We start from the raw sequence: 113,427 nt of genomic DNA on the forward strand, positions 1-113,427 counted from the left end.
CAACCAATCCGACACCGAACCGCTCGTCGACGAAGTTTCCGCGAAGTATGCCGCGGAGAAGAACATCAAGCCGCGCGACTGCTCGAAAGAAAGCTGAGCGCTTACCAACGATCCGGGAGGGGCGCTCGCCTCCTCCCGGATCTTTCGAAAGCTGCAACCGTTTGGAGAGGACCGCGTGTCGATCCCCAAGGCCTCTACGGCGACAGAAGCGGCGCCGCCGTTTCTGTCGGTCAACAATATCGAGGTTGTCTACAGTCACGTCATCCTGGTGTTGAAAGGTGTATCGCTGGATGTGCCGCGGGGCGGAATCGTCGCGCTTCTCGGCGCCAACGGCGCGGGCAAGACAACGACGCTGAAGGCAGTCTCCAATCTGCTGCATGCGGAGCGCGGCGAGGTCACCAAGGGCTCGATCCTGTTCGACGGCGTCGAAGTGCAGTCGCTATCGCCAAGCGAACTGGTGCGGCGCGGCTGCATTCAGGTGATGGAGGGGCGGCGCTGCTTCGCCCACCTCACTGTCGAAGAGAATCTCCTGACCGGCGCCTTCACGCGCAGGGACGGCAAGTCCGCGATCGCGCAGGATCTGGAGCGGGTCTATGCCTATTTCCCCCGTCTCAGGGAGCGGCGTGGTTCGACCGCCGGCTATACGTCGGGCGGCGAACAGCAGATGTGCGCGATCGGGCGCGCGCTGATGTCGCGCCCGAAGATGATCCTGCTCGACGAGCCTTCGATGGGCCTCGCGCCGCAGATCGTCGAAGAGATCTTCGAGATCGTGAAAGATCTCAACGTCAAGGAAGGTGTCTCGTTTCTTCTCGCCGAGCAAAACACCAATATGGCGCTCAAATACGCGAGCCACGGATACATTCTCGAAAGTGGCCGCGTGGTGATGGATGGCGAGGCGCGGGCGCTCGCCGCAAATGAGGACGTCAAGGAGTTCTATCTTGGCGTCGCCGGGGACAAGCGCAAATCATTCCGCGACGGAAAGCACTACAAGCGGCGCAAACGCTGGCTCGCTTAGGCGACGACGCCAAGTGATCGGTCTCCCACTGAAATTATATCGCTATTTCAGCGATATATGAGTTCGCAGTTTTGTTCTGAAGGGAGCGCCAAATTGCACGATATTCCGCGATATTTTACGATGGCAGTCCCGGTCGGGAGTGCAAGCCCCTCGATCGACTGATCTTGCAAGCGATGGGTGGCAGGAGTCTTGCCCCTGGCTCGGTGACTGTTTGCCAGTTCTTGGGGGGGTCTTAGAGGCCTGTCGACTGCAAACGCGATTTGTCTACCGGCGTCCATTCGTCGCCGCACACGATCTGCTCATTCCCGCTCCATCAAGTCGGCGATCGCCTTGATGCGGCTTCTGGCGTATTTCGGCAGGCCGGCGCTCAGCGAATCGCCGACGTTGAAGGAGCTGTTGCCCAGGAGCAGTTGCGCGGGCACGAGGTTTCGCAGCATGGGCGTATTGGCGTATTCCCTTTGCTTGTTCAGCACGTCGTTCCTGACCGCAATCAGGATGTAGACCGTCGCGATGGCGGCTTCCCGCTCGGTCGGATGCTGTTGCAGAACCGCCAGCAGCTTGCCGAACTGGATGACCTGGTTGACCCAAAAGATGTTCTGCTCGAGCGCGCCGGTAACGGTGGAATCGAGCCCTGTCAGGCTCGGCAGCTCGGCAAGCTGCGGAGGCGTGACCAGCATCATCTCACTCTGGAACTCGATGAAATCCGGAATGGGCCTTTTGCTCTCCTCGCGCAGCTTGTTGGCAAGGCGAATGCCCGCCGGAATTTTCCCTTCGAACATGTAGCGGGACTGCACGCAGACCGCCTTTGCGTCCTCGCACCAGCGGCGATTCGGCGGAAGGTTGTACGCGGCCCCGGCGCCCTTGTTGGGAACAGCATCGCCCGCCGTGATCGGCCGGTGCTTGACTGCGGGATCGATCTGCTCGAGGAACGCGACATTCGCATACCGTGACAAATCCAATGCCGCTGCCGGCCTTGGAAGTCGAAACCGCGCCTCCGCCTGGTAGACAGAGAGCTTCAGCTTGGTTTGTTGGTTGATCGTGGGCTCAACGAAGCTCGGGAACAGCGAGAGGAAGCGCCGCTGAACCGGACGTGAGCCGGCCCATTCGTCGAAAGGAATGAGCCCGGTCGAGGAATCGGCGAGCTTGTCGTTGCGTTGGTCGGCGAAGATCACCGTGCGCGGTTTGATCTGTGCGATCGGAACGCTGGCGGCTGCGGGCACGTCCTCCAGCTGGAATTCCTGCGCGGCCGCGCCCGTGCAAGTGACCACGCTGGCGGCGATAAGGACGGCGGCACGGTGGATTCTCATGGGGTGCTCAATTCAGCCGCCGCCAGAAATAATCGGGATCGACTCGAAGCGGCGGTCGCGGGAGGCGGTCCTCGTCATCGGGATATCCGCGCGCGGAGGGATATTCGCGCGGACCAAGACGCCAGGTCGGGAATGGAAAGGGCGGCCGGTTATCGCCGTAAAGACGGCTACCGTGGGGCCACGACCGGAATGGCCGGTCGTCTCCGTCATAACCGCCACGATAGGGGTAGTAGCTTTCTGCACGCGAGACGATCCGAAACTGCGTATCATTGACTCTGCCCGACGGATCCCTCTTCAAGTACTCGGTGAAAGCGCGCCCGGAGCCGGCCGGTGCAGGATCGCCGGTGTAAGCATCGATCGACAGAGCAACGAGCTGACGCATGGCTTCGCGCGAAGGGCCGTTCAACGCCGTCTTGGGAGCGTGCAGCTCCCAGGCTGCCTGCACGATCGGCTCGAACATCGGCAGCGCCACCTTCGCTCCGGTCTGGCCGGGCCCCAGCGTGCGGCGGTGCGCGCCGTCGCTGTTGTCGTAGCCGACCCAGATGGCGACGGTGACGTCATTGGTGAAACCGACGAACCAGGCATCGACCGAATCATCGGTGGTGCCGGTCTTGCCGCCGACATAGGGCGACAGATGCTTCACCGCGCGCGCGGTTCCGCGCGCGAGCACGCCCTGCAGCATCGATTTCAATTGGTAAAACGATGCGCGGTCGGCGGAACCGATCCAGATCACCGACTGCGGATCGTGCCGGTAGATCGGGCGGCCGTCCCGTTCGATGGTTTCGATCGCATGGGGCTGGGGCCGTGCGCCTTCATTGGCGATCGCTGCATAGAACGCCGCAAGGTCGATCAGCCGCACGGTTTGGGCACCGAGCACGAACGGGTAATAGCGCATGCAATCCTTGTAGAGCTGCGACTCCATCGCGAGTTCGCAGACCCGGTCGAGACCTCGCTCGGCGCTGTCGTCGAGGCCGCTCGCGAGCAGTTGCACGGTGGCGAGATTCCGGGAGTTTTCCAGCGCACGCCGCAGCGTAATGGAGCCCGAAGCGCCGCGGTCGTAATTCCTTGGCGACCAGAAACCGCGCTGGCGCGCGTGGGCGGTCGCGCCGATCGGTGGCAGCGTAATGGGTTGATCCATTACCAGCGTGTTGGGCTGCAAGCCCTTCCGAAGGGCGGCGAGGTAGGTTAGCGGCTTCAGGGTGGAGCCGGGTTGCCGCAGGCTCTGGACGACGCGGTTGAGCTGGCTTGCCGGATACGAAAAGCCGCCCGCCATCGCGAGAATGCGACCGGTTTCGTTCCCCAGTACGACCGCCGCTCCCTGCACGGTTGGTCGAATGCGCAGATCGGCACGCGCCGCCTGCTTGCCATTGGCCTTGCGCACCTGCACGTAGACCACGTCGTACGGCTTGAGACTGCGCCGGATCGCGGCGCTCCAGGTGTTCAGCGGCAGGACGCTTCCGTCGATCAGACCGACGTTGATCGCATCGCCACGCTTGCCACGCGTATTCTCCAGGACGACCGCCGATTCCCAGTGAACGTCATAGAGAGGCAGCCGGGTCGTCTTCAACGCCACGAGCCAGGCCGGCTCCGTGGCCTTCAGATCGGCCGCTCTCAGACGGACGGCATCGGAAATGTTCGCCTCGGGTCCCTCGAATTTGTAGCGATTGGTGTTCAGCTCGTACCGCGCCAGCCCCTCCTGCAATGTCGCTTCGACTGTGCGCTGCAAGGCCGAATTGACGGTCGAGTGCACCGTGTAGGAGGATTTGGTGAGCGTATCGAGGCCCGCGACTACCTTTGCCTCGCGGGCGATGTGGTCGACGAAGTGAAAGCCGAAGTCCCGTCGCGTCGGCCGGTACTCGACAAGCTGCGGCAATACGGCTTGCGCCGCGGCGGCGTCGATCATGGCGTCGTCCTGCATGCGGCCCAGCACGTAGGCAAGGCGCTCCCGCGCGCGCTCAGGGTGGCGGTCGGGATTGAAGTAGTTCGGCCCCTTGGCAAGCCCGGCGAGCAGCGCGCCCTCGACTGCGGAGAGTGCCTTGGCCGGTTTACCGAAATAGCTGCGCGCCGCCATCTCAATGCCCCAGGCTCCGCGACCGAGATAAATCGAGTTGAGGTAGAGTTCGAGGATTTCCGCCTTGGTCAGGGCGCGCTCGATCCGCGAGGCAACGATCATTTCGCGCAGTTTTCTTTCGTAAGTGATGTCGTTGCCCACCAGCAGGTTCTTGGCGACCTGCTGCGTAATGGTCGAGCCGCCCTGCGGCCGGCCCGGCTGTGCGAAGTTGCCGATGAAGGCGCGGACCAGTCCGCGCTCGTCGATGCCGGCGTGCTGGAAGAAGCGCTTGTCCTCGGCGGCGATGAATGCGTTGCGCACCGCTTCCGGGATATCCGCAAGCTTGATCCAGACGCGGCGATTGTTCGGCTCGTAAATCTCGGCAACGCGCTCGCGCTTGTTGTCGAGGACCACGCTGGTGCCAGGAAGCCTGAGGTGCTTGAGCTGCACCGCGTCGGGCAGATCCTTGACCGCGCTGTTGTAGAAAGTGATGACCTGACCAAGGTCGACCGGAGATACTTCCACGTTTTCGACCTTGCAGAACTGCTTGTAGGCCACGTGGAGGTCCGCCAGTTTCAGCCCCTTGAGCGCCTTGATCTCGCTGCTCAACGCCTCCTTGTCATCCATGGCAGTGGCAATCAGATCGTCCAGGTTGATGTCCTCGATGTCGAAAGCCTTGCGCATGTGGGTGCAGCCGGCACTCATAAGCTGCGCCACCTCCAAGCGGTCGCGCGCCGCATCGAATTCCGTCTTGACCTCATCCGGACGGGTAGTGACCTGGCTGAAGGCAAGCGCCGTGGCGAAGATCTTGATGAGAATCGAGTCCATGACCTGCCGACGGTCGAAAACCGCCTCCGTAAGGTCCCTTTTTGTAGAACGATATTAAACAAGGCTGTGCTGAGGAAAAAGTTCCCGAGGCGCCGCCGCCCGCTTTGTCCGGGCGCGCAGCACCGCTCCGATCTTTGCCGGGCCGCGGAACCAACTCTGCGGCCAGTGCGTTCTAAAAACATACATTGGCAGCACAGTCATGCGTACCCCTCTTCCAGTCGTGCTTGCCGCGGCGCTCCTCACCGCCGCCATCGCCACGATTCCAGCGGATGCTGCGCCTCGAAAAAAGAACAACCGGGCTCTTGCCGCGGTCCCCCCTGCAGCCAGCGTCAGTCAGCCGCCCGCGGACAGATTTCTGGGCTGCGATGTCCGGGTGCGAGACTATCTTCGCGAAGGCGGAGCGGCGATACGGGTGACCAAGATCGAAGTGGACGATGCCCGACTGCAGTTGAACATTCATCATGAGTACGGCGAGGCGGGGAAGTCGTCTCGAAAATACCTCCGCGGCGACACTGAAGAAGAAATGCGCAAAAATCTGCGCGCAATATTGGATGAATTCGCTGCGGCTTCGAAGGCCGCATCGGCTGGTCGCGCCTGGTATGTGATCGCTGCTCGCAAGGTCATGCCGGACCTCCGCGACAATTCGGGCGAGACCACGAATCCGTGGACGGCCATTGTCCTCGCGGATTTCGAGGGAAAATGCAGACCCGTCACGTTCTATCAGTCGGTCGACCGGAACAAGCTCGATCCTGAACTGAGCAAGAAATTGGAAGAGTGAAGTTTTGCGCTTGAAGTGATTTGCAGTCGTAGCGACGGCGCCCGGACGCCATGAAGCGCGGTGAGGGTGCTCAACTGTCGTCGCTGGTGAGTTTGCAGTATTGGCGGCGAGGCTCGGCTTTCATCGCCTTTAGGGCGGGTTTGGGCAGCCGTTCTGAAAACGCTTTGGAAAAGCAATAAGGCAGTAGTTGCCCAAACCTTTCTCTAACCCATTGAAATCACTCATTTCCGCCCCATCCCTAGGCAGCGCCATTTTCACGATATTATTGGATGTTTTGCGATGCCGCTCCGGCGCGGTGAGCGCGAGGGGCCGATCGTTGAGCGTCTGCTGGCGAAACCCAGTTTCCCACACGCATCGACGATCTACGAGTGCTCATATCCCGAATCGCTCATCGTGAGCGCGCCCACTCAGCCCTTCACTATATCCCCGAGCAAGTTCGCCGCCACCGTCAGCTTCGCGAGCGTCAGGCCGCTGGCCACAATCTCCTCGACCGAGCGGCGGATGCGCGTCGCTTCAGGATGAGCCGCCAGCCAGTTCCCGGCGGCCTCCTGGCCGCATTGGCCGGTTGCCAGCATGTCCGCAGCCAGTCTTCTTTCGGCGGCTGCGATCTGGTCAATGGCGTGATCAATGGCGAGACGTTCGTAATTATCGTTTGCCGGGACGCTGCGCGCCGCGGCGATAAGGCGATCGAGGCGGAAATTAGCCTCGGCAGCGAAGAAGGTAGTGGCGGCGTCGCCGATGGTCCGGCTGGTGCGCTCCGCTACAGTCACGATATCCGGTGCCGAGACCAAGGCGTCGAGATCGGCGAGTTCGCCTGCGACGTCGGCTGGGACGCCGGCATCGATCAGGTCCTGCCGTCGCTTGCTGCGCCCGGCCTGCGAGTCCTCCGGAAGGGTCTTGTCGAGTCCGGCGACGATCTCGCGGATGCTCGGGCCGAACCGCGCGATGACCGAGTCCAGACCGGCCTTGAAATCAACGTTGCGCACATACCAGACCATACGGGAGAGCAGGAGATCCTGAATCGCCGCATAGAGGGTAAGTTGCAATTGCCCGTCGATGCGTGTGTCGAGCCCATCGATCGCGTCATTCAGCCGCTTCAGACCGTAGGATTCATCCACCGCCACGAAGGCCATGACAACGGTCGACACGTCGGCGTCCGTCTCGTCGATCAGGCGCACGACACACGCCGGGCCGCCGCGATTGATAACGGCATTGGCGAGATTGGTGGCGATAATCTCCCGCCGAAGGCGATGCTGTTCCAATGCAGCGGGGAATTTGTCCTCAACCTCGCGCGGGAAGTACTGAGACAATTCGCGGGCTAGATATGGATCGTCAGGCACGCTGGTGGCGAGCAGATCGTCGTAAAGCGTCAGCTTGGCGTAAGCGAGCAGCACGGCAAGTTCCGGCCGAGTCAAGGATTGGCCGCGCCGGGCGCGTTCGGCGATCGCCGCGTCGTCGGGCAGGAATTCCACAGCGCGGCTGAGAAGGCCGCGCTGCTCGAGCGACTGCATCAGGCGCGTGAGGAAGCCGGTCTCTGCCAAGCCCTTGCGTTCGGCCAGAGAAAGCGCCAGCGTCTGCAGGTAATTGTTGCGTAGCACCAGGGCGCCGACCTCGTCGGTCATCGCGGCCAGCAGGCTGTTGCGGTCAGCCGCACTGAGGCGTCCCTCGTGCTCGGGGCGCGCCAGCGCGATCTTGATATTGACCTCGACGTCGGAGGTGTTCACGCCGGCCGAATTGTCGATCGCGTCGGTGTTGAGCTTGACGCCTTTCTGCGCGGCTTCGATGCGGCCGCGCTGGGTCACGCCAAGGTTGGCGCCCTCGCCGATCACCCGGGCGCGGATATCGGCGCCCGTGACGCGGATCGGATCGTTGGCGCGATCGCCGACCTGATCGTCGCTTTCCCCCGACGCGCGGATATAGCTGCCGATGCCGCCAAACCAGAGAAGGTCGACGCGCGCTCTCAGGATCGCCGTCATCACCTCGAACGGCGTGGCTTGCGGCTTGTCGAGATCAAGCAGGGTGCGCACTTCCGGGGCGAGCGGAATGGCCTTGAGAGAGCGCGAGAACACGCCGCCGCCTTGCGAGATCAGCGCCTTGTTGTAATCCTGCCAGCTCGACCGTGGCAGGTTGAACATGCGCAGGCGTTCGGCGTGGCTGACGGCCGGGTCGGGCGAGGGATCGATGAAGATGTCGCGGTGATCGAAAGCCGCGACCAGTCTGGTCGCCGGCGAGAGCAGCATGCCATTGCCGAACACATCGCCGGACATGTCGCCCACGCCGGCGACGGTGAACAGCATGGTCTGAATGTCGGTGCCCAGCTCGCGGAAGTGGCGCTTCACCGCCTCCCAGGCGCCGCGCGCCGTGATCCCCATCTTCTTGTGGTCATAGCCCTGGCTGCCGCCGGAGGCGAAGGCATCGCCGAGCCAATGGTTCTTCTCGGTCGAGATCGCGTTGGCGATGTCGGAAAAGGTGGCGGTGCCCTTGTCGGCGGCGACGACGAGGTAGGGGTCGTCGCCGTCATGCCGCACGGTGGAGTCGGGCGACACGATGACGTCGCCGTCGAGATTGTCGGTGAGTTCGAGCATGGAGCGAACGAAGATGCGATAGGCTTCGGTGCCTTCGGCCATGAAGGCGTCGCGATTGGAGGGCTGCGGCAGGCGTTTGGGCACGAAGCCACCCTTGGCGCCGACTGGCACGATCACGGCGTTCTTGACCTGCTGGGCCTTGACCAGGCCGAGGATCTCGGTGCGGAAATCCTGCGGCCGGTCAGACCAGCGCAACCCGCCGCGCGCGACCTTGCCGAAGCGCAGATGAATGCCTTCGACACGCGGCGAATAGACGAAGATCTCGTAGAGCGGCCGCGGGGCCGGCAGGTCTTCGATCTTGCGCGCGTCGAACTTGAAGGAGATCACCGGACGCGGATGTCCGTCCTGGCCGATCTGCCACAGATTGGAGCGGATGGTTGCCTGCACCAGATTGGTGAACCGGCGCAGGATGCGGTCTTCGTCGAGCGAAGCGACGGATTTGAGCTGCTCCTCGATCTCGGTGAGGAGGGTCGTCTCACGTGCCGAGCGCTCGGCGTCGGTGGTGGCGAGGCGCGGATCGAGGCGGGCCTGGAACAGCGCGACCATGCTGGCGGTGATCGCGGTGTTCTTGCGCAAGGTCTCCCACATGTAGTCCTGGCTGAACGGCGCGCGGATCTGGTGTAGGTAACGGGAGAGCGCGCGGATGGTCGAAACCTCGCGCCAGCTCAGGGCCGTACGCAGGATGAGGGCGTTGTATCCGTCGGATTCGGCCCGATCGCCGACCACCGCCATGATCGAGGCTTCCAGGCGATGGCCGAATTCCGAGCTGATCACGATCGGCTTGCCGTCGTTGGCCTCGATCGTCATGTCGTGCAGCCATACCGGCGCCGGCGCCGGCATGGCACGAGGCACGATCTGATAGGTGCGCTCGTTGACGACGCGCAGGCCGTGGTGTTCGATCACCGGCACCCGGTACGACAGCGACAGGGGCGCGCCATGTGAGAAGACCTTGAGACCGAAGCGCGTTGGATCCTCCTCGCCCTCGATGCGGTGGGCGGAAATCGCCACCGGCCGCGCCGGGGTGAGCTTTTCGATGGTGGCGATATCGGCAATCGCCTGCGAGGTGCCGAAGGCCTCGGTGTAGCCGCCAGAGAAGCCCTGGGCGTAACGGTTGGCGAGCATGCGCGCTCGCATGCCGTCGGTGGAGGCGGCGAGCGCCGCCTTCAGCTTGTCGGCCCAGGTCGCGGCGATGGCGCTGATCTCGGCTTCCAGCGTCGCGCGCTCGACGACAGGCGTTTTGCCCTCATAGCGCCCGATAATGTAGTGGACGCGCGCAAGCGATCCCTCGGGGAAGGAAGCGTAGGAGGCCGCCAAGCGCCCCTTGTAGACCTTCTCCAGGAAGTCCGCGACGCGCGTGCGCACATCGGTGTCATATTTCTCGCGCGGAATGAAGACGAGGATGGAGACGAAACGGTCGAACTTGTCGGCCCGTGCCAGCGCCCGCACACGGGGACGCTCATACAGCGTCAGGACTTCCATGACGAAATTGTAGAGCGTTTCGGCATCGACCTGGAAGAGCTCGTCGCGTGGATACTCTTCGAGGATATGCAGGACCGCCTTGCCTGAATGACTGGCTGGGTCGAAGCCGGCGCGCTGCAACACCTGCTCGACCCTGTGGCGGACATAGGGGATCTGCCGCGCCGAGCGGGTATAGGCACCCGAGGTGAACAGGCCGACGAGGCGCAACTCGCCCTCGAGCCGGCCGTCGGGCGCATAGAGTTTGATGCCGACATAATCCATGCGGACGCGGCGATGAACACGGCTGTTCACATTGGCCTTGACCACCATCAGGACGGTCGGCTCGCGCATGAATTCGCGGATTTCCGGCGTCATGACCACCATTTCGGTGCCGCGGCGAAGGACCTTCACATTGGGATCACGCAGGATGCCGAGGCCTTCGCCTGTGCTGATGTCGTCCGACGCATCGGCGTCGGGCGAGAAGCGATATTCGCGCAAGCCCAGGAAGGTGAAATTGTCGGCGCACAGCCATTGCAGGAACTGGTTGGCTTCGGCGACCTCGTCGATCGGCAGCGGCGGCGGATCGGAGCGGAAGGTCATGATCGCCTGCTCGACCCGGGCGCGCATGGCCCGCCAGTCGGCGACGCAGGCGCGCACGTCGTTGAGCGTTTTGGTCAGGCCCTCGATCAGCTTCTGGCGGTCGGCATCGGCGTCCAGGCGCGCGATGTGGAAATGAATCAGGCTTTCGCGTTCGCCCTTTGCTCCCTCCGGCAGCACTTCGCCGTAGAAATGCACCAGCTTGCCTTGCTCATTGCGCTCCACGGCGATGATCGGGTGGGCGACCAGCGTGACCTCGATGCCCCCCTCGGCGAGCTCCGCCATGGTGGAATCGAACAAGAAGGGCATATTGTCGTTGAGAACTTCGAGCACGGAAATCTCGCGCCCGTCGGGCATCATCGGATTGACGACGCGGATGTCGGCACGGCCCGTCGTGCGTTGCTGCACATGCTCCCAGGCCTGTTCCGCCAGGAAGGCCAGGGAGGCCGCATCGTAGTTGGCGAGGTCCTCGAGATTGGTATGGCCGAACAGATGCTCGGCAAAGGATCGGGGCGCCTTGCCCGGCTGCACATTACCCGCGGCTTCGTGGATCAGGGTCGCCCGGGCCTTGTCGTCACGCCACGACGCCATAAGGTCCTCCATTTCTCTCGCCGTCTGACCGCAGCCGCGATCGTCCGCTTGATACTGGAGTGCATCTCTTTGAGCGCATCGCTTTGGCCGGGATTGATCACGTACGCCGCAATCCTCGGTCTCGGAGCCTCCGCAGCCCTTGATGATCATGCCATCAAATCTCGAGAAATGCATCTCCAGTATGCGTTTCAGCTGACTTCGAGAGGGCTTGACTTGCTGGCACGTAGGTTATCACAGAGTTCCTTCTGAGTTTGAGCTCGTTTCGCAACGCAAAGATCAGCCATGCCTTGAACGGTCGGGCGCCGTCGAGGACTTGGACCGACCATCGTGTGGGGAACCGTGAACGTGCCGAAATGCCCGATACGGGCGCGTCCGAAGTCGGTCCCGACGATCGTCGAACATCAGCTAGCTGGCGAAATCACAAGGAATTTCAATGAAATCTGAGTTCGCTGTTTTCATCCTGAGTGGCGGCCAAATGCACGATATTCCACGATGCTGTGCCGCTCCGGCTTGGGCGTGCCATCTTGCTTGACAACTGATTGATCGCGCAGGCAGCAGCCGAGTTTGCACACCTTGCGCCATCACAATTCTGCCAATTCGCATCGGGTCGCCCGAGGTTTCAACGGGTCCGATGATGGGTGAGAGTTGAGTATGTTCGGCCAGTCAAGAGGCGGCGCGCGCACGATGTGCGCGCCGGGAGATCAACGAAAATCTAGGGGCAATCAACGTAAGCACGTGCGGCTGCGCATCGCAGGTCAGTGTTGGGTTGATACCGTCACTCCGACGCGAGCGGAGCCCGCCAAGCTGCATCTGAACGCGGAGCGCCGCATCGAGATTCTACAAGGGTAGGGTTTGTGGCGCTCCCCCGCTACCAAGCCTGCGATTTCCTACGCGAAACTACGATCTTCAGCGAGGCCGAATCTTGCACGGCCGATCGCGGCTCCGCCGGCGGCAGTTAAGCCACCGGCGGTCGCAGATGATTTTGAGATCAGGCCGCTTTCGCTTTCGATTTCGCCACGTGGGTAGCGATCGCATCCATCAGGGCCGGCGATAGGCAATCATAGGGTTCGAGGCCGAGCTCCGTGAGGCGGGATCTGATCGCTGGCATCTCGGACGGCGGGACGCCGGCTTCGATCACGGACGATACGAACGCCGCAAATCCCGGTGCCGCCGAGCCGGCTTCCTGGAATAGTTCGGGATGGATGAAGTCGAGGCCGTAGAAGGGATGTCCCTTGTTCTCGATCCGGCCGTACATATGCGTGCCGCAGGCCTTGCAGGCGTGGCGCTGGATCGCCGCCGAGGCGTCGACGATTTGCAGCTTATCGCCGTTTTCCAGCACCGTCACGTTTTCGCGTGGCACGACGGCCACCACCGAGAAGTTTGCCCCAGCCGGCTTCCAGCATTTGGTGCAGCCGCAGGCGTGGTTGTGGGCGACATCACCCTTGACGCTGACCTTGACCGGTTTGTCGCTGCATTTGCAGACAAGGGTGCCGCCGGCAAAGCTACCCGAACCTTTCTTGACGCCGTTGTCGACCGATGGGTGGATGTGAACAGTCATGGGCCTATCCTCCTTATGTTGACGTTCTTTGACTCTAGAATACGACGACCGAACGGATCGACTTGCCTTCGTGCATCAAGTCGAAGCCTTTGTTGATCTCCTCCAGCTTGAGGACGTGGGTGATCATCGGATCGATCTCGATCTTTCCGTTCATGTACCAATCGACGATCCTCGGGACATCGGTCCGGCCGCGCGCGCCGCCGAATGCGGTGCCTTTCCACACCCGGCCGGTCACGAGCTGGAACGGCCGGGTCGCGATTTCCTTGCCGGACTCCGCGACCCCGATCACCACGGAGACGCCCCAGCCGCGATGGCAGGCTTCGAGCGCCTGGCGCATCACGGTGGTGTTGCCGGTGCAGTCGAAGGTGTAGTCGGCGCCGCCGTCGGTGAGCGTGACCAGGTGCGCGACGATGTCGCCGCCGACCTTGGTCGGGTTGACGAAATGCGTCATGCCGAAGCGGCGGCCCCATTCTTCCTTGCTGTCGTTGATGTCGACCCCGATAATCTTGTCGGCGCCGACCATTTTGGCGCCCTGAATCACGTTGAGTCCGATGCCGCCAAGTCCGAACACGACCACATTGGCGCCCGGCGTGACCTTGGCGGTGTTGACCACCGCGCCGACGCCGGTCGTCACGCCGCAGCCGATATAGCAACTCTTGTCGAACGGGGCGTCTTCGCGAATCTTTGCCACCGCGATTTCCGGCAGCACGGTAAAGTTCGAAAACGTCGAGCAGCCCATGTAATGGAAGACCGGCTTGCCCTTGTAGCTGAACCGCGATGTGCCGTCGGGCATCACGCCCTTGCCCTGCGTGGCGCGTATCGCGGTGCAGAGGTTGGTCTTGCCGCTCAGGCAGCTTTTGCACTGTCGGCATTCGGGTGTGTAAAGCGGGATCACATGGTCACCCGGCTTCACCGACGTCACGCCCGGGCCGACCTCGCGAACGATGCCGGCGCCCTCATGGCCGAGGATCGAGGGAAAGATTCCCTCGCTGTCGAACCCATCCAGCGTATAGGCATCGGTGTGGCAAATCCCGGTCGCCTTGATCTCGACCAGGACTTCGCCGGCTTTTGGCCCTTCCAGATCGACTTCGATGATCTCGAGAGGCTTCTTGGCTTCGAAAGCGACAGCAGCTCGCGTCTTCATTCTCAACTCCACTTTCGCATTTCAAGCCGCGGCAACAGCGCGGTGATCAGTGCTTGGCATATGCCGACGGGTCACTTCCTGCCCATGCAGGAATTCTCCGCCTGGGTGTAGGCCTCGGGTTTATCTTCCTTTTTGGCAGGGCGCACACGCCCGACAGCGTCATAGCCGCGTGCGCGCAGATAAATGTAGAGGTCGTCCATGTAGCAGGCGACGTTCGGATTATCGCCGAGCGCCGGCATCACGTTCTCCTGCGACGAACTCACGTTCTTGCGGCCACTCGCGACCACACCGACGAAGTCGCCGTAACTCATGGCCTTGGCCGATTCCGCGAGCGCAGGGGCATAGGTCGATCCCATCCCGTCGGGGCCATGGCAGACGTGGCACTCCGAGTGATAGCGGCGGTATCCGGAGTAGGTGTACCAATCCACCGTGCCGTCGGGCGCGACCTTGAAGGTCGGAGTGCCTTCCTTGTCGAAATACTTTCCGTCCTCGGACTTGACGGCAGTCGGATCGACCGCGTTTTCAGCGAAAGTAACTCCTCCGGAGACCACGAAGATCATCGCGGCACCCACAAACCAGATTTTACGCAAGAGCTTGTCCTCGAAATTCGTTGGGAAGTGCTCCGGCGCATGGAGCAGGTCCATGCGCCGGAACGTAGATGGTTCAGCTACTGCGGCAGGGCAAATACGGTCAGTGATCCGCCGAGCGCCGTGTAGTTGCTCAGCGCTGCGTAGCCGCCGACCGCGCCGAGACCCGCGGTCGGATCGGTCAGACCAGCCGCAAGGCCGATGCCCGCCCAGCCGCCGACGCCGGACAGCACCGCGACATACTGCCGGCCGCCCTGCTCATAGGTCGTGACGTTGCCGATGATGCCGGACGGGGTCCTGAACTTGTAGAGTTCCTTACCCGTCTTGGCATCGACCGCCTTGAGGTAACCTTCGAGCGTCCCGTAGAACACCACGCCGCCTGCGGTGGCGAGCGCGCCGGACCACACCGAGAACTGCTCCTTGTTCGACCACACGATCTTGCCGGTTTTGTTGTCCCAGGCGATGAAATTGCCCATATGGGACTCGCCGGGGGGCGGATACATCGAAAGCGTCGCCCCGACATAGGGCTGGCCTGCGGTGTAGCTCACCTTGAACGGCTCATAGTCCATGCAGACGTGGTTGGTCGGCACATAGAACAGCTGGGTGTCCGGCGAATAGGCCGCGGGCTGCTCGTCCTTGGTACCGAGCGCGGCCGGGCAGACGCCCTTGGTGTTCTTGTCCTCGCCGGTCTGTTCAGTCGAATATTGACTGACAACCTTGGGACGGCCGTAGGTCGGCGAGCTCTTGTTCATGTCGACGCCGGTGGTCCAGTTGACCTTCGGATCGTACTTCTCGGCCACCAGCAATTCACCGTTCACACGGTCCATGGTGTAGGCAAGACCGTTCCGGTCGAAGTGGGTGAGAAGCTTGCGCTCCGTCCCGCCGATCTGCTGATCGCTGAGGATCATTTCATTGACGCCGTCATAGTCCCATTCATCATGGGGCGTCATCTGGTAGACCCAGCGGGCCATCCCGGTATCGGCATTGCGCGCAAAAATGGTCATCGACCATTTGTTGTCGCCCGGGCGCTGCTTCGGATTCCAGGTCGAGGGATTTCCCGAACCGTAGTAGACCATGTTGAGAGCGGGGTCATAGGACAACCAGCCCCATGTGCAGCCGCCGCCGATCTTCCACTGATCGCCTTGCCAGGTCTTGAGGCTCGAATCCTTGCCGATCGGCTTGCCGAGATCGGTCGTCTTCTCGGGATCGATCAGGAGCTGATCGTCCGGCCCTTCGGAGAACGCCCGCCAGACCTGTTTGCCGGACTTGAGGTCGTAGGCGGTGACGTGGCACTGCACGCCGAACTCGCCGCCGGAAATGCCAATCAGGACCTTGTCCTTGATGACGAGCGGAGCGGAGGTGCCGGTTGCGCCCTTGCCGGGATCGCCATTCTTGGCCGACCACTCAACCTTGCCGGTCTTGGCATCGAGGGCGACCAGCGTAGTATCGGCCTGGTGCAGGAAGATCTTGCCGTCGCCATAGGCCACGCCGCGGTTTACGGTATCGCAGCACATCACCGGAATGACGTTCGGATCCTGCTTCGGCTCGTACTTCCAGACGATCTGTTGGTCCTTGGATAGGTCAAGAGCATAGACCTTGTTTGGGAACGGCGTGTGGACATACATCATGTTGCCGATGATGAGCGGTCCGCCTTCGTGGCCGCGCAGCACGCCGGTCGAGAACGTCCATGCGACCTGAAGCTTGCCGACATTGGCCGCTGTGATCTGGTTGAGTTTCGAGTAGCGCGTATTGGCGTAGTCGCCTGCCGGCATCACCCAATCCTTCGGGTTCTGCGACATCTTGATCAATTCGTCGTTGGCCAGGGCACCGCCCGTGGCAAACGCCGCTAAGGCACCAAAACAAGTTGCAAATAGCACTCTGCGCATTGCGTCCTCCCACTGATGAATTCTAGGTTCCGTCGAGACGGCCCATTTTTCCATTTTGTTTCTTATCTTTATCCCGTTCCGGGATGGGAAACTTGCCCAAGAGGGAAGGGCATTTGCTCCAAAGCGAACCTGAGCTAATTTTCTGGTTTGCGGCCGGAACGCTGTGGTGTTGCCACACATGGGGCAGCCGTTAGAGGCGCCACTGTGCGGCGCACTACGACGGATGTCGCACCATCGAAGTGAACCTTTCCCTTGACGGGGCAGAAACTAAGTCGGAGGATTGTCAAGTGGATGCTGGGACATACGTTGCTTTGGCAACAACGACGCTTAGGCAACAACGACCGTTCCAAATTGAGGTAAATTTCACTTCACCGTGACCGAGTCTCTCGCGGCAACAGTTACGTTTTCTCGAATCGGTGGCTGGAAATGGTTGATACGGTCCACTCGCTTACCACTTCGGGATTGTCGCCGAAGAAGCAGATCCAGTGCTGGTCGGATGCACTCACGGACCTGTGTGGCCAGTTTGATATAGATCCGCTGAAGGCCTCGTCGCTCGAGGCGCGTGTCAACTACACCACGGTTTCAAAGCTGAAGCTCTGCCGGATCGAGGTCAGCCAGCACCGCATCGCGCACACCGTGTCCCGGTCGAGAGCCAGCGAGCATCCCTACGTCAAGATATTGTTCCAGACGCACGGGATTTCCTATTTCGAGCAGGAGGGCCGGCGGATCGATCTGATGCCCGGCGATTGTCTTGCCTACGACGTATCCTGTCCGCATACGATCATCAGCCCGGCGCTGACGCGGCACGACGTCGTCATCGTGCCGAAAGCGCTGCTGCAGGAGCGCGGCTTCAATTCGGCGAAGATGTCCGCGTGCAAGCTCTCGGCGCGCACCGGTACCGGCCGGATCGCCTATGACTTCGTGCATGCGGCATTTGACCAGGCGTCGAGGCTGTCGCCGAACAACGCGGTCGTCGTCGCCGATTCCCTGATCGATCTCCTGCTGCTGCCGCTGCGCGAGGCGGACGCGAGTTTCGATCGTGGTGGCCCCGAGGCGATGTATATTCGCGCCCAGGCATTCATCCGCGAACATCTGCGCGACCCGGATCTCTGCATCGATCAGATTTCCGCGGCGCTGGGCTGCACCAAGCGTTATCTGCACATGCTGTTCAGCGATCGGGGCATGACCGTCAGCGACTATATCTGGAAGGCGCGGTTGCAGAACTGCCGCCACGAACTGGAGACCCACGGCGGCAAGACCGTCACGGATGTTGCATTTTCATGGGGCTTTTCGAGTTCGTCGCATTTCAGCCGGGTTTTTCGCAGGTATTTCGGAATTGTTCCGTCTTCGATCCAGAAGGCGCAGCATAGCAGCCCGTCTCCGGATGCTTCGTAGTTTCGAGCGAAGCGGGTACCGGCTCGCGTAAAGAAAACTCCGCAAAACAAGAGTCCAGAGCTTCGATTCTGAATCGATCAGAACCGACGCGCTAGACGCCGAGCGCTCGCTTTCGCGCTCAATCGGCGTGGGCTGGCCCGGTTCCCTTACGGCTCTGCGGCACGAACATTGCTTTGACCATCTCGCCGGCGACACAGGAGCGGGACGGATGAAGCTAATCATCCTTTTTCTCGGCGTTTACGGTTGTTTGGTTACCGGACTCGGCGCGCGCGATCTTGGTCAGTGGGAAAACGCGGATCCTGCCGTCCGGCAATGGTACCAGTCGCTGATGCAGCCTGACGCTCCCGGCGCGTCGTGCTGCGGCGAGGCCGACGCCTACTGGGCCGATGAAATCCACGTCCGGGATGGCAAGACTTACGCGCGCATCACCGATGACCGGCCGGACGAACCGCTCGGCCGGCCTCACGTCCAGAACGGAACGGAAATCGAAATCCCGAATAACAAGCTCAAATGGGATCAATCGAATCCCACGGGTCACGGCGTCGTTTTCCTGAGCCGCAATGGTCATGTGTTCTGTTACGTCCAGCCCGGCGGCGCGTGAGCACTTGCTCAGCCCATCGGAACATGCGGGCAGATGCTTGGCCGCGGTTGGGACCCACGCTTGTCAACCGGCACGTTGCAATTGTCGATCCGCTGCTCATCCATCCATTTCCTGCCGAGCCGCTCCTTGCCGGTCAGCGTTGCAGGCGAGCCGGTCGAGTTCGCTGCCGGCTCGCCGAGCCGCGTGCCGTCTTGCGCATCCGCCGGCAGCGCAAGGCAGACCGCAAGAAATGCGCCGGCTGTTCGGCTGTACAATGATCGCATCGATGGCCTCGCAAAATCTGTAAACCCAAAATCTGTAATCCATGGTCAGTGGAACCGATTAAACAATGGCGAGACTCGCCTGGCCACCCGGAACCTGTGGCCACTGAATCGGTTGCCCGTCCATCCTGACGCGCCGGGCGCGCGTCGCCGCAAAGGAGGACCAGATGAACATCAAACAACTTATCCTCGCGGGTTGCTCCATCGCCGTTTTGAGCATCGGCACCGCAATGGCAGGCCCTTGCGACACCACTGGCCGAGCTGCAAACCTGAAGGACGCGGGTTCCGGACCCGCATCGACAGGCACCGGCCAGACCACCGGCATGGCTTCCGATGCCAAGGAACACGCGCCAACCAGCACGATGAATCGTGCAGCCGACGATGTTGCAACGTCGTCGCAGGACGCGCAGAAGCAGATGCAAGGTCAGCCGACGGCCGCGCAGCAGGCCCAGGGCGCCAAGCCGGATGAGCAGACTGCCGACAAGTCCTGCGATTAGGGCCAATACAGTAATGGAGCGCCGATCACGATCGGCTGCGGCCAGCCGCAACAGAACTGCTCTGTTGCTCTCGGCGCGGCGTGCCTGATTGAGCGGTCACGCCGTCGCATCGAAACAGCGTCAGGGCCCGCCCTTTGGCGGAAGAATCGGCGCGGGCAGCGGCGCGAATTCGATGTTGCCGGCTTCACCGGTCAGGAACGATAGATCGAGCGGACCGCCGCTCATCGGATCGCCGCCCGGCGCAGCCGTGGGGCGGAGCGTTGAGACGTCAGCGGGACCTTCCGGCGCGGGTTGTCCGTTGCCGGATCCATAGTCGGCCGCACGCCCGCCCTGCGGATGGCCTTTCATGATCTCGTCGCGCGCCGCCGTCACCTTGTGGGCGAGCGCCGCGGAATAGGGCAGGCGATGGGCCCGCGGCTGACCGTTCGGAAGATTGGCGGCATCGAGTTCCTCGACCCAAATATGCACTGCACCAGGGTCGCGATCGAGCGGGTTCGGTTCGATAATCCGCGCCCACAACAATTGGAATTGCGACGGCAGCGGTGCGGGCGCCGACCAGCCGGTCAGGCCTTCGATGCGAAAGAACGCCAGGCAGTAAAAGGCGCTGGTGACGAGCACGGCCGTGGCCTTGAGGCGCCAGGAGATGCGTGCGCGCAATGCAATGACCAGCAACAACGCCGCAAGCAGCGCGTAGGCAATCGATAGACCCAGGATTTCCTTCTGCAATTCCATGGTCAGCCACTTTTGCTGAGCCGATTGCGCAGCGTCTGCAGCAGCGACTTCTCGTGGTGGTTTACGTCGACGATGCCGCCGCTTGCATCTATCGAAAAGCGGACGGCAGTACGTTCAGTGCCCGCGGTCTCCATCACCATCTTGGCGTAGTGGACCACCTGAACCGTTGGATTGAGCTTCTCGACCTTCACCGAGACCGGTACGGGTTCGCGGCCCATCGCGATAAAATGATAGATGTTCACGGTGTATTCGCCGGCGACGATGCCGCGGATGCTAACCGTCTCCTGACGGATCGGCGAGTGGACCTTGCGGCCGTTGACCAGAATGAAATCGTTGGCGCCACCGCGATCGTCGCGGTCGAGCAGCATGAACCCGGCCTCGCGCCGCCGATACCAGACCATGTTGCCAAGCGGGTCCTGCACGAACATGTCGAAATCGTCAGGATGCTGGTCGGGCCAGGCCATCGTCACGAGGAATTCCGCCTTGCTGTCGACCTTGCCATCCTTGGCGTCGGGCGCGATGGCGAGCAATGCGACGAAGAACAGGAAGGCGAGGACCTGCAGTGCCTTGAACAGCATGACCGCGAACGGATCGAACGGCTCTTCCTGCGGCATCAGTTCAAATTCGTCGATCATTCCGCCGCCTCGGGTCTGTTCTCGAGGATCGACACCACGCGGACTTCCGTCAGCCCGACAGCGAAGGCAAACAGCTTCGCCGTCGCGTCGTCGAGCATGTAGTACTGGATCCTGACGAGGATCGAACCGACCAGGCCGGCGAGCGTGGTGTACATGGCGACCGCCATGCCGTCGCTCATCAGATTCATCGAGGACCTGACCGTGCTGCGATCGCTGGGATCTAACCCCGCAATCGGCGCCAGCATCATGATGAAGCCGATGATGGTGCCGAGCAGGCCCAGCTTCATCAGCGTGTCACTGGCGAAGGCGCCGAACTGGTTGGAGCCACGCAGCCGGCTGGCGAGCCCGCGCAGCAGCAGCGTCTGATCGAGCCTCCGGGATCCCTGCAGCCGCGCCTTGACGGCAAGATCGCGAATGTGCGCTGCGACGAGCCCGGACGGGAGCTGGCCGGCGCCTTCGACGACGACGGCGCCTCTGTCGAGATCAAAGCCACCCGATCCAGACGCGATCAACGCGCCGGTGCGGCGCGCCGCATCGCCCTCGCGCGCGATCACGATCGTGCGCCACAGGCAGTGCAGCGACGTCGCGACATAGAGCAGAGCGATGATTGGCGACAGATAGGTGCGATCGCCTACGACCATCTGCCGAATCAAGCCGTAGCGCCACAGCAGAACGAACGCAAAAATCCACAGCCCGGTGAAGACCAGCCATCGCAACAGAGGGCCGCGGTCACCAAACGAATCAAGCTCGCCACTCGCCACCGGCATCCGACACCTCGACCCAAGAGGACGCCAACCTTCCACATGTCGCATGGGCAGGCAAACCGAAATCTTCAAGTGACGATTCGAACTTCCGTTGGGTGCGGGGCTCCTGCAGCCCACGCGCTGTTGCGCTGATGTCGCGAGGCGATGCGGTGTTGCCTAGGAGAGAAGTGACTTTGTCCGAGAGAGAAATATCGGCGGTCAAGTGCGGCACTCTCGCGTGTGCCGCCGATGTTCCGTACTTGCGCTGGCTCCGGGGTGGCCCTAGGTTCTCCCCGGCGCGAACGTCGCGCCAAACTCGTTGGGAGGACCCCGAATGACCTGGAAGACTCCAAAAATCGTCGAAGTGTCGGTGGGCATGGAAATCAACATGTACGCCTGCGCATCGCGCAAATAGACTGCACCGAAACGTTCTGCCCGGCTCAGACTGCACTCTGTGCTTCGAGCCGCGGCAGACGTCCGGTTCAAGATTTCGTCCATCTCCATTTTTTTAGAACGCCACTTCATTTCAGAACATCACTTCATTTCAGAACGCCGCTTTGGTTCAGAACGCCGCTTCGCGAAATCATGTTCCCGACGTTCTCTTATATCGAACGGTGGTTGTATCGATCGGTTTGTCGAAAATGCCGATGCGGTCCAGATTGTTGCAGCACAAGTTCTGCCAACCGATGCCTCAAAATCTGATGTTGCTGCCGTCGCGTCAGGAGCGGCGTCGCCGCTGACTGGAATTCAGGGATTTCGCGTTCCGATTCGTTGGCTGCCGGCCCTTGTGGTGTGGTAGGGTGCGGCGTCGCTCAGTGACGCGCTTGTTTCATTCCGTCGTTTCATTCCTGTGGCTTGTGGATGCCAATTCGTTCGAAGATCTGCCGGGCGGTATTCGTCTGTCTCTCCGCCCTGCTTCCGGGTGGTGGTGTTTGCGCTGAAGGTATTGATACCGAGCATCTGTTCGGCTTCATGATCGGCACGGATATCGGCAGTGTCGGCGAGCGCGAATTCCAGAGCGAGACCACCGGTCGTTTTGCCAGGAATGGCGGAAAGTACCGGGCGATCGGCCAGGAATTCGAGTTGGAATTCGTGCCTGCCAGGAATGTTCGGGTGGAACTGGGGACCAGCTTTGCGTCTCATTACATCCGCGGCGTTCCAGGTCTGGAGGATCGGCGCCAATTGTCGTGGGAAGGCGTGTCCGTGGACCTGCGTTACCGGTTTCTCGATCGGGACGCGGCCCCATTCGGCTTGACCTTCGCGGTAGAAACCCACGCCAACCGCATCGACGAGACCACGGCGGCGGCGGTCCGAAGCTACGGGACGGGGTTAACGCTGGCGTTCGACCGCGAGGTGATTCCAAACCGCGCCGTCGCTGCCCTCAATCTGATTTATCAGCCGGAATGGTCGCGCCTCGTCGGCACCGGAGCCGCAGAGCAGGAATCGACCATCGGCGTTGCGCTCGGCCTGATGGTGCAAACACGTCCGGGCCTCTTTCTTGGTGGTGAAGCACGCTATCTGCGCCAATATGAAGGGATCGGTTTGCAGGAACTCGCGGGCCAGGCGCTGTTTGTTGGTCCCACCGCCTATTTTCAGTTGTCGCCGCGCTCGCGATTGACCGCAGCCTGGAGCGTTCAGGCATGGGGACGTCCGGCCGGGTCGAACGCAGCGCTCGATCTCGTCAACTTCGAACGCCATCAGGCGCGGCTGATATTCGGCATCAATTTTTGATGCGCGGCGATCGTGGGATCACCCGCGGTTCCCGGATTTTCACGGTGTAGTGAAACTTCGCCCCGTCCCTTACGTAACTGTTCGTGCTATCTGTTCAGCGAACCAGTTCCAGGGATATCAGGCATGAATGCGATCGACCTGATCATAACGGTATGTGCGGTGCTGTCGCCGGCCACCTGCGAAGAACGGCATTTGGTGTTTTCCTCGGACGTTTCCCCGCGGCAATGCGTCATGGCTGCGCAGCCCTATATCGCGCAATGGGCTGGCGAGCATCCGAAATGGACCGCGGTCAAGTGGCGCTGCGAATATCCGCGCGCCAACGACAAGGCGGATAATGGCGAAGTTGCGCCCGTGGGATGAAGTCATCTTGCGAGGCTGCCGCAAGCACTACTTGTTGCAGTCCTTCAAGTCCTTGTCGGCAATCGAAAATACCGCATCCGCCTTGATGTCGATTCCCTTCACCAGGCACTGCCTCGCGTCGGGATAACTCACCTTGGCATCGTATTGTCCGGGCTCCACGCCCGTGATGCGCAGGCGTTCATCGTGGTCGACCTCCTTGTCCTTGTCGTTCAGGGTCAGGTTTGGTCCCCAGGCGTCTTTTCCGGCCGGCGATAGCTGAAAGCCCGAGATCGTCGCGGTGGTCAGATTCCACAGCCGGATACCCTTGCCCTTGCTCTGCGCGGCAAGTTCGTCGGCGCCCGCCAACAACAGCACCACCAAGGCCAGCATCCAGCGCATCATGCAATCCTCCCGCAGCAAATCTGAAGCTGTCGCTACCTTATCAGGCGTTCCCGGTTTTTCGCCTTCTCGAAATTTTTCGCCTGGTCGAAGCCGATTGGTGTTTTCAACTTCGCTGAATCAAGATCGGCGCCGTCGAAATCAGTATCGATGGTCGTGACGCCGGTCAAATCGGCTCCGCCGAGTTGGGCGTTCTTGAGGGAAGCACCCGTCAGGTCGGCACCTTTCAGTGACGAAAATTCGAGATCGACGCGTGACAGATCGGCGCCGCGTGCATTCAACCGTTCCAGATTGGCGGATTTCAGCACCGCGCGCATCAGGCCCATCGATTGGTTACGCATGTCGGCGCTCAGGTTTGCGCCCGCGATCGAGGCTCCGACGAGGCTCGCGCCGGTAAGATCGGCAGCAACGCGTGCTCCGGAGAGATCGGCGCCATCGAGCCGGGCGCGAGCCATCTGCGAGGCGAACAGATTGGCGCCCTTCAGGCTCGCACCGGTCAGATCCGCCTCGAGCAGCCATGCCTGGTCGAGGATCGCACGATCGAGTTTGGCGCCGGCCAGCCTCGTCCTGTTGAGCCGCGCCGCGCGAAAGATCGCGCCGGACAGGTTGAGCCCTGACAGGTCGAGGCCGGATAGTCGCTTGCCGGTGAAGTCGGCGGGCACAGCAACGGTCGCGGCGGCAAGCGCGACCTCGACCTCGCCGCGAGTCATTTCGGCCGAGACCATATCGGGTGACGACAGGTCGACGTGGCGCATCATGTCCTGCGCCATTGCCGTCGCGGTCACAAGAGCAAGACCAAACGCTGCGGTTCCGATCGAACGTTTCATGGTCAATCCCGCCGATCACGTACTTTAGCACGCGCCTGAAACACTGCCTATGAGGCATCCCGCTCGGTGAGACCGCCGTTGATCCGCCGCATGATGTCCGCCTTGATCGCGGCGATCTCGGCATCGCCCCGCGCGCGGCGAGGCGTGCGGATCGGCAGCTCGGCAACAACCCGAGCCGGGCGCGGCGACAGCAGGAACAAACGGTCGCCAAGACGAGCCGCATCGTCGACGTCATGGGTAACCAGCAGCGTCATCACGGAACGGCCGTCCACCAGCATGGCAATCTGATCGCGCAGGCGGACGGCGAGGGCGTTATCAAGCGAGGCCAGCGGTTCGTCGAGAATGAGGAAATCTGGCTCGATGGCGAACGCGCGCGCAAGCGCGACGCGCCGGGCAAGGCCCAGCGATAATTCGCCGGGAAAATGGTTGCGATGTGCGTTCAATTCCAGAATTTCGAAGAGTGCTGAAAGCTTGGTTTCGTCGGCCAGAGGTGCGACAAGCCGGACATTTTCTTCGACCGATCGCCATGGCAGCAGCCGCGGTTCCTGGAACACCATGCCGATCCGCGCGCCGGCCGGACGCACGACACGCCCTTGAAAGTCGGGATCGAGGCCGGCGAGAATCCTCAGCATCGTACTCTTGCCGCAGCCGGATGGGCCGACGAACACGCCAACCTCGCCTGCATCGAGTGCAAAGGTCACGCCGGCGATCACGTCGTGCTGTTCGCCCGCCGCGCTCTTGAACGTCTTGCTGGCGATATCGACGTCAAGCCGCACGGGGGCGCCACCGGGATAGCCGGGCCTCAAATGGCTGCACCAACAAGGTTTCGATGACGAGCACGACCGCCGCGAAGCTCAGCGAGTACGCCAGCAAAAGCGGGATGTCGAACAACTGGAACGCCACGCCAATCTCGAAACCAACGCCGTTCGGGCGTCCGAGCAACTCCGCAACAAGGACGATCTTCCAGACCAGGGAAAGTCCGGATCGCGCGGCCGCTGCGATATAGGGCGCCAGTTGCGGCAATATGACGTGCCGGAACGTCCTTGCGCGCGGCAACGCAAATACTGTCGCCATTTCGTCGAGCGCTGCGTCGAGTGCCCGTGCCCCCTCACGCAGCGTAACGACAGCGGTCGGGAGCTTGTTGATGGCAATTGCGGCAATGGCAGCGACTTCCGTCAACCCAGCCCAGATGTAGGCGAGCACGATGACCACGAGCGCCGGCAAGTTGAGCAGCAGGATCAGCCAGGGATCGCCCAGCCGATCGGCAAGCCGCACCCGGCCCATCAGGTAGCCGATGGCGGCGCCCAGCGTCATCGCCAGGGTGAAGGCGAGGGCGACGCGCGCCAAGGTCACGCCGAGATTGAGGAACAAAGCGCCCGACTTCGCTTCCGCCAGCATCGCCGCGAGCACGGTGGGGGGAGGCGGCAGCTTGGCGTCGCCGGCGAGCAGCGAGGCGATCCACCAGGTTACGAAAAACACGGCGAATGATAAAAGGCGCGGCACCTCAGTCTCCCGGGATCGCGTGATAGAAGGTGCCGGATTCGAGTTCTCGCGCCGCCCCGACAATTTCACGGCCACCAATATCAGCCAGCACGCGGTAGAGGACGCGCGCGTCGGCTTCCTCGTCGGCGATCGGGCGACGTGGAATTCCCTCCCGATAACGATCGCGGTAGGCGCGGAGCGTTGCGGCATCGGGGGCACCGGTCAGCGGCGCAATTTTCTCCCACGCTGCATCCGAGGTCGACAGGATCTCTTTCGCCATCCGGGTCATGGCGATAAAGCGCGCTACTTTGTCCTGGTTTGCGTTCGCCCATGCTTCGTCGAAGACGTAGCCGATCATCGCGGTGCGGCCTTTGGCGCCAAGTTTCGGCAGCAGATCCTCAATGCCGGCGACGCGGCGGAAGCCTTTCGCTTCCAGCACGGCGCAGAAATTCCAGTAGTTCAAGTTGGCATCCATTTCCCCGCTGAGCGTCTTTGCCGCGAGCAGCGGCGGCGCGCCGTAAGCGATGGTCGCGTCCGACTTCAGGTCGATGCCGGCTTGTTTCAGCCACGCCTGCAACAGCAGCCAGTTCTTGTCGATCGGACCGCCCGCAACGGCGAGCTTGCGGCCCTTCAAATCGGTCAATGTCTGGATCGGCGACGAGGCCGGCACCATGACGGCGCCGAGCGCGCTCGAATAGGGGTAGAATGTCAGCTTGGCGCCAAGCGTGCGTTCACGCGACACCCACAACCAGTCGGAGACGATGATGTCGGCGTTGCCGGCGCGAAGCGCGATCTTGCCCGCCTCGGGGCTTGCGAGTTCGACAACCTCGACCGAGAGATTGGCCTGTTTGTCGAGACCATGGGCGCGGATCACGGCAAGTTCCCAGGCGAATGTTCCGGTTTTTTGCACCGCAACCCGCACAGTTTCCGCGCCGTAGCACAGGCCGGCTTGTGCAAACGCCATGATGACGGCGGCCAGCAGCATGCGAATGCAAATTGTCATGGTATCTCGAGCCGTTTTCGCGAGCGTCTTTTCAGCAGGACTGTCATAGCATAGCTTCCACGCTTCGTAGCGGGAGGAAGGGCATGACAAGTGTCGGATCGGTACGACGTATTGTCGCCGCGTTGACAGCGCTGATGACGATGGCAGCGATGGCGCGGGCCGACGAGGTCAACGACTATCCGACGTCGGCGCGCGCCGAATACGTCTTTGGTTGTCTCAAGGCGAATGGCGAGACACGGCAGGCGATCGAACAATGCTCCTGCTCGATCGATGTCATCGCATCGATCATCCCCTATGAGCGCTATGTCTCGGCCGAAACCGTCCTGAGCCTGTCGCAGGTCCGAGGCAATCTGGGGGGGCAGTTCCGCACCTCCGAGCAGGCAGCGGGCGCGCTCAATGACCTCAGGCGCGCGCAGGCTGAAGCTGAAGTGCGGTGCTTCTAGGGCAGGGCATTACCGACCCTGGCTCGCCGCGTCGCGTCAGATGCCGGAGTCCTCGACCTTCCATTCCTTCTGGAATACGTGGCCTTCGGTATCCCTGGCTTCGGCCCGGAAACGCGTTGCGCCGTTCGAAACGTAGGTAAAACGGATGTTGGGGTCTTCCGAAATCGAGATTCCGCCTTCCATCGTCAGCACCAGGCTATCGTCCTGCCACAGCCGTAACTGGTTGACGAAGAAGGCCGGGATGTAGAGCTGGGTGACCTGATCCATCTGGAGGCCGGAATGGCTGGGGTGACCGATCATGATCTGCGCCTCGCGAGCGCCGCTGGCGGGAACTTGGCCGAGTCCTTGGCCAGCCCGCGCGAACTGCCGGTATCGCATCTGGCCGAGTCTGCTCTTGGCCTCGTCGGCGTTCTTGGCGGCCGGCGCAGAGCAGCCGCCGGAGGCCTTCACGTAAGTCTTCGCCATATAGAGCTTGCCGTCGCTCAATTCGGCCACGGCATGAACATCGGTATAGTTGTTGACCCGCACGCGCGTCGAGATTTCCGTGACATTGGCGTCCGGGCCCAGTTCGAACTTCGCCGCCATCGGCGCCGGATTCTGGTCGATCACCAGCGTGATCCTCAGCACGCGGCGGCTGTCGCCCGGCGGGAGCTTGGTGCGCAGGGTGACCGGAACGATCGCCGCATCCTCGGCACGGTACGGCATCTCGATGCCGATCACGTCGGCGCCATCGTTCATCGGGCGATTGTTGAAGATATCCTGGACCAAGCCGGGCCACGGGTCATGCGCTTCGGGTGCAGCAGGCGCGACGCCTCCGCCGAGCATGACGCTCAGGAGGCTGGCGATGCAGAGCAGGCGGAAACGGCGTCCGGGCATGGCGGCAGCCCTCATTGCGATGAAACGTAGCGCCGTCACTATAGGGCATCGGGCGGGCTATTCCCATTCAATTTCCGAGAAGGCGGTTGTTGCATTGCGCGCGTTATAGTCGTCGAACAATTGCCATCGCGACCTTTCGGAGGCCGCGGCGGTATCGGCGGCAACCGTGATCGGTTCGCCGCGGGCAACAAGCTTGCGAACATCCGACGCCAGCGTTTCGAGGTAACGGCGTTGGTCGGTGAGGGCCCCCGGCCATTCGCTCACAGGTCCGTGACCGGGAATCACGCGTTGCGCGGGAAGAGTGCTGAGTTCGTCAATTACCCCCAGCCATCCGCGAACACTGCCGTCGAGCACCGGAATGTGGGTGAGGAACACGAGATCGCCCGCGAACAGGGTTTTGGTTTGCTCGTCGAATGCGGTGAGGTCGTTGTCGCTGTGCGCAGTGGGCCATGACCTCAAGGTCAGGATTCGCGAGCCGAGATCGAGCTTGACCGTGCCATCGACAAGCAACGTGGGCGGTATCATGCGCACTCCATCCATTGCCGGCGCACCCATGATCCGGCGAAATGCATCGAGATAGAACGGTCCGCGCGCCGCCAATGCCCGCGGCAGGTTCCGATGACCGACGAACTCGGTTCCATCGCTCACGAACGCGGCGCCGCCAAAGACGTGGTCAGGATGGCCGTGCGTGTAGATGACGTACCGGATCGGCTTGTCGGTTCGCGCAAGGATTGCCGCCTTCAGCCGCTGACCCTCGCGAACGCTGCCGCCGGTATCGATCACTGCAACCGCGCGCTCGCCAATGATGAATCCGACATTCGCAATCGCCCCGTCGTTCTCGCCCGACATCAGCGCGGTCCGGCCATGGTGCACGAATATTCCGGGAGCGACTTCGCTCACAGGCAATTCTTGCTGCTGGGCTTGCGATAGGGTGGACGTGACGAACACCGCTAGCAGGGCAAAGACTGAAACGCGATGAGCCATTTTTCTGCCTCAGTCTCGCCAAGGAGCGATTTCGATGGCTTGGGTATTCCGTCAAGCTGGTTTGCGGCGCAGCATGCAAAGCGAATCCAGCACGGGGATATTCCTGTTGCATGCCAGGACACGCTGAGCAATTGATGGCCAGCGGGCGAAGACCGATCAAGAGGGAAACGCACGATGACAGATAAGAGACGACGCTGCCGCCTGCTGGTCTCGCTTCTCGCGGTCGCCGCAATATTCGCCGGTAGGGATATCGCCAACGCGCAGACCAATGATACCAGCGACCTTTCGATCGAGCTCGTCGATCCCAAGGTACTGAGAGTGTGCGCCGACCCGCGCAATTTGCCGTTCTCAAACGACAAGGGCGAGGGATTCGAGAACAAGCTCGGCGAGCTGTTTGCGGAAAAGCTGCAGAAAAAGCTGGACTATGCGTACTACCCGCAAGCGGCCGGTTTTGTCCGGATGACGCTCGCCGCCCATCGTTGCGACGTCATCATGGGCTATCCGCAAGGCGACGACCTGGTGCAGGGCACCAATCCCTACTACCGGACCGCTTACGCGCTGGTGGTCAGGCAAGGCGGCGGCCTTGACGAGGTCGCGGCGCTGGGGGATGCGCGCCTGAAAGGCAAGCATATCGGCATTGTCGCCGGCACGCCGCCGGCCACCAATATGACCGCCAATGGTTTGATGGCGGAAGCCAAGTCCTATCCGCTGATGGTCGATACGCGGATCGATTCGTCGGCAGAAGTCATGATCAACGATCTGACGTCGGGAAAGATCGACGCCGCCATTCTGTGGGGACCGCTCGCCGGCTTCTACGCCAAAAAGGCCACCCCGCCGCTTCATGTCACGCCGCTTGTCAAGGAAACCACGGGACCGCGGCTCGCCTATCGCATCGGCATGGCCGTCCGTCCGGCCGACCAGAACTGGAAGCGGCACCTGAACCGCCTGATCCAGGAGAACCAGCCGGCCATCAACAGGATATTGCTCGACTTCGGCGTTCCCTTGCTCGACGAGAATGACCGGCCGATCGGCGCGGAGACGGCGAAGAAGTCGCCCTGATGCGAAGGCTTGCGTGCGTGGTGGCTGCGGCCCTTGCCCTCGCCGCCAATGCCCACGCGCAGCAGAACGTGCCGGAGCCTGACGGATATCGCACCGACAATTATCGCGCGGCTGTTCCTGCAACACTCGCCGGTGTGCGCGTCGTCACGACCGCGGAGGCCGAAACGATCTGGCGCGCAGGTTCGGGTGTTTTCATCGACGTGCTGCCGCGGGCGCCGAAGCCGCCAAATCTTCCCGCCGGCACGGTCTGGCGCGACACACCGCGGCTCAACATTCCCGGCAGCGTCTGGTTGCCGGACACTGGTTACGGCAAACTGGCGGAGGCAACCGAAGCCTATCTGCGGCGTGGGCTTGAGCGGGCTTCCGGCGGCAACAAGGCCGCGCTGCTCGTGATCTACTGCCAGGAAAATTGCTGGATGTCCTGGAACGCGGCGAAGCGAGTGCTGTCCTACGGTTATCGCAATGTGGTCTGGTACCCCGAGGGAAGCGAGGGCTGGGAGCGCGCCAACCTGCCGGTCGCTGAAGCGACGCCTGAGCCCAGAACGGAAGAGAACGGGGGCAAATGAGGGGCCTGGGCACAAAAATGCGAAAACAACCCCATGCAAAGATAGCAAGAGCCTGTAATCGCTACTCAATTTCCTGCTGGATCATGCGGCCGAGCGCGAACAGCCGCTGGTCGATCACGGTGGGCACCTCACAGACGAACTTGACCACACGCTGCCGGTCCTCAAAAATCCGGGTTTGCCAGACCATGTGATTGCTGAGTTCATCGATCTTGGCCTGATCGGGCGGCGACGCGCCCTGCAGGGCGTGCAGCGCCGACACGTCGGACCGGATCTTGTCGGCGGCCTCGCGCTGCTTGCGGGTAATCCGTTCCAATCCGTTCATGACCGACACACGCTGCGCGTTGAGGCTGTCGAACAGGCCGGCGAACAGCAGCTTGCCTGTCGTGGCCTTGTCGGTCGGCGGGCTTGCCAGAAATTCCGCGATCAGCTTCTGCGCGTCGTCAAGGGAAGTCCGCCTTGCGGCCAGCTTCGCCACCAGCGTGCTTACCTTGGCATCGTCCTTCCATTTGTCCTTGATATCGTCGAGCGGCGGACCGGCCCACACCGCGGCGAGCGAAATGTCGGGCACCTTGGCCTGGGTGCACGGCCAGTCCGGATAGCGCGGATCGGCGGCAAGGCAGACGTCGGTCGATGCCGCGACGAAGAAGAGCGTCCCGATCGCGATCTGCCATCTCATGCTTCGGCTCCGGCGGGCCCGCGGCGGACCATGCCGCGCGATGGATCATAGGCGTATATCGCGCCGATCATGAAAGCCGCCGTGCAGCAAAACACGACGGCAAGCGAAATCCAGTTCGTCTGTCCATACAGCGCAAAGCGTATCAGTTCGACGGCATGGGTAAATGGATTGAACTGGCAGACATAATAGAGCAGCGGGCTGCCCTCCTGCACCCGCCACAGCGGATAGAGCGCCGATGAAGCAAAGAACATCGGGAAGATGACGAAATTCATCACCCCGGCAAAGTTCTCGAGCTGCTTGATGCCGGAGGAAATCAGCATGCCGAGCGCGCCGAGCATCAAGCCCGAAACGATCAGCGCCGGCAGCACCGTGAGATAGCCGATCGGCGGCGGCGCGATGTCCCAGAACCACGCGATCAACAGGAAGGCGTAGACCTGGAGCAGCGAGACCGCAGTGCCCGCAACGAGCTTGCAGAACAACAGATACCAGCGCGGCAGCGGGCTCACCAGCAGGGTCCGCATGTTGCCCATCTCGCGATCGTAGACCATCGAAAGCGACGACTGCATGCCGTTGAAGAGCTGGATCATCGCCATCAATCCCGGCGCGATATAGACCTCATAGAGAATGTAGGTCTCGTATGGCGGGATGATGGAGATGCCGAGGACCTGACGGAAGCCGGCGGCGAAGATGAACAACCACACCAGCGGCCTGACCAGCGCTGAAACAAAGCGTTCGCGCTGGTGTACGAAGCGCAGGGCTTCGCGCCACACAATGCCGTTCAGGCAGGTGATGTATTGCGCGAGCGAGAAGCCGCTCCGATCCTGATCGACGGTCGTGGAACTCATGACGCCGGGCTCCCGGAATCCGCCGCAGCCCCAGTCAAGCGCATGAATGCGGAATTGATGTCACGGGCTCCGGCATCGGCGATGATATTCTGGGCCGGACCATGCGCAAGAACCCGGCCCTGATGCAGGACAACGAGGTCGTCACCGGGCACGACCTCGTCGAACAGATGGGTGGCCCATAGCACGCCGATGTCCTGCTCGATAACGAGCTGCCGGACGTGGCCGAGGATGTCGGCACGGGCCTTGACGTCGAGCCCGACAGTGGCCTCGTCAAGCAGCAACAGGCGCGGGCGATGCAGCAGGGCGCGCGCGATTTCCAGCCGTCGCATCTGGCCGCCCGAGAGGTCGCGAACCTTGCTGCCGGCCCGGTCGGCAAGGGCGATGCGCGTCAGCACTTCGTCGCTGCGCAGCCGTGCCTCGCGCTTGGCGATGCCGTGCAGCGCGGCGTGATAGAGCAGGTTTTGCGTCACCGAGAGATCGAGATCGAGCGTCCGTGACTGGAATACGACGCCGAGCAGCCGTAGCGCCTCGCCTGGCGTCTGGCTGATATCGTGGCCGAAAATGCCGATACGTCCAACCTGAATGCCGAACAGCCGCGTAATCAGCGCGAACAACGTGCTCTTGCCGGCACCATTGAGGCCAAGCAACGCCGTGAAGCTGGCCGGTGCAACCGCGAAGCTGACGTCGACCAAAGCGCGCCTTGGCCCGTAGGAATGGCTGACGCCTTCGATCGACAAGGCGGGGCTAGCCGCAGGATCGCCCCGGGGGCGGGAGTCCGGCGGTATGGGTCCGGCGGTGTGTGCGTCGATGGCTGTCATGGCTCAGCGAACGTAATCCCCCAGGGCAGCTCGCCGACCTGGATTGTCTTGATCACCTTTTGCGCCGACACGTCGATGACCGAGACGTCGTTGGAGACGCCGTTGGTCACCAGCAGATATTTTTCATCCGGGGTGAAGGCCATGTGCCAGACGCGCTGGCCGACCAGAAGATACTTCGTGACCTTGTGGGTGGCGGCATCGACGACGGCAACGCGGTTGGCAGGGCCGAGCGCAACGAAACCGGTCTTACCGTCTTTGGTGATACCGATGCCGACCGGCTGGATCGCCTCGCGCCGCAGGCCGGGAACACTGAACTCGATCTTGCCGGTAATGGTGCGCTTGGCTGGGTCGATGATGGAGACGGTACCGCCGATCTCGGACGAGACCCACACTTCGGAGTTGTCGCGTTTGAACTCGGCAAAGCGTGGCCGCGCATCGACCAATACGTTGGCGACGATCTGGCGCGTGGCGGTGTCGATGAAATGCGCCATGTTGGTGGTCTCGGAGGTATTGATCAGGATCTTGCCGTCCGGGCTGAGGGCCATGCCCTCAGGCTCGACGCCGACCTGGATGTCACCGAGGCGGACGCGCTTTTCGAGGTCGATGATGGTGACCGTGTTGTCGTTCTCGTTGGCGACATAGAGCAGCTTGCCGGCGGCATCCTGGGTGAACAGCTCCGGATCGGGACCGGAGGGCAGGCTGTCGACCACCTGATGGGTCGCGGTATCGATCACTTCGATCTTGTCGTCGTCGCCGACCGCGACCAGCACGAACTTGCCGTTCCTGGTGAATTCGATACCGCGCGGGCGCTGACCGACCTTGATGGTATGGGTGACCGTCCATTTGTCGGTATCGATCACCGATACCGTGTTGCTTTTCTCATTCGAGACATAGGCGATGAAAGCCGCAGCAGGCGTAACGGCCGTGAGCCACACGGCGATTCCCGAAAGCAGGCACCAGCGCCACATCCGCCATTCCTCCAAAATTTCTAATTGAATTTGCATTTGGTTTCGGGCCGGTCGACGCCGAGTGTGTCGAGTTCGGAGTGCTGATGCAAGAATGCCTCCTGCGGTGAAACCGACACGACCATGCGGCCGTCGACCAGCAGGATCGGCTGGCGCAGCTGCAGGTTCCAGTCCCGCAGCGTCAGCCGTTGTCCCTTGAACGCCGCAACCGAGAAATCCGGCTTCTTGAGAAAATCAAACACCGATTTCGGGTCGCCGGAGTTGATGCGCGATGTGGCTTCGCCGATCATGCGCGCCGCGGTCCATGCCTGCATGTCCCGCGCCGTCATGCGCCGCGAATTCAGTTTGATGAAGCGGTTTTGGATCTGGATCGCGCCCCACTGGTCGTGCGCCGCATCCCAGCTCGTCGGCACGAGGCCCGCTGAGCCTGCGATCGGCCGCGGGTCCCAGGTTCGGTAGGGCAGATAGGATGCGAACACCTCGCTTTCGTCCGCGGCGACAAGGACGTCATAGGCCGGCGCAGCTTGGGTAAACACCGGCATTTGGCGCTGGATCAGCGTGACGCCGCTGTCGGTGCGCCGCGCGCCGCCGGTATCCTCGAACACCCTTTCCTGAACGATCTTGGCGCCAAAGCGGGTCGCGGCACGCCGCAGCGCGTCGGCGTAAAGCTTGTCGGCTTCATGCGAGCCGACCACCAGCAGCCAGCGCTTCCACTGCTTCCACACCAGATACTGGGCCAGCGCGTCGGCGAGCATCGATCGGGTCGGCGCAACATGGATCACATTGGCGCGGCAATCCTGTTCGCGCAGGCGGTCGTCGATCGCGCCGGCGTTCACCAGTACGGTTTTGCGATCGCGCAATGCATCGGCCGCCTTTAACAGCGCGTCGGCAGGCAGATCGGTGATGATGAAGCCATTGCGGTCGGCCAGGGCCATCGCTGCCTTGGCGACATCCTCGCCGTCCTTCAGCCGGATTTCCTCGAGGAAGAAGCGCTGATTGAGGAATTTTCCGGTGGTGTTGTTGTCCTCGATCGCAAGACGCGCACCGGCAATGCCGTCGTTTTCCGAGGGTTGCTCGACAAGGGATAATTTCGATTTGATGCCGGCGAGGCCGAGATAGCCGACGCGGATCTCGACCGGGTCGGCCGCAAGCGCGCGGCAGGCCACGAGGCTCAGTCCGATTACGCCGGCCAACCATCGGATCATGGGCGCTCCCTGATTTTCCTCCTCGACTTGCCGACGATGGAGGGATGCTTGTCTGGCAAGCACACTTGACTTGAAACTTGACTGAATTGTTCTAGCTTGCAAGTCCGCATTTTGTCGTTGCTCAATCGCCGGCGTCAGGGATCACGATCATGAGACCGTACTTTGGCTTTGCCGCGCTGATGCTGCTGGTGTCGGTGCCGGCGCGTGCCGATCCGCCGAAGCTTGCCATTTTCGATTTCGAGTTGCTGGATACCAGCCTCGAGGGCGAGATGAGGGGGCCACAAGCCGACGAGCGCGATCGACTGATTCAGATCAGCGATCAGGTGCGTCGGCAGTTGACCGAATCCAATAAATTCCAGTTGCTCGATATTTCGCCGGTGAAGGCTGCGGCCGAGGGCAGCAATCTGCAGGCCTGCGGCGGTTGCGACGTCCAGTATGCGCAGCGCATCGGCGCCGATCTCGTCATCACGGGTGTCATGAAGAAGATTTCGACCTTGATTCTCAACCTGACCATCTTCGTGCGCGACGTTCACACTGGACAGCTCATTACCGCAATGAACGCCGATTTTCGCGGCAACACCGATGAATCCTGGACGCGGGCAACCAGCTATCTCGTGCGCAACCGGTTGCTGGCGCCCAATTATGGCAAGCCCCAGCCATAACGAACTGCGGACCAATTCAAGCCTTCAGGCGCGGAGCGTGCCAGCGCAGGTGATCGCTCATGAAGCTTGAGATGAAGAAATAGCTGTGGTCGTAACCGTCCTGGCGGCGCAGGGTGAGGGGAATGTTCGCCTTCTCGCAGGCGCTTTTGAGTAATTCCGGGCGAAGCTGCTCAGCCAGAAACGAATCGGCGTCGCCATAATCCACCAGTAGATCGGAGAATTTGGCACCGTCCTCGATCAACGCAACGGCATCATGTCTGCGCCATGCCTGCTTGTTGTCGCCGAGATAGCCTCCCAGCGCCTTGATGCCCCACGGCACCTGCGAGGGCGCGACGATTGGCGCAAAGGCGCTGGCGGCGCGGTATCGGTCGGGATGGCGCAGGGCGACCGTCAGTGCACCGTGGCCGCCCATGGAATGACCGAGGATGGATTGCCGGCCGGCATCGACCGGGAAATGCGCGGCGACCAGTTTCGGCAGTTCTTCCGTGACATAACTCCACATGCGGTAGTTACGCGCGAACGGCTCTTGTGTGGCGTCGACGTAAAAGCCGGCGCCGAGCCCGAAATCGTACGCGCCGGCGGGATCGCCGGGCACTTTGTCGCCGCGCGGGCTGGTATCCGGTGCGACGAAGACCAGGCCGAGTTCAGCGCAGGCACCGCGGAATTCGCCTTTTTCCGTGACATTGGCGTGGGTGCAGGTCAATCCCGACAGATACCAGACCACCGGCAGCTTGGCGCCATCCCGATGCGGAGGGACGTAGACCGAAAATGTCATGTCGGTCCCGGTCTCGGCGCTGGCGTGCTTGTAAACGCCCTGCACGCCGCCATGCGATTTGTTGAGCGAAACCGTTTGAATCGTCATGAACTCACCTTTGCAGCGTCGCGCGGCGCGATCTCAGGCCACGCCATTCTCGATCGCCAACCGCACCAGTTCGGCGGATGTGCGCACGCCGAGTTTGTGGCGCATGATCGAGGATGTGTTGGCGACGGTCTTGTAGGAGGAATGGACCAGCCACGCGATTTCGGACAGGCATTTTCCGGTACTCAGCAGGCGCAATATCTCCATCTCGCGCGCCGTCAGTTTTGAAAGCGGGCTCCGGGCGAACGAGGGGCCGGCAAAGGCAATGCGTTGCGCGATCGCCGGCGGCAAATAGACCCCGCCTTTTGCGACCTCGCGGATGGCCTCGACAAGGTCCTGGGGATCGCCGGTCTTGGAGACAAAACCCTTGGCGCCGATTTCGATGGCGCGCGCGGCGAATACCGGGTCATCGTTCATGCTGAACATGATGATACGCGCCGCCGCATCGCGCCCGAGCAGGCGCCGTGCCAGTTCAAAACCGGACACCGTCGGCAGGTTGATGTCGAGCACGCAGATATCGGGATGCCGTTCGCCGAACACGCGTTCGCCGCTCTCCGCGTCCGAGGCTTCCACGATATCGATCTCCGGCTCATCCGCGAACAAGGCACGGCAGCCCGAAGCAACGATGCGATGGTCATCAACGATCAGAACGCGCATTGGCATTGGTCCCGAATAGCCGCATCAATCCCGTTGTTGCACCGCATCAGGTGAAGCACCGGCGCAGACTTCGAAGGCGATACCTGCCGTCGATGGTCATGCAACCCGGGCGATGTTGCTATACGTTCCGATTAGATAGACGCCTGTTTTATCTGTCAACGTTCCCCGCGATGAGAAATCGAAGACGACTTCGCTCTCAGACTATGACGATTTCACTCCTGGACAAATGATATGTGGCAAAGACTTTCCTTGCGCGCCCGGATCAACCTGCTGCTCGCGCTCGTCCTCACGCTCGGTCTGGCCATCAATGTTGCGCGGCTGGTGCTCGAGGCCGGCCCCCGTGTGCAGGCCGAAGATCAAAGCGTCATACGGCTGGCGCGCGAGTTCATCGACACGATCGTTGCAGGATTGAACGAGGCGCCGGATCCCGAAGCGCGGTTGAACCAGATTGTTCACGATCTCAACAGGCTGCGCCACGTCAGCATCACGCGACAGAGTCAAGCAATCGAAAGATCGGGAATTGCCGACAAGCCGGACGATAATGCGGACACACGCTCGCCGCCGGCATGGTTTGTCAGGCTGGTTCACCCCGAACAAACCACCGTGACCGTGCCGATTTCGATCAAGGGAAAGCCGGATGCGCTGCTGATCACCTCGCATCCGAACGACGAGATGGCCGAAATCTGGGACGGGATCATCACCCAGCTCCTGATCGGTGCAGCGATTGCCATCGTTCTATTCCTCATTACGAGCAGGGTCGTCGGCCGGGCGCTGGCGCCGATCCGGACGCTTTCGGAAGCGATGATGAGGATCGAAGCCGGCGGCTACGACACGCGCGTGAAGCCGGACGGGCCGCCGGAACTCGTTGCCATTTGCGACAAGCTGAATCACCTCGCGGCTACCTTGGGCGGTGCGGTCGACGACAAGAGGCGGCTGGCCGAGCGCGTCGTTTCGCTGCAGGATGTCGAGCGCAAGGAAATTGCCCGCGAACTGCACGACGAGTTTGGACCCTATCTGTTTGCTTTGCGGGTACACGCGAGCGCGCTGACGCGGATTGCGGATGCGGGAGATGCGAACGTGGAGGCCACGCGAAGGCATGGCAGTGCCATATTGGAACAGCTGAATGCCTTGCAGCAATCCAATCGGCGGGTCCTCGAAAAACTGCGGCCCGTGGGGCTGACGGAACTCGGCCTTCGCGAGGCGCTCGGCGCATTGCTGCGCCTCTGGGGAGAGTCTCACCCCGAAATCGTTATCGAGGCCGCGATCTCGCCTTCGCTGGGCGACACCGGCGAGACAGCTGATTTGACGATCTACCGCACCATCCAGGAAGCGCTGACCAATGTGTTTCGTCACGCGGGCGCCACCTGCATCAACGTAAGCGTTGAACCGGCCGAACTGCCTTTGGGGCTTGCGCGTACCGGCCGCGGCGGCGCGCTGGTGCGGGTTCGCGACAACGGCAGCGGATTGGGACCCGATCACAAGCTTGGTTTCGGGCTAACGGGAATGCGCGAGCGCATTTTGGCGCTGGGCGGCTCGCTCACGATTGCCTCCGGGGACAGCGGCGTAACGGTCGAGGCCTTGGTTCCCAGCGACGTCGGTCGCTAATTCGGGAATTTTTCCCGACCCGGTTCGGGACGTTTTGAATGGTGCGCAAGTTTTTTTGACGCCCTAAGATCGCCCGCGGCGTACCGGCAGACACCAATGCGGCCGGAATGGGATGGGACGAAGTAAAAATGAGCGCTCGATTCCTGTTGATCGGGACAATATCACTGTGTCTGGTTCCCGCGAGCGAATGTGCCCAAGCCCAGGATGCGCCCGGTACGACCGAGGTCCTGCCCGCGATCGAGGTAACCGCCCCGGCGACGAGCGCCAGACCGGCCCGCAGGAACGCGCCTCGGGCTACCAGGAACGTCCGCAGGGTTTTTGTCTATCCGACCGCGCCGACGCCGACGGCCGGTTCGGGAATGGATGTCGACAAGGTGGCGGCAAGCGTCAACGCCGTGGGGGCCGGACAGATTGCGCGCACCGGCTCGCTCAACATCGCGGACGCCTTGCAGCAACAGGTGCCGGGTATCATCATTAGCGATACGACCGGAAATCCGTTTATGCCGGACATCCAATTCCGAGGCTTCGTCGCGTCTCCAGTCGCCGGTACGCCTCAGGGACTGGCGGTTTACCAGAACGGCGTACGCATCAACGAAGCGTTCGGCGACACCGTCAACTGGGATTTGATCCCGACAGCCGCGATCAGGTCGGTCACCGTCGTGACCAACAATCCCGCGTTCGGTCTCAATGCGCTGGGCGGTGCCGTCAACGTCCAGATGAAGGATGGCTTCAACTATCGTGGCGCCGAAATCAACACGATGGGCGGCTCGTTCGGACGCATTCAGAGTTCGGCGCAATATGGCAAGCAGATCGACAATTTTTCCGTCTATGGCGCGCTGGAAGGCGTGCGCGACAACGGCTTTCGCAATTTTTCGGAGTCGGCCATTCGCCGGTTCTACGGCGATGTCGGATACCGGACCGACAGCAGCGAATTTCACCTCAACGTAGGCCTCGCCAAGAACAATTTTGGCGCGGCGGCGACGGTGCCGGTTGAACTCCTGCAGAATTACTGGGGCGCGACCTACACCACGCCGCAGACGACAGCGAACCAGGTTGCCTATGCCAATCTGACCGGAAAGGTCGAGGCCACGCCGACCTGGACGATCGAAGGCTCGGCGCGGGTCCGCGCGTTCCGGCAAAAGACGGTGGATGGTAATCCGACGGAGACGGAGCCGTGTGGCGCCGATCCCGGCCTGCTTTGCTTTAACGACGATGACGTGCCGGCGAATGGCCTCAACGGCGTCCAGCTGGCAAATCCCTTCCCCGCCAACGCGGTGCTGGGACAGATCGACCGGACCACAACCCGGTCGACGACGACGGGCGCAACCCTGCAGGCAACCAATACCGACCAGTTGTTCGGCCACAACAATCAGTTCATGGTCGGCGCCAGTTTCGACTCCGGCGTCACCCGCTTCGGGGCCAGCGCGGAACTCGGCACGATCGGTTCAAACTACGTCGTCAGCGGCAGCGGGATCTATCTCGGACCATCCGGCGAGCCGGTCTCGATCGGCCCGGTTTCGCTTCGCGCCACCAACCGCTACACCGGGCTCTATGCGCAAGACACCTTCGATGTGACCGATGCGTTTTCGATCACGGGCGGCGGCCGCTTCAACTATGCAAGCATCAAGCTGGAGGATCAGATCGGCACGGCGCTCAACGGCGAGCATACGTTTGCCCGCTTCAATCCGATGATCGGCGGCACTTACAAGATCACGCCCGGTTTGACGGCCTATGCCGGGTATTCCGAGGCCAATCGCGCGCCGACCCCGCTCGAGCTCGCATGCGCCGACCCTTTGCGCCCCTGCCTGATCGCCGCGTTCCTGATCGCCGACCCGCCGCTGAAACAAGTCGTGTCCCGCACCATCGAGGCAGGCTTTCGCGGAACGACGGAGCTGAATATCGGAACGCTCGGCTGGAAGGTCGGCGCGTTCCGCGCCACCAATGCCGATGACATCCTCGCGATTCCGAGCCCGGAGCTGCAGGGATTTGGCTATTTCCAGAACGTGGGCCGGACACGCCGCCAGGGCATCGAGGCCCAGGTCAATCTGACGTCGAAGACGCTGCAGCTATATGCCAGCTATGCGCTGGTGGATGCACGGTTCCTCGACGCGCTGCAGGTCGGCTCCAACAGCCCGTTCGCCGATGAAAATGGCAATGTCCAGATCCTGCCGGGCAATCGAATTCCGGCGATCCCCCGCAACCGCGTCAAGTTCGGCATCGATTATTCGGTCACCGACGCCTTCAAGGTCGGAGGCGATGCGCTGTTCGTCGGCAGCCAGTATTTTGTCGGCGACGAATCCAATCAGGCACAACGACTGCCGGGGTATGCAGTGTTCAACCTGCACACTTCCTATCAGATCAACAAGACGATCCAGGTCTACGCCCGCGCGGAAAATATCTTCGATAACCGCTATGCGGTGTACGGGACGTTCTTCGATACGGCCGACGTGCCCAATTTCGCCAATGGCGGCGCGCCCTTTACCGACGCGCGTTCGCTCAGCCCGGCGCGGCCGCGCGCCTTTTACGCCGGCCTGAAGGCGACCTTCTGAAGCGAACGGCGAGATCGGAAGTCGCGAAGCATGTCAGCCGCTTTTTTTGCGGATTGATGAGCGGGTGAGACGCAGGCGGCCATAGGTGCGCGGCAAAAATTGCTTGCCCCTGGTGCTGAGGAAATCGAGCATCGCCTGCGCCGGCGGCAGCAGGACCTTGTCCTTCCGGGCGAGCGCGAACCACTGCCGGACCACGGGAAGGCCGTCGACGTCGAGGGTAATCAATCGCCGTTCGTCGAGTTCGGTGGCGACCGTGTGCGCGGAAATGAATGCAATGCCGAGGCCTGCAATCACGGCCTGCTTGATGGTCTCGTTGCTGCTCATGGCAAGGCCGATTTTGGGACGAATGCCGGCGGTTTCGAACAGCTGCTCCATCAGGCCGCGCGTTCCGGACCCGGGCTCGCGCGTCAGAAAGGTTTCGCCGGCCAGTTCGCTGGGCGCGATGCGGGATTTTCGCCCCAGGCGATGTCCGGTCGGCGCGATGATGACATGGGGGTGATCGCCGATCAGGTGAACGTTCATGTCGATGTCGGCCGGCGGGCGGCCCATGATCGCAAAGTCGAGATCGTAGCCGCGCAGCGCCGTGCCGATCTCCTGCCGGTTTCCGATCGAGAGCGTGACCTCGACGTCCGGATGCTGTTTTGAAAATCCGGATATCATGAACGGCACGAAATATTTCGCGGTGCTGACGGCGCCGATCGAGATCCGGCCGGCGGTCTTCCCAGCCATCATCTCCATCGTGGTTTCGCAATCCGCGATCGCCGCCTCGATCCGGTCGGCCAGCGCGAGCACTTCGCGCCCGGCATCGGTCAGCAGCATGCCGTCGCCGGTGCGCTGAATCAGCGGCAGCCCGGCGAGTGCCTGCAAATTCCGAAGCTGCAGTGTGACCGCGGGTTGGGTGAGATGGAGCTGTTTGGCCGCTGACGTCACTGATCGATGCTTCTGAACCGCGGCCAGCGCCCGCAGCTGGCGGATCGTCACTTCCCGCAATAACCGGCCTGCCATCGCCGCCACCTTTATAAGGAAAACTTTTGCTAGACCTAAGATAACAAAATTTTACTAATTCGGCAAATTGCGTTTCCCTTCGGTTGCGGATTGCCAAACCGGCGAGACGCTTGAGAGCCCCCGAAAGAGGGCACAGGGGAGACGGCCATGGACGAGCGCGTGACGCTGCGTTCACATCTCGATCGGTCCGCGTTGCAGATGCCGCTGCATGGCGCTGCGCTTGGCGACGTGATCACGGCCATCGCTTTCGCGGGCATCGAACTTGCCGGGCTGATCGCGGATGGACCGTTCGCCGGCATCACCGGACAGAACGGTGGCATCAACCCCGACGGCGATCAGCAAAAAGATATCGACGTCGCCGCCGATGAGATGATCCGGCGCGCCTTGCGCGGCACCCCGGTGGCGGCGGTTCTTTCCGAGGAGGCGGCGCTGCCGGAAACCCTGCGTCCGTCGGCGCCATTCTGCGTTGCGATCGATCCGCTCGATGGATCGGCCAACCTCGAGAACAATATCTCGGTCGGCACCATCTTTTCGATCCGCCCCAGGGGCAACGACCTGCTGTCGACTTTCTTCGAACCCGGCACGGCGCAGTGTGCCGCGGGCTTCATCGTCTACGGTCCGCAGACCACGCTCGTCCTCGCGCTCAACGCGCGCGTCGATATCTTCATGCTCGATCGCCACGCGCAGGAGTTCGTGCTGACCCGGCAGGCCGTGCAGATCGCGCGCAACATGCCGGAGTTCGCCATCAACGCATCCAATCGCCGCCACTGGCACGGGCCGGTGCGCAGCTATATCGACGAGTGCCTGTCCGGCACCAGCGGCGTCGGCGAGGCGGATTTCAACATGCGCTGGATCGGATCGCTGGTGGCGGAGGCGCTTCGCATCCTGGTGCGCGGCGGCGTCTTCCTTTATCCGGCCGATGCCCGGCCGAGCTATCGGGAAGGGCGGCTCCGTCTGTTGTATGAGGCCCATCCGATGGCGCTGATCATGGAATGGGCGGGTGGCGCAGCATCGACCGGGCGGCGGCGGATCCTCGAACTGGCTGCGAAGACGCCGCATCAGCGGGTGCCGCTGATCATGGGATCCGTGCATCGCGTCCGCGACGTGACGGCGATCCACGACAGGATCGAACCGATGTTCGACAATAGCGACGCACCGCTGTTTGCGCGGCGTGGCCTGTTCCTCTGACGGAGCGATCGACATGTCACGCGCGCATCCCATCATATCGATCACGGGCTCATCCGGCGCCGGCACGACGTCGGTGAAGAAGACATTCGAGCAGATATTCCGCCGCGAGAAAGTGGTTGCGGCCTATATCGAAGGCGACGCCTTCCACCGCTACAATCGTTTCGAGATGCGCACGAAAATGCTGGAGGAAGCCGAGCGCGGCAACAAGCATTTCAGCCATTTCAGCCCGGAGACCAACCTGTTTACGGAACTGGAACGGGTGTTCCGCGACTACGGCGAATCCGGCACCGGAACGACGCGTCATTACGTCCACGACGACGAAGAAGCGAAGCTGTACGGCGCCGAACCGGGTACGTTCACCGACTGGCGCCGGCTGCCTGACAATTCCGACCTGCTGTTCTACGAAGGACTGCACGGCGCCGTCGTGACCGACAAGGTCAACGTCGCGCAGCATGCCGACCTGAAGATCGGCGTCGTGCCCGTGATCAACCTGGAATGGATCCAGAAGCTGCACCGTGACCGCAGCGACCGCGGCTATACCGCGGAGGCGGTGACCGACACCATCCTGCGGCGGATGCCCGATTACGTGAACTACATCTGTCCGCAATTCGCCGAGACCGACATCAACTTCCAGCGCGTGCCGACCGTCGATACCTCAAACCCGTTCATCGCGCGGTGGATTCCAACGCCGGATGAATCGATGGTGGTGATCCGCCTGAAGAATCCGCGCGGCATCGATTTTCCGTACCTGCTGTCGATGATTCCGCACAGCTTCATGTCGCGCGCCAATTCGATCGTGATCCACGGCGCGAAGCTTGATCTGGCGATGCAGCTCATTCTCACCCCGCTGATCCTGCAACTGATGGAACGCAAGAGGCGCACGACATGAACGCTCCCGCCCTGTCCCGTATTGCCGTCTGTCCCGATGTTTCGCACGCCGAAATGGCCAATGCGATCCGCTTTCTGGTGATCGATGCGGTCGAACAAGCGAAGTCCGGTCATCCGGGCATGCCGATGGGTATGGCCGACGTCGCCACCGTCCTGTTTTCGCAATTCCTCAAATTCGACCCCGCCGATCCGGCGTGGCCCGATCGCGATCGCTTTGTGCTGTCCGCCGGTCACGGCTCGATGCTGTTGTATGCGCTGTTGCACCTGACGGGCTACGAGGCCGTGACATCGGACGAACTCAAGGCGTTCCGGCAGTGGGGATCGAAAACGCCGGGGCATCCCGAATATGGCCACACGCCCGGCGTCGAGACCACCACCGGTCCGCTCGGGCAGGGCATCGCCACGGCGGTCGGCATGGCGCTCGCCGAGCGGCTGATGAACGCGCGCTTCGGCGACGATTGCGTCGATCACTTCACCTATGTGATCGCTGGCGATGGCTGCCTGATGGAAGGCCTCAGCCATGAGGCGATCTCGCTGGCCGGCCATCTCAGGCTCAATCGCCTGATTGTGCTGTTCGACGACAACGAGATCTCGATCGACGGCGCAACCTCGCTGTCGTGCTCGGATGACCAGGTCGCGCGGTTCAAGGCCTCCGGATGGTCGGCCTGCCGGATCGACGGCCACGACCCCGAAGCCATCGCAGCCGCCATCGAACGGGCCCGCACCAGCGACCGGCCGTCGCTGATCGCCTGCCGCACGCTGATCGGTTTTGGGGCGCCGAACCGCCAGGGCAGCGAAAAAGCCCATGGCGCGCCCCTTGGCGCCGATGAGGTCGCAAAGACCCGCGATGCGCTGAACTGGCCGCACCAGCCGTTCCAGATTCCGGAGAGCATTCTGGCGCAATGGCGCAAGGCAGGCAGCCGCGGGCACGCCGCCCGCCGCAGCTGGATCGAGCGGACCAAGCGCGTCAGTGCCGCGGCGCGTTCGCCGTTTCACGATGCCCTCAATCGCAATCTGCCGAGCGGCTACGTTGACGCGATGGCGGGCCTGCGCGATCGCTTCGCCGCCGAGCGGCCTGAGATCGCGACCCGGCAGGCCTCGCAGCTGGTGATTAACGCCATTGCCGAGGCGTTGCCGAACTTGCTCGGCGGCTCCGCCGATTTGACTCATTCCAACCTGACGCACGCCAAGACGCATCGGCCGGTGCAGGCCGATAGCCTTGATGGCAGCTACATTCACTACGGCGTCCGCGAGCATGCGATGGCGGCGGCGATGAACGGCATCGCGCTGCATGGCGGCTTCATTCCCTATGGCGGCACCTTTCTCAGCTTCGCCGACTACAGCCGCCCGGCGATCAGGCTGGCGGCGTTGATGGCCATCCGCGTCATCCATGTGATGACGCACGATTCGATCGGGTTGGGCGAGGATGGCCCCACGCACCAGCCGGTCGAGCATCTGGCATCGCTGCGGGCGATTCCCAATCTGCTGGTGTTTCGCCCCGGCGATGCCGTTGAGACCGCAGAGGCCTGGGATTGCGCGTTGCGGGCCCAGAGCAACCCGTCGGTGCTGTGCCTGTCGCGGCAGGCGATGCCGACGTTCCGCGAAGCCGGTGCGCAGAATCTGGTCGCGTTCGGCGCCTACCTCGTGGTCGATCCCGAAGAAGGCCGCGACGTCACCCTGATCGCCACCGGCTCGGAAGTATCGATCGCCATGCGGGCGGCCGAACTGCTGGCGAGCGTGAGTGTCCGCGCCGCCGTGGTTTCGGCGCCGTGCTTCGACCTGTTTCGCCAGCAATCGCGCGAATACCGGACCGCGGTGCTCGGACGCGTGCCGCGCATCGGCGTCGAAGCCGCGGTCGAGGGTGACTGGGCGCGCTGGCTCGGCGATGACGGCGAGTTCGTCGGCATGACCGGCTTTGGCGCCTCCGCACCGGCCGAAACGCTCTACCGCGAATTCGGCATCACCGCGGACGCGGTGGCGAAGGCGGCGCTGCGCTGCATCGCGCGGGCCAGGATGGCGACGAGCTACGCATGACCGCCTGCACACCAACAATGACACGGAGGTTTTGATGGCCAGGATCACACTGAGGCAATTGCTCGATCACGCCGCCGAGCGCGGCTACGGCGTGCCGGCATTCAACATCAACAATATGGAGCAGGGCCTTGCGATCATGGAGGCGGCGGCCGCCGTCGATGCGCCGGTCATCATCCAGGCCTCGCGCGGTGCGCGCTCCTATGCCAACGATATCATGCTCTCGAAGATGATCGACGCGCTGGAGGAGATGCATCCGCAGATCCCGCTCTGCCTGCATCAGGATCACGGCAACGATGAAGCAACCTGCGCCACGGCGATCAAATATGGATTCACGTCGGTCATGATGGACGGGTCCCTCGAGGCCGATGCCAAGACCGCGGCCGACTACAACTATAACGTCAATATCACCCGCCGCGTCGTCGACATGGCGCACTGGGTCGGCGCTTCCGTCGAAGGCGAATTGGGGGTGCTCGGCTCGCTGGAGCATGGCGGCGGCGAACAGGAGGATGGCCACGGCGTCGAGGGTGAAGTCAGCCACGATCAATTGCTGACCGATCCGGACCAGGCGGTCGATTTCGTCCGCGCCACCAGGGTCGATGCGCTGGCGATCGCGATGGGCACCTCGCATGGCGCCTACAAATTCTCGCGCAAGCCGGACGGCGACATCCTGGCGATGCGGGTGGTCGAGGAGATTCACCGCCGGCTGCCGAATACCCATCTGGTGATGCACGGTTCCTCCTCGGTGCCGCAGCCGCTGCAGGACATCTTCAACCAGTTCGGCGGCGAGATGCCGCAGACCTGGGGCGTGCCGGTCGAGGAGATCGTCCGCGGCATCAGGCATGGCGTCCGCAAGGTCAACATCGATACCGATTGCCGGCTGGCGATGGCTGCGGCGTTCCGCAAGGTGGCCACCCAGCACAAGAGCGAATTCGACCCGCGCAAATTCCTGAAACCGGCGATGGACGCGCTGCGCGAGCTGTGCCGCGAGCGCTTCGAGCAATTCGGCACCGCCGGCCACGCCTCGCAGATCAAGGTCATGCCACTGGCCGAGATGGCGAAACGCTATCGCTCGGGCGCGCTCGATCCACGCATCGGGGAGATGACCAATGCCGCATGACCTTTTGACCCCCACGGCTCCAATCAGCCGCCGCACGAAACATGAGGAAACCAATATGAACCAGCACTCAATGACCATTCGCGGCAAGGATCGCTACAAGTCCGGCGTCATGGAATACAAGAAGATGGGCTATTGGGAGCCCGACTATGAGCCAAAGGACACCGACATCATCGCGCTGTTCCGGGTCACGCCGCAGGATGGCGTCGATCCGATCGAGGCGTCGGCGGCGGTGGCCGGCGAATCCTCGACCGCGACCTGGACCGTGGTGTGGACCGACCGGCTGACGGCGGCGGAAAAGTACCGCGCGAAGTGCTACCGGGTCGATCCGGTGCCGAACTCGCCGGGGCAGTATTTTGCCTACATCGCCTACGATCTCGATTTGTTCGAGAACGGCTCGATCGCCAATCTGTCGGCTTCGATCATCGGCAACGTGTTCGGCTTCAAGCCGCTGAAGGCGTTGCGGCTGGAGGACATGCGGCTGCCGGTGGCCTATGTGAAGACCTTCCAGGGGCCTGCGACCGGCATCGTGGTCGAGCGCGAGCGCATGGACAAGTTCGGCCGTCCGCTGCTCGGGGCCACCGTGAAGCCGAAACTCGGGCTCTCCGGCCGCAACTATGGACGCGTGGTCTATGAGGCGCTCAAGGGTGGGCTCGACTTCACCAAGGACGACGAGAACATCAACTCGCAGCCGTTCATGCATTGGCGCGAGCGCTTCCTCTATTGCATGGAGGCGGTCAACAAGGCGCAAGCGGCGTCCGGCGAGATCAAGGGCACCTATCTCAACGTCACCGCCGGCACCATGGAGGACATGTACGAGCGCGCCGAATTCGCCAAGGAGCTCGGCTCGGTCATCATCATGATCGATCTGGTGATCGGCTACACCGCGATCCAGTCGATGGCGAAATGGGCGCGCCGCAACGACATGATCTTGCATCTGCACCGGGCAGGGCATTCGACCTATACAAGGCAGCGCAGCCATGGCGTCTCGTTCCGCGTCATCGCGAAATGGATGCGGCTGGCGGGTGTCGATCATATCCATGCCGGCACCGTGGTCGGCAAGCTCGAGGGCGATCCCGCGACCACGCGCGGCTATTACGATATCTGCCGCGAGGACTACAATCCGATGCGGCTCGAGCACGGCGTGTTTTTCGAGCAGAACTGGGCCAGCCTCAACCGGATGATGCCGGTGGCATCCGGCGGCATTCACGCCGGCCAGATGCACCAGCTGCTCGATCATCTCGGCGAAGACGTGATCCTGCAGTTCGGCGGCGGCACCATCGGTCATCCCATGGGCATTCAGGCCGGTGCGACCGCCAACCGCGTGGCGCTGGAGGCGATGATCCTCGCACGCAACGAGGGGCGCGATTATCTGCACGAGGGCCCCGAGATTCTGGCCAAGGCGGCACAGACTTGCACGCCGCTGAAATCGGCGCTCGAGATCTGGAAGGACGTCACCTTCAACTACGAATCGACCGACATGCCGGACTACGTCCCCACACCCAGCGTCGCGATGTAAGGAGCTGATATCATGCGCATAACCCAGGGCTGCTTCTCATTCCTGCCCGACCTCACCGACGAGCAGATCTCGCGCCAGGTCCAGTATTGCCTGGAGAAGGGGTGGGCGGTGAACATCGAATTCACCGACGATCCGCATCCCCGCAACAATTTCTGGGAAATGTGGGGACTGCCGATGTTCGATCTCCGCGATGCCGCAGGCGTGATGCTGGAGCTCGATCAATGCCGCAAGGTATATGGCAACAGCTACATCCGCCTGTCGGCTTTCGATTCCAGCCACGGCTGGGAATCGGTGCGGCTGTCCTTCATCGTCAACCGGCCAAAGGACGAACCCGGCTTCCGGCTCGAGCGGCACGAGATGGCCGGCCGCAACATCCGCTACACCACGAAATCCTACGCGGCCGACCGTCCCGAGGGCCGGCGCTACGGTTAAGCCACTTCATCCGGGCCGCGCCGGACGATTGCTCCCTTGTCGTCCGTGCCTGCCGGATCCTCCGTCGCTTGCGAAAGCGGCGACGGAGTTTTTTCTCTGGCGTATTGAGGTTCGCAGATGGATTTGGATGTCTCACCGATGACCGACAAAGTCAGTCTCCGCGAGGAACTCGAGGCCGTCGGCATCGAGGAGATCCTCAGCCAGCTCGACCGCGAGCTGATCGGGTTGAAGCCGGTCAAGACCCGTATTCGCGAGATCGCTTCGCTGCTACTGATCGAACGCATCCGTAAGCGCATGAATCTGACGACGGACGTTCCGACTCTGCATATGTCGTTCACCGGTAATCCCGGCACCGGCAAGACCACAGTGGCGCTGCGGATCGCGAGCATTCTGCACCGGCTTGGTTTCGTTCGCCGCGGCCATGTCGTCTCGGTGACCCGCGATGAATTGGTGGGGCAATATATCGGCCACACCGCGCCGAAAACCAAGGAAGTGCTGAAGAAGGCGATGGGCGGCGTGCTGTTCATCGATGAGGCCTATTATCTCAACCGGCCGGACAATGAACGGGACTACGGCCAGGAAGCGATCGAGATATTGCTGCAGGTCATGGAGTCGCAGCGGGAGGATCTGGTGGTGATCCTCGCCGGCTACGGCGACCGTATGGAAAAATTCTTCGCCAGCAACCCGGGCTTTCGCTCGCGCATCGCCCATCACATCGATTTTCCGGATTATTCCGGCTATGAGCTGCTCGCCATCGCCGAACTGATGCTGCACGACATGAACTACAAGTTCAGCGACGAGGCGCGCGAAGCGTTCATCCGCTACATCGCCTTGCGCGTCACCCAGCCGTTGTTCTCAAACGCGCGCTCGATCCGAAACGCGCTCGACCGCATGCGGCTGCGCCAGGCCAATCGCCTTGTCGGCGATCTCGACCGTCTGCTGGACGCCGACGACGTGATGTCGCTGGAAGCGTCGGACGTGCTCGCCAGCCGGGTGTTCCGGACAGACAAGTCCGGAAGTTAGTTGCGCGTGATGACCGCTTTTTGGAACGATACGGCGACAGGTTCGCCGTCTCATGCTTTTCTTAAGTCAAGACAATTGCAGAGATATCAATACCGACGAGAACAGATTCAGTATTTAGAGTTTCGTCCGGGTTTCTCCTGAACGCGCGCCGTTTGGTTGGCACCATAATCCCTTGAATGTTCTTGTACTCGGACATGTAGTGCGCGGCTTGAGCACCACCGGCCACGAGCGTGGTATAATCCAAACGCGTGATGAGCCCGTTTTCATCGACGTGGAATATCTGGTCCGGACAGTGAGTTCCTACTTTCTCGGGAAAAGTGATCTTCAGCCGCCGGCGTACCGTGCCTTGGTCGGACACCGGATCTATTTCTTCCGCTTTGGCACTCTCAGTGACAAACATAAATGGAGTATTCAGATAATTCCAAAGTGCATACCCGGTAAAGTAAGCCAAATGCAGCCTATCCCACGTAGTCTGAAGGGTGTGTCCTTCAAACGCTTTTCTTGGATGTACGCGCTCCTCAATAAGCTTCCCGTCGATTGTCTCTAGCCGAACACGATCCGGTTCGTAGATGCTTTGCACGCCTTCTTCGGTAAAGTGCGTATAGCAAGTTCGCTGTTCTTTCGTTTGCGCCTTCAATTGAACATTTTTGAAGACACCGTCCCATCCCTTTCTAGTCCAGTGCGAACCATGCATCGAAAGGTTGACATCGATCGCGTTGAATTTTCGCCATCGTTCAAGAGTTCCGTGAGACTCGAGCACCAGATCTAAAAGAGCAGTCATGTTTCCTCCGGTTCGCCCTATTAGAATTAGGACCATCTCTTCCATATCGGACTAGTTGCGGTTTCAGGCGCCCTGGAGTTCAGGGCGCCTGACCGTTGATTATCCATTAGTTGGGTTTCAGAAGGACTTTCCCGCCTTTTTGCGCATGCGCAAGGGCCTGAGTTGCCTGCTCGAGCGAATAAACGCCGGCGATCGGAACGTGTAGTTTGCCTTCGGTGATCAGTCGCTCGGCTGTCCGCGTATGAGCCGCAAGCTTTTCGTGTGCATTTCGAAAGCGCGGATATCCCAGCCAAAATCCTTCCAGGGTCACCTGATTGAAAATGATGTTCAGAGGACTCATGGCCGCGGGCTTTCCGCTGACGCCGCCATAGGCGACCATCTTGGCGTTCGACGTTAGGCAAGACGCAACCGAGTGCGAGGAGTCGCCACCCACGCCGTCGATGCCCAGCTTGATTTTAGCCTTGCCGGTCGCCACTGCAACCTGCTTCACAACGTCGGGTCCATCGACAAGGACGACGTCAGCTCCGGCTGACTTCAACTCATCCACGAGTTCGGGTCTGCGCACGAGGCTTACCGAGCGCAGTCCGAACTCCTGTGCAAACGCAATGACGCTGCGCCCCACACCGGAATTGCCGGCGTTCTGGATGACCCAGTCGTCCTTGCCGAGTTCGACATACTCGGTTAAGAGCAATGCCGCTGTCAGCGGATTGATCCGAAGCATTGACAGCTGTTGGGGATCGGCTTGCTCAGACAAGACGATGAGATCGGCGGCCGCGACCGTTATGGCCTGCCTCCACACGGGAAGTCCGGTCGGAATGGCGACACGATCGCCAGTCTTTACATTTTTAACCGAGTCTCCGACGGCGACAACGCGTCCAATAGCTTCGTTCCCGAGCGGCGCCGGCGGCTGTGGCCTGATCCCATACCTGCCACGAATCATCAGAAGTTCAGCGAGACCGATCGCTGAGTATTCGACTTCGACCGTGGCTTCATTTGCTGCCGGCGGTGGGGGTGGATCGCTTTCGACAACTTCAACCACCTCCGTGGGATTGCCAAACTTAGACATTTGCAAAAACTTCATTGTCCCTCCGCGAGCGCCGTATGGCTCATTCCGCCAATTAATCTCATGGGTTCGCTGACCGCTCGACACAAAACCATGCTAAGTTCGTATAATGAACTGAACTTTGATCAACGTCAACCTAAGTATGAAAAATGAACTCAGAAAAAGCGCATTCGTCCAAGCCGGACCTTCGCTTGATCTTGGAGCAAAAGAACAACTGCTCCATCAAGCGAACGCTCGACATTGTTGGTGAATCCTGGACCTTGTTGATCTTGCGCGAGGCCTCATGGGGCGTTCGCCGATTCCAGGACTTTCAAAAGTTTCTGGGCGTACCAAGAGCGGTGCTGTCTGAGCGCCTAGAAAAGCTTGTTGAGTACGGCATCTTTAAAAAAACACCTTACAAGGAGGCGGGGGCGAGAAAGCGCTACCAATACGACCCCACCAAAGCCGGCATCGAATTAATCACTGTGCTGATGGCATTGAGCCAATGGGGAGATGAGCATCTCGGCAAAGGATCTTCCCGCATGATCGACAAAGCGACTCAGGAAGAAGTCTTTCTGAAGGTCGTCAGCAAGAACGGCGACCATGTCCCAGTAGAGCGGGTGCGACCAGTAGTGCGGAGGTAATCACACGTGTTTGTGATCCTCCAACCGGCCAGCGCCCGGGAGAGGGCGAAGCTATCGGATCGTCGCCGGTGAGCGGGCAGGTCGTTCGCTACCAGTCGCACACGCCCGGTGCCAGTACCGAAGGGGATGTTGAAGCGATGTCGCTATGGGCTGGACAGAGCGTCGGTCTCGTCTCGACTGTACGGCCGGCCGGCGAGATCGTCCGCGAAATCTGCAGCCAAGCCGATTCGATACTTCGAAGATTGGGACAATGACCGCACCGGGTAAGAACGGACTTCAAGGGATGTCCACTCCTGGCGCAAAGCTCCCAAGCGCTCGCGCTCGGCTATTTCCGCACAATGACCGCTAATCTGTTGCCAATTTGACGCTGTCGGGAAAACTCGGCAAAGCCCGCCTGCGCGTCGACTGCAATCACTCGACATATCCCCCAACAGGCCGATACGTTCGGTCTTTCATTTGCGTATTGTCATCGGTGGTTGCGGGGCGTGGCGTGAGCATTCAGATCACGACGTTGAAGGTCCTGGCCGGACACCCTGGAGGACGAGCAACGCACGCTGACGTCACTAGATCTGTTGCCATCTTGATGTCTAGCGGCGCGGATTGGTCAGACCGCATGAAGCGCCTGGCGGCGCGCGCGCCGGATCTGAGCATTTTTTCCAGCGGCTATGTTATCCGAGACGACAGCGGGTGGCAGATCACTGATGCCGGCCGCGCCTTCCTGACATCCATCGAAGCGCCGACCTGCGAGACCACGGTTATTGGACCTGAGATCGTTCAGCCAGTGCTCGCCGCCGAGCCTAATCTTCCGACGAATGTTGTCCGTATCACGGATCTAGCGGATCGACGTCGCCGACGCGAAGCCGCCTAAATGGGTGCGTGGGGGTACTCCTTTGCGCTAATTTTCGGACAGGGCCAATCTGACGGACGATTTCTACTTTCGAGAAGCAGACATTGTCCGCGTTGAATCGCGACTGGCAGCTTTTGGCGCTAAGCGGCCATTCATGTCCAATAGCATCTCGTGGTCCACAATCATGAGTAAGAGCGGGGTCGTGGACGACCGATAAGGAAATACTGAAAATGACGCTGTGGACGATTCATCGCCGAGATTGCGGGGACGGAGGATTAGGCGCCTCGCGGTCGCGATGCACGCATGCTTGCCGGGTGCCGTCGCGATTCCGGCTATCGGCTACCTCGTCGCATGCGGCAGCCAAAGGGCGATCTGCGGATACAGCAGCAGGAGGGCCAACACGATCGCCTGGATGACCATATAGTCGGCCATGCCCTTGTAGATCGTCGACAGCCTCCATTGCGGCACGACGTTGCGCAGATAGTACGCCGACATGGCAACCGGTGGACTGAGATAGGACGTCTGCATGTTGACGGCCGTGAGCGCGCCGAACCAGATCAGCAAATCGAGCTTGCCAAGGCCAAGCTGCAGCTTCTCGACCACCGGCAAGACGATCGGCATGAACACCAGGATCATCACCGGCCATTCGAACGGCCATCCCAGAATGAAGAAGATGGCCATGATCAACGCCAGCTTCCACCAATCGCCCACCGGCACGGCGAGCAGGTAGCTCGTAAGCAGGTTTGCCGAGCCGAGCTTGGTGAAGATGGCGCCGAACACGGTCGAGGCAACGGCCAGGAACAGCACCATGGCCGAGGTCACCATGGTGCCGGTGGCAGCGTTGGTCGCCGATTTCAGATTGAGCCGGCCGTAGACCAGCGCGAGCAGCGTCGCGCCGAAAGCCCCGCACGAGGCCGCCTCGGTCGGCGTCGCGAGGCCTCCGACGATCGTCCCGAGCGTAAAGCCGATCAGCGCGCTGAGCGGCGCGATACCCAACACCACGGCGCGAAAATAGGGGCTTCGGAAATAGGGGAATGCCGCCAGCAGCGCCGGCACCGCTGCAATTCCCGAGATATTCATCGAGCCCGCGCCGATGGCCATGCGCGGCACGCCCGCCTGGCTCAACAGCAGTTCGGCAAGCAGATAGACCATCACGACGAGACAGAAGAGGCCGAGGGAGACCACGGCGAGGTTCACTTTCTCGGTCGTCATCGCATCGTAGGCTTCCCTTCGCTCATCCATCGTCATGGGCGGGCCGAGCGTGGGATCCATGAAGCTGCGGATGAGCGTGTAGGCGATGTAACAGCCCGCGAGCAGGAAGCCGGGGCCGAACGCTGCCGAATAGAGCAGGTTGACGGGTACGCCCATGGTCGGGCCCATCACCACCAGCATCACGCTGGGCGGGATCAGGATGCCGAGCGTGCCGCCGGCCGCGATCGCGCCCGCCGACAGCCGCGCGTCGTAGCCCGTCCTGATCATCATCGGTGCCGCCATGATGCCGAGCACGGTTACCGCCGCGCCGACGATGCCGGTTGCCATCGCAAAGATCGTCGCGGTGAGGATCACAGCCAGATAGAGCGAGCCGCGCACCGGCGCCAGCAGGCTGCGCATCGCCCCGAACAGCCGTTCCATTAGTCCGGCCTGTTCGGTCATGTAGCCCATGAAAATGAAGAGCGGCACGGCCGGGAAGATCTCGTCCTTCATCGTGCCCCAGATCTGCAGGTAGGCAAGATTGAAGGTCTGTTCCCAGCCGAGCCCCAGCCCGCCGAAGATGATGGCGAGGAACAGCAGCGTGAAAGAGATCGGGAAGCCGATGAAGATGACCGCGATCATGCCGACAAGCATGATCAGTCCGAGGCTTTCGGAGTAACTCATGGCTGTCAGACCTCGATCTTCTCGTGCCTGGTCAGGAATGCGCCGGTCCGCCAGGCCCAGATGCTCTTCATGAGTTCCGAGATGCCCTGCAGGAACAGCATGAAAGCGGTAAGCGGGATGACGCCGCGCAGCGGCCACAGGATCGGCGCCCACGCGCCGGAGGCCGAGCGCTCGTTGATCGATACTGCGTAAATGAAGTCGTCGATCGAGATGAAGAACAGCACCGCCATGGTCGGCAGGAAGAACAGGATGAACGCGATGCTGTCGATCATGCCCTTGGTTCGATCCGAGAATGCCTCCCACAGCATGTCGGTTCGCACGTGCGCGCCCTTGAGCAGCGCCAGCGCCGATCCCAGCATGAACAGCGCCGCGTACGACATCGTCGTGATATCGAGGGCCCAGATCGTCGGGTCCTTGAGGACGTAGCGGGCGAACACCTCGATCACGTTGGACATGATCAGCGGAATGATGAACAGCACGAACAGGTGGCCCGTCCACTCCGTGAACTTGTCGATGATGCGGATGACAGCCAGATAGCCTCTGGGAGGCATCAGCGTTGGTGGAAGGGAGAGGCTGCTCATGCAAACGGATCCCGAGTAAGCTGCGCGTGTTGCGTGTTGCGGCCGATGGGGCGAGTTCGATCGTGTCGCCATACGAGAAGGGCGGCTAGGGCCGCCCTTCCGTCAATCCTCGTCCCGAAATATCGCTCAACGCGATCTCATTGCGTCTTCGTCGGCCAATAGTGGTCGGCCTGCAAGGCGTAGGGCGGGAACATGAAGCGCTTGGCCGGGACCACCTTCGAGGCATAGGCCCTCTGGGAGTCGTAGACCTTCTTGAAGAACGGGTTCTTCGCGGCTTCCGCGGCCGCGAACTCGTCCCAGGTTTTCAGGAACGCCGTGTTGATCTCCGGCGGTGTCGTCATGAGCTTCACGCCGTGCTTTTCCGTGAACTCCAAGATGGCATCCGCGTTCAACCTCTGGAACGTCGCCCACCAACGCAGGAAAGTCTCCGTTGAAGCCGACTTGATCGCTTCCCTGTTCTGCTCCGGCAAGCTGTCCCAGACGTCCTTGTTGATCGCGAGCTCGGCGACCGAGGCGCTCTCGTGCATGCCGGGCGTGTAGTGATGTTTCCAGACCGTATGCAGGCCGAGGCGCAAATCCTCGATTCCACCGACCCACTCCGCGCAATCGATCGTGCCGCGCTCGGCGGCAGGCAGAATCTCACCCCCCGGCATATTGACGACGGCCATGCCCATCTTGGCATAGAGCTGGGAGACGATGCCGGTCTGGCGGCACTTCATGCCCTTGAAGTCGGGAAGGTCCTTGATCGGCCGCTTGAACCAGCCGAGCGCCTGGGGGCTCGGCGGGATGCTCGGCATGGCGACCAGATTGAGCTTGAGCTCCTTCTGGTAGAACTCGTTCCACAATTCGAGGCCTCCGCCGTCATAGACCCAGCCGATGAAGTCGACCGCATCCATACCGGCAATGCCGGCCGGGGTGTTGGCGAACAGCGTTGCGGTGACGCTCTTGCCGACCCACCAGTAGGAGATGCCATAGGCACCGTCGATCACCTTCTTGTGTGCCGCATCCAGAATTTCGAACGGCGGCACGATCGCGCCGCCCGGCAGCGCCTCGATCTTGAGATTGCCGCCGGTCAGCTTGTCGACCCGATCGGCGAAGAACTTGAGTGCATCCTGCGTGGTGCTCGACGGGGGCACCGCCGACTGGATCTTGAGCGTCCTTGGCTGCTGGGCGAGCGCCGTGGCGGCGAACGCCAGCGAGACGGAGGCTGCGACGGCCAGAGCCGCATTCCTGGGTGAGAAGATCTTCATTGCGCGACAATCCTTCTTCGAGCTTGGTTGAACCAACGGTGTCTCGCCCGATTGGAACAGAGTTCTCGCGGGCAGGACTCGAGAAGATGCGAAACAGTGAAATGATATTGTCCGGCCTCGAGCCGGTGTGGCTTCATGATTCCTCCGCTGTGATTTGTAATCACATCCCCGTACGTTTTCCCCCGTACGTTCCGAACATACTCCCCCTGCGCAGCGTGCGCGGCAAGCGAAAAAAGGTCCTCATCTTCGCCGGATCACGGTCGAAATGCCGGGTGGCGTGGTATCTTACTCGGCGCCGGCGCCGATCTTCGCCGGTTCTCCGAGGACTTATGCAGCCGTCCCCGCTCTCGGAGCGCGCTATCGATCGGGAGAGAATGTCACGTGATCCCGCGCCTTCGCTCTGCCGCGCGTCAGGAAGCATTGGGGATAGGATCATTGCCGACGTCTCGGTTCACGGCCCGAAACAACGCGGAAATGGCGGCCTGGTCGCTGTCGCGTCAGGTGGGTCCAGCGTTAGATTGGTTTCGCGTGGCGCCGTTCGCCTACTGAAAAGCAAATTGTAAAGCCTATTACCTCAACCGGCCGGACAATGAACGCGACTACGGCCAGGAAGCGATCGAGATATTGCTGCAGGTCATGGAATCGCAGCGCGAGGATCTGGTGGTGATCCTCGCCGGCTATGGCGACCGCATGGAAAAATTCTTCGCCAGCAACCCGGGCTTCCGCTCGCGCATCGCCCATCATATCGATTTTCCGGATTGTTCCGGCTATGAGCTGCTCGCCATCGCCGAACTGATGCTGCACGACCTGAACTACAAGTTCAGCGAGGAGACGCGGGAGGCGTTCATCCGCTACATTGCTTTACGCGTCACCCAGCCGCTGTTCTCCAACGCGCGTTCGATCCGGAACGCGCTCGACCGCATGCGGCTGCGCCAGGCCAATCGCCTTGTCGCCGATCTCGACCGTGTGCTGGACGCCGACGACGTGATGTCGCTGCAGGCGTCGGACGTGCTCGCCAGCCGGGTATTTCTGAAAGGTCAGTCCTAGATCCGGAGCCCGGGGCACGCTGTCGTTCCGTTCGAAAAGCCCGCCGGTCAGGTGCCTGACACATTCGCTAGCGTTCGCTCGATGCCTCGTGCGATGGCGATGAGGACATCAGACACCTCGATGGCACGGCGCGGGCTGAGCCTGTTTCTTACCGCAGAAAGGGTAATCGCCGCCGCGGGCTGACCGTCGGGACTCCTGATCCAGGCCGAGAGCGATTTCGTTCCCTGCACGAGGCCGACGTCGCGCAAATTGTAGCCCAAGCGCCGCGCGAGCCGTATTTGCCCAAGTACCGTCGGCAGCTCGGTGCGATAGGCCATGAACCGTGCCTCGTTGGCGAGGACGATCTTGCGCGCCTCCGGTGCCGGCATCGCGGCCAGGATGGCTACGCCCGCGCTGGAGACCCCGAGTGGCCGCCGTGCGCCGACCTCGATCGATAGCACCTGGATCGGATATGAGCCGATGCGGCGCGCCACGCACAGCGTATCGAGCCCGGTGCGTACCGTCAGGAACAAGGTATCGCCGAGCAGTGCGGACGCCTGGGCAAGATGAGGCTCGGCCGCGACCAGCAGCGGCGAGCGCGATTGCCGCGCCAGCGCCAATTCGGGCACCTGCCGGCCGATTGCGTAGCGTCCGGTCTGGGCGCTGCGCTCGACAATGCCTTCCTCGATCAGCACCTGCGCGATCCGGTGCACGGTCGGACGGGTGAGGGACGTCGCCCGGACGACCTCCGACAAGGGCACGCCCGTTTCCCGGCCGGCCGCGAGAATCCGCAACACGTTCAAGGCGCGGCGGATCGCCTGTCCGCCCTGCTGCGGTTCCGGTCTGCCGCGCCGCCGGCCATCCGTCATTCGGGTTCGCCCAATGTCCATAATGTGGACAAAAACACCACAATTCCATCGACAAGGGAAGCCCGTAGGGCAAGATCGGATCACTGGGCGCGATGCACGTATCGGCAGACGGGCTGCCGCTCGCACCACAACAAACAAGGGTAGCGGATTGCTCCAGCTGCTCGCTTACGGGAGGATGCAATGAGATTGTTCGCCATCGCTGGCATCGCGGTCACGGCATTGATCACGGCGCTGTCGAGCACGCCGGTCGCGGCCCAGCAATGGCCGGCACGGTCGGTGAAGCTCATCGTGCCTTATCCGGCCGGCGGCAATGTCGACGGAGCCGCGCGCATCGTCGCCGACAAGCTGCAAACCATGCTGGGTCAGCCCTTCATCGTGGAAAACAAGGCCGGTGCCGGCGGCCTGATTGCCGGCGAGGCATTCGCAAAATCCACTCCCGACGGCTACACCCTGTTTGTCGGCGCCAACGGACCGGTGCTGTTCGCCCCCGAGATCGCCAAGCGCGACGCCTACAACTGGAAGCGGGATTTTCTGCCCATCACCTCGATTTCGATGACGCCATTGGTGCTCGAGGTGCATCCGTCGGTGGCGGCAAAGGACTTGAAGGAATTTTTCGATCTCGCTCGCCGTGAGCCCGGCAAGCTGACGATGGCCTCGCCCGGCGCCGGCACCACCAATCATTTGCTCAGCGAACTCGTGCAGTCGACGCTCGGCGTCCAATGGGTGACGGCGCATTACCGCGGAAATGCGCCCGCCATCAACGATCTGATCGGGGGCCAGGTGCAATTCGCCTTTGATCAGATCTCGGTCGGACTGCCCTTCATCAGGAAAGGCATGGTGCGCGCACTTGCAGTCACCGGCAGCCACCGCGCCTCCTGGATACCTGACGTGCCGACCTTCGCCGAACTCGGTTACAAGGAATTCGATGGCCAGACCTTTACCGGCCTGTTCGCACCGGCCGGCACGCCCGCCGAGATCGTGGCCAGGCTCCACGATACGATGGCGGCCATCCTCAAGGATCCCCTGATCGTCGAGAAGTTCAACACGCTCGGCGCGGAGGCCGTCACGATGACGCCGGCGGCGTTCAAGAGCTATCTCGAAGCCGAGGACGGCAAATGGATTCCCGTGGTCCGCAAAGCCAATATCAAGACCGATTGAGGGAACCGTATTGAGGAATTCGTGATGCAGATCGATCCGTCAGATCTCGATGCCGAGAGGGCCTACCGGCTGATCACCGGCATCGTGGTGCCGCGTCCGATCGCCTGGGTCACCAGCCTGTCGAGCGGCGGCACCGTCAATCTGGCGCCGTTCAGCGCCTTTACTTTTGTTTCGCCGAAGCCGCCGATGCTGGCGATCAGCGTTGGCCGCAAGGCCGGGCTCTACAAGGACACCGCGCATAACATCCTCAACAACGAGGAATACGTCGTCCACATCGCGGATTCGAGCCTGATGATTGCGGTGCATGAGAGTTCCACCGAGCATCCGCCCGACGTCAGTGAGGTCGAGGAGTTGCAGCTTGAGACGCTGCCGAGCGAGCGCATCAAGGTACCTCGTCTCGCCGCAGCACCGATCGCGATGGAGTGCCGCTTTCGACAATGCCTCGAATTCGGCGAGACCCGCAGCCGGCTGATCGTCGGCGAAGTGCTGGTATTCCACGTTCGCGACGGGCTGCTGCACAACGGCAAGATCGAGACCGAGGCGCTCGATCCGATCGCGCGCATCGGCGGTCCGCGCTACGCGCGGCTCGGCGAGATCGTCACGCTGAAACCGGTTTTCCAGACCTCGAAGTCGGAGTCCTGATCGTATGCGCCTGCTCAGCTATCTCGCGAACGGACAACCACGCTTTGGCGCCGCCGTTGCCGGTGGTGTCGTCGATCTGACGGGACGGGTCGGGTCCAAATTTCCGGATCTGCGCACGCTGATTGCGGGCAACGGGCTGGAGGCGGCGCGCGCCGCCGTCGCCGGGCAGGCGCCCGACCATGCGCTCGACGATCTCACCTTGCGCTCGCCGATCCCGGCTCCGGAAAAACTGTGGTGCATCGGCGTCAACTACCGGGATCGCAACGCCGAATATAAGGACGATTCCGACCTGCCGAAATATCCGAGCCTGTTCGTCCGCAATCCGTCCTCGGTGGTCGGATCCGGTCAGCCGATCGAGAAGCCGAAAATATCCGAGCAGCTGGATTACGAGGGCGAACTCGTCATCGTGATCGGCAAGGCAGGCCGCCACATCCCGCGTGAGCGGGCCTTCGAGCACATCTTCGGCATGACCTTGTGCAACGAAGGCAGCGTGCGCGACTGGCTGCACCACGGCAAGTTCAACGTCACGCAGGGCAAGAATTTCGATCGTTCCGGCAGCGTCGGACCGTGGATCGTCAGTTCCGACGAATGCGATCCGCGCGGGCCGCACGATATCGTCACCCGCGTCAACGGCGAGGTGCGCCAGAACGATTCCACCGAGCGGCTGATGTTTCCGTTCGACTTCCTGATCGCCTATCTTTCGACGTTCGCCACGCTGAAGCCGGGCGACATGATCGCAACCGGCACGCCGACCGGCGCGGGCGCGCGGTTCGATCCGCCGCGCTGGCTAAAGCCCGGCGACCTGGTCGAGGTGGAATCCTCCCGCATCGGTACCTTACGCAACGTCGTTGCCGCGGAAGCCTAGATCATGCTCGACCAGCAAACCGTCGACCGTCTGGCGCAACGCCTCGATGAAGCCGAACGCAGCAAGTCACTGATCCCTGCGTTCACGTCGGAGTATCCGGAACTCACGATCGAGGATGCCTATGCGATCCAGCGGACGTGGACCAGGCTCCAGCTTTCGCGCGGCCGGATCATCAAGGGCCACAAGATCGGCCTGACGTCGAAGGCGATGCAGAACGCGGTGGGTATCTCCGAACCTGACTTCGGCGTGCTGTTCGCGGACATGTTCTATTCGGACGCCGGCCCGATCCCGTTCGACCGCTTTCATGCTCCGCGCATCGAGGTCGAACTGGCGTTCGTCCTGAAGGCGCCGCTGAAGGGGCCGGACTGCACGCTGTTCGACGTGCTCAACGCCACCGACTACGTCACGCCTGCGCTCGAGATTCTCGAGACGCGCATGCACCGGGTCGACCCTCAAACGAAAGCACCGCGCAAGGTCACGGATACGATCTCCGACAATGCGGCGAATGCCGCACTGGTGGTCGGCGGCCGGCCGTTCCGGCCGCTGGAGGCCGATCTGCGCTGGATCGGCGCATTGCTGTTTCGCAACGGGCAGATCGAGGAGACCGGAATCGCGGCCGGCGTCCTCAACCACCCGGCCAACGGCGTGGCATGGCTCGCCAACCGGCTGGCCCTCCATGACGAGCATCTGGCCGCAGGCGAAGTGGTGCTGGCGGGATCCTTTACGCGCCCGGTCGAGGTCAGCAAGGGCGATACGTTTCATGCCGATTACGGTCCGTTTGGATCGGTCTCCTGCCAATTCGTCTGAGTAAACATTTATCAAAACGAGGTGCGCACATGGCGCGACGCAAGAGCATCCATATCGGCGAGTTCAAACACGCCAACCCAATTCCGAATGCATGCCGGATCGGCAATCTCTTGATGTCTGGCGTCATCCTCGGTCGCGATCCCGCAACCGGCGTCATGCCCGAACGTATCGAGGACCAGTGCGCCAACATGTTCGCCCACATGAAGGCCATCGTGGAAGCCGGCGGCGGTAGCACCGACGACATCATCAAGATGACGGTGTGGCTGCAGGATCGCACCCAGCGTGCGCCTGTCAACGTCGAATGGCTGAAGATGTTTCCGGACGAGCATTCGCGCCCCGCCCGTCATGCGTTGCAGATGAGCATGGATGGCGGCGCGCTGGTGCAGTGCGATTTCACCGCCGTGATCGATTGAGCCTGAAAGAGAGACGCGCCATGCCGAGCTACCTGCCGTTCGATCCGAATCCGCGCCGTCCATCAAAATTGCCGCCGCCGAAGAGCATCGACAGCCAGTTTCACGTGCTGGGGCCGGTGGAAAAATATCCGATCCGGGCAGGGGCGGCCTACCAGATGCCATCAGCGACCTGGGAGGCGGCGCTGCGCGTCCACAAGGCGCTCGGCATCGAGCGCGGCATCATCGTGCAGACCACGACCTATGGCGCCGATCATTCGGTGGTGCTCGACGGCCTGGCCGCCATGGGGCCGAACTACCGCGCCTGCGCCAACGCACTCGTCTTTGCCGAAGCCGATGACGCCTATCTTGCCAAGCTCGACGCCGCGGGCGTCGGCGGCGCGCGCTTCAGTTTCCGAAAAGAGCTTGGCGCGGTGCTGTCGGACAAGGACTTCGAGCGCGCCATCGCGCGCATCCGGGAACTTGGCTGGTATGCGAAGTTCCAGCCCGAGAAGGATGGAATCGTCGGGAATCTCGACAAGATCCGCGGACTGAACGTGCCTGTTCTGATCGATCACATGGGCCGGCCAGATCCAGAGCGCGGCAAGGACGACCCGAATTTGCGTGCGGTGCTCGATCTGCTCTCGAAAGGTAATTTCTGGGTGATGCTGTCGCTCGGCGAGAAGACCTCGAAGGCCGGCCCGCCGTGGGACGACGTCATTCCGATCGCCCGCGCCTATATCGAGGCTGCGCCCGACCGCTGTGTATGGGCAAGCGACTGGCCGCATCCGGTCTCGGTCGTCCAGCCGCCCAACGACGCGGATTTGCTGGAACTGCTGTATCGCTACGCGCCCGATGAGTCGGAGCTGCGGAAAATTCTGGTGACCAATCCGGCCAAGTTGTTTGGCTTCGATGACTAGGAGAACCGGTGCTCACCGCACCGGTCGGGCGCAAATTCTCGGCAACTCTTCATATCAGCGGATTCGGCTGACGTGCCGCCATCGCGGGCAACGCTTGCCTGTGCCACGCGCCGCATCAGCTCCTTGATGAAGGCGGCGCTGACGCCGATGCAAAAGCCGGAGTCCGGGAGCCCTTCGGTATCAATCCGAAGAGGGAGCTGTTGGACCAGTTACGCCTATGGATCCAGGCGAATCTGCGCGGTTTTGACGATGTCCTGCCAACGCGCGATCTCTTCGGCCATCCGCCGCTTGAGCGGTTCGGGGCCGCGCTGATCCGGCTGCGGCAGCAGCAGGCCTGCCAGTTCGAGTCTCTTTCGCACGGCGTCGTCGTCGAGCGCTGCGCCAAGCGCTTCGGTGAACCGGGCGCGAATGGCGTCCGGCACGTCTTTCGGCAGGTAGAATGCGAACCAGCTTGACGCGACAAACCCTGGAAGTCCTGCTTCCTTGGCGGTCGGCGTGTCCGGCAATTGCGGCACGCGGGCGGGGGCCGAAACGGTCAGAAAGCGCAAATGGTTGTCACCGAGGAAGGGAAGCACGTCGCCCAGCAGTGCACAGCTGAAGTCACTGCGGCCTGCGATCAGGTCGGTCATCGCCAGCGCCGATCCGCGATACGGCAGCCCGACCGGCTTGAACCCGACCACGCTGGTGAACAGCAGGCAACTGATGTGGCTGATCGAACCGACACCGGCGTGGGCCAACGTGAGATCCGCGCCACGCGCCTTGGCGCTCGCAATGAACGACGCCATGCTGTCCGCGCCGAGGTCTCGGCGGGCGACGACGAGGATCGGCGTTTCGGCAACCAGGCCGATGGGCGTGAAATCAACCAGCGGGTCGTAGCGAAGATTTGGATAGAGCGCGACCGATGCCGCATGGGTGCCGACGTGACCGCTGACCAGCGTATAACCGTCGGGCGCGCTTTTCGCGACGCGCGTCGAACCGGTCGTGCCGCCCGCCCCGGCGACGTTCTCGACAATGATCGGCTGGCCGAGTTTTCGCGACATGTGTTCGGTTACGATCCGGCTCATCACGTCGTTCGGACCGCCTGCCGCGAAAGGGACCACCAGCGTGATCGGCCGTGACGGAAACGCCGCGTCGGCCTGTGCCACATTCGGCATTGTCAGAACCGCAGTTACGACAGCGACTGCGCGCAAGCATTTCAGAATCATGTGGTCCCGCTCCGTGTCGGCGCTTGTGCCGGGTTGACTGGCTGATCGGCACAGGCCGCGAGGACGCGATCGACCTCACGGCCGGACAGGCCGGTGTAACGGGCCGGATCCGCGGCCGCTTCAATCTCATGCGGCGCGAGGTGGGCCGTCACGGCCGGATCGCGCGCAAGGCTCTCGGCCAATGTCAGGCCCGAAGCGATGGCGTGCGTGCAAGCAGCGCCCACCATCTCGTGCGCGTGATGGCGCCCGACGTGCGGCGCGAGCGCCATCATGACGGCCTCGGCGGCGATGAGCCCCTGGGTCCGCCCGAGATTGGCCTGCATCGCATCGGGTCTGACGATGAGACCGGTGCAGAGCCGCACCGCGTTATCCATGGCCCGGGCGATCAGCATGAAGGCTTCCGGCAGCAGCAACCATTCGGCCTGCCACGGTCCCGTTGCCCGTTCGTGGTCGTGGACCGAGGCGTCGAGCATGGCGCTTGCGAGGCGGCGCAACGACAGTCCGGTGCTGAGAATCTGCTCGCAGATAATCGGGTTTCGCTTGTGCGGCATGGTGCTGGAAGCGCCGTGGCCCTGGCCGCCCGGCTCCGATACTTCGCCGACCTCGGTCTGTGCCATCAGCACGACATCGGTTGCGATCTTGCTCAGGCTGGTGGAGATCAGCCCCAGCAGGCAAACCGTTTCGGCCAGGGCGTCGCGCGCGGCATGCCATGCCACCAGCGGCTCGGCGAGCCCGAGTTCGCCGGCCAGCGCGGCGCGGATGCGGTCGCCATCATCGCCGAGCGAAGCGAACGTGCCGACCGCGCCGCCGAACTGAACCTGCAGAACGCGTGGCTTGAGTTCGGCGAGGCGCTGCCTGTGGCGCAGCAGGCCCGACAGCCAGACCGAAGCCTTGAAGCCGAAAGTGATCGGGATCGCGTGCTGAAGCTTGGTCCTGCCGACCATCGGTGTATCGCGGTGGGTACGTGCCAGAGCCGCCACCGCCGAGATCAGGCTCTCCAGGTCGCGGTCGACGAGTTCGAGCGCGTCGCGGATCTGCATCACGAGCGCGGTGTCCATGATGTCCTGGCTGGTGGCACCCCAATGGACGAATTCGCCATGGGGCTTGCCGGTGAGCCGGATCAACTGCTCGACCAGGTTCACGACCGGCAGACCGGCGCGCAACGTGCCCGCTGCCAGTTCGTCAAGATCGAGCCGTTCGGCACGCGCGGCGGCAGCGATCGCCACTGCAGCCTCGGCAGGAATCACCCCGAGCTGCCCCTGAACCCTGGCCAGCGCGGCCTCGACCAGCAGCATGGATGCCAGTGAATTGCTCTCGCCGAAAATGGCGCGCATCGGCGCGGTGCTGAAAATATCGGCAAGATGGCGGCTGCTGAAGACCGCTCCGGACTCGACGCTCAGCATGGCCGTGTCGCGATCAGGGACGGCCGAACGATTGCATTTCTCTTGGCTGAAGATTGAATTGCGTCGTTTCCGCTCTCATAAATGGCGACCCTTGACTTGCGGGCGTATGGCGAGGTCTGGTCAAAAAATAGCCGCATCTGCACGGTATCGATCCTCCGTCGTCGCGCCCCATTGCGCGGCCGTACGGCTTGGCATCGATCAAGCTAGGTTACCTCTCCACTTTGCAAATGCATTGTTGTGATGGATGCGTTCTGAATCGGAGAACGCTGCGGATGCTTCTGACCTTCGCGATTCCCGCCGGAAGCCGGTGCGCTCGCATCACGTCGCCTTACATGATCTGCGCCGTCACGATCCCGTAGAGAATGAACACCACGCCCAGGCCCCAGACCATCGCGGGGATCTGCGCCCGGCGGCCCATGGTGACTTCCAGGGCGAGGTAGCACAGCGTTCCCAGCGCCATTCCGTTGATCAGGTTGTTGGTCAACACCGTCACCAGCAGCGTCAGCACGATCGGTGTCGCATTGCTGAGATCCATCATGTCGGTGCGCGCGAGGCCCTGCATCATCAGGATGCCGACCAGCACCAGCGCCGGCGCGGTTGCCTGCGGCGGAATGATCACGAACACCGGCCAGAAGAAAAGCGCCAGGCAGAAGAAGGCGGCGACCGTCAGCGACGTCAGGCCGGTGCGCCCGCCTGCCTGTACGCCGGTGATGGATTCGATGTAGGCGGTGACCACCGAGGTGCCGAGCAGCGGCCCCACGATCGTGGCTGTCGCGTCGGTAGCGAAGGCGGCGGTGGCATTGGGGATTGATCCGTCAGGGCGACGCAAATTGGCGGCGCCCGTCACGCCGATCAGCGTGCCCAGGGTCGAGAAGAACTCGGCACAGAGGAAATAGAACAACAGCGGCAAGGCCACCACGAAATGGGTGAAGAGGTAGCCGACATCGAGCGCCATGAAGGTGCTGGTCGGCCAGCGCGGCCAGGACAGGATGGCCGATGGCACCGAGGTCACCATCTTGCCGTTCGCCGCGGGAACGAAAAGACCGATCAAGGTGAGTGCTGCAATCGACAGGATGAGGGCCCCGGGAACGCGACGTGCCACCAGAACCGGGGTCAGCAGCAGACCCGCCAGCGTCAGCAGCACCGACGGGCTGCGCAACGATCCCATGGCGATATAGGTCGTCGGGCTTTGCACCACGAACCCCGCACCGCGCAATGCAATGAACACGATCAAGGTACCGACCGCGGCCTGGATGCCGATCTTCAGCGCTTCCGGAACGTCCTTTGCAATCCGCTCGCGCAGCCTGGAGAGGCTGAGGATCAGAAACAGCACGCCGGTGAACGCGACCATGGCCAGCGCGCCCTGCCAGGGCATGCCCATCTGCTTCACGATCACATAGGTGAAGATGACGTTGGAGCCCATGGCCGGAGCGACCGCGAGCGGCAGATTGGCGGTCAACCCCATCATGACGCAGCCGAAGATCGCTGCGAGCGCCGTGGCGCTGACGAGATCGGCGCGGTCCATTCCCGCGCCGGACATGATCGCCGGGTTCACCGCAATGATATAGGCCATCGCCGCGAAGGTGGTCGCGCCGGCGATCACTTCGCGCCCGACGCTGGTGCCGCGTTCAGTCAGGCGGAAGAAGCCGTCGATCAGGCTCGCAGCCGCACGACCCGATGCGGTGGCAGGGCTGGGCGCGGTCGGACCGGAGGCCAGTTGTGGCGGCGTCATCTCGTTCATCGTGTCCCTCCGACCTTTGCCGTTACCAGACCACCGGGTGCGCTTCGCCCGTCTGCACATTGATGAAACCGAGCGGCGCCTGCTCGCATGGCGCGACCAGCACCCAACTCCATGGCGCGCAGGTCAGGGTCGCGAACATCAGCCGCTCCGGAAATCCCGGATACCAGCGCGGCCGGTAGGTCGGCTCGAACATCCAGTCCACTTTTCGGCCCTCGGCGTAGAGCGCCTGCATGTCGGCATCGAGCGCTTCGGCGGGACGGCAACTCATCAAGCCGCCGACCTCGAAGCGGACGGTGGCCACGAGTTCTCCCTCGCGCACGAGCGCCCAGCCGCCCTGCAGTTCGACGAGGGCGTTGACGGCCTTGGCCATCGCGGCGTCCGAGGAGCCGACGACCCAGATGTTGTGCTTGTCGTGCGCCACCGAGCAGGCAACTGCCGTATCCGGCGTGCTTGGTCCGCACCCGCGCCAGAACATCTTGGAGACGCGGCCATCGCCGGAAAAGCGGTCGACGATCGCAAATTTGGTAATGGCCTGGCTCGAGTCGCGCTGCACGGCGCCGTCGCGCACCGGCAGTTCGAGCGTGTAGAAATCAGGATGCCAGTGAAACGGCCGGATCACGGCGGCGTTCATGGTGGTACGGCCGGGCCCGGCGGGGATTTCAAAATCCTGCGGCTGGATCGTGCGCTTGATATTGACCGTCCGGGTCGCCCATTCCGGCCATTTGATCTCCGGAACCGGGCCGGTATAGCGCTTGCCGTCCGATATCTGCGCGCCGTCGGCCCATACCTCGGCGATTTCGAGCTTGCCGACATCCGACAGCAGCACGACGTCGCCGAAGCGTCCGGGCGACAGGCTGCCGACATACGGGGTCAGGCGCATGTGGCGCGCCGGATTGATGGTCAGGCACTGGATCGCGATCTCCGGCGCCAGGCCCGCCTCGATGGCGACACGCGCATTGTGGTCGCTGGCGCCGGTGTCGAGCGTATGGCTGGCGCTGCGGTCGTCCGTCGTGAACGCGATCTGCGACCAGTCCTGCAGGCCCTTCGCGAGCAGCCATGCGACGATCTCGGCCATCGCGTAGACGCGCAATTCGACGAACAGGCCGCGCGTCAGCTTGTCCCAGGTTTCCTCCGGCGTCTGCACTTCGTGGTCGGAGGCGAGCCCCGCCGCGGCAAAGGCATTGATGGATGGCAGGTCCCGCAAGCCCGCGGCGTGCCCTTCGACGACGCCGCGCGCCGCAAAGGTCGCCTCGATCATGGCCCAGATCCGCGCATAGGACGGATTGTCCGGATTCCACACCGCCGGCCAGTCCATCACTTCGTCGAGGCCGGTGACCATCAGGCTCTGGCCCATGAAACGCGCCTGTTCCTCGCCGCCGTACCAGCCGCCGCCCCATTCATAAGCGGTGGGTGGCACCGCCGATCCGGGTTGAGGAAATATCTTCAGCGGCGATCCGCGCCGGCGCGCCTCGAACCAGAATTCGAGATTGCGTTCGCCGTTGACGTTTGAAAATTCGTGGCTGGCTTCGCAGGTCCAGGTATTGCCGCGCGGCAGCACCAGTGCCGCCTCCCATTCCGGCGTCAAATGCGAGCTTTCGATGTGCTTGTGCACCTCGCCGAAACCCGGAACGGCCGCCAGATTCGGCCGGTGCACGCGCTCGCGGACTTCACCGGGATAGCTGCCCGCCGGTCCCACCCAGGCGATGCGGCGGCCCTTGAAGACGATCTCCTGGTCCTCGCTCCAGCTACGGCTGTGCACGTCGAGCAAGCGTCCGACCCGCAAGGCACGGTCGGCCGGGCGATGGCCGAGGGCCGTCAGCACCAGATCCTGGCGGATGCGAATCTCGTCTGCCGCATCGATCAGAAGATCGTCGGGGACTGCGTTCAGGGATACCATGACTTTATCCTGCTGTTACGCCGGGGCTTTCGCGGCCGCCGTTCGTTTTCGCTTTGATCGACCACCCTTGTCGGAAGACAGTCGCGCCGCGGCTGCGTCCCGTCGGCGGACATCTTTCAGCAGCGTGCTCAGCGCCCACTCGATCGCATCGGCGATCTCGGCGCTGGACATGCCGAAATCCTCCCGCAGCGCGCTCCAGGCCAGCACGTTGTTGAGGTAGCTCGCGAGCGCCTCGGCCTGGCGGACCTCCTTCGGCTTGAGGTGCCGCGTCAGAGGAGCCATCGCCTTGCGATGCTGTTCGATCAGACGCCGCCGGAAGCCGGCCCGCATGGTGCGGCCGGCCCGGGTCAGTGCGATGGCGCGCGCGAGATGCGGATGCCGATCGAAGCTCCTGCACAGCTTGCGAAAGATGGCCGGCAGTTCGTCTGGCGACGTGAACGGAATGTAGCCGAAGACGTTGTCCTCGATCCATTCGCCGGCGGCGGTGAGAAGCTCCGCTCGCGTCTTGAAATGCCGGTAGATGGTGCGTTCGGCGACCCTGGCGCGCCTGGCGACATCAGCCATGGAAACGTCGTCGGCGGCCTCGTCTTCGAGCGACTCGACAAAGGCGGCAACGATGCGCTGGCGTGTCAATGCCGCGTATTCGTCGCGAAGTTCGGAGCTTTGTCGCATAACTGTACTCATGTCATAACTATGACATCGGTCTTTTTGGTGCGGCAAGAATAGATTTTGGGCATTTGCGCCACGAGAGTGGGCAGGCCGGCGCCTGAAATTCAGGAAGGGACGCGCCGCGGGGGTCTGCAGCGTCTGCAGGAAGGCGAGCGGGGCGTGGTCACGTGGATTGCAGGACGTCGATGGCCGAGCATGGAGCTTAGCTTCGCTTTTGCCGGCCGCATGGTCCGAGGTGCGGGCCGAGCAGACCCCCTCGCCAATTTCGCAATGCTCCCGGCGCCCGATAGGTTTAGAGTGCCGGCAGATTGCCTATGCACCTGATGACGATGAGAGCCTCCCAATGACCGATGTGACCGAGAAAGCCCCTCCCGTTCCCGCAACAAATAGTGGCTTCCGGCCGCATACCTCGCACTGGGGCGCGTTTTCGGCGCGCTGGCAGGGCGATGAACTCGAGGTTCGTCCGCATCCGGATGATCCCGATCCGAACCGGATCATCGAGAATTTTCCCGGCGCGTTGCGCCATCGCGCACGGGTCGCGCAGCCGATGGTGCGCCGTGGCTGGCTCGAAAATGGACCGGGACCGGACGAGCGCCGCGGGCGCGATGAGTTCGTTGCGATGTCGTGGGATGCGGCGCTGGACCTGCTCGGCGCCGAGCTCGCCCGGGTGCGGGACAATTTTGGCGCGGGCGCGGTGTTCGGCGGGTCCTATGGCTGGTCGAGCGCGGGCCGCTTCCATCACGCGCAAAGCCAGGTCCACCGCTTTTTGAACGTGGCCATGGGCGGCTACGTCAAGTCGGTCAATTCCTATAGTTCCGGCGCCTCCTCGGTGCTGCTGCCGCACATCCTCGGCGACTACGAGCAGTTGACGAAGCGCAACGTGTCCTGGGACCAGATCGTCGCGCATAGCGAGATCGTGGTGGCTTTCGGCGGCATGGCGCTAAAGAACAGCATGGTGGCCGGCGGCGGCACCAGCCAGCATGTCGAGCGCGGCGCGATGGCGCGCGCAGCTGCGCGCGGCTGCCAGTTCGTGCATGTCAGCCCGCTGCGCGGCGATCTGCCCGGGGAAGCCCGCTCGCAATGGATCAGCAACGTCCCGGGCACCGACACCGCGCTGATGCTCGCGCTGGTGCACACGCTGGTGGTCGAAGGTTTGCACGATCGCGATTTCCTCGATCGCTATACCGTCGGTTGGCCGGTGTTCGAGCGCTATCTGCTCGGAGAAACCGATGGCCAGCCCAAGGACGCGACGTGGGCCGCCGCGATCGCCGGCGTGCCCGCCGACAGCATTGTCGCGCTCGCCCGAAGGCTGCACGGACGCCGCGCCCTGATCGTGGTCGCACATTCGCTGCAACGCGCCGAACATGGCGAGCAGCCGGTCTGGATGGGCGCGGTTCTCGCGGCGACGCTGGGGCAGATCGGTCTGCCGGGCGGCGGCTACGCCTACGCGCTCGGGGCGATCGCCTATTATGGACGCCGCTACAACGCGGTGCCGATGCCGACGCTGTCACAGGGCCGCAATGGCGTTTCCGAATTCATCCCGGTCGCGCGCATCGCGGACATGCTGCTCAATCCCGGCGGCAGCTACCGCTACAATGGCAAGACCAAAACCTATCCCGACATCCGCCTGGTCTATTGGGCCGGCGGCAATCCGTTCCATCACCATCAGGATCTCAACCGGCTGCGGCGCGCTTTCGCGCAGGTCGACACGCTGGTGGTGCATGAACTGGGCTGGACCGCGACGGCGCGGCACGCCGATTTCGTGCTTCCCGCAACCATGACGCTGGAGCGCGAGGATATCGGCGGAAACCCCAACGATCCGCTGCTGGTGCCGATGCCGCAGATTGCGCCGCCTTACGCGCAGGCGCGCGACGATTACGCCATCTTTTCCGATCTGGCCGAGCGCCTCGGCGCCCGCGAGGCCTTCACCGAAGGCCGTAACGTCCGCCAATGGCTGGAGCATCTGTATGAACCCACGCGGAAGGCGCTGGCGGGCATGGATTTGCCGGCCCCCGGCTTCGACGAATTTCTGGCGGGGGACGGCCTGATCCTGCCGCAAGCGCCCGACGATGGCGGACAGCTTCGTCGCTTCCGTGACGATCCAGAAGGCGCGCGGTTGCCGACACCCAGCGGCAAGATCGAGATCTTCTCCGAAACCATTGCGGGCTTTCAGGAAGCCGATTGCCCCGGTCATCCGACCTGGCTTGCGCCGGCGCAGGTGCCAGCGCCAGCGGCGCCGCTGATCCTGGTCGCCAACCAGCCCGCGACCCGGTTGCACAGCCAGCTCGATTTCGGCGGCCACAGCGCAGCTGCGAAGCACCGTGGACGTGAGGTCGCACAGATGAATCCCGCCGATGCCGCCGCGCGCGGGATCAGCGACGGCGATATCATCCGTTTGTTCAATGCCCGCGGGGCGTGCCTCGCCGGCGTGCGCGTGACTAACGATATCAGGCACGGCGTCGTGCAGCTTTCGACCGGCGCCTGGTACGACCCCGCCGATCCCAGCGAAGACGCCCCGCTTTGCGTGCACGGCAACCCGAATGTGCTGACGCGCGACGTCGGCACATCGGCTCTGGCGCAGGGCTGCACCGGGCAACTGACGACGGCCGAAGTCGAGCGCTTCGATGGCAATCTGCCGCCGATCCAGGCCTATGATCCGCCGGTCGTTTCGATATCCAGTTCGGCAGTGAAACGCGGAAACTGAGCGATGGACAAGATCGATCTCTGCTTCACGCCGGCAACGGAACTGGCGGGTGCGATCCGCGTCCGGAAATTGTCCTCCGTCGAAATCACATCGACGGTGCTCGAGCGCATTGCCGCACTTGAGCCCAAACTGAATGCCTTCGCGCATCTGGCGGCGACGGAGGCGATGGACGCCGCGGCCGCGGCCGACAGCGCGCTTGCCAAGGGAGATTCCATCGGGCCGCTGCACGGCATTCCCGTCACCATCAAGGATCTCGAACCGGTGCGCGGCATGCCGTTCGAGCGCGGAACATATTTGTTTCGCGGCGATGTCGCGCCTGTCGACAACGTCGTGGTCGCGCGGCTTCGCGAGGCGGGCGCCATCATCCTCGGCAAGACCACCACGCCCGAATTCGGCTGGAAGGGCGTCAGCCACAGCCCGCTGACCGGCGTGACGCATAATCCGTGGAAGCTCGGCCTCAACGCCGGGGCGTCTTCTTCCGGCGCCGGTGTCGGCGCGGCCGCAGGCTATGGCCCGCTGCATCAGGGCAGCGACGGCGCCGGCTCGATCCGCATGCCCGCGCATTTCTGCGGCGTTTTCGGATTAAAGCCGACCTACGGCCGCGTGCCGCAATCGCCGATGACACCGAGCGATAACACCGTGCATCTGGGTCCCTTGACCCGCACCGTCGCCGACGCCGCGCTGATGCTCAAGGTCATGGCAGGCCGCCATCCCGACGATCAATCGAGCCTTGAAGCGCCGCCGGCCGACTATGGCGGACTTCTTGCGAGCAGGCCGCGCGCGCCGCGCATCGCGTTCAGTCCGGACCTCGGCCATGCCCGCGTCGACCCCGAAGTGGCCGCTTTGGTGCGCAAGGCCGCGGAGGTGTTCGAAACCGAACTCGGCTGGCGCGTCGAACTGGTCACGACGCCGTGGGGACCGAAGGGCCCGGAACTGGCGCGCTTCTTTTGGCCGGCGCATTACAGCCGTTACGCCGATCGACTCACCGAATTTCGCGACCGGATGGATCCGGGCTTTGTCGCCTGCATGGAAGCCGGACTACACATGACGCTCGCTGACTACCTGAAAATGAAGGTCGCAAAACTGGCCTATTGCGCGGAGATCCACCATTTCTTCGAGGAGTGGGATTTTCTGCTGACGCCTGCGGTGTCGGTCGCGGCATTCCCGGCGACGCAACTGCAACCCGACCACTGGCCGCAGCATCCGTGGGACTGGATGTCGTGGGCGGAGTTTTCCTATCCGTTCAATCTGGCGCAGAATCCGGCAGCGTCAATTCCCTGCGGCTTCACCAGCGCCGGGTTGCCGGTCGGGCTGCAAATCGTCGGCCGGCGCTGCGACGATCTCGGGGTGCTGCAAATGTCGGCGGCTTTCGAGGCCGCGTGCCCATGGGCCTCAGCGCGCCCACCGACTGCTTGAGAAGATTCAACGGCAGGGCGATGGTCGCTCAAAGCACTCCGTCAGGTGGCGGCTCGACCAATGGAAACACGCAGCTTGTAGCCATGAAGTCCACACAGTGGTTTCCCGGATAGACGCTGGGGCGCTATTTCGCAGAGAATGGCGGCGTTCATCCCGTAATCGTTCATCCAACAATATTGGCGCAGTTGCCCGGCGGTTTATCAAAATCGCCGGGCTTTAAGTTTTTTGGCGCCTGTTGGCGATCACCGCCGCCCCGGGCCCGGCTCTTGCATGTTCGGTCCCGGCTCTTGCATGCTCGGGCCCAGCCCTTGCATGCTCGGCCCAGCCCTTGCATGGAGCATCGAGGGATGACACCGTTACGGCCTCGGGCTGTGGCCGTCGGAAACCCTTGCTGCACTTCGGGACTGGAATTCTAGGAAATGGCGTTTCTCATTGCCCGGCGTCTTGCTCTCGGCGTCCTGGTCGCGCTCACGGTGATGACGCTTGCGTTCATGCTGACACGGCTGTCAGGCGATCTTGCGATCTCGATCGCCGGTCCTTCCGCGACGCAGGCCGACGTCGAGATCATACGCAAGGCCTACGGCCTCGATCGTCCGGTATATGTCCAGTTCTTCTCCTGGGTCGGCCGCGCCATGGTCGGCGACTTCGGCCAGAGCTATTTCTTCAAGGACAGCGTCGCCAACCTGATCGCGCGGCGCCTGCCGATCACCCTCACGCTCGGCCTGACCGGCCTCAGTCTCGCCCTGATCATCTCGATCCCGCTCGGCATCCTGGCGGCGGTCCGCGAGAACACCTGGCTCGACCGCGGCGTCACCATGTTCACGATGGTGGGGCAGGCGATACCGAGCTTCTGGCTCGCCTTGATTCTGATGATCGTGCTCGGTCTCAACCTCGGCGTCCTGCCGATCTCGGGCACCGGAACCTGGCAGCACTTCGTGATGCCGGGAATCGTGCTCGCCTTTACGGCCATTCCTGCCCTGACGCGGCTGACGCGCTCCGGCATGATCGAGGCGATGGCGTCCGACTACATCCGCACCGCGCGGGCCAAGGGCCTGTCGCGCGCGCGCATCATCTTCAAGCACGCGCTGCGCAACGCCGCGATCCCTGTCGTGTCGATCGCCGCGGTACAACTTGGCTTCATGCTGGGCGGCTCCATCGTCATCGAGACCGTGTTCGCCTTGCATGGCGTCGGCTATCTCGGCTGGGAGAGCATCGCCAAGAACGATTTTCCGGTGGTGCAGGCGGTGGTGCTGGTGCTGGCCGCGATCTATATCGGCCTCACGCTGCTGTCCGACATTCTCAATGCGTTGCTTGATCCGAGGCTGCGGACCGGATGAGCGAACCGATAGCAATTCATGCGCCGCTGACGTCGCGGGTCGGCGTGGCCGGCTTCACGGTCGGGATCGTTATCGTCGGAATCATCGCGCTGGCCGCGCTCGTCGGCAACCAGCTGGTACCGTACGATCCGTTCACCCAGGATCTCGGCAATCGCCTCAAGCCGCCGTTCTGGATGGAGGGCAGCCAGGCGGGGCATCTGCTCGGCACCGATCAGCTCGGCCGCGATTATCTGGCACGGCTGGTTTATGGCGCGCGCATTTCGCTGCTGATCGGCATCATGACCGTGATCACATCAGGGTTGATCGGCATCACGCTCGGCGTGCTCGGCGGCTTCTTCGGCGGCCGCATCGATGATGCCGTGCTGTTCGCCATCACGACCCGGCTGTCGATCCCGGTGGTGCTGGTCGCGCTCGCGGTGGTCGGGTTGATGGGCTCGGGCCTTGGCCTCGTGGTCGCGACGCTGGGGCTTCTGCTGTGGGACCGCTTCGCCGTGGTGGCGCGTGCCACCACGATGCAGATCCGCAGCCTCGACTATGTCAATGCCGCCCGCTGCGCCGGCGCCTCGACTTCGCATCTGCTGATCAACGAGATCCTGCCGAACATCGCCAGCCATCTTGCCGTGGTGGCAACACTGGAAATGGCGCTGGCGATCCTGCTCGAGGCCGCGCTGTCGTTTCTCGGCCTCGGCGTGCCGCCGCCGCTGCCGTCGTGGGGTTTGATGATAGCCGAAGGCAAGGACTACATGTTCTTCTCGCCCTGGGTGATCATGGTGCCCGGCGTCGCGCTGTTCGTCCTGGTGCTCGGCATCAATCTGGTCGGCGACGGACTGCGCAATTTGCTCGGCTCGGAGCGGTCGCGATGAGTGCATTGCTTGATATCGATGACCTCGAAGTCATGTTCGGCGGCCGCAGCGCGGCGGTGCGCGGCGCCTCGTTGCAGGTCGAGAAGGGCGAGACCCATTGCCTGGTCGGCGAATCCGGCTGCGGCAAATCGGTGACCGCGCTGTCGATCATGAACCTGCTCGCCCGCGGCGGCCGCCGCTCCGCCAAGCGAATGAGCTTTGCCGGTACAGACCTGCTGTCGCTGTCGGACCGCGAGATGGCGCGCCTGCGCGGCAATCGCATCTCGATGATCTTCCAGGAGCCGATGACCAGCCTCAACCCGGCCTTCACCATCGGCTCGCAGATGGCTGAAGTGCTGACCCGCCACAAGGGCGGCTCGCGCACCGCCGCGCTCGAGCGCTCGGTCGAACTGATGGGCCGCGTCGGCATCACCGCGCCGGAGATGCGGCTCGGCCAGTTCCCGCATCAGCTTTCGGGCGGATTGCGTCAGCGCGTCATGATCGCGATGGCCTTGATGTGCGATCCCGAACTGCTGGTCGCCGACGAGCCGACCACCGCGCTCGATGTCACCGTGCAGGCGCAGATCCTGCGGCTGCTCGCCACACTCAAGCGCGAACTCGGCCTCGCGATCCTGCTGATCACCCACGACCTCGGCATCGTCGCCCGCGTCGCCGACCGCGTCTCGGTGATGTATGCCGGCGAGGTGGTCGAACGGGCGCCGACCGCGGAATTGTTCCGCAGCCCGCAACATCCCTATACACGCGGACTGCTGTCCTGCGTGCCGGTGCCGGGCCGGGTGCAGCGCGACCGGCCGCTCGGCTCGATTCCGGGCGTGGTGCCGGCGATCGGACCCGGCTTTGCCGGTTGCGCGTTCCGCTCGCGCTGTTCCGATGCCGACGCCACCTGCGAACGCGAGATTCCGCGCCGCCAGGCAGGCGACGCGCACGACTATCTTTGCCGGCTGGCGCCGCAGCTCGCGGAGCCGCAACCCGCATGAGCGTCGCGATCGAAGTCCAGAACCTGCGCTGCGAGTTCCGGGTTAGCGGCGGGTGGTTCGCGCCGGAAAAACGCGTGATCGCGGTCGATGACGTCACCTTCAGCGTGCCGGCGGGCAGCGTGCTCGGCATTGTCGGCGAGTCCGGGTGCGGAAAATCCACGCTGGCGCGGCTGATCCTCGGGTTGCTGAAGCCGACGGCGGGGACGGTGCTGGTCGACGGCAAGCGCCTGTTCGACCTCGACCGCAAGGCGCGGGCGCGATTGATCCAGCCGGTGTTCCAGGATCCGTTCGCCTCGCTCAACCCGCGCCACCGCATCAAGAACATTGTCGCGCTGCCCTTGACCGCCCAGGGAACCTTCTCACGCGCGGAAATCGATCGCCGGGTTGCGCAAATCCTCGAACGCGTCGGGCTGTCGGCCGCGATGGGCGAGCGGATGCCCTCGCAACTGTCAGGCGGCCAACGCCAGCGCGCGGCGATTGCCCGCGCCCTGGTGCTGGAGCCGCGGATCGTGATCTGCGACGAGCCGACCAGCGCGCTCGACGTTTCGGTGCAGGCGCAAATCCTCAATCTGCTCGCCGATCTGCGCCGCGATCTCGGACTGACCTATCTTTTCATCAGCCACAATCTCGCGGTCGTGGAGCATGTCGCGAGCGAGGTCGCGGTGATGTATCTCGGCCGCTTCGTCGAGCGCAACGAAACCGACGCCCTGTTTCGCGAGCCGGGTCACCCCTACACGCAGGCGTTGCTGCAAAGCGTGCTGACTCCGGAGCCGGGCCGCGGCGTGCCCGACATCGGTCTTGGCGACGCCATGCCGGATCCGGCCAATATTCCCCCGGGCTGCCGGTTCAACCCGCGCTGCGGCATCGCGGTCGAACGCTGCCGCAATGTGGCGCCAATGCCCATGGTCCGCGCCCCCCAGGGAATGGTAGAGTGCCACCTGGCATAGCGCGTGCATTTCAACGGTTCGGAAAACATCAACAAGAAGGAGGGCAATATGCGTCTGCAAAACAAGCTCGGTGCGGCGATTTTCGCGGCGGCACTGCTCGGCGTCGGCGCTTCTCCAGTTGCGGCGCAAAAATCCGCCGACACCTTGCGGCTCACGATGCGCGCCGCGCTGTCGAACATCGATCCCTACTATAACAACGAGCGCACCGGTGTGGTGATGCACCACCAGGGTTGGGACGCGCTGGTCTACCGCAATCCCGATACCTTCAAGCTCGAGCCGCTGCTCGCGACCGAGTGGAAACTGCCGGACGCGACCACGATCGAGTTCACGCTCCGGCCGGGCGTGAAATTCCACGACGGCAGCCCGTTCACGGCCGATGACGTCGTCTACACGCTCAACCTGATATCGGATCCGGCGAGCAAGGTGTCGACACCCGCGAACTACAACTGGATCGACAAGGCGGAGAAGACCGGCGACATGTCGGTGCGTGTCAAGCTCAAGCAGCCGACGCCCGCGGCACTGGACTATTTTGCACTGGTCACGCCGATCTATCCCAAGGCCTATCGCGAGAAGGTCGGTGCGGAAGCCTATGCCAAAGCGCCGGTCGGCGCCGGCCCCTACAAGATGACCAAGGTCGAGTCGGGCGTCTCGATCGACTTCGAACGCTTCGAGGATTACTGGGCCGGCAGCCCCAAGGGCAAGCCGGCGATCAAGAAGATGAGCGTGCGCTTCGTGCCGGACGCCGCCACCGAAATGACCGAGCTGCTCGCCGGTCGTGCGGACTGGATCTGGAATCTGAATCCCGACCAGTTCGACAGCGTGAACAAGTTCCCGAATCTGGCGGCGGTGCGCAAGGAGTCGATGCGGGTAGGCTATCTCGCGCTCGACGCCGCCGGCCGCACCGGCGCCGACAATCCGATGACCAAGCTCAAGGTACGCCAGGCGATCTGGCACGCCATCGACCGGCAGGCGATTGCCGACAAGCTCGTCACCGGCGGAAGCCGCGTTCCGGGCGCTCCCTGCTTCCCGACTCAATTCGGCTGCAACGGCGAGGCGGCGACGCTTTACGACTACAATCCTGCCAAGGCGAAGCAGCTGCTCAGCGAGGCCGGCTATCCGGATGGTTTCGAGGTCGATTTGGCCAGCTATATATTGCCGCAGTGGGGCTCGGCGGTTCAGAACTATCTCATGGCGGTCGGCATCCGCGCCAAGCTCAACCAGCTTCAGGTCGGCGCGCTGATACAGCGCGCGAAGGCAGGGGAGCTGCGCGCTTATCTCGGCACGTGGGGCAGTTATTCGATCAATGACGTGTCCGCCTTCCTGCCGAACTTCTTTAACGGCGGCGCCGACGACTATGCGCGCGATCCGGATGTTCAGAAATGGCTGATCGAGGGCGGATCGACCAATGACGCTGAAGCGCGCAACAAGGCCTACTCGGCCGTGATCCAGCGCATCACGGAGCGGGCCTACTTCGCGCCGCTGCACACCTATGTGACGACGTACGGCTATTCCAAGCAGCTCGACTTCACGCCGTATTCGGACGAGCTGCCGCGCTTCTATCTGGCGAAGTGGAAATAAGGCGTCCGGCCGGGCTTGAGAGGTGTACGACAAGCTGCCTTAGGCCTGCCCGGCGGGGCTAAGGCAGCTGGACACTGCAATGTTAGCGCGAGCCATAAGTGAGATCGCGGCTCCGCAATCTTCCTCGGCGGATAGCCCAGCGTTCATGGCTGTGGCGCATGACGCGATCGAGCGCCGCCCGTGAACCCAGCGTCTTCTCGGGCATGCAGGCGATCACCGCATTGCGGTCCTCGATGCCTTGTTCGTCAACGATCCATGTCCGCATTTCCTCGCCGGCAAGCCGAGCGGCGATCCGGTCGGGTGTCGGATCAATGTCGTTTGCCACCGTCACATTCATCACGATCCGGCCACCCGGTGCCAGGCGGGAGCGGATGGCGTCGCAGGTCTCGGCATCGAACTCCTCCGAGAACCGAAATCCCGGTCCTCCGACGTCGATCGCGATGCCGTCGTAGTACCCGCGGTCATCGAATACAAATTTCCGAAAGTCGGAGACGACGCAGGGCAAATCGTCCGGCAGCTCAAAAAACTTGTGTGCAAGGACAAAGCTGATCGGGTTGTTGTCGACGATGGTCAGAGTCTTGCCAAGCCGCCACAACCTTGTTGCAAGGGTTCCCCCGCCGCAGCCCAAAACGAGGATTTGTTCGGAGCGGGACAGAAGCTCGTCCATGAGCTTGACATAGGTGAATACGCTTTCGCCATCGGGCGTTGCCTGGCTTTGCCTCACGCCTTGCTCGAAGTATACGCGCGTGCCGTCCCAGGAGCATTCCACGATCTCGATCTGCCCGTTCCTTCCCTGATAACGTCCCAGCAACTTCACGTCAGAAATCCAGGTTAAGAGTTGAGCATTAGAATAGATGCACCAAACATCTCTTATCATGTCGCGTATAGTGCGCCAACGGTTTCAGGAACGGCGCATAATGTTTCCGCATCCTTGCGCGATCATTCCGGTGAAGGGCTCGGATAGCGAGGTCCGTATCGGCGCGAACCCGTGTGTGATATATTTTGCATCTAAATCGATGCTTGAAGCAGTAACTAGTACGGTATAGACATATTCGGTGCCAATCTTGCCGGAGACCGCCATCTCATGATTACGGCCAACCAGCTCAGGGCGGCCCGTGCGCTCCTGAACATAGATCAGCGGCAAACCGCCGACCTTGCAGATCTTTCGGTCCCCACCATCCAGCGCATGGAAGCGAGCGACGGCGTTGTCCGCGGAAACGTCGATTCTCTGATGAAGCTGATTTCGGCACTGGAGCATGCGGGGATCGAATTGATCAATCCGGGTGTTGCGAGTTCAGCCGGTGGTCGCGGGGTTCGTCTCAGGGAACACATAACGAAGCCAAAGATGAAGAACGTAAAGCCGTCCAAACCGTCGCTGCCGCGGACTTTGGAACGGACTCGATGACTAAATCGAACAACGAATGATCGGGGAAGCCGCCAGGGGCAAATGCTCTTGCAGGCGGATTTTGGCGCCTTGAGGCGTTCGAAGGACATTTCGAAAAATCAATACGCGGCGTCGGTTGCGGCATACGCGTTTGCTCCGGAGCCTCACGTCGAAGTAGCGCTTTTGGCCGTTCGATCGAGCAAGGAGAGAAGTCCCTGCAGGATCGTAACGGGCGGCGGCGGGCAGCCGGGAATATGAAGATCGACGGGGACGACCTGCGAGACCCCTCCGACCACCGCGTAGCTGCCGGCGAAACATCCGCCATCCCTTGCGCAATCTCCGAGGGCAATGACCCATTTCGGGTCCGGGGTTGCATGATAAGTTCGTTCCAGGGCATCGCGCATGTTTTTGGTCACGGGTCCCGTGACCATGAGAACGTCGGCGTGGCGTGGCGAGGCGACGAACCGGATACCGAAACGCTCGACGTCGTAATAGGCATTGTTCAGCGCGTGGATCTCCAGCTCGCAACCGTTGCATGACCCGGCATCTATTTCGCGGATCGAGAGGCTTCGGCCAAGGCGTCGCCGTGTGGCGCGCTGAAGTGCAGCGGCGAGTTCCTCGACAGCCGTCTCGTCCAGCGCAGGGGCCTGCTCCGTGAGCGGCCTCTGGAAGAAACTTTGAAAGAGAAGTTTGCGCACCGTCTTCTCCTACAGATCCTGCCCGGAATAGGAACAGTTGAACGATTTGTTGCAGAGGGGAAAGTCGGCGACGATGTTGTCTTCAATGGCGGCTTCGAGCAGCGGCCATTGAAACCATGATGGATCGCGAAGATGGCAGCGCTCGACCCGGCCGCTGTCGAGCCGGAGCCAGACCAATACGTCGCCCCTGAAACCTTCGACCAACGCCATCCCCTCGCGCGGTCCCGCTTCGGCATCGACCGACGCGCTTAGCAGGCCGTCGGGAAGGCGGTCCAGAATCTGGCTGGCCAGGGAAAGGCTCTGCTCGACTTCCCGAATCCGAATCCAGACACGGGCGTTCACGTCACCGTCCTCGAGCACCGGTACCTCGAAGCGCAGATCGTCATAGGGCGGATAGCCCGGAGCCCGGCGGGCGTCGAACACGCGCCCGGACGCGCGCCCCACATAGCCTCCCGCACCGTACTGTTTTGCCAGTGCAGCCGTGACGACGCCGGTACCGACGGTACGATCCTGAAGCGACGCGGTGTTGTCGTAAAGTTCGATCAATTCGGGAAATCGAAGGTTGATATTATCGAGCGCCGTACGGATGGCGGACTGCCCCCTGGCGTCGAGATCGCGGGCCAATCCACCGGGAACGATGACGTCCCGCATCAGGCGATGACCAAAGGCGCTGCTTGCCGCGCGCAGAAGGTTCTCGCGCAGCACGTTGCAATGGGCCTGCATCAAGCCGAAGGACGCGTCATTGCAGATCGCGCCGATGTCGCCGAGATGGTTGGCGAGCCGCTCGAGTTCCGCAAGCAGCGCCCGCAGCCAGACCGCGCGATCCGGAACGACAACTTGCAGCGCCGCCTCGACGGCCCTCGAAAAGGCGTAGGCATAGGCGACGGTGCTGTCGCCCGATACGCGCCCCGCCAATTGAGCGGCGCGCTCGATAGGTGCGCCTCGCATCAGCCCCTCGATGCCCTTGTGGGTATATCCCAGCCGTTGTTCCAGCCGGACCACGGTTTCGCCGCTGGCGGAAAAGCGGAAATGTCCGGGCTCGATGATGCCTGCATGCACGGGCCCGACCGCAATCTGATGCACGCCATCGCCTTCCACCGGCAGGAAACGGTAGGGCGCCGTCATCGACAACGCGTCGATGCGATCTCCAAGCGGGAACCGTACGCCCCAACGGTTGTGATCGAGCCAGCGGCGGGTGTCGGGCAAGTCTTCCGCGGATAATCCGAACAGGTCGCTGACGGTGCGCTCCAATCGAAGCGCCGGCGGGTGGTGCTTGCTGACTGAGGGATAAACCCGATTGGGGCAATCGATGCTGACGACCGCGATTTCCGTCGTGTCGCGGTCGACGATCGCCATGTGTGCCGTCGAGGGCTCACCCCAGAGGCCGAGCAGGCTCCAGCGCCCCTGTGCCAGCTCGTTGGCGGCAAACGCCCAAACCGAGGCATCGACCACGGTGCGCGGCCAAGGCATGTGCCGCGGGATTTTGCGGCCTTCCAGCATCAGATCGATCAGCGACGGCATATCCCGTTCATCCCTCAATCATCCAAGAAGACGCGCCACGTGCTGGAACCAGACGACGAGCGGTGCGGGAAGATAGATGCCCGCACCCAGAACCAGGGCGAGATGCGCAAACATCGGCACGTAAGAGGCCTCCGCAGACACTGTGCTGCCGCGAGGTTCGCCGAATGCGACGCTCGTCAGGCGCAACGTCAACGCGCCAAAGGCGAGCAGAAGCCCGAACACCAGCGCGATGGCGAGCAGTGGTTGCCGTGCGAAGGTCGAACTCACGATGAGGAATTCGCTCATGAAGATGCCGAGCGGCGGCAACCCGGCGATCGCGACGACGCCCACCACGAAACCCCAGCCAAGCGCGGGATGGGTCACCGTCAGGCCCCGGATCCGGTTGATCCTCTGCGTGCCCTTGATCTGCGAGATATGGCCAACCGCGTAGAAGATCGCCGACTTGGTCAGGCTGTGCATGACCATGTGCAACAGCCCGGCAAAATTGGCGAGCGGGCCGCCCATTCCGAACGCAAAGACGATGATGCCCATGTGCTCGATCGAGGAGTAGGCGAACAGTCGTTTGATGTCCCGCCGGCGGTACAGCATGAATGCTGCGAAGATCAACGAGACGAGGCCCATCGTCACCATCAGCGGGCCCGGAGCAATCGCGTGAGGATTGACGGCAAGCAATATCTTGAAGCGCAGCAGCGCATAAAGCGCGACGTTCAGGAGCAGGCCCGACAGCACGGCCGATATCGGGGTTGGACCTTCGGCGTGTGCGTCCGGCAACCAGGCGTGCAGCGGCGCGAGGCCGACCTTGGTTCCGTAACCGAGAAACAGGAAAATGAAAGCGACATTGAGAAGGGCGGGATCGAAGGCCGCGGCATGCTGGACCAACAGCGTCCAGATCATGCCGTCCTGGCCTTCGCCTACGATCGGACGCGCCGCCATGTAGACGAGGATCGTGCCAAACAGGGCGAGCGCAATTCCGACGCTGCCGAGGATGAAATATTTCCACGCCGCTTCCAGCGCCGCGTGCGTGCGATAGATCCCGACCATCAGCACCGTGGTGAGCGTCGCGATTTCCACCGCGACCCACATCAGGCCGATATTGTTCGACACGAAAGCCAGATTCATGCCGAACATCATGGTCTGGTACATGGCGTGGTAGAAACGCAGGTACACCGGCGTCAACCGGCCGGTTTCGAGTTCGTGGGCGATGTAGCTCGCGCTGAAGATGCTGGTCGTGAAGCCCACGAAAGTGTTGAGCACGATGAAGACGATATTGAGGTCGTCGACCAGCACGTACGGCCCCGGCTGCGGCCGTTCGATAACGAACAGCGAGAGCGCCGAAACAAAGGTCAACAAGCTGGCGACAACGTTCAGCCGCGCTGTCAGCCGGTAGCCGGGCAGCACGGCAAGCAGCGCTGCCGAAACGATCGGGATCAGCAGGACCGCCGCCACGGGCTCGAAGGAAGCCATGCTCATCTGTGCTCGCCCCGGTAATCGTCGAGGGCGGAGACATCAACGGAATCGAAGCGTTCGCGGATCCGGAACAGGAAGATCCCGATGACGATGAAAGCGATCAGGATCGAGAAGGCGACGCTGATTTCGACGACCAGCGGCATGCCCTTGGCGCCGGTCGCCGCCAGCACCAGTCCGTTCTCGAGCGACATGAATCCGACGACCTGACTGACGGCATTGCGCCGCGTCACCATGACCAGTAGTCCGAGCAGCACGACCGACAATGCGAAGGCGAGATCTTCGCGGGCCAGGGGATCGGCGTCGGCGGTGACCCGCAGCATCAGGACCATGGAGAGGGCGACCAGCGCCATCCCGGCCAGCATGGTCAGGCCGATGCCCACGGCTGACTCGATGTCGCGATGAATGCCAAGCTGCTTGACGATACGATGCAATGCCACCGGAATGACGATTGCCTTGAAGACAAGGGCGATGGCCGCCGTGATGTAGAGATGAGGCGCGTCCTGGATGTAGGCCTGCCAGGCGACGGAAAGTGCGAGCACCACGGCGTGGAGCGCAAAGATGTTGAGCAGCGAATAAAGTCTGTCCTGGTACAGCATCATGAAGCTGATCAGGACGAGGCCGCCGGCCAGCGTATGCGAGATGTCGAAGGCGAGGCTGTGCATCTGCATCAGAAACTCCTCGACACGAACAGGAGAAGCGTACCGAGCAGACCCAGCATGAGCGCGGCTCCGAGAAACTGCGGAATGCGGAAGACCCGCATTTTGGCGGTGGCGGTCTCGAATAGCGCCAGGAAGAAGCCGGCGGCTGCCAGTTTGACGACGTAGGCGCCGGCGCCGACGGCGTAGGCCAACGGGCCGGTGCCAAACAGGGCGATCTTCCAGGGCAGGAACACGCAGGCGATCAGCGAGATGTAGAGCAGGAGCTTGAGAAACGCGCCGAATTCGATCATCGCGAGATGGCGGCCGGAATATTCGAGCACCATCGCCTCATGCACCATGGTGAGCTCCAGGTGCGTGGTGGGATTGTCGACCGGGATGCGCGCGTTTTCGGCCAGCGCCACCATGATGAGTGCGATGACCGCCATTCCCAGTGATACCCGCAGTCCGACGTAGGACGAGGCCATGAAATTGGCTACCGTCGAAAGCTGCGTCGAGCCGGCAACCAGCGCAATGCAAAAGAAAACCAGCAGCATCGCGGGTTCGGCGAGGGCTGCGATCATCACTTCGCGGCTGGAGCCGATGCCGCCAAAGCTGGTGCCTACGTCCATTCCGGCAAGCGCCAGAAAGAAGCGCGCGCTTCCGAGCAGCGCAACGATGGCGATCAGGTCGGCGGTCCAGTTGAACAACAGGCCTGTCGCAAAGGTCGGTACCAAAGCTGCGGCAACCCAGATCGCTGCAAAGGTCACATAGGGTGTCACGCGGAACAGCCACGAGGCGTTCTCGGCCAGCACCACCTCCTTGCGAAGCAGGCGCAGCAGATCGCGATAGGGCTGAAACACCGAGGCGCCCCGGCGGCGCACCAGCCTCGCCTTGATCTTGCGCACGAAGCCGGTCAGCAGCGGTGCGAGCAGCAGCACCAGCAGCATCTGCATACCCTGCACGATGATGTCCGAGATCACGACCATATCGCGAGCACCAGAAGCAGCGTGACGAGGGTGGCAAAGACGAGACTGAGATATCGCCGGATGGTCAGGAATTGCAGGCGGTTGAGCCGGTCGGAAGAAAAGCCGACCGCGCCCGCGATCGGTCCATAAATCCCCTCCCAGACCAGATCGTGCAATTCGATCCTGAGCCGCGCCGGCCTGACGTCTCCGGGCGCGGGCATGTCGACATGGTCGCGCGCGCTAAACACGAGTGTGCCGAAAACACGGCGGATCGGCTGCGCGAAGCTTGCGGCCGAATACTGCGCCGCAGGAACAGGGTCCGAAAAACCGCAGCCCCAGGCGGGTCCCCGCCGCAGCGCATGCGAGGCGAAGCGATGGATCGCCAAGACGGAAAGGTAAGCGGATATCGTGATGAATATCATCACCAGCAATCCATTGTATGAACTGCGGCTCTCCGCAATCGGCACGATCGAAAGCCAGGGTTCATTGGCCTGGATCGGCATGCGGCCACCGAGGATATCGATCGTGATCGGCGAAAGCGCATCGATCACCAGTCCGGGCAGGATTCCGGCGAGCAGGCAAAGTGCGGCAAGGATGAACATGGCCGACAGCGCGTAGCGATCGACCTCGTGGGCGGTCTCCGCTGCCGCACCACGCGGCCGCCCGAGAAAGGTCAAGCCGAACGCCTTGACGAAGCACGCCGCGGCCAATGCGGCGGCCAATGCGAGCAGGGCGCCAACCGCAGGCACCATGATCTTCAGTGCCCATTGCGGCAACTCCGGACTTTGCAGCACCGCCTGGAACATCAGCCATTCCGAAACGAAGCCGTTGAAAGGCGGTAGCGCCGAGATCGCGACGCAGCCGACGAGAACGACGAAGCTGGTGAACGGCATGCGGTGGATGAGACCACCGAGCTTGTCGATGTCCCGCTCGCCGGTCGCAGTCAGGACGGCGCCGGCTCCGAAAAACAGCAGGCTCTTGAACAAGGAGTGGTTGAGGACGTGAAACAGCGCTGCGGTGAAGGCCAGCGCTGCCGCCAGCTTCAGCCCATTGGCCTGAAACGCCAGGGCAAGGCCGAGGCTTGCGAAGATGACGCCGATATTCTCGATCGTGCTATAGGCCAGCAGGCGTTTCAGATCCTTTTCCATCAGGGCGTAGAGAATCCCCATGACGGCGGTGATGCCGCCGAGGAAAAGCACGACGACGCTCGCCGACCAGGTTGGCGGCCCCAGCAGATCGAATATGACGCGAATGAAGCCGTAGATTGCCACCTTGGTCATGACGCCGCTCATCAGCGCCGAAACGTGGCTTGGCGCTGCGGGATGTGCGAGCGGCAGCCAGACGTGCAACGGCACAAGGCCGGCCTTTGAACCGGCTCCGAGCAACATCAGGATCAATACCAGCGTGGCCACGTAAGGCGTGTGAGGGGCCGCACGAATGGCCGCAAATCCGTAATCTCCCGCCGGTCCGGCCAACAGACCGAAGGCCAATAGCAATGCCAGCGTGCCGAAGCTCGCCATGACCAGATAGACGTAACCTGCCTTCGCGTTGCCCGTCTCGCGGTGATGCGCCATGACCAGCGCCCAGGACGCCAGCGACATGAACTCCCAACAGAGCAGATAGGAAAACGCATCGTCCGCCAGCACCACGAGATTCATGCCGGCCAGAAAGGCAGGAAAGAAGGGCAGCACGCGATGCGGCGCTGGCTCGTGGCGGCCGTAGCCGAGACCATAAAGGCTCGCTGACGCGCCGCCCAGATTGACCACAACGAGAAAAAACGACGCCAGCGCATCCATGCGGAAATGGGCGCCGAGCCACGGCAGTCCGACCGGCAAGGTCAATTCGGTGGCATCAAGGACCCCGCCAACCAGCCAGCGAATCGACCCCGACAACGCGACCAGGGAAACAGCGATGGTCGCGCCGTAAATAATGACCGTCGCACTCTTGGCGCGGCTCAGAACGCTCGCAAGCACGGCGAGCGCAAGCAATCCGGCGACACACGACATTTGCAAAGCGACAGGGGACATCAAGTACGGCCCCTCGTCCCGTTCGATGCTTTGGGTTCCAGCGGATTGTCCGAATGGGTTTTCGCCGACGCCGAAGTCGTCTTCAGCCGCACCCCGCGCCCCTGCGAATGGCTGACGGCGCCTTCGTCGATCATCTCGATCCCGGCGGCGTCGAAGGCGGCAATCAACTTGACCAGCGAATCGACATTGCCCCGGACCATCGTTTCGCTCGCCTCCATGCGCTGGATGGTCGGCACTGAGAGTCCGGAGAGCTCTGCGAGCCGGCGCTGATCGATGCCGAGCAGCAACCTGGCAGCCCGCAATTGAGCTGCCGTGATCATCGGCTTGCCTTGCTGTCGGGACCCCGGCCCCTGCCAAGCATCATTCCTGCATCCTAATTAGTGATGTTAAACTGTCAATTAGTGATATCTAAAATATCTATTCTTAGGGATGGCTTCGGGCGTCTGACGACGAAAAGTTTGCCAATCGCACAAATTCCGAAGAGTCTAGAATGGCCGTAGTTCCACGCGGGATCCGGGACCACGAATGGCAGGGTTGCTAACTCGGCGTGATGCCTTGTTGCGGGGGGCGGGGCTTGCGGCGGCAGGTCTGGTGCCCTCTGCCGGCGTTGCCGCGCCTGTCCGCAAGCCGCTTCAGGGCGAGACGATCGACGCCGCGTTGCAGGCGAAGGTCATCGCGAAGGAAATCCCCGGCGTGGTCGCGATGGCCGCGAACGAAACCTCGGTCGTCTATCAGGGCGCGTTCGGCGCGCGCAACATCGCGGCTGCGACGCCGATGTCGTCAGATACGGTTTTTCGTATCGCCTCGATGGTCAAGCTGCTGACCTCGGTGGCTGCCTTGCAATTGGTCGAGCGCGGTAAACTGAAGCTCGATGAGCCGGCCGCCAATATCGATCCGACGCTGGCTTCGTGCCAGGTCCTCACGGGCTTCGACGCAAAAGGCGTGCCGCAACTGCGGCCGGCGCACAGACCGGTCACGCTGCGAAACCTGCTGACGCACACATCCGGCTTCAGCTACCCGCTCTGGGATCCCAACGTGGTTCGTTACCTGAAAGCGGCACGGGCCGATCCGGCGTTGCCGCGTCGGCCGCTGATGTTCGAGCCGGGGACACGATGGGCCTATGGCGGCGGCATCGACAATGTCAGCCAGCTGGTGGAGATCGCCAGCGGCATGGGCATCGATCGCTATTTCACCGAGAATATCACCGGCCCGCTCGGCATGAACGATACCGGCTTTGTTATCACCGGGCAGCAGCGTGCGCGCCAGGCCAGCCTGCATGTGCGGGATGCCGGCGGAAAGCTCGTCGCAAGACCGTTCGAGAAGCTGGCGCCGACAGCAGCCTTTTCCGGCGGCGGCGGTATCTATTCGACCGCGCCGGATTATCTGGTCCTGCTGCAGGCGCTGCTGAATGGCGGGCGCTTTCGCGGCGCAAGCATCCTGCGGCCGGACACCATCGCAATGATGTCGACGAACCAGATCGGCAACATCGAGGCTGGAATTCTCAAAACCGCCAACCCGGCGCTGTCGAATGACGTGGATTTCTTCCCGGGCATCCATCTGCGCTGGGGGCTTGGCCATATGATCAATGTCGATCCGGTCCGGGATAGCCGCGCGGCGGGCAGCCTCACCTGGGCCGGTCTGTTCAACACCTATTACTGGATCGACCCGAAAAAGCGGATTGCGGGCGTCATCATGATGCAGATCCTGCCCTTCGCCGACAGACAGGCGCTGGTAGCCTACCGGCAATTCGAGCGCGGGATTTATCGCGCGCTTGGAGCAGCGTAGTTACCCCTGGGTGACCGCCGTCCCGTCGACGTAGATGTGATCGAAACGTGCCGCGGCAGGCGGTTTGCCGAGCGAAAATATGATAGACCGCAATCATCCCATCCGAACCCAGGCAACAAACGCACCATGAACCTCGATCTGACCCGTCGCACCTTGCTGCATCTCGCCGGCGTCTCCTCACTCGCGGCGGCCGCCGCGGCCGCGGCGCGCGCCGAGGAGGGTGGCAGCGGCGGCGGGCCGACCTTCGCCAACCGCACGCCGATGCGGATCGGCATGGTCACGATCCGGGTCCGCAATCTCGATGTCGTGGCGGACTACTACCGCGATGTGCTTGGCCTTGCCGTGATGGAGCGCTCGGCCACCGGCGCCGTGCTCGGCGCCGGCGGGGTCAAACTGCTGGCGCTCGAGGCGCGCCCCGATGCCGCGAACGAAGCCCGCACCGCGGCCGGGCTTTATCACACCGCCTTCCTGATGCCGACGCGCAAGGATCTCGCGCGCTGGCTGGTCAATGCCGCAATCCACCGCGTGCCGCTGTCGGGCTTTGCCGATCACCGGGTCAGCGAGTCGGTCTATCTCGATGACCCCGAGGGTAATGGCATCGAGGTCTACGCCGATCGCGATCCATCGCTGTGGCAATGGAGCGCCGGCACGGTGACGATGGGGACCGACCAGCTCGACGTCGATAACCTCGTCTCGCTCACCAATGTCAACGTCAGCGATTATGCCAGGGCGCCCGACGGCTTGCGGATCGGGCACATGCATCTGCGGGTCGGCGATCTCGCCAAGGCCGACGGCTTTTACCGCGAAACCCTCGGCTTCGATCCGACCCGGGCGCGCAGCGGCGCCGCATTCCTGTCCTCGGGCCGTTATCATCACCATCTCGGCCTCAACGTCTGGCAAAGCGCCGGCGCTGGCCGGCGCGATGATACGGCCACCGGGCTTGCCTGGTTCTCGCTCGAGATCGAAAAAGCGGAGTTGTTCGCGGCAAAGGAAGAACGTCTGCGTCAGGCCGGCGTGCAGGTCGCGTCTGTTGCTGGTGGCCTCGAGGCCGCCGACCCCTGGGGCACGCGCGTGCGCCTCGTCAAAGTCTGAACCGCTCCACACAGGAGGTGCCGATGGATGCCGTGCTTCCGTATCGTGCCATGGCCTACAACAATGGCTGGGCCAACCATCGCCTGCTCGCAGCCTGTGCAAAGTTATCACAGGCGGATTTCACCGCGCCGCGCACCGGTTTCTTTCCCAGCCTGCGCGCAACCCTCAATCACATCCTGATCATCGACCGCTTCTATGTCGACGCCCTCGAAGGCGGCACGCTGGGGCCAGCAGCCTGGGCCAATCAGGAACTGTGCGAAACCGTTGCCATCCTCCGCGACGCGCAAGGCGAGATGGACCGGCGCTTGATTGCTTTCGTCGAGCGCCTTGGCGCTGAAGATCTCGACCGCATCGTCAACGTCCATCGCGGCAGTCGTATCCAGCACGAGCGGATGGACCGGCTCTTGCTGCATCTGTTCCAGCATCAGGTCCATCATCGCGGTCAGGCGCACGCGATGTTGAGTGCGACCGGCGTCAGGCCGCCGCAGCTCGACGAGTTCTTCGCCGCAGAAGAGGCGCCGTTGCGGGCCGCGGAGTTTGCAGAGCTTGGATGGAACGAAGAGACCGTCTGGCGCGGCTGAGTTACGGCTTTGTCGTGATAGCGCTCACTGTTGCTAGAATTACGGCGGCAGCTGCGCGGCGACTTCGCGCGCGGCGATGGCCATGTCGTTCGCCAGTGCCAGCGATTTTGCGCGATCGAGCTGGCTGCCGAGGCCGACAGCGGCGATGGTGTGCGAGATGGTGCCCTGGCTGTTCAGAACCGGCACCGCCACGATCGTGACGCCGTCGATGTAATTGCCGCGATCGATGCTGAAACCCTGACGGCGCACCTGTTCGACTTCCTTGCGCCAGGCGTCGTAGCTCGGCGCGTTGTGCCAGCGCAGCAGGCGAAAGCGCTTCTCGATCTCCTTCTGCGGTTGGCCGCAAAAGGCGGCGACGCATCGCCCCGTGGCGCTGATCAGCGCGGGAAACCGGCTCCCCACATCGACATGCAGCCGCACCGGCGCCTGGCTGCGGGCGAGTGCGATCACGATCATGTTGTCGAGGTCGGGCACTTCGACGCCGATCGCCATCACACCGTAGCGGTGTGAGAGATCATCCAGCTTCGGCCGCACCAGGTTCGGAAAGTCGCTGTTCTCGAGCACGGCGCGCGCCAGCGGCAGCATGCCGACACCGAGCCGGTAGCGCTTGGTCAAGGGATCGACTTGCAGCAGGTCTTCGGCAACGAGCGCGCGCACGATGTGCAGCGCGGTGCTGGGCACGAGATCCAGACTCTCCGCAATCGCCTTGAGACTTTGCGGCGAACGGCTGCGGCTGAGCAGCCGGAGAATGGCGATGGCGCGGGTGACGGCAGGTACCGCGCGGACCCGCGGCGATTTCGGATTCGGCATGATTGTATCCGTACAACAATGATTGCGGTGCAACAACGAAGAGTGCTAATTGTACATATACAATTATAAACGCTATTTGACAATTGGATTTTCTTCGGTATTTTGCCGCCATGACCAAGCTGACCTACTTCACGAGCTACGCGGATGCGCAGGCGGAATTTTCCTCCGCAAAACTCTGGGAACTGTTCGCGGGCAATCGCGAGCGCCTGAACATCGCTCATGAATGCATCGACCGGCATGCGGGGCGCTCCAATCCAGCCGTGATTATCGTTCACGCCGACGGGCCGGACGAACTGCTGAGCTTTCGCGATATCTCGGAAGCCTCGTCGCGCTTCGCCCATTATCTGGCGAGCGAGGGCGTCAAGGCCGGCGATCGCGTGGCGATCATGCTGGAGCCGTCGCGGGCCTTCTATGTGGCGGTGTTCGGCACCATGAAGGCGGGCGCCATCGCGGTGCCCCTGTTCACTCTGTTCGGACCCGACGGCGTCAAGCTGCGGGTCGACGACTGCGCGCCGAAACTGATCGTGACGAATGCCGAGAAGGCACCAGGCCTTGCAGGCATCAACGCCAAAGTCGTGGTCGCCGACGATGCTTTCCTGAAGGGTCTTGAGCGCTTCTCGCCGCACTTCACGCCCAACACGGCGGCCGACGCGCTGGCGCTGTTTCAGTATACGTCTGGCACGACGCGCGAGCTTCCCGAGGCGGTCAAGCACAGCCATCGTGCGATCGTGACGCTGATGGTGGCCGCGCTGTACGGAACGGGTTTGCGCCCCGGCGATCGTTTCATCTGCCCGTCGTCGCCGGCGTGGGGCCATGGTCTCTGGCACGGCACGCTGGCGCCGCTGGCGCTCGGCATCACCATTGGCGCCTATGCCGGCAAGTTCAATCCGGAGCGGCTGCTGGCGGCGCTGCAGCAGCACCAGTTCACCAACATCTCGGCGGCCGCCACCCATTACCGCATGATGCGGAACTCAGGCGCGGCCCCGAATTATCGCTACGCGATCGCGAAATTGTCCTTCACCGGCGAGCCGATCGACAGCGAGACGGCTTCGTTCGTCGAAGACACTTTCGGCCGGCCGGCCTGCAGCATGTACGGCACCACCGAGATCGGTGTCATCCTGGTGAGCTATCCCGGGGCCGGCGATTTCGTCGTCAAGCCGGGTTCATTGGGTAAACCGGTCCCCGGCGGGCGCGTCGAAGTCCAGGATGCCGAAGGCCGGCCGTGCCAGCCTGGTCTCGCAGGCGAACTGAAGGTCTGGCGCCACGGTCAGTGGATCGCGACCAAGGATCTCGGCCGCATCGATGAGGACGGTTACTTCTATCACGGTGGCCGCGCCGACGATGTGATCATCTCCGCCGGCTGGACCATGAGCGCCGTCGAGATCGAGGATGCGATCCTGAAGCATCCGCAGGTCCGCGAAGCCGCCGCCATCGGCGTGGCCGATCCGCTGCGCGGGCAGGTGGTGAAAGCCTTTGTCGTCACCGACCGGGCAGGCGACGAGGCGTTCCAGCGCGAGATCCAGGACGTGGTGCGCCAGCGCCTCAGCCATCACGAATATCCGCGCGTCGTCAGTTTCGTCACCGAACTGCCCAAGACGCCGGCCGGCAAGGTCAACCGCAAGGTGCTGCGTGACCGCGAGCAGGCCATCAAGACATCAGAAGCCAGGAATTAGCACAAGAGTTGAAGGCAAGAGCCTGAAGGAAGGAACGTCAATGCTTGATACCGTCGAAACCAGATTTCCGAAAATCACCGAGGAAGGCCTCGACGATCTGCGCAAGCGCATCGGCGTCTCCATCGGCGTGACCGCTGAGCCGTGGTGCTATGAGGCCACGCGCGACAACATCCGCCACTACGCGCACGGCATCGGCGACGACAATCCGCTGTGGTGCGATCCCGATTACGCCGCCAAGACCAACCATGGCGGCATCATCGCACTGCCGAGTTTCCTGTTCTCGACCAGCCGCATCGTCTCCGGCTATGTCGGCGGATTGCCCGGCGTCCATGCCATGTGGTCGGGGGCCGACTGGACCTGGCACAAGGCGGTCAGGCGCAACGATGTGATCTCGACCGAGGCCAAGCTGAAGGATCTCGTCGAGCATCAGACCCGCTTCGCCGGCCGCGCGATCCAGCAGACCTATCACGTCGATTTTTTCAACCAGCAGGGCGACCTCGTCGCCGGAGCGGATAGCTGGTGCTTCCGGACCGAGCGCGACCACGCGCGCGATCAGGGCACCAAGTACAGTGAGGTCAAGGCCCGCGCGCCGCGCCGTTACAGCGAGCAGGAACTGGCCGAGGCTTACAAGCTCTATGCTGACGAAAGGATTCAGGGCGCCCGCAAGCGCTACTGGCAGGACGTCACCGAGGGTGAGGCTCTGCCTGTCATGTTCAAGGGGCCGATGACGGTCACCGGCTTCATCGCCTATGCGCAAGGCTGGGGCGGCCTCTACATCCGCGCCAACAAGCTCGCCTGGAAGCTGCAGGACGCCCATCGCGGTCTCGGCATTCCCAACCGCTTCAATATTCCGGACTGTCCCGAGCGCGTGCATTGGGAAGAGGAGTTCGCGCTCGAGGTCGGCGCACCCGGCGCCTACGATTACGGTCCGGAACGCTGCTCGTGGCTGACCCATCACCTCACCAACTGGATGGGCGACGATGGCTTCCTGCGCCGTGCGACCTGCAAGATCCGCCGGCACAATCCCGAGGGCGACATGCTGTTCATCAGGGGCAAGGTGAAGCGCAAGTTCGTCGAGGGCGGACGTCACCTCGTCGAGATCGAGCAGGAAGCCCACAACCAGGACAATGAAGTATCGATCTTAGGGACCGGCATCGTGGAATTGCCAAGCCGCGGCTGAGACAGCAACGATCGGTCAAGTGACCATGCCTGCAAACGAGCTCACGCGCGGAGCGATGACCGACCTCAAGGTCGTCGATCTCTCGCGCGTGCTCGCCGGGCCGCTGTGCACGCAGATGCTGGCCGATCATGGCGCCGACGTCGTCAAGATCGAGCCGCCGGCGGGCGACGAGACCCGTGGTCTCGGACCGCCCTTTGATGCGGCGGGGCAGGCGGCCTATTTCGGCGCCGTCAACCGCGGCAAGCGCGGTATGGCGCTCGACCTCTCGCGCACCGAGGGGCGCGCCGTGCTCGAAGTCCTGTTGAAGGACGCGGACGTGCTGGTGGAGAATTTTCTGCCGGGCACCATGGAGCGCTGGGGTCTCGGCTACGAGGCTGAGCTGGCGGCGCGCTTTCCGCGGCTGATCTACTGCGCGATCTCCGGCTTCGGCGCCGACGGGCCGTTCGGCGGATTGCCCGGTTACGACGCGGTGCTGCAGGCGATGTGCGGTTTGATGAGCATCAACGGCACGCAGGATTCCGGCGCCACCCGCGTCGGCGTTCCCATTGTCGACTATCTCACGGGATACAACGCCCTCACGGGCGTGTTGCTGGCGCTGGCGGCGCGCGAACGGACCGGGGTAGGGCAGCGCGTCGAGGTGACGCTATTCGACACCGCGCTCGGCCTCCTGGTGCCGCACGCGGCCAACTGGCTCTGCTCGGACGTCGTGCCCGGCCGGCTCGGCAGCGCCCATCCCAACATCGCGCCCTACGATAAATTCGCCGCCGCAGACGGCGAGATATTCCTGGGCATCCTCAACGACGGCCAGTTCCGCCGTTTCTGCCAGAAGGTCGAACGCAGCGATCTGCTTGACGATCCGCGCTTCCGCACCAATGCCGACCGGCTCAAGCACGTTGGATCCCTTCGCGCCGAACTCGAGCGCACGCTGGCCGGCTTCAAGTCTGACGATCTCTGCCGTGAGCTGATGCGATCAGGCGTGCCGGCGGGGCCGGTGAATAATGTGGCGCAGGCGTTCGCGCAGCCGCATGTGGCACACCGCGACATGCTACTCGAAAACGAAGGCCACCGCGCGCCCGGGATTCCGGTGAAGCTCGCGCAAACACCGGGCGCTGCGGGGCGGCGACCGCCGCGTTTCGGTGAACATGCAAACGAAATACTGACCGAAGCCGGCTTCGATCAGGCTGCCATCGACGGCTTGATCGAGACCGGCATCGTCTCAGCCAACGACAAGAAAAGTTCATAACAAAAAATAAAATCATCAGGAGAGGAAACCGTCATGCTGAGATCTGCAAAATGGGCCGCAGGATTGCTGGCTTTGCTATGGAGTTGCGCGGCGGTTGCGCAGACCTATCCGACCAGACCGGTGCGGATTATCGTGCCGTACCAGGCCGGCCAGGGCACCGACGTGGTGGCGAGATATTTCGCCGAGCAATTGTCGCGGACGATGGGCCAGCGGTTCTACGTCGAGAACAAGCCGGGCGCCGGCGGCAATATCGGCGCCGAGCAGGCCGCGCGTTCGGACGCTGACGGATACACGCTGCTGATGGGCACCAACGCCACCCAGAGCATGAACGAGTTCATGTATGCCTCGCCGGGATTCGATCCGGCCAGGGATTTTGCGCCGATCATCCTGGTGGGCAAGCTGCCCATGGTGCTGGCGGCCAATCCGTCGTTTGCTGGAAATTCGCTGGCCGACCTGATTGCGGCAGCCAAGGCGACGCCCGACAAGGTCGACATTGCGCTGCCGAGCACAACGGCCCGCATCGTCTTTGAGTTCCTCAAGGGACGGAGCGGGGCCTCGTTGTTCTCCGTGCCCTACAAGGGATCGGCAACGGCTACCACCGACGTTCTCGGCGGCCAGGTGCCGCTGATCATCGACACGGTGACGGCGCTGCGCGGCCATGTCGCCGGCGGCAAGCTGAAGGCGCTCGGGATTACCTCGCTGAAATCGACCGAGCTGATGCCGGGCGTAAAATCCATCGCCGAGCAGGGCGTAGCCGACTTCGAGGTCACCGCCTGGAACGCGTTCTACGCGCCGCGCGACACGCCGCAGCCGATCGTCGATCTCCTGAACAAGGAACTGGCCAAGGCGCTGGCCGAACCGGAAACGCGCAAGCGCATGCTGGAACTGGGCTTCGATACCGCCGGTGGCACGCCCGCGGAGCTGACCCAGTTCGAGAAGCAGGAGCGGGCCAAATGGGGTCCGCTGATCAAGGCAACGGGCCTGCAGGGCGGCTAAGCGATCGGGAGGCCGGCGCGTAACGTCAGCGTTGCCCGTCATGAACTGAAATCGCGTCGGCGGACAGGCCGCCGATGCGGGCGTGCGTCCGTCCGCCGGTGGCCATCACGAGACCGAACGCGATCTCGTCCCGGCGCGGCGCATCCCACAGCGTCATCTCGGCGGTGCCGAAATGGCTGCGCACATAGGCAGCGTGGATGTGGCCGAGCGGCACCATCAGGCGGGTGCCGGGGCCGCCGATGGTTTTCGCCGCGGGAACGATCGCCTTGGGCTGGCCGAGCACTTCGCGCATCCCCTGGCCGCCGGCTTCGTGCCACACCGCGCCATGTTCGAGTTCACCGTCCTCGCCGACAACGATGCCTTTGCCGTAGGCTTCGATGCCGGCGGCGCCACCGAGCTGTGCGATCAGCCCGGTTGCGAGTTCGCGGCCGAGTTCGCGCAAAGCTGCCTGAAACGGCATGAGGTCCGGCTCGTAACGGCCGGCGAAGGGATTGCGGATCACGGCGATCGCGGTGCCGACGAGCAGCGGCTGAGCGCGGCGGGGGCCGCGCTCGTGCCAGATCGTCTCGACGCTGAACGAAGTCTTGCGGACATCATAAGCTGCGGGCATCTGCGACACTATTGCTCGTCCACGACGGGATTGCGCAGCACGCCGATGCTTTCGATCTCGACCTCGACGGTGTCGCCGGGTTTGAGGAAGATCGGCGGCTTGCGCGTGAAGCCGACGCCGGCGGGCGTGCCTGTCGCGATGACGTCGCCGGGCACGAGGTCGAAAATGGTGGATGAATATTCGATCAGCCGCGGGATCGAGAAGATCAGCATCGAGGTATTGCTCGACTGCACCGTCTCGCCATTGACGCGGGTTTCGAGCTTCAGATTGGCCGGATCGGCGATCTCGTCAGGCGTCACCAGCCATGGACCGAACGGGCCGGTGCCGACGAAATTCTTGCCCGACGCGATCTGTTGCGCGTGCCGCTGCCAGTCGCGGACGCTGACATCGTTGTAGATCGAATAGCCCGCGACATGATTCCAGGCATCGGCCTGGCTGATGTGGCGGCCGCCCTTGCCGATCACGACCGCGAGTTCGCCCTCCCAGTCCAGATTATCGGAGACTTTCGGCCGGATCACCGGCGCGTTGTGCGCGACCTGTGAGCGCCAGACCCGCAGGAAGATCGGCGGAAACTCCGTGATCTCCCGCTTCATGCCAAACGCCACCGCCTCGTTGTGATGGTCGAGGTAGTTGCGCACGGCGCAGACGATCTTTTCCGGCCGCGGGATGACAGGCAGAAAATTGATCTCGCTCAATTTCAGGTCCGGCTTGTGGGCGGCGGCGATGTTTTCCCGGTCGGCGAATTTGGCGCTGCCGATGAAATCCGCCAGCGTCCCGCCCAGCACCTTGCCGAGGTCGACGACTTCGTCGCCGCGCACGGCGCCCCAAGTTTCCGTCTGCTGGCGCAGGAAAGATATCAGCTTCATCGGTGGCGATCCCTGACTCTGGAATTTCGATTTGCGTAAAAAATACTATTTTCGAAAACGATACAAGAGAAATCGAATTGTTGAGACCGAGCGCGCCATTGCGGGCACCCGTTCGGCCACGTCGGCTAACCGTTGCTGATCAATTCGGATGCGTATTTGAGGACGTTGTCGGTGGTGCTCTGGATATGCTTTGCGATCAGCTCGCAGGCGCGGTCGGCATCGCGGCCGACCGCCGCCTTCATCAGCGCGCGATGCTCGCCGGCCTTGTCGCGCGGCCGCGGCCGCAGCCGGGCCGAAATATTGCGATAACGCTCGGCGCGTTCGAACAGCGACTGCCGGATCCCGAGCAGGGTCGGCGAGCCGCACGCCCCGACCAGGGATTCGTGAAACTCCCGATGCGCCACCTTCCAGTCGGGATTGTCGGCGTAATCTTCCACGGCGCGGCCTTCGATGATGCCAAGCCGGTGAATCGACGAAATAACCGCGATTTCCCAGTCATCATCGCCATTTTCGATCGAACGGCGGATCAAATCAACGTCGATCAGGATCCGCGCGCGGGTGAGATCGACCAGATCCGCAAGCGTGATCGGCGCCACCTTGAAGCCGCGCTGCTCCTCGGCCACCACCAGCCCCTCGGCGGCAAGACACGTCAGCGCTTCGCGCAACGTGGTGAAGCTCGCGCCATAGGCCAGCCGCAGCGTATCGAATTTGAGCACCTCGCCGGGCTTGAGCCGGCAGGTGACGATCTCATTGCGCAGCCGATGCGCGATATCGGACGCCAGCGTTTTTCCGAATTCTTTGCGGCGCTTGAAGGCTGTGACGTTCATGTTGGAATCGCGCTCCGATCGCACGGAGTCTACCGGCGCGAGAATGTTGTTGCAATAATTTTCGTAAGCGGTAGTATTTTCGAAAATATGGGTTTGGGGATGGGTGGAGCGCGCATGAAGGCTGTCTTGGTACACCGCCCGGGAGGGCCGGACGCCCTACAATATCAGGATGTTCCGGAGCCAAAGCTCGGTGAAAACGACGTCCTGATCCGGGCTGAAACCTTCGGGGTCGGGCAGCCGGACAAGCTGATCCGCAGCGGCGTCTACAAATGGATGCCGCCGCTGCCGGCCAATCCCGGCAATGATGTGGCGGGCCGGGTCGAGGCCGTCGGCAGTGGCGTGCGCGACATCAAGGTCGGACAAAAGGTGCTGCTGAGCGCCCGCGACCTTGCGCAGCGCGGCGGTTGCTACGCCGAGATGGTCGCTGCCCCCGCGGATGCCATCCATCTGCTGCCCGAACAGGTCGACCTCGAAGCCGCCGTATGCCTTGCCAATTATCAGGTGGCGTGGGCGCTGCTGAATGAATGCGGATCGTCGCGTCCGCCGAAATCGGTTCTGGTGATCGGTGCGGCCGGCGGCGTCGGGTCATCGCTGGTGCAGCTTGCAAAGCTTGCCGGCATGACCGTGATCGGGACCGTCAGCTCGGAAGAGAAGGCGGTCTTCGCTCGCGCCATGGGTGCCGACGGCATCATCTATTATCGCGGCGAAGATGTCGTCGCGCGCGTCCGCGAACTGACCGGCGGGCGCGGCGTCGATCTCGTGCTCGACCATGTCGGCGGTCCTGACTTCTTCACCTATCTGCGCGCGCTGGATAAATGGGGAACGGTGGTTTCCTACAACGCGTTCGACGGGCTGCCGACACAGAACATGATGGAGGAGATGCGCAAGCATCTCGACGTCTGCCCCGCCATCCGATGCTTTTCGTTTCACATCTACGACCACGACCGCGAAGGGCGCCGCGCCATCATGAAGCGCATGATCGGCCATCTGGCTGATGGAACCATCAAGCCGGCGATTTTCCGTCGCTTCAAGCTGTCCGAGGTGCGCGGGGCGCACGAACTGCTGGATTCGGGCCAGGCGCTCGGCAAGATCATCATGACGCGCGACTGACGGGGATGAGTGCGATGATAAGTGTCAAGCGAATCAGGCACGCGACGTTCGCGACCGCGGATATCGCGCAGCAGGTCGAATATTATCAAGGGATCATCGGGCTCGGCCTCGTCGAAAGGCAGGCCGGCCGCGTCCTGTTCGCCTCGGAGTCCGGCGAACTCACGCTGGTTCTGGAGCAGGGTACGGCTACATCCTGCAAGGCCATGGCCTTCGAGATCGGCCCTAATGTCGAGCTGGCGGACGTCGGCAAGCAGCTCAAGGACCTCGGCATCAAATCCGACATCCGCTCCGATCACCTGCCGGGAATTTCGAAAACCCTGGTTATCAGCGATGTCGACGGCCGCCAGATCGAGCTGTTCTCGCAGTGGCAATTCACTCCGCCGAGCGAACAGGTGCGGGGGATCGTCGTCAATCGACTGGGTCACATGGCGCTGTACGCGCCCGATCCGGACCGGACCGCAACATTCTATTCCGACGTTTTGGGTTTCCGCGATTCGGACCGGATCGAGGAAAACTTCGTCTTCATGCGCTGCGGGTTCGAGCACCACGCCGTCAATTTCGCGCGCGGCACTGACGCGCGTCTGCATCACATGGCGTTCGAACTGCGCGATGCGTCGCACATGCAGCAGGCCTGCGACCTGCTCGGGCGCCGAAAGATCCCGCTGCTGTGGGGGCCGGTGCGGCACGGCCCCGGCCACAACATCGCGACCTATCATCGCAATCCCGACGGTTATCTGATCGAGCTGTACTACGACATGGACCGCATGGCGGACGAGGAGCTCGGTTATTTCGAGCCGCGTCCCTGGCATGGCGACCGGCCGCAGCGCCCGAAGACCTGGAGGGGGTTGCCGCGCGACATCTGGGGCGTCGGTCCCTCGCCTGACGCGGCGGAGTTTTCGCCGAAGATGCGCGGCGGGAAGTAAGCGGGCTGAATTTCCGGAATAGCAAAAAACAACAATCGATATTGGGAGAGACGATAATGGCGGGATTCTCGCGCAGTTCAGTTCGTCGCCATCCGTTCGGGCGGCTGTTCGCGGTGGTGTTCATCGCCGCGATCGCAGGTTCGATCGGCGCGGCCAGCGCCCAGGACTATCCGACCCGGCCGATCCGGCTGCTCCACGGCTTTGCCGCCGGAGGCGCCGCCGATACGCTGTCGCGCATCCTGGCGAACGGGCTCTCGAAGCGGCTGGGGCAGCCGATCGTGATCGAGGCCAAGCCGGGTTCGGGCGGCAATCTCGCCGCGGCCGCGATCGCCAAGGCGGAGCCCGACGGTTACACCATCGGGCTCGTCACCGGCGCCCACGCCATATCGGGCGCGCTCTACAAAACGCTGCCGTATGATTCCGTCGACAGTTTTGAGATGATTTCGACCGCCGTCTATTACGCGCTGGTGATCGCGGTTCGCGCCGATTACGAGGCAAAGTCGCTTGGCGAATTGATCGCGCTTGCCAAGGCCAAGCCGGGCGATCTCAGTTTTGCATCCGTTGGATTTGGCAGCACCCACCATTTGGCCGGTGCGCTGCTGGAAACAACGGCCGGGATCACGATGGTGCACGTTCCCTATCGCGGCGATTCGCTTACCGTCACCGCGCTGCTCGGTGGAGAAATTCCCGTGATCGTGGGAACGCCGGTGCTGCTGGCGCCGCAAATCGCGAGCGGCGCCGTTCGCGGGCTTGCCGTGACGTCGCCGGCGCGCACGCCGCTGCTACCCAACGTTCCTTCGGTCGATGAAGCGGGCGTCAAGGGATTTGACGTGCGGACCTGGGCGGGGCTACTGGCGCCGAAAGGCACATCGCCCGCGATTATCAAGCGGCTCAACACCGCCGTCCAGGAAACCCTCGCCGATCCCGAAACCAAGGCGGCGCTGGAGACCGCGATCGGCGGCGAGGTGCAGGGCAGTACGCCCGAACAAATGCGCGCGCTGATTCAGTCGCAAATCGCAAAGTGGGCCGGCGTGATCCAGACAGCTAACATTCCCCGCCTGTGACGATCAAGGCATCGTCAAGGCGGTTCCTGCGCGCATTTCCGGCATCGTGACTGCGCGAAAGCGCCTTTGTCACTGCTGTCATTTCGCGTATGTTTCTCAGGACACCACTCCGTCTTGCGAGGCCATGTGACTGCATCCAATCCTGCCGCGGGTAAACCGGTCGATTCCGCCGATCTCGTCAATGTTCCGCGCCTGGTGACGGCTTATTTCGCCGGAAAGCCTGATCCCGCCGATCCCGCGCAGCGCGTGGCCTTCGGCACCTCGGGTCATCGCGGCACGTCGCTGAAAAACTCCTTCAACGAAAACCATATTCTGGCGACGACGCAGGCGATCTGCGACTACCGCCGCGAAGCCGGGCTGACCGGCCCGCTGTTCATCGGCATCGACACCCACGCGCTGGCGGAACCTGCGCTGGTGAGCGCGGTGGAAGTGTTTGCCGCCAACGGCGTCGAGATCATGATCGACGATCGCGCCGGCTACACGCCGACGCCGGTGATCTCGCACGCCATCCTGAGCTACAATAAGGGCAAGACCAGCGGCCTCGCCGATGGCGTCGTCATCACGCCGTCGCATAATCCGCCCGAGGATGGCGGCTACAAATACAATCCGCCGCATGGCGGCCCAGCCGATACTGACGTCACCGCCAGGGTCGAAAAAGCCGCCAACGCCTTTATGGCGGCGGACATGAAGGGCGTGGCGCGGATGCCGTACGAGCGCGCCCGCAAGGCGCCGACGACACATCTGCACGACTATATCCGCCCCTATGTCGCCGATCTCGGCAATACTGTTGATATGGCGCTGATCAAATCTTCCGGCGTCATGATCGGCATCGATCCGCTCGGCGGCGCCGCCGTGCACTATTGGCGGCCGATCATCGAGCACTACGGCATCAACGCCGCGATCGTGAACGACGTCGTCGATCCCACCTTCCGTTTCATGACCGCCGATTGGGACGGCAAGATCCGGATGGACTGCTCCTCGCCTTACGCAATGGCAAGCCTGATCCAGATGCGCGACAAATTCGACGTCGCCTTTGCCAACGATACCGATGCCGACCGCCACGGCATCGTCACGCGCACCGGCGGCCTGATGAACCCGAACCACTACCTCGCGGCCGCGATCGCCTATCTGTTCGAGCACCGGCCGCAATGGGGCAAGGGCGCCGCGATCGGCAAGACCATCGTCTCCAGTTCGATCATCGATCGCGTTGCCAAAAAGCTGAACCGCAAGCTGGTCGAAACTCCCGTCGGCTTCAAATGGTTCGTCGACGGGCTGGGCAGCGGCGCATTCGGCTTTGCCGGCGAGGAAAGCGCCGGCGCCTCGTTCCTCAAGCGGGACGGATCGGTGTGGACCACCGACAAGGACGGCGTCGTGATGGGACTGTTGGCGGCTGAAATCCTTGCCAAGACCGGCCGCAATCCCAGCCAGTTGTTTGCGGAATTGACCGCCGAACTCGGCACGCCCGTCTACGAGCGGATCGATGTGCCGGCGACGCCGAAACAGAAGAACGCGCTCAAAGCGTTGGGGCCGGATCAACTCGGGATCAAGGAACTCGCCGGCGAGCCGGTGACGGCGGTCCGGACCAAGGCGCCCGGCAACGATCAGCCATTCGGTGGCATCAAGGTCGAGACCGATCAGGGCTGGTTCGCGGCGCGGCCGTCGGGCACCGAAGACGTCTACAAGATTTACGCCGAGAGTTTTCGCGATGGGGATCATCTGGGCAAGATTCAGGATGATGCCAGGGCGGCGATCGCGAAGGCGTTCTGACGATGTGCCGGCTTTGCCGCGACGCGAAATTGATTCATTCCGTCATGGCCGGGCTTTCGGAGTAACCGCGCGCGTCCCGAGCGTATCGCGCGCGGCGCAAGGCATGTCCGTTAAGGACCAAAAGATGCCGCCATTCACCTTCCATCAGCCTCCTCGCTGTTAGATCCACGCCTGAGGTAGGAAGTCGCGAACCGCCATCAATCGATACGGCTGCCTGAGGTTTGGTTTGTCTCGCAGAGGCCTATGCCGATCCATCTGTTGCCAAACGAATTCCTAGCTGCTTCGCTCCTTGCAGCGGCCGGATGTCAATTCACGGCGCCAGGGAGAAGAACGTGACGCACAAGGGCATGGTCGTAACTCCGCAACCGGAGGCCACAGAAGCGGGCAGGGATATCCTCGTTGCCGGCGGTAATGCTATCGATGCTGCCATCGCGGCAGCGCTGGTGCAGACGGTTGTAGACCCGATGATGTGCGGAATCGCCGGCTTCGGAAGTCTGGCCGCCTATTTCCCGTCGAAGAAGTTGCATACCTACTACGATTTCCATGCCCCTGCGCCGGCCGCCGTACGACCTGACATGTGGCAGGATCTGATCGAAAGCGAAGCGCGTGACGGATACGGCTTTATTCTCAAAGGGAACGTGAACGATATCGGTTATCAATCGATCTGCGTTCCTTCCTCGCTCAGAGCCTTTGCCGACGCGCATCGCGATCTCGGCAAACTGCCCTGGCCGGAGCTGTTCGGCCCGGCCATTGATTACGCCGAAAGCGGCTGGAATGTCCGGCCGCATGTCCATGGCTGGTGGTCGGAAGAAGGAACGATGGGACGCGTGGGTAACGCCAGTCGAATTTCATTCGTCCCATCGGCCAAGGCGCTTTACTGCAGACCGGATGGATCGCCGAAGCGTGTGGGAGACCGCGTCGTCAATCGAGACTATGGAAACGTACTGCGAATTATCGCGAAGAGCGGACCTGACGCATTCTTTCGCGGCGAGATCGCCGATGCCATCGACTCAGATATGAGAGCTCACGGCGGTCTGTTGCGCCGCTCTGATCTTGAAAAGCTGCAGACCGTAAGGAACAAGCCGCTCTCCGCCACCTATCGAAACTCACGGGTTACGACAAATCAGGCGCCCGGCGGTGGCATCATGCTGCTGGAGATGCTTCGCACGCTCGAGAATTTCGATTTGAAGTCCATCGGCCACAGCAGTGTCGAATACATTCGCGTCGTTGCCGAAGCCATGAAAGCCGCAACGCGCGACAAGGATCGGTTTATCGGCGATCCCTCCTTCGTTGACGTTCCGAGCGATCGCTTGATCTCAAAGGAGCACTGCGCCGAAATCGCTGAAGGCATCAAGCGTGGCGACAAGGTCAACGTGGTCAGGCTCAATGCGGGCCTCCCGAGCAAGGATACGACACAGGTTTCGATATGCGATGCCGAAGGCAACTGCATCTCGATGACCCATTCACTTGGTTTGCCGTCCGGCGTGATCACCAATGGACTGGGTTTCATGTACAATGGATGTATGGGCGTCTTTGATCCGCGGCCCGGGCGAGCCGGCTCGCTGGCGCCGGGAAAGGCGAGGTTCTCTTCCATCTGCCCGTCGATCGTCTTCAGGGATGACAAGCCCGCCCTGGTGATCGGAGCGCCTGGTGCGACCCAGATAGCCATGGGTGTGCTCCAGGTATCGTTGAACGTCCTCGACTTCGACATGTCGATGTTAGAGGCGGTCTCAACGCCCCGCTTTTCGGCTACCAGCGATATCATCGATCTCTCGAACCGGATCCCGCGCTCCGCCGAACGGGCCCTGAATGGGCTCGGATATCAGACGGTACGATCCGCCCTTAGCCACACATTTGGCTGGGTACACGGGATCAGGATTTCTCCTGAGGGAATGGAAGGTGGTGCTGATCCAGCGACCGACGGTATGGCGCTTACGGCTTCCTGAACTTGAAAACCATGCCCGTTTTTGAAAGGCGTTCTTCCAATGGCTGATCTGCACGGCGTCTTTCCGTACCTCGTTTCTCCCATTGATCCTTCCGGCGAAATCCGCACCGAGGTGCTCGGCCGCCTCTGCGACGACCTCATCACATCAGGCGTGCACGGCCTGACGCCGCTGGGCTCAACCGGCGAGTTCGCCTATCTCAATCAGGCACAGCGCACCGCCGTGGTGCAGACCACGATCGAGGCCGCCAAGGGCCGCGTGCCTGTGATCGCCGGTGTCGCCTCGACTTCGACGGCGGATGCGGTGGCGCAGGCGAAAGCGTACCAGAAGCTCGGTGCCGACGGCATCCTCGCGATCCTCGAAGCGTATTTTCCGATTTCGGACGCGCAGGTGGAATCCTATTTTCGCGCCATTGCCGATGCGGTCGAGATTCGCGTGGTGATCTACACCAACCCGCAGTTCCAGCGCTCCGATCTGACGCTCGACGTCATCGAACGGCTCGCCGCTCATCCGCGCATCGGCTACATCAAGGACGCCTCGACCAATACCGGCCGGCTGCTGTCGATCATGAACCGCTGCGGCGACAGCATCAAAGTATTCTCGGCCTCGGCGCAGATTCCGGCGGCGGTGATGCTGATCGGCGGGGTGGGCTGGATGGCGGGCCCGGCCTGCATCATTCCGCGCCAGAGCGTCGAGCTCTACAATCTCTGCCAGGCCAAGCGCTGGGACGAGGCGCTGACGCTGCAGCGCAAGCTGTGGCGCATCAACGAAGCCTTCGCCCGCTTCAACCTTGCCGCCTGCATCAAGGCCGGGCTGGAGATCCAGGGCTACGCGGTGGGCGATCCCGTCCCGCCGCAGGCGGCGCTGACGGCGGAGCAGCGCAAGGTGGTGGAAGCGGCGCTGCGCGAAGTCGGATGATTGGAGCCGTCCTGGTCACGGGAGCGTTAGCTCCACTGGCAGCGCTAGATCGCCCTTAACGTCTCCTTGGGTGTTTCGCGAACCAGCGCCTCGAGATCGCTTTGCTCCAGGGTTTCCTTCTCCAGCAGTTTGGCCGCTGCCTGATCCAGGATTTTGCGCCGGGCCTTCAAGATGCCCTGCGCGCGCTGAAACACGCGCTCGACAATCGCGCGGACCTCGTGGTCGATCGCCGCTGCGGTGTCGTCGCCATATTCACGTTCGCGCGTCGGGAACGGACGGTCGGCTCCGGCAAGGAAATTGCCGGGGTCGCGGTCATAGGCGATGCTGCCGAGCTTTTCGGACATGCCGTAACGCGTCACCATGCTGCGCGCGATGTCGGTGACCCGGCGGAGGTCGTCGGCCGCACCGGTCGAAAGGTGATCGAACACGATCAATTCCGCGGCGCGCCCGCCGAGCAGCACCGCCATCTTGTTCTCCAGCTCTTCCCTGGTCATCAGGAAGCGATCTTCGATCGGACGCTGAATGGTGTAGCCAAGCGCGCCGACGCCTCTTGGAATGATCGATACCTTGTGCACGGGGTCTACTCCGGGAAGCGAAAGCGCGATCAAGGCGTGGCCCATTTCGTGAAAGGCGACGATCTCGCGCTCCTTGGGATTAAGCAGCCGGTTGCGCTTTTCCAGCCCCGCCACCATCCGCTCCACCGCGTTGTTGAAATCGGTCATCGCCACCGCGTCCGCGCCCCGGCGCGTCGCCAGCAAAGCGGCTTCATTGACGAGGTTGGCAAGGTCGGCCCCCGTGAAACCCGGCGTCAGGGCGGCGACGGCCTCCGGATCGAAGCCGGGGGCGAGCTGCACCTTCTTCATATGCACGTTTAGAATCTCGACGCGTCCCTTCTTGTCGGGACGGTCGACCAGCACCTGACGGTCGAACCGTCCGGCCCGGAGCAGCGCCGGATCGAGGATCTCGGGGCGGTTGGTCGCCGCGAGAATGACGAGACCGGAGCGCGAGTCGAAACCGTCCATCTCGACCAGAAGCTGGTTGAGCGTCTGCTCCTTCTCGTCATGCCCGCCGGCGAACGGCCCGATGCCGCGCGCGCGGCCGAGCGCGTCGAGTTCATCGATGAAGATGATGGCGGGCGCTTTTTCCCGCGCCTGCTGGAACAAGTCGCGCACCCGTGCCGCGCCCACGCCGACGAACATCTCGACGAATTCCGAACCCGAGATTGAGAAGAACGGGACCTTGGCCTGGCCGGCGACGGCTTTGGCCAGCAGGGTCTTGCCGGTGCCGGGCGGGCCGACCAGCAGGACGCCTTTCGGCATGCGTCCGCCGAGCCGGCCATATTCGCCGGGGCTCTTGAGGAAATCGACGACCTCGCGCAACTCGTCCTTGGCTTCGTCGACACCGGCGACGTCGGCGAAGGTCACGCCGGTGTCGGCCTCGACATAGATCTTCGCCTTGCTCTTGCCGATTGCCATCAGGCCGCCGCCAAAACCCTGGCCCTCGGCCGCGCGCTTGCCGATGTACCACCACAATCCGACAAACAGCAGGACCGGCATGATCCACGACAGCAAATCCCGCAGCAGGGTGCTCTCGATCTGGCCGGTGAAACGCACGCCGTATTTCTCGAATTCGCCGGCGATCTCCGGATCGACCCGCGTCGTGATGAACTGCTTCTGCCCTCCGGGCAGCGGCTCCTTCAGGGTGCCCTGCAGCACACGGTCGGAAATCGCGACGGTGGCGACCTTGCTTTGGCGCAGCAATTGCTGGAATTCGCTGTAGGGAATGGCTGCGATCTGGTTGGCGGTGGAAATGGCGTACTGAATCAGGATGATGGCGAAGAGCGCCGCGATCGCATATCCGACGTTGAAGCGGGTCTTGTTGTTCATTGCTGAATTCCGGTTTCAAAGCCCGTCGCAGCCGAAACCGCCCGGCGGCTCCAACGCTGCGCGACACTGGAACAATCCGGTGGCGGGGATTTGGTTTCAAATGGTTCAGGGGTTTACGGGGCCGATGCGGGCAAGCGATGGTTGCATTAGCGACCCGTCATTCCCCGATGCGCAAATTGCGGCGTCATTGCGAGCGTAGCGAAGCAATCCATATCGGTCCTTGCCGAGGCATGGATTGCTTCGCTTCGCTCGCAATGACGAAGTGGAGAGGCAAGTGCGACAAACTAGCCCGACGGCCGTGCCCCGGCGTAGCCTTGGCGAAGTCGGGGGCAAATCAATTTCGGATTATAAGAATTATTGTCAGGCCCCAAAATACTCGCTTTTCCACAAGGCCAAATCAGTGGCATATCTTTGGCCATCCCGTCCCACTCAGAGGGCGTCGGCAAAGCTCGGGGCATATCAGGCCGCGAGATCGCGAAGGTGTGCGTTTAATTTGATCGTCGTCCCTGCGAACGCAGGGACCCATACGCCGCAGCCCATCGGTGAGATCGCTGGCGTCAGACACCTTCTTCAACTTCGAGCGCCGCGGCGTATGGGTCCCCCGATGCGCAATTGCGCATCTGAGCTCGAGGCCGGGACGACATCGAGCAAGATCATGACGATTTTCTGGGCGCGACTGCCTCAAACTCGTATTGGCCTCCTGCCTATCCATCCGCTAAAACCCGGCCAACTTTTGCGAAGAAACCCGAAGGACCAACTGATGAACATTCTTCCCGGCAATATGCGTTTTGGTGCGGGCCAGCCGGTCAAGCGTTTGGAAGATCAACGGCTGCTCACCGGGAAGGGGCAGTTTATCGACGACAAGCCCGAGGAGGGCGCGCTGTGGCTGCATGTGCTGCGCTCGCCGCATGCCCACGCCAAAATCGTCTCGATCGATACCAAGGCGGCGGCCGGGCTGCCGGGCGTGGAAGCGATCTATACCGGCGCGGACCTGGTCAAGGACGATATCGGCACCATTCCGACGCTGTCGATCTTCAAGCGGCCGGACGGCACGCCGATGACGGTGCCGCCGCGGCGGCTGCTGGCGCACGAGATCGTGCGCTTCGCCGGCGAGCCGGTCGCGGCCGTGGTAGCGACCTCGCGCGTGCTGGCGCAGAACGCGGCCGAAGCCATCGTGGTCGATTACGAGGTGCTGCCGTCGGTGGTCGATCCGGTCGAGGCGGTCAAGCCGGGCGCGCCGGTGGTGTGGCCCGAGGCGCCCGATAACATCGTCGGCGCCATGAGCTATGGCGATGCCGCCAAGGTCGAAGAAGCCTTCGCCAATGCCGCGCATACCGTCTCGCTCGATCTGGTCAGCCAGCGGCTGATCCCGTCCGCAATGGAGCCGCGCTCGACCATTGCCGAGATCGACAAGTCCGGCCGGCTGATCCTGCACGTGCAATCGCAGACGCCGGGCTCGACCCGCGACCTGCTCGCGGAATCGATCCTGAAGCGGCCAAAAGAAAGTGTCCGCGTGCTGGTCGGCGATATCGGCGGCGGTTTTGGCCAGAAGACCAGTCTTTATCCGGAAGACGGTGTGGTGGCCTATGCGGCTACAAAGCTCGGCAAAAAAATCCGCTGGCGCGGCGACCGCACCGATGAATTCGTCGGCGGCACCCATGGCCGCGATCTCACCTCGACCGGCGAGTTCGCGCTCGACGCCAAGGGCCGCGTGCTGGCCTATCGCGTCCGTTCGATCGGCGGCACCGGCGCCTACAGCAGCGGCACCGGCAACATCATTCCGCTGGTGCTGGGGCCGTTCGTGCAGACCGGCGTCTACGATCTTCCGCTGGTGCATTTCGAGGTCAAATCCGTGATGACCCACACCGCGCCGGTCGGCGCCTATCGCGGCGCGGGCCGGCCCGAAGCCGTGTTCATCGTCGAGCGGCTGATGGACGCTGCCGCGCGCCAGATCGGGATCGATCCCCGCGCCATCCGCAAGGTCAACTACATCAAGCCGGCGCAATTGCCCTACACCAAC

Annotated in this window: 103 protein-coding genes and 1 pseudogene (2 of these 104 running past the window's edge); 54 read left to right on the forward strand and 50 right to left on the reverse strand. The window is 62.6% G+C overall.

Going from position 1 to position 113,427, the window contains the following annotated elements; all coding sequences use genetic code 11:
- Both ACSQ84_RS26755 and ACSQ84_RS26760 read left to right on the forward strand, forming a co-directional pair.
- A protein-coding gene (locus tag ACSQ84_RS26755) for an ABC transporter substrate-binding protein (protein ID WP_436214709.1) crosses the window boundary here: on the forward strand, positions 1-97 show its final stretch. 1,223 nt of this gene lie to the left of the window's left edge; only the last 97 of its 1,320 coding nucleotides appear in the window; its start codon lies beyond the left edge, outside the window; its stop codon occupies positions 95-97.
- Between the two features lie 78 nt (positions 98-175).
- Positions 176-1,015, forward strand: a complete 840-nt coding sequence (locus tag ACSQ84_RS26760; RefSeq protein WP_436214710.1) for an ABC transporter ATP-binding protein — start codon at positions 176-178, stop codon at positions 1,013-1,015.
- 299 nt (positions 1,016-1,314) lie between these two features.
- Here the strand turns inward: ACSQ84_RS26760 and ACSQ84_RS26765 are convergent, their stop codons facing one another.
- A complete protein-coding gene (locus ACSQ84_RS26765) occupies positions 1,315-2,322 on the reverse strand; it encodes a hypothetical protein (RefSeq protein WP_436214711.1) in 1,008 nt (335 codons plus the stop codon).
- Between the two features lie 7 nt (positions 2,323-2,329).
- Positions 2,330-5,200 carry a penicillin-binding protein 1A gene (locus ACSQ84_RS26770; protein WP_436214712.1) on the reverse strand — a complete coding sequence of 957 codons (2,871 nt, stop codon included), beginning with the start codon at positions 5,198-5,200 and terminating at the stop codon, positions 2,330-2,332.
- Between the two features lie 199 nt (positions 5,201-5,399).
- Between ACSQ84_RS26770 and ACSQ84_RS26775 the strand changes: the two genes are divergently transcribed.
- Positions 5,400-5,978, forward strand: coding sequence for a hypothetical protein (locus tag ACSQ84_RS26775; RefSeq protein WP_436214713.1), 579 nt, complete (start codon positions 5,400-5,402; stop codon positions 5,976-5,978).
- Between the two features lie 407 nt (positions 5,979-6,385).
- On the opposite strand, the gene ACSQ84_RS26780 is transcribed toward ACSQ84_RS26775, so the two are convergent.
- The 5 genes from ACSQ84_RS26780 to xoxF5 form a co-directional block, all read right to left on the reverse strand.
- Positions 6,386-11,221 carry an NAD-glutamate dehydrogenase gene (locus ACSQ84_RS26780; protein ID WP_436214714.1) on the reverse strand — a complete coding sequence of 1,612 codons (4,836 nt, stop codon included), beginning with the start codon at positions 11,219-11,221 and terminating at the stop codon, positions 6,386-6,388.
- A gap of 976 nt (positions 11,222-12,197) precedes the next feature.
- Entirely contained in the window at positions 12,198-12,767 is a 570-nt protein-coding gene (gfa, locus tag ACSQ84_RS26785; protein ID WP_436214715.1) for an S-(hydroxymethyl)glutathione synthase, read from the reverse strand.
- A 34-nt stretch (positions 12,768-12,801) separates the two neighbouring features.
- A complete protein-coding gene (locus ACSQ84_RS26790; RefSeq protein ID WP_436214716.1) occupies positions 12,802-13,911 on the reverse strand; it encodes an S-(hydroxymethyl)glutathione dehydrogenase/class III alcohol dehydrogenase in 1,110 nt (369 codons plus the stop codon).
- A 71-nt stretch (positions 13,912-13,982) separates the two neighbouring features.
- A complete protein-coding gene (locus tag ACSQ84_RS26795; protein WP_436214875.1) occupies positions 13,983-14,471 on the reverse strand; it encodes a c-type cytochrome, methanol metabolism-related in 489 nt (162 codons plus the stop codon).
- Between the two features lie 107 nt (positions 14,472-14,578).
- The gene (xoxF5, locus tag ACSQ84_RS26800; protein ID WP_436214717.1) at positions 14,579-16,384 is read right to left on the reverse strand and encodes a lanthanide-dependent methanol dehydrogenase XoxF5; all 1,806 of its coding nucleotides are present in this window, start codon (positions 16,382-16,384) and stop codon (positions 14,579-14,581) included.
- A gap of 426 nt (positions 16,385-16,810) precedes the next feature.
- Here xoxF5 and ACSQ84_RS26805 point away from each other — a divergent pair, with 426 nt between their 5' ends.
- Together ACSQ84_RS26805 and ACSQ84_RS26810 are read left to right on the forward strand one after the other, a co-directional pair.
- Positions 16,811-17,779: a helix-turn-helix domain-containing protein gene (locus tag ACSQ84_RS26805; RefSeq protein WP_436214718.1), complete on the forward strand. Its 969-nt coding sequence runs from the start codon at positions 16,811-16,813 to the stop codon at positions 17,777-17,779.
- Between the two features lie 208 nt (positions 17,780-17,987).
- A complete protein-coding gene (locus tag ACSQ84_RS26810) occupies positions 17,988-18,380 on the forward strand; it encodes a hypothetical protein (RefSeq protein WP_436214719.1) in 393 nt (130 codons plus the stop codon).
- A gap of 8 nt (positions 18,381-18,388) precedes the next feature.
- Here the strand turns inward: ACSQ84_RS26810 and ACSQ84_RS26815 are convergent, their stop codons facing one another.
- Positions 18,389-18,643 (reverse strand): hypothetical protein, encoded by a 255-nt coding sequence (locus tag ACSQ84_RS26815; RefSeq protein WP_436214720.1) that lies wholly within the window; start codon positions 18,641-18,643, stop codon positions 18,389-18,391.
- A 164-nt stretch (positions 18,644-18,807) separates the two neighbouring features.
- Between ACSQ84_RS26815 and ACSQ84_RS26820 the strand changes: the two genes are divergently transcribed.
- Positions 18,808-19,137 (forward strand): hypothetical protein, encoded by a 330-nt coding sequence (locus tag ACSQ84_RS26820; protein WP_436214721.1) that lies wholly within the window; start codon positions 18,808-18,810, stop codon positions 19,135-19,137.
- A gap of 120 nt (positions 19,138-19,257) precedes the next feature.
- Here ACSQ84_RS26820 and ACSQ84_RS26825 read toward each other — a convergent pair whose 3' ends face one another.
- From ACSQ84_RS26825 to ACSQ84_RS26835, 3 genes are read right to left on the reverse strand one after another with little or no spacing between them, the layout of a single operon-like run.
- Entirely contained in the window at positions 19,258-19,869 is a 612-nt protein-coding gene (locus tag ACSQ84_RS26825) for a hypothetical protein (RefSeq protein ID WP_436214722.1), read from the reverse strand.
- A gap of 2 nt (positions 19,870-19,871) precedes the next feature.
- Positions 19,872-20,504: a hypothetical protein gene (locus ACSQ84_RS26830; RefSeq protein WP_436214723.1), complete on the reverse strand. Its 633-nt coding sequence runs from the start codon at positions 20,502-20,504 to the stop codon at positions 19,872-19,874.
- Positions 20,501-21,271, reverse strand: coding sequence for a MotA/TolQ/ExbB proton channel family protein (locus ACSQ84_RS26835; protein ID WP_436214724.1), 771 nt, complete (start codon positions 21,269-21,271; stop codon positions 20,501-20,503). The genes ACSQ84_RS26830 and ACSQ84_RS26835 overlap by 4 nt, the downstream gene beginning before the upstream one ends.
- Positions 21,272-21,581: 310 nt before the next feature.
- Between ACSQ84_RS26835 and pqqA the strand changes: the two genes are divergently transcribed.
- The 4 genes from pqqA (at position 21,582) to ACSQ84_RS26855 (ending at position 23,338) form a co-directional block, all read left to right on the forward strand.
- The gene (pqqA, locus tag ACSQ84_RS26840; protein ID WP_192736930.1) at positions 21,582-21,662 is read left to right on the forward strand and encodes a pyrroloquinoline quinone precursor peptide PqqA; all 81 of its coding nucleotides are present in this window, start codon (positions 21,582-21,584) and stop codon (positions 21,660-21,662) included.
- A 39-nt stretch (positions 21,663-21,701) separates the two neighbouring features.
- Complete coding sequence (locus ACSQ84_RS26845) at positions 21,702-22,046, forward strand: hypothetical protein (RefSeq protein WP_436214725.1); 345 nt, start codon at positions 21,702-21,704, stop codon at positions 22,044-22,046.
- A gap of 62 nt (positions 22,047-22,108) precedes the next feature.
- Positions 22,109-22,978, forward strand: coding sequence for a hypothetical protein (locus ACSQ84_RS26850; RefSeq protein WP_436214726.1), 870 nt, complete (start codon positions 22,109-22,111; stop codon positions 22,976-22,978).
- 123 nt (positions 22,979-23,101) lie between these two features.
- The gene (locus tag ACSQ84_RS26855) at positions 23,102-23,338 is read left to right on the forward strand and encodes a hypothetical protein (protein ID WP_436214727.1); all 237 of its coding nucleotides are present in this window, start codon (positions 23,102-23,104) and stop codon (positions 23,336-23,338) included.
- A 27-nt stretch (positions 23,339-23,365) separates the two neighbouring features.
- Here the strand turns inward: ACSQ84_RS26855 and ACSQ84_RS26860 are convergent, their stop codons facing one another.
- From ACSQ84_RS26860 to ACSQ84_RS26880, 5 genes are read right to left on the reverse strand one after another with little or no spacing between them, the layout of a single operon-like run.
- Positions 23,366-23,716 (reverse strand): hypothetical protein, encoded by a 351-nt coding sequence (locus tag ACSQ84_RS26860; RefSeq protein ID WP_436214876.1) that lies wholly within the window; start codon positions 23,714-23,716, stop codon positions 23,366-23,368.
- A 35-nt stretch (positions 23,717-23,751) separates the two neighbouring features.
- Complete coding sequence (locus tag ACSQ84_RS26865) at positions 23,752-24,543, reverse strand: pentapeptide repeat-containing protein (protein ID WP_436214728.1); 792 nt, start codon at positions 24,541-24,543, stop codon at positions 23,752-23,754.
- A gap of 47 nt (positions 24,544-24,590) precedes the next feature.
- The gene (locus ACSQ84_RS26870; protein ID WP_436214729.1) at positions 24,591-25,319 is read right to left on the reverse strand and encodes an ABC transporter ATP-binding protein; all 729 of its coding nucleotides are present in this window, start codon (positions 25,317-25,319) and stop codon (positions 24,591-24,593) included.
- Positions 25,309-26,046, reverse strand: coding sequence for an ABC transporter permease (locus tag ACSQ84_RS26875; RefSeq protein WP_436214730.1), 738 nt, complete (start codon positions 26,044-26,046; stop codon positions 25,309-25,311). Before ACSQ84_RS26875 ends, ACSQ84_RS26870 begins: the two co-directional genes overlap by 11 nt.
- Before the next feature lies 1 nt (position 26,047).
- Positions 26,048-27,010, reverse strand: coding sequence for an ABC transporter substrate-binding protein (locus ACSQ84_RS26880; protein ID WP_436214877.1), 963 nt, complete (start codon positions 27,008-27,010; stop codon positions 26,048-26,050).
- Between the two features lie 101 nt (positions 27,011-27,111).
- Between ACSQ84_RS26880 and ACSQ84_RS26885 the strand changes: the two genes are divergently transcribed.
- Positions 27,112-27,471, forward strand: a complete 360-nt coding sequence (locus ACSQ84_RS26885) for a hypothetical protein (protein WP_436214731.1) — start codon at positions 27,112-27,114, stop codon at positions 27,469-27,471.
- Between the two features lie 36 nt (positions 27,472-27,507).
- Here the strand turns inward: ACSQ84_RS26885 and ACSQ84_RS26890 are convergent, their stop codons facing one another.
- Both ACSQ84_RS26890 and ACSQ84_RS26895 read right to left on the reverse strand, forming a co-directional pair.
- Positions 27,508-28,347 carry a quinoprotein dehydrogenase-associated SoxYZ-like carrier gene (locus ACSQ84_RS26890; protein WP_436214732.1) on the reverse strand — a complete coding sequence of 280 codons (840 nt, stop codon included), beginning with the start codon at positions 28,345-28,347 and terminating at the stop codon, positions 27,508-27,510.
- A 57-nt stretch (positions 28,348-28,404) separates the two neighbouring features.
- Positions 28,405-29,331: a quinoprotein relay system zinc metallohydrolase 2 gene (locus tag ACSQ84_RS26895; protein WP_436214733.1), complete on the reverse strand. Its 927-nt coding sequence runs from the start codon at positions 29,329-29,331 to the stop codon at positions 28,405-28,407.
- A 174-nt stretch (positions 29,332-29,505) separates the two neighbouring features.
- Between ACSQ84_RS26895 and ACSQ84_RS26900 the strand changes: the two genes are divergently transcribed.
- Both ACSQ84_RS26900 and ACSQ84_RS26905 read left to right on the forward strand, forming a co-directional pair.
- Positions 29,506-30,390, forward strand: coding sequence for a substrate-binding domain-containing protein (locus tag ACSQ84_RS26900; RefSeq protein WP_436214734.1), 885 nt, complete (start codon positions 29,506-29,508; stop codon positions 30,388-30,390).
- On the forward strand, positions 30,390-30,956 hold the full coding sequence (locus ACSQ84_RS26905) for a PQQ-dependent catabolism-associated CXXCW motif protein (protein WP_436214735.1): 567 nt from the start codon (positions 30,390-30,392) through the stop codon (positions 30,954-30,956). Before ACSQ84_RS26900 ends, ACSQ84_RS26905 begins: the two co-directional genes overlap by 1 nt.
- 61 nt (positions 30,957-31,017) lie before the next feature.
- Here the strand turns inward: ACSQ84_RS26905 and ACSQ84_RS26910 are convergent, their stop codons facing one another.
- Genes ACSQ84_RS26910 through ACSQ84_RS26930 form a run of 5 tightly spaced genes read right to left on the reverse strand, consistent with a single transcriptional unit; the run spans position 31,018 to position 35,465 of the window.
- Entirely contained in the window at positions 31,018-31,632 is a 615-nt protein-coding gene (locus tag ACSQ84_RS26910; protein WP_436214736.1) for a hypothetical protein, read from the reverse strand.
- Complete coding sequence (locus ACSQ84_RS26915; RefSeq protein ID WP_436214737.1) at positions 31,629-32,477, reverse strand: ABC transporter permease; 849 nt, start codon at positions 32,475-32,477, stop codon at positions 31,629-31,631. The genes ACSQ84_RS26910 and ACSQ84_RS26915 overlap by 4 nt, the downstream gene beginning before the upstream one ends.
- Positions 32,474-33,295, reverse strand: coding sequence for an ABC transporter ATP-binding protein (locus ACSQ84_RS26920; RefSeq protein ID WP_436214738.1), 822 nt, complete (start codon positions 33,293-33,295; stop codon positions 32,474-32,476). The genes ACSQ84_RS26915 and ACSQ84_RS26920 overlap by 4 nt, the downstream gene beginning before the upstream one ends.
- Positions 33,292-34,299, reverse strand: coding sequence for a YVTN family beta-propeller repeat protein (locus tag ACSQ84_RS26925; RefSeq protein ID WP_436214739.1), 1,008 nt, complete (start codon positions 34,297-34,299; stop codon positions 33,292-33,294). The genes ACSQ84_RS26920 and ACSQ84_RS26925 overlap by 4 nt, the downstream gene beginning before the upstream one ends.
- A complete protein-coding gene (locus ACSQ84_RS26930; RefSeq protein ID WP_436214740.1) occupies positions 34,284-35,465 on the reverse strand; it encodes an ABC transporter substrate-binding protein in 1,182 nt (393 codons plus the stop codon). The genes ACSQ84_RS26925 and ACSQ84_RS26930 overlap by 16 nt, the downstream gene beginning before the upstream one ends.
- 149 nt (positions 35,466-35,614) lie before the next feature.
- Here ACSQ84_RS26930 and ACSQ84_RS26935 point away from each other — a divergent pair, with 149 nt between their 5' ends.
- Complete coding sequence (locus tag ACSQ84_RS26935; RefSeq protein WP_436214741.1) at positions 35,615-36,127, forward strand: DUF3280 domain-containing protein; 513 nt, start codon at positions 35,615-35,617, stop codon at positions 36,125-36,127.
- Positions 36,128-36,143: 16 nt separating this feature from the next.
- Here ACSQ84_RS26935 and fghA read toward each other — a convergent pair whose 3' ends face one another.
- On the reverse strand, positions 36,144-36,989 hold the full coding sequence (fghA, locus tag ACSQ84_RS26940; protein ID WP_436214742.1) for an S-formylglutathione hydrolase: 846 nt from the start codon (positions 36,987-36,989) through the stop codon (positions 36,144-36,146).
- A 33-nt stretch (positions 36,990-37,022) separates the two neighbouring features.
- Complete coding sequence (locus ACSQ84_RS26945) at positions 37,023-37,643, reverse strand: response regulator (RefSeq protein ID WP_436214743.1); 621 nt, start codon at positions 37,641-37,643, stop codon at positions 37,023-37,025.
- Positions 37,644-37,874: 231 nt separating this feature from the next.
- Here ACSQ84_RS26945 and ACSQ84_RS26950 point away from each other — a divergent pair, with 231 nt between their 5' ends.
- The gene (locus tag ACSQ84_RS26950; RefSeq protein ID WP_436214744.1) at positions 37,875-39,248 is read left to right on the forward strand and encodes a histidine kinase; all 1,374 of its coding nucleotides are present in this window, start codon (positions 37,875-37,877) and stop codon (positions 39,246-39,248) included.
- A 128-nt stretch (positions 39,249-39,376) separates the two neighbouring features.
- Positions 39,377-41,797 carry a TonB-dependent receptor gene (locus ACSQ84_RS26955; RefSeq protein ID WP_436214745.1) on the forward strand — a complete coding sequence of 807 codons (2,421 nt, stop codon included), beginning with the start codon at positions 39,377-39,379 and terminating at the stop codon, positions 41,795-41,797.
- A gap of 33 nt (positions 41,798-41,830) precedes the next feature.
- Here ACSQ84_RS26955 and ACSQ84_RS26960 read toward each other — a convergent pair whose 3' ends face one another.
- Positions 41,831-42,802 carry a LysR family transcriptional regulator gene (locus ACSQ84_RS26960; protein ID WP_436214746.1) on the reverse strand — a complete coding sequence of 324 codons (972 nt, stop codon included), beginning with the start codon at positions 42,800-42,802 and terminating at the stop codon, positions 41,831-41,833.
- Between the two features lie 147 nt (positions 42,803-42,949).
- Here ACSQ84_RS26960 and ACSQ84_RS26965 point away from each other — a divergent pair, with 147 nt between their 5' ends.
- The 7 genes from ACSQ84_RS26965 (at position 42,950) to cbbX (ending at position 51,000) form a co-directional block, all read left to right on the forward strand.
- Complete coding sequence (locus ACSQ84_RS26965) at positions 42,950-43,990, forward strand: class 1 fructose-bisphosphatase (protein WP_436214747.1); 1,041 nt, start codon at positions 42,950-42,952, stop codon at positions 43,988-43,990.
- A gap of 13 nt (positions 43,991-44,003) precedes the next feature.
- A complete protein-coding gene (locus ACSQ84_RS26970; protein WP_436214748.1) occupies positions 44,004-44,879 on the forward strand; it encodes a phosphoribulokinase in 876 nt (291 codons plus the stop codon).
- Positions 44,876-46,912, forward strand: a complete 2,037-nt coding sequence (tkt, locus tag ACSQ84_RS26975; protein ID WP_436214749.1) for a transketolase — start codon at positions 44,876-44,878, stop codon at positions 46,910-46,912. Before ACSQ84_RS26970 ends, tkt begins: the two co-directional genes overlap by 4 nt.
- A gap of 34 nt (positions 46,913-46,946) precedes the next feature.
- On the forward strand, positions 46,947-48,029 hold the full coding sequence (gene fba, locus ACSQ84_RS26980; protein WP_436214750.1) for a class II fructose-bisphosphate aldolase: 1,083 nt from the start codon (positions 46,947-46,949) through the stop codon (positions 48,027-48,029).
- A 55-nt stretch (positions 48,030-48,084) separates the two neighbouring features.
- Positions 48,085-49,545, forward strand: coding sequence for a form I ribulose bisphosphate carboxylase large subunit (locus tag ACSQ84_RS26985; RefSeq protein WP_436214751.1), 1,461 nt, complete (start codon positions 48,085-48,087; stop codon positions 49,543-49,545).
- 12 nt (positions 49,546-49,557) lie between these two features.
- The gene (locus tag ACSQ84_RS26990) at positions 49,558-49,977 is read left to right on the forward strand and encodes a ribulose bisphosphate carboxylase small subunit (protein WP_436214752.1); all 420 of its coding nucleotides are present in this window, start codon (positions 49,558-49,560) and stop codon (positions 49,975-49,977) included.
- Between the two features lie 138 nt (positions 49,978-50,115).
- Positions 50,116-51,000 carry a CbbX protein gene (gene cbbX, locus ACSQ84_RS26995; protein ID WP_436214753.1) on the forward strand — a complete coding sequence of 295 codons (885 nt, stop codon included), beginning with the start codon at positions 50,116-50,118 and terminating at the stop codon, positions 50,998-51,000.
- 61 nt (positions 51,001-51,061) lie between these two features.
- Here the strand turns inward: cbbX and ACSQ84_RS27000 are convergent, their stop codons facing one another.
- Together ACSQ84_RS27000 and ACSQ84_RS27005 are read right to left on the reverse strand one after the other, a co-directional pair.
- Positions 51,062-51,781, reverse strand: a complete 720-nt coding sequence (locus ACSQ84_RS27000) for a hypothetical protein (protein ID WP_436214754.1) — start codon at positions 51,779-51,781, stop codon at positions 51,062-51,064.
- A 106-nt stretch (positions 51,782-51,887) separates the two neighbouring features.
- Positions 51,888-52,862: a zinc-dependent alcohol dehydrogenase family protein gene (locus ACSQ84_RS27005; protein ID WP_436214755.1), complete on the reverse strand. Its 975-nt coding sequence runs from the start codon at positions 52,860-52,862 to the stop codon at positions 51,888-51,890.
- Positions 52,863-52,993: 131 nt separating this feature from the next.
- Between ACSQ84_RS27005 and ACSQ84_RS27010 the strand changes: the two genes are divergently transcribed.
- Entirely contained in the window at positions 52,994-53,467 is a 474-nt protein-coding gene (locus tag ACSQ84_RS27010) for a winged helix-turn-helix transcriptional regulator (protein WP_436214756.1), read from the forward strand.
- A 613-nt stretch (positions 53,468-54,080) separates the two neighbouring features.
- Positions 54,081-54,335 carry a hypothetical protein gene (locus ACSQ84_RS27015; protein WP_436214757.1) on the forward strand — a complete coding sequence of 85 codons (255 nt, stop codon included), beginning with the start codon at positions 54,081-54,083 and terminating at the stop codon, positions 54,333-54,335.
- Between the two features lie 318 nt (positions 54,336-54,653).
- Here ACSQ84_RS27015 and ACSQ84_RS27020 read toward each other — a convergent pair whose 3' ends face one another.
- The 3 genes from ACSQ84_RS27020 to ACSQ84_RS27030 form a co-directional block, all read right to left on the reverse strand.
- The gene (locus ACSQ84_RS27020) at positions 54,654-56,189 is read right to left on the reverse strand and encodes a TRAP transporter large permease (RefSeq protein WP_436214758.1); all 1,536 of its coding nucleotides are present in this window, start codon (positions 56,187-56,189) and stop codon (positions 54,654-54,656) included.
- A 5-nt stretch (positions 56,190-56,194) separates the two neighbouring features.
- Positions 56,195-56,770: a TRAP transporter small permease subunit gene (locus tag ACSQ84_RS27025; RefSeq protein WP_436214759.1), complete on the reverse strand. Its 576-nt coding sequence runs from the start codon at positions 56,768-56,770 to the stop codon at positions 56,195-56,197.
- 137 nt (positions 56,771-56,907) lie between these two features.
- On the reverse strand, positions 56,908-58,020 hold the full coding sequence (locus ACSQ84_RS27030) for a TRAP transporter substrate-binding protein (protein ID WP_436214760.1): 1,113 nt from the start codon (positions 58,018-58,020) through the stop codon (positions 56,908-56,910).
- 561 nt (positions 58,021-58,581) lie between these two features.
- Here ACSQ84_RS27030 and ACSQ84_RS27035 point away from each other — a divergent pair.
- Positions 58,582-59,067, forward strand: a pseudogene (locus ACSQ84_RS27035) (CbbX protein); the annotation flags it as partial.
- A 47-nt stretch (positions 59,068-59,114) separates the two neighbouring features.
- Here the strand turns inward: ACSQ84_RS27035 and ACSQ84_RS27040 are convergent.
- Positions 59,115-59,915, reverse strand: a complete 801-nt coding sequence (locus ACSQ84_RS27040; protein ID WP_436214761.1) for an IclR family transcriptional regulator — start codon at positions 59,913-59,915, stop codon at positions 59,115-59,117.
- A 180-nt stretch (positions 59,916-60,095) separates the two neighbouring features.
- On the opposite strand from ACSQ84_RS27040, the gene ACSQ84_RS27045 reads away from it, so the two are divergent.
- The 6 genes from ACSQ84_RS27045 to ACSQ84_RS27070 are packed head-to-tail and all read left to right on the forward strand — an operon-like array spanning position 60,096 to position 64,696.
- The gene (locus tag ACSQ84_RS27045) at positions 60,096-61,073 is read left to right on the forward strand and encodes a Bug family tripartite tricarboxylate transporter substrate binding protein (protein WP_436214762.1); all 978 of its coding nucleotides are present in this window, start codon (positions 60,096-60,098) and stop codon (positions 61,071-61,073) included.
- Between the two features lie 24 nt (positions 61,074-61,097).
- A complete protein-coding gene (locus tag ACSQ84_RS27050; protein WP_436214763.1) occupies positions 61,098-61,715 on the forward strand; it encodes a flavin reductase family protein in 618 nt (205 codons plus the stop codon).
- Positions 61,716-61,719: 4 nt separating this feature from the next.
- Complete coding sequence (locus ACSQ84_RS27055; RefSeq protein ID WP_436214764.1) at positions 61,720-62,580, forward strand: fumarylacetoacetate hydrolase family protein; 861 nt, start codon at positions 61,720-61,722, stop codon at positions 62,578-62,580.
- A 3-nt stretch (positions 62,581-62,583) separates the two neighbouring features.
- Positions 62,584-63,387, forward strand: coding sequence for a 2-oxo-hept-4-ene-1,7-dioate hydratase (gene hpaH / locus ACSQ84_RS27060; RefSeq protein WP_436214765.1), 804 nt, complete (start codon positions 62,584-62,586; stop codon positions 63,385-63,387).
- 29 nt (positions 63,388-63,416) lie between these two features.
- Positions 63,417-63,800, forward strand: a complete 384-nt coding sequence (locus ACSQ84_RS27065; RefSeq protein WP_436214766.1) for a RidA family protein — start codon at positions 63,417-63,419, stop codon at positions 63,798-63,800.
- Positions 63,801-63,820: 20 nt separating this feature from the next.
- Positions 63,821-64,696, forward strand: coding sequence for an amidohydrolase family protein (locus ACSQ84_RS27070; protein ID WP_436214767.1), 876 nt, complete (start codon positions 63,821-63,823; stop codon positions 64,694-64,696).
- Between the two features lie 215 nt (positions 64,697-64,911).
- Here the strand turns inward: ACSQ84_RS27070 and ACSQ84_RS27075 are convergent, their stop codons facing one another.
- The 5 genes from ACSQ84_RS27075 to ACSQ84_RS27095 all read right to left on the reverse strand — a co-directional run bounded on the left by ACSQ84_RS27075 (position 64,912) and on the right by ACSQ84_RS27095 (position 71,614).
- Positions 64,912-65,850: a Bug family tripartite tricarboxylate transporter substrate binding protein gene (locus ACSQ84_RS27075; protein WP_436214768.1), complete on the reverse strand. Its 939-nt coding sequence runs from the start codon at positions 65,848-65,850 to the stop codon at positions 64,912-64,914.
- A 47-nt stretch (positions 65,851-65,897) separates the two neighbouring features.
- Positions 65,898-67,304 (reverse strand): 3-carboxy-cis,cis-muconate cycloisomerase, encoded by a 1,407-nt coding sequence (gene pcaB, locus ACSQ84_RS27080; RefSeq protein WP_436214769.1) that lies wholly within the window; start codon positions 67,302-67,304, stop codon positions 65,898-65,900.
- Between the two features lie 328 nt (positions 67,305-67,632).
- Complete coding sequence (locus ACSQ84_RS27085) at positions 67,633-69,045, reverse strand: NCS2 family permease (RefSeq protein WP_436214770.1); 1,413 nt, start codon at positions 69,043-69,045, stop codon at positions 67,633-67,635.
- A 22-nt stretch (positions 69,046-69,067) separates the two neighbouring features.
- The gene (locus ACSQ84_RS27090; protein ID WP_436214771.1) at positions 69,068-70,942 is read right to left on the reverse strand and encodes an adenine deaminase; all 1,875 of its coding nucleotides are present in this window, start codon (positions 70,940-70,942) and stop codon (positions 69,068-69,070) included.
- Positions 70,943-70,957: 15 nt separating this feature from the next.
- Complete coding sequence (locus tag ACSQ84_RS27095; RefSeq protein WP_436214772.1) at positions 70,958-71,614, reverse strand: TetR/AcrR family transcriptional regulator; 657 nt, start codon at positions 71,612-71,614, stop codon at positions 70,958-70,960.
- Between the two features lie 340 nt (positions 71,615-71,954).
- Between ACSQ84_RS27095 and ACSQ84_RS27100 the strand changes: the two genes are divergently transcribed.
- From ACSQ84_RS27100 to ACSQ84_RS27130, 7 genes are all read left to right on the forward strand, one after another.
- Positions 71,955-74,315 carry a molybdopterin guanine dinucleotide-containing S/N-oxide reductase gene (locus tag ACSQ84_RS27100; RefSeq protein WP_436214773.1) on the forward strand — a complete coding sequence of 787 codons (2,361 nt, stop codon included), beginning with the start codon at positions 71,955-71,957 and terminating at the stop codon, positions 74,313-74,315.
- A gap of 3 nt (positions 74,316-74,318) precedes the next feature.
- Positions 74,319-75,731, forward strand: coding sequence for an amidase (locus ACSQ84_RS27105; protein ID WP_436214774.1), 1,413 nt, complete (start codon positions 74,319-74,321; stop codon positions 75,729-75,731).
- A 419-nt stretch (positions 75,732-76,150) separates the two neighbouring features.
- On the forward strand, positions 76,151-77,068 hold the full coding sequence (locus tag ACSQ84_RS27110; RefSeq protein WP_436214775.1) for an ABC transporter permease: 918 nt from the start codon (positions 76,151-76,153) through the stop codon (positions 77,066-77,068).
- Positions 77,065-77,931: an ABC transporter permease gene (locus ACSQ84_RS27115; RefSeq protein ID WP_436214776.1), complete on the forward strand. Its 867-nt coding sequence runs from the start codon at positions 77,065-77,067 to the stop codon at positions 77,929-77,931. Before ACSQ84_RS27110 ends, ACSQ84_RS27115 begins: the two co-directional genes overlap by 4 nt.
- Entirely contained in the window at positions 77,928-78,908 is a 981-nt protein-coding gene (locus tag ACSQ84_RS27120) for an ABC transporter ATP-binding protein (protein WP_436214777.1), read from the forward strand. Before ACSQ84_RS27115 ends, ACSQ84_RS27120 begins: the two co-directional genes overlap by 4 nt.
- Positions 78,905-79,855 carry an ABC transporter ATP-binding protein gene (locus ACSQ84_RS27125; RefSeq protein ID WP_436214778.1) on the forward strand — a complete coding sequence of 317 codons (951 nt, stop codon included), beginning with the start codon at positions 78,905-78,907 and terminating at the stop codon, positions 79,853-79,855. Before ACSQ84_RS27120 ends, ACSQ84_RS27125 begins: the two co-directional genes overlap by 4 nt.
- 48 nt (positions 79,856-79,903) lie before the next feature.
- On the forward strand, positions 79,904-81,433 hold the full coding sequence (locus tag ACSQ84_RS27130) for an ABC transporter substrate-binding protein (RefSeq protein ID WP_436214779.1): 1,530 nt from the start codon (positions 79,904-79,906) through the stop codon (positions 81,431-81,433).
- A gap of 82 nt (positions 81,434-81,515) precedes the next feature.
- Here ACSQ84_RS27130 and ACSQ84_RS27135 read toward each other — a convergent pair whose 3' ends face one another.
- Positions 81,516-82,250 carry a spermidine synthase gene (locus ACSQ84_RS27135; RefSeq protein WP_436214780.1) on the reverse strand — a complete coding sequence of 245 codons (735 nt, stop codon included), beginning with the start codon at positions 82,248-82,250 and terminating at the stop codon, positions 81,516-81,518.
- Positions 82,251-82,517: 267 nt separating this feature from the next.
- Here ACSQ84_RS27135 and ACSQ84_RS27140 point away from each other — a divergent pair, with 267 nt between their 5' ends.
- Positions 82,518-82,838, forward strand: a complete 321-nt coding sequence (locus ACSQ84_RS27140; protein WP_436214781.1) for a helix-turn-helix domain-containing protein — start codon at positions 82,518-82,520, stop codon at positions 82,836-82,838.
- Positions 82,839-82,981: 143 nt separating this feature from the next.
- Here ACSQ84_RS27140 and ACSQ84_RS27145 read toward each other — a convergent pair whose 3' ends face one another.
- From ACSQ84_RS27145 to ACSQ84_RS27175, 7 genes are read right to left on the reverse strand one after another with little or no spacing between them, the layout of a single operon-like run.
- Positions 82,982-83,515 carry an NADH-quinone oxidoreductase subunit B family protein gene (locus tag ACSQ84_RS27145; RefSeq protein WP_436214782.1) on the reverse strand — a complete coding sequence of 178 codons (534 nt, stop codon included), beginning with the start codon at positions 83,513-83,515 and terminating at the stop codon, positions 82,982-82,984.
- A gap of 9 nt (positions 83,516-83,524) precedes the next feature.
- Entirely contained in the window at positions 83,525-85,036 is a 1,512-nt protein-coding gene (locus ACSQ84_RS27150; RefSeq protein WP_436214783.1) for an NADH-quinone oxidoreductase subunit C, read from the reverse strand.
- 18 nt (positions 85,037-85,054) lie between these two features.
- Positions 85,055-86,506 (reverse strand): hydrogenase 4 subunit F, encoded by a 1,452-nt coding sequence (locus ACSQ84_RS27155; RefSeq protein WP_436214784.1) that lies wholly within the window; start codon positions 86,504-86,506, stop codon positions 85,055-85,057.
- Positions 86,503-87,165: a hydrogenase-4 component E gene (locus ACSQ84_RS27160; protein ID WP_436214878.1), complete on the reverse strand. Its 663-nt coding sequence runs from the start codon at positions 87,163-87,165 to the stop codon at positions 86,503-86,505. The genes ACSQ84_RS27155 and ACSQ84_RS27160 overlap by 4 nt, the downstream gene beginning before the upstream one ends.
- 5 nt (positions 87,166-87,170) lie before the next feature.
- Entirely contained in the window at positions 87,171-88,127 is a 957-nt protein-coding gene (locus ACSQ84_RS27165; protein ID WP_436214785.1) for a respiratory chain complex I subunit 1 family protein, read from the reverse strand.
- Positions 88,118-90,133: a hydrogenase 4 subunit B gene (gene hyfB / locus ACSQ84_RS27170; protein WP_436214786.1), complete on the reverse strand. Its 2,016-nt coding sequence runs from the start codon at positions 90,131-90,133 to the stop codon at positions 88,118-88,120. Before hyfB ends, ACSQ84_RS27165 begins: the two co-directional genes overlap by 10 nt.
- A complete protein-coding gene (locus ACSQ84_RS27175) occupies positions 90,133-90,453 on the reverse strand; it encodes a helix-turn-helix domain-containing protein (protein ID WP_436214787.1) in 321 nt (106 codons plus the stop codon). Before ACSQ84_RS27175 ends, hyfB begins: the two co-directional genes overlap by 1 nt.
- 235 nt (positions 90,454-90,688) lie before the next feature.
- Here ACSQ84_RS27175 and ACSQ84_RS27180 point away from each other — a divergent pair, with 235 nt between their 5' ends.
- The 3 genes from ACSQ84_RS27180 to ACSQ84_RS27190 all read left to right on the forward strand — a co-directional run bounded on the left by ACSQ84_RS27180 (position 90,689) and on the right by ACSQ84_RS27190 (position 93,591).
- Entirely contained in the window at positions 90,689-91,918 is a 1,230-nt protein-coding gene (locus ACSQ84_RS27180; protein ID WP_436214788.1) for a serine hydrolase domain-containing protein, read from the forward strand.
- A 126-nt stretch (positions 91,919-92,044) separates the two neighbouring features.
- On the forward strand, positions 92,045-93,010 hold the full coding sequence (locus ACSQ84_RS27185) for a VOC family protein (RefSeq protein ID WP_436214789.1): 966 nt from the start codon (positions 92,045-92,047) through the stop codon (positions 93,008-93,010).
- 17 nt (positions 93,011-93,027) lie between these two features.
- The gene (locus ACSQ84_RS27190; RefSeq protein ID WP_436214790.1) at positions 93,028-93,591 is read left to right on the forward strand and encodes a DinB family protein; all 564 of its coding nucleotides are present in this window, start codon (positions 93,028-93,030) and stop codon (positions 93,589-93,591) included.
- A 39-nt stretch (positions 93,592-93,630) separates the two neighbouring features.
- Here ACSQ84_RS27190 and ACSQ84_RS27195 read toward each other — a convergent pair whose 3' ends face one another.
- Positions 93,631-94,401 (reverse strand): IclR family transcriptional regulator, encoded by a 771-nt coding sequence (locus tag ACSQ84_RS27195; protein ID WP_436214791.1) that lies wholly within the window; start codon positions 94,399-94,401, stop codon positions 93,631-93,633.
- Positions 94,402-94,511: 110 nt separating this feature from the next.
- Here ACSQ84_RS27195 and ACSQ84_RS27200 point away from each other — a divergent pair, with 110 nt between their 5' ends.
- The 4 genes from ACSQ84_RS27200 to ACSQ84_RS27215 are packed head-to-tail and all read left to right on the forward strand — an operon-like array spanning position 94,512 to position 99,493.
- Complete coding sequence (locus tag ACSQ84_RS27200) at positions 94,512-96,074, forward strand: acyl-CoA synthetase (RefSeq protein WP_436214792.1); 1,563 nt, start codon at positions 94,512-94,514, stop codon at positions 96,072-96,074.
- A 40-nt stretch (positions 96,075-96,114) separates the two neighbouring features.
- On the forward strand, positions 96,115-97,254 hold the full coding sequence (locus ACSQ84_RS27205; protein WP_436214793.1) for an FAS1-like dehydratase domain-containing protein: 1,140 nt from the start codon (positions 96,115-96,117) through the stop codon (positions 97,252-97,254).
- A gap of 25 nt (positions 97,255-97,279) precedes the next feature.
- Complete coding sequence (locus ACSQ84_RS27210) at positions 97,280-98,497, forward strand: CaiB/BaiF CoA transferase family protein (RefSeq protein ID WP_436214879.1); 1,218 nt, start codon at positions 97,280-97,282, stop codon at positions 98,495-98,497.
- A gap of 33 nt (positions 98,498-98,530) precedes the next feature.
- Complete coding sequence (locus ACSQ84_RS27215) at positions 98,531-99,493, forward strand: Bug family tripartite tricarboxylate transporter substrate binding protein (RefSeq protein ID WP_436214794.1); 963 nt, start codon at positions 98,531-98,533, stop codon at positions 99,491-99,493.
- Positions 99,494-99,518: 25 nt separating this feature from the next.
- On the opposite strand, the gene ACSQ84_RS27220 is transcribed toward ACSQ84_RS27215, so the two are convergent.
- The 3 genes from ACSQ84_RS27220 to ACSQ84_RS27230 form a co-directional block, all read right to left on the reverse strand.
- Positions 99,519-100,103, reverse strand: coding sequence for an amino acid synthesis family protein (locus tag ACSQ84_RS27220; protein WP_436214795.1), 585 nt, complete (start codon positions 100,101-100,103; stop codon positions 99,519-99,521).
- A gap of 8 nt (positions 100,104-100,111) precedes the next feature.
- Entirely contained in the window at positions 100,112-100,969 is an 858-nt protein-coding gene (locus tag ACSQ84_RS27225) for a fumarylacetoacetate hydrolase family protein (protein ID WP_436214796.1), read from the reverse strand.
- 125 nt (positions 100,970-101,094) lie between these two features.
- The gene (locus tag ACSQ84_RS27230) at positions 101,095-101,796 is read right to left on the reverse strand and encodes a GntR family transcriptional regulator (protein ID WP_436214797.1); all 702 of its coding nucleotides are present in this window, start codon (positions 101,794-101,796) and stop codon (positions 101,095-101,097) included.
- A gap of 114 nt (positions 101,797-101,910) precedes the next feature.
- Here ACSQ84_RS27230 and ACSQ84_RS27235 point away from each other — a divergent pair, with 114 nt between their 5' ends.
- From ACSQ84_RS27235 to ACSQ84_RS27260, 6 genes are all read left to right on the forward strand, one after another.
- Positions 101,911-102,906, forward strand: coding sequence for a zinc-dependent alcohol dehydrogenase family protein (locus ACSQ84_RS27235; RefSeq protein WP_436214798.1), 996 nt, complete (start codon positions 101,911-101,913; stop codon positions 102,904-102,906).
- 14 nt (positions 102,907-102,920) lie between these two features.
- On the forward strand, positions 102,921-103,829 hold the full coding sequence (locus ACSQ84_RS27240) for a VOC family protein (RefSeq protein WP_436214799.1): 909 nt from the start codon (positions 102,921-102,923) through the stop codon (positions 103,827-103,829).
- Positions 103,830-103,885: 56 nt separating this feature from the next.
- Positions 103,886-104,893, forward strand: coding sequence for a tripartite tricarboxylate transporter substrate binding protein (locus tag ACSQ84_RS27245; protein ID WP_436214800.1), 1,008 nt, complete (start codon positions 103,886-103,888; stop codon positions 104,891-104,893).
- A 126-nt stretch (positions 104,894-105,019) separates the two neighbouring features.
- A complete protein-coding gene (pgm, locus tag ACSQ84_RS27250) occupies positions 105,020-106,660 on the forward strand; it encodes a phosphoglucomutase (alpha-D-glucose-1,6-bisphosphate-dependent) (RefSeq protein WP_436214801.1) in 1,641 nt (546 codons plus the stop codon).
- Between the two features lie 332 nt (positions 106,661-106,992).
- A complete protein-coding gene (locus ACSQ84_RS27255) occupies positions 106,993-108,606 on the forward strand; it encodes a gamma-glutamyltransferase family protein (RefSeq protein WP_436214802.1) in 1,614 nt (537 codons plus the stop codon).
- Between the two features lie 39 nt (positions 108,607-108,645).
- Positions 108,646-109,521: a dihydrodipicolinate synthase family protein gene (locus tag ACSQ84_RS27260; protein WP_436214803.1), complete on the forward strand. Its 876-nt coding sequence runs from the start codon at positions 108,646-108,648 to the stop codon at positions 109,519-109,521.
- A gap of 44 nt (positions 109,522-109,565) precedes the next feature.
- Here ACSQ84_RS27260 and ftsH read toward each other — a convergent pair whose 3' ends face one another.
- Positions 109,566-111,407: an ATP-dependent zinc metalloprotease FtsH gene (ftsH, locus tag ACSQ84_RS27265; protein WP_436214804.1), complete on the reverse strand. Its 1,842-nt coding sequence runs from the start codon at positions 111,405-111,407 to the stop codon at positions 109,566-109,568.
- Positions 111,408-112,167: 760 nt separating this feature from the next.
- Here ftsH and ACSQ84_RS27270 point away from each other — a divergent pair.
- Positions 112,168-113,427, forward strand: partial view of a xanthine dehydrogenase family protein molybdopterin-binding subunit gene (locus ACSQ84_RS27270; RefSeq protein ID WP_436214805.1) — the 5' portion only. Its footprint extends 1,065 nt past the window's final position; 1,260 of the gene's 2,325 nt are visible here — the first part of the coding sequence; the start codon lies at positions 112,168-112,170; its stop codon lies beyond the right edge, outside the window.

Source organism: Bradyrhizobium sp. LjRoot220, from assembly GCF_964252915.1.
In the GTDB taxonomy this organism is placed as follows: Bacteria; Pseudomonadota; Alphaproteobacteria; order Rhizobiales; family Xanthobacteraceae; genus Bradyrhizobium.

Excerpts from the sequence above, each read along its gene's own strand:
- ACSQ84_RS27030 (WP_436214760.1), bottom strand. The coding sequence starts at position 58,020 with ATGAAGATCTTCTCACCCAGGAATGCGGCTCTGGCCGTCGCAGCCTCC.
- ACSQ84_RS27090 (WP_436214771.1), bottom strand. The coding sequence starts at position 70,942 with ATGGTATCCCTGAACGCAGTCCCCGACGATCTTCTGATCGATGCGGCA.
- ACSQ84_RS27110 (WP_436214775.1), top strand. The coding sequence starts at position 76,151 with ATGGCGTTTCTCATTGCCCGGCGTCTTGCTCTCGGCGTCCTGGTCGCG.
- ACSQ84_RS26780 (WP_436214714.1), bottom strand. The coding sequence starts at position 11,221 with ATGGAGGACCTTATGGCGTCGTGGCGTGACGACAAGGCCCGGGCGACC.
- ACSQ84_RS27215 (WP_436214794.1), top strand. The coding sequence starts at position 98,531 with ATGCTGAGATCTGCAAAATGGGCCGCAGGATTGCTGGCTTTGCTATGG.
- ACSQ84_RS27205 (WP_436214793.1), top strand. The coding sequence starts at position 96,115 with ATGCTTGATACCGTCGAAACCAGATTTCCGAAAATCACCGAGGAAGGC.
- ACSQ84_RS26770 (WP_436214712.1), bottom strand. The coding sequence starts at position 5,200 with ATGGACTCGATTCTCATCAAGATCTTCGCCACGGCGCTTGCCTTCAGC.
- ACSQ84_RS27010 (WP_436214756.1), top strand. The coding sequence starts at position 52,994 with ATGAACTCAGAAAAAGCGCATTCGTCCAAGCCGGACCTTCGCTTGATC.
- ACSQ84_RS27225 (WP_436214796.1), bottom strand. The coding sequence starts at position 100,969 with ATGAAGCTGATATCTTTCCTGCGCCAGCAGACGGAAACTTGGGGCGCC.
- ACSQ84_RS26955 (WP_436214745.1), top strand. The coding sequence starts at position 39,377 with ATGAGCGCTCGATTCCTGTTGATCGGGACAATATCACTGTGTCTGGTT.
- ACSQ84_RS26860 (WP_436214876.1), bottom strand. The coding sequence starts at position 23,716 with ATGCGCTGGATGCTGGCCTTGGTGGTGCTGTTGTTGGCGGGCGCCGAC.
- ACSQ84_RS27075 (WP_436214768.1), bottom strand. The coding sequence starts at position 65,850 with ATGCCGAATGTGGCACAGGCCGACGCGGCGTTTCCGTCACGGCCGATC.
- ACSQ84_RS26890 (WP_436214732.1), bottom strand. The coding sequence starts at position 28,347 with ATGCCCGGACGCCGTTTCCGCCTGCTCTGCATCGCCAGCCTCCTGAGC.
- ACSQ84_RS26775 (WP_436214713.1), top strand. The coding sequence starts at position 5,400 with ATGCGTACCCCTCTTCCAGTCGTGCTTGCCGCGGCGCTCCTCACCGCC.
- ACSQ84_RS27125 (WP_436214778.1), top strand. The coding sequence starts at position 78,905 with ATGAGCGTCGCGATCGAAGTCCAGAACCTGCGCTGCGAGTTCCGGGTT.
- ACSQ84_RS27105 (WP_436214774.1), top strand. The coding sequence starts at position 74,319 with ATGGACAAGATCGATCTCTGCTTCACGCCGGCAACGGAACTGGCGGGT.
- ACSQ84_RS27245 (WP_436214800.1), top strand. The coding sequence starts at position 103,886 with ATGGCGGGATTCTCGCGCAGTTCAGTTCGTCGCCATCCGTTCGGGCGG.
- pqqA (WP_192736930.1), top strand. The coding sequence starts at position 21,582 with ATGACCTGGAAGACTCCAAAAATCGTCGAAGTGTCGGTGGGCATGGAA.
- ACSQ84_RS26920 (WP_436214738.1), bottom strand. The coding sequence starts at position 33,295 with ATGACAGCCATCGACGCACACACCGCCGGACCCATACCGCCGGACTCC.
- ACSQ84_RS26945 (WP_436214743.1), bottom strand. The coding sequence starts at position 37,643 with ATGCGCGTTCTGATCGTTGATGACCATCGCATCGTTGCTTCGGGCTGC.
- ACSQ84_RS27000 (WP_436214754.1), bottom strand. The coding sequence starts at position 51,781 with ATGACTGCTCTTTTAGATCTGGTGCTCGAGTCTCACGGAACTCTTGAA.
- ACSQ84_RS27085 (WP_436214770.1), bottom strand. The coding sequence starts at position 69,045 with ATGAACGAGATGACGCCGCCACAACTGGCCTCCGGTCCGACCGCGCCC.
- ACSQ84_RS27100 (WP_436214773.1), top strand. The coding sequence starts at position 71,955 with ATGACCGATGTGACCGAGAAAGCCCCTCCCGTTCCCGCAACAAATAGT.
- ACSQ84_RS26810 (WP_436214719.1), top strand. The coding sequence starts at position 17,988 with ATGAAGCTAATCATCCTTTTTCTCGGCGTTTACGGTTGTTTGGTTACC.
- ACSQ84_RS26850 (WP_436214726.1), top strand. The coding sequence starts at position 22,109 with ATGCCAATTCGTTCGAAGATCTGCCGGGCGGTATTCGTCTGTCTCTCC.
- ACSQ84_RS26855 (WP_436214727.1), top strand. The coding sequence starts at position 23,102 with ATGAATGCGATCGACCTGATCATAACGGTATGTGCGGTGCTGTCGCCG.
- ACSQ84_RS26795 (WP_436214875.1), bottom strand. The coding sequence starts at position 14,471 with ATGATCTTCGTGGTCTCCGGAGGAGTTACTTTCGCTGAAAACGCGGTC.
- ACSQ84_RS27015 (WP_436214757.1), top strand. The coding sequence starts at position 54,081 with ATGAAGCGCCTGGCGGCGCGCGCGCCGGATCTGAGCATTTTTTCCAGC.
- ACSQ84_RS27165 (WP_436214785.1), bottom strand. The coding sequence starts at position 88,127 with ATGGTCGTGATCTCGGACATCATCGTGCAGGGTATGCAGATGCTGCTG.
- ACSQ84_RS27185 (WP_436214789.1), top strand. The coding sequence starts at position 92,045 with ATGAACCTCGATCTGACCCGTCGCACCTTGCTGCATCTCGCCGGCGTC.
- ACSQ84_RS26990 (WP_436214752.1), top strand. The coding sequence starts at position 49,558 with ATGCGCATAACCCAGGGCTGCTTCTCATTCCTGCCCGACCTCACCGAC.
- ACSQ84_RS26970 (WP_436214748.1), top strand. The coding sequence starts at position 44,004 with ATGTCACGCGCGCATCCCATCATATCGATCACGGGCTCATCCGGCGCC.
- ACSQ84_RS26915 (WP_436214737.1), bottom strand. The coding sequence starts at position 32,477 with ATGAGTTCCACGACCGTCGATCAGGATCGGAGCGGCTTCTCGCTCGCG.
- ftsH (WP_436214804.1), bottom strand. The coding sequence starts at position 111,407 with ATGAACAACAAGACCCGCTTCAACGTCGGATATGCGATCGCGGCGCTC.
- ACSQ84_RS27005 (WP_436214755.1), bottom strand. The coding sequence starts at position 52,862 with ATGAAGTTTTTGCAAATGTCTAAGTTTGGCAATCCCACGGAGGTGGTT.
- ACSQ84_RS26950 (WP_436214744.1), top strand. The coding sequence starts at position 37,875 with ATGTGGCAAAGACTTTCCTTGCGCGCCCGGATCAACCTGCTGCTCGCG.
- ACSQ84_RS27040 (WP_436214761.1), bottom strand. The coding sequence starts at position 59,915 with ATGACGGATGGCCGGCGGCGCGGCAGACCGGAACCGCAGCAGGGCGGA.
- ACSQ84_RS26880 (WP_436214877.1), bottom strand. The coding sequence starts at position 27,010 with ATGCTGCTGGCCGCCGTCATCATGGCGTTTGCACAAGCCGGCCTGTGC.
- ACSQ84_RS26985 (WP_436214751.1), top strand. The coding sequence starts at position 48,085 with ATGAACCAGCACTCAATGACCATTCGCGGCAAGGATCGCTACAAGTCC.
- ACSQ84_RS26825 (WP_436214722.1), bottom strand. The coding sequence starts at position 19,869 with ATGGAATTGCAGAAGGAAATCCTGGGTCTATCGATTGCCTACGCGCTG.
- ACSQ84_RS26895 (WP_436214733.1), bottom strand. The coding sequence starts at position 29,331 with ATGGCTCATCGCGTTTCAGTCTTTGCCCTGCTAGCGGTGTTCGTCACG.
- ACSQ84_RS27195 (WP_436214791.1), bottom strand. The coding sequence starts at position 94,401 with ATGCCGAATCCGAAATCGCCGCGGGTCCGCGCGGTACCTGCCGTCACC.
- ACSQ84_RS26905 (WP_436214735.1), top strand. The coding sequence starts at position 30,390 with ATGCGAAGGCTTGCGTGCGTGGTGGCTGCGGCCCTTGCCCTCGCCGCC.
- xoxF5 (WP_436214717.1), bottom strand. The coding sequence starts at position 16,384 with ATGCGCAGAGTGCTATTTGCAACTTGTTTTGGTGCCTTAGCGGCGTTT.
- ACSQ84_RS26820 (WP_436214721.1), top strand. The coding sequence starts at position 18,808 with ATGAACATCAAACAACTTATCCTCGCGGGTTGCTCCATCGCCGTTTTG.
- gfa (WP_436214715.1), bottom strand. The coding sequence starts at position 12,767 with ATGACTGTTCACATCCACCCATCGGTCGACAACGGCGTCAAGAAAGGT.
- ACSQ84_RS27240 (WP_436214799.1), top strand. The coding sequence starts at position 102,921 with ATGATAAGTGTCAAGCGAATCAGGCACGCGACGTTCGCGACCGCGGAT.
- ACSQ84_RS27115 (WP_436214776.1), top strand. The coding sequence starts at position 77,065 with ATGAGCGAACCGATAGCAATTCATGCGCCGCTGACGTCGCGGGTCGGC.
- ACSQ84_RS26790 (WP_436214716.1), bottom strand. The coding sequence starts at position 13,911 with ATGAAGACGCGAGCTGCTGTCGCTTTCGAAGCCAAGAAGCCTCTCGAG.
- ACSQ84_RS26865 (WP_436214728.1), bottom strand. The coding sequence starts at position 24,543 with ATGAAACGTTCGATCGGAACCGCAGCGTTTGGTCTTGCTCTTGTGACC.
- ACSQ84_RS27065 (WP_436214766.1), top strand. The coding sequence starts at position 63,417 with ATGGCGCGACGCAAGAGCATCCATATCGGCGAGTTCAAACACGCCAAC.
- hpaH (WP_436214765.1), top strand. The coding sequence starts at position 62,584 with ATGCTCGACCAGCAAACCGTCGACCGTCTGGCGCAACGCCTCGATGAA.
- ACSQ84_RS26965 (WP_436214747.1), top strand. The coding sequence starts at position 42,950 with ATGGACGAGCGCGTGACGCTGCGTTCACATCTCGATCGGTCCGCGTTG.
- ACSQ84_RS27235 (WP_436214798.1), top strand. The coding sequence starts at position 101,911 with ATGAAGGCTGTCTTGGTACACCGCCCGGGAGGGCCGGACGCCCTACAA.
- ACSQ84_RS26815 (WP_436214720.1), bottom strand. The coding sequence starts at position 18,643 with ATGCGATCATTGTACAGCCGAACAGCCGGCGCATTTCTTGCGGTCTGC.
- ACSQ84_RS26900 (WP_436214734.1), top strand. The coding sequence starts at position 29,506 with ATGACAGATAAGAGACGACGCTGCCGCCTGCTGGTCTCGCTTCTCGCG.
- ACSQ84_RS26805 (WP_436214718.1), top strand. The coding sequence starts at position 16,811 with ATGGTTGATACGGTCCACTCGCTTACCACTTCGGGATTGTCGCCGAAG.
- ACSQ84_RS26765 (WP_436214711.1), bottom strand. The coding sequence starts at position 2,322 with ATGAGAATCCACCGTGCCGCCGTCCTTATCGCCGCCAGCGTGGTCACT.
- ACSQ84_RS27155 (WP_436214784.1), bottom strand. The coding sequence starts at position 86,506 with ATGAGCATGGCTTCCTTCGAGCCCGTGGCGGCGGTCCTGCTGATCCCG.
- ACSQ84_RS27140 (WP_436214781.1), top strand. The coding sequence starts at position 82,518 with ATGATTACGGCCAACCAGCTCAGGGCGGCCCGTGCGCTCCTGAACATA.
- ACSQ84_RS26910 (WP_436214736.1), bottom strand. The coding sequence starts at position 31,632 with ATGAGATGGCAGATCGCGATCGGGACGCTCTTCTTCGTCGCGGCATCG.
- ACSQ84_RS26830 (WP_436214723.1), bottom strand. The coding sequence starts at position 20,504 with ATGATCGACGAATTTGAACTGATGCCGCAGGAAGAGCCGTTCGATCCG.
- pcaB (WP_436214769.1), bottom strand. The coding sequence starts at position 67,304 with ATGCTGAGCGTCGAGTCCGGAGCGGTCTTCAGCAGCCGCCATCTTGCC.
- ACSQ84_RS27130 (WP_436214779.1), top strand. The coding sequence starts at position 79,904 with ATGCGTCTGCAAAACAAGCTCGGTGCGGCGATTTTCGCGGCGGCACTG.
- ACSQ84_RS27260 (WP_436214803.1), top strand. The coding sequence starts at position 108,646 with ATGGCTGATCTGCACGGCGTCTTTCCGTACCTCGTTTCTCCCATTGAT.
- ACSQ84_RS26885 (WP_436214731.1), top strand. The coding sequence starts at position 27,112 with ATGACAAGTGTCGGATCGGTACGACGTATTGTCGCCGCGTTGACAGCG.
- ACSQ84_RS26960 (WP_436214746.1), bottom strand. The coding sequence starts at position 42,802 with ATGGCAGGCCGGTTATTGCGGGAAGTGACGATCCGCCAGCTGCGGGCG.
- ACSQ84_RS27120 (WP_436214777.1), top strand. The coding sequence starts at position 77,928 with ATGAGTGCATTGCTTGATATCGATGACCTCGAAGTCATGTTCGGCGGC.
- ACSQ84_RS26935 (WP_436214741.1), top strand. The coding sequence starts at position 35,615 with ATGAGACCGTACTTTGGCTTTGCCGCGCTGATGCTGCTGGTGTCGGTG.
- ACSQ84_RS27025 (WP_436214759.1), bottom strand. The coding sequence starts at position 56,770 with ATGAGCAGCCTCTCCCTTCCACCAACGCTGATGCCTCCCAGAGGCTAT.
- ACSQ84_RS27095 (WP_436214772.1), bottom strand. The coding sequence starts at position 71,614 with ATGCGACAAAGCTCCGAACTTCGCGACGAATACGCGGCATTGACACGC.
- ACSQ84_RS27210 (WP_436214879.1), top strand. The coding sequence starts at position 97,280 with ATGCCTGCAAACGAGCTCACGCGCGGAGCGATGACCGACCTCAAGGTC.
- ACSQ84_RS27230 (WP_436214797.1), bottom strand. The coding sequence starts at position 101,796 with ATGAACGTCACAGCCTTCAAGCGCCGCAAAGAATTCGGAAAAACGCTG.
- ACSQ84_RS27020 (WP_436214758.1), bottom strand. The coding sequence starts at position 56,189 with ATGAGTTACTCCGAAAGCCTCGGACTGATCATGCTTGTCGGCATGATC.
- ACSQ84_RS27175 (WP_436214787.1), bottom strand. The coding sequence starts at position 90,453 with ATGATCACGGCAGCTCAATTGCGGGCTGCCAGGTTGCTGCTCGGCATC.
- ACSQ84_RS27055 (WP_436214764.1), top strand. The coding sequence starts at position 61,720 with ATGCGCCTGCTCAGCTATCTCGCGAACGGACAACCACGCTTTGGCGCC.
- ACSQ84_RS26930 (WP_436214740.1), bottom strand. The coding sequence starts at position 35,465 with ATGATCCGATGGTTGGCCGGCGTAATCGGACTGAGCCTCGTGGCCTGC.
- hyfB (WP_436214786.1), bottom strand. The coding sequence starts at position 90,133 with ATGTCCCCTGTCGCTTTGCAAATGTCGTGTGTCGCCGGATTGCTTGCG.
- ACSQ84_RS27220 (WP_436214795.1), bottom strand. The coding sequence starts at position 100,103 with ATGCCCGCAGCTTATGATGTCCGCAAGACTTCGTTCAGCGTCGAGACG.
- ACSQ84_RS27045 (WP_436214762.1), top strand. The coding sequence starts at position 60,096 with ATGAGATTGTTCGCCATCGCTGGCATCGCGGTCACGGCATTGATCACG.
- ACSQ84_RS27160 (WP_436214878.1), bottom strand. The coding sequence starts at position 87,165 with ATGCACAGCCTCGCCTTCGACATCTCGCATACGCTGGCCGGCGGCCTC.
- ACSQ84_RS27070 (WP_436214767.1), top strand. The coding sequence starts at position 63,821 with ATGCCGAGCTACCTGCCGTTCGATCCGAATCCGCGCCGTCCATCAAAA.
- ACSQ84_RS27200 (WP_436214792.1), top strand. The coding sequence starts at position 94,512 with ATGACCAAGCTGACCTACTTCACGAGCTACGCGGATGCGCAGGCGGAA.
- ACSQ84_RS26925 (WP_436214739.1), bottom strand. The coding sequence starts at position 34,299 with ATGCAAATTCAATTAGAAATTTTGGAGGAATGGCGGATGTGGCGCTGG.
- ACSQ84_RS26835 (WP_436214724.1), bottom strand. The coding sequence starts at position 21,271 with ATGCCGGTGGCGAGTGGCGAGCTTGATTCGTTTGGTGACCGCGGCCCT.
- ACSQ84_RS27050 (WP_436214763.1), top strand. The coding sequence starts at position 61,098 with ATGCAGATCGATCCGTCAGATCTCGATGCCGAGAGGGCCTACCGGCTG.
- tkt (WP_436214749.1), top strand. The coding sequence starts at position 44,876 with ATGAACGCTCCCGCCCTGTCCCGTATTGCCGTCTGTCCCGATGTTTCG.
- cbbX (WP_436214753.1), top strand. The coding sequence starts at position 50,116 with ATGACCGACAAAGTCAGTCTCCGCGAGGAACTCGAGGCCGTCGGCATC.
- fba (WP_436214750.1), top strand. The coding sequence starts at position 46,947 with ATGGCCAGGATCACACTGAGGCAATTGCTCGATCACGCCGCCGAGCGC.
- ACSQ84_RS27150 (WP_436214783.1), bottom strand. The coding sequence starts at position 85,036 with ATGCCGTCGCTGATCGATCTGATGCTGGAAGGCCGCAAAATCCCGCGG.
- fghA (WP_436214742.1), bottom strand. The coding sequence starts at position 36,989 with ATGACGATTCAAACGGTTTCGCTCAACAAATCGCATGGCGGCGTGCAG.